Source organism: Mycobacterium malmoense (assembly GCF_019645855.1).
Lineage (GTDB): Bacteria > Actinomycetota > Actinomycetes > Mycobacteriales > Mycobacteriaceae > Mycobacterium > Mycobacterium malmoense.
On record NZ_CP080999.1, the window covers coordinates 2,794,231 to 2,906,682 of the forward strand.

The window sequence follows — 112,452 nt, forward strand, 5'->3', positions numbered from 1 at the left end:
ACGCACGTCGCCGCCGTAGATCGCGATCGCGGAGTTCATGTGCGCGTCGGGGTGTTCGACCTCGACAACTTCGACCAGGGTGGGGCCGCTAAGGGTAAGTCGCGCACCAGGTTTGGGCACGTCGATAGCCGGTGCCGACTCGACGATCCCGCCCAATAACCCAAGCGCCCGCCGCGGCGAGATGCCGGTCATCAAGAATTCGGGCAACCCGTGACGGGTCAGGCCGATGGTGTATGCGTACGGCACTCGATCGTCCTCGACATACTGCACCGTCCAGCCTCGCTCGCGAATCTTTCGGCGTATCTCGGCGAGGTAATCGGCCACGGTGCTGCCCGGGTGGTCACACATCCAGCACATCGCATCCCCCTTATCTTTCGTCGTGCTTTGCCGCCACGATGCGCGCAGGGTCTGACACGTTTGTCCGGCCAGCCGTCTTGGCCGCTCGCGGCGGCCAATTGGGCACACCTAGACCCAAGGTGGACCCGAAAAGCCGGCCGGGTTACCGTCCGTTGAGCGACGGCGTTCAGGAAAGAGCGCCGCGGGCGGGAGGTCTCGGCGTGCTGTTCATGCACGAGGTGCACAACGTGCGCGGCCGGCGCGAAGACCACTTCGAGGCCGCGTTTCGGGAGGGCTGGATGCCCATGCTCGCCGACGGCGATGACGCCCGGCTGTTGTGGTACGCCCATCACGCGCAGGGCAGCGGTCCCGCCTACACCGTCGTCACCATCACCGCCGTTCAGGACGGGGCGGCATGGGAACGCCTTGCCCTGCGGGTACAACAGGGCGATCTGCAGAAGTGGATGCGCGGCCTGGACGAACTGCGCCACGAGGTCGAGGCGAAGCTGCTCATACCGCTCCCGTGGTCGCCGTTGCAGGGCGTGTCGTTCGACGAGGTGCCGGTCGACGGGCGGGAACACGAGCTGAGCCTCTACATGGAAGACACCATGTGGCCCTACCAAGACAAGTTCGAGGAATACATCGTCCGCTGCGGCGACGTCTATGCCCGAAGCCTTGAGCGGCCGTCGTCCATGCTGACCATCCAGGCGGCTTTCCAGCCCGCCCTGGGCAGCCACCTACGCCGCGAGGTCACCTTGATGCAGCGCATCCAGCGGCCGGAGCAACTGCTCGAACTGCTCCGCACGCATATTCCCCCCGAGCACCGCGCCCCGGGCACCTGGATGCACGACGCCCTGGATCTGCGAGACCAGTGGACCAGCCGATTGCTGCGCACCTCCGCCTGGTCACCCCTGTACTAAGCCGGACAAGCCCATTCGAGTGTGTTCTCAGGGCGGCGTCCCTCGGCGTGTCGGCACCGCCAGATCACACTCGGCGCCAAGATCCTCGGTCAAGCCAGCGGCGCCAAGCCCGAGCGAAGCAGATCCAGGCTCGCGGCCACGAGTCCACCGAGGTCGTCGGCACAGCCGTGGCAGCCCCAATGTTCTACCGCCACAACAAGCGTCGCCGCCATCACAGACCCCGCGACCTCGGCGCCGAGATCGATGTTCGCCACGTCCGGGTTGCGGTTCCTGACGAAGTCGGTCAGCACCCGAGCAAACGACGACTGCACCACCCGCAGGTGGCTCGCGATGCGGTCGGCGCTGATCAGCTCCGCGCGAGCCGTCGCGGCCTGGCGCACCACCTCGAGGTCGTGCGGGAAGGTTGCCACGCTCGCGAGCACCGCATCGAAGAGTGACTCGGAGGCGGGACGCTGGGCCAGCGCCTCGGCCAGCCATTCCAGGTGCGTCTCGTAGTCCTGGAACAGCACCGCCTCCTTGGTAGGGAAATGCCGGAAGAAGGTGCGTTCGGTGACGCCGGCCTCGCGCGCCAGCTCGGTTACGGTCACGTTGGCAAATCCCTTGCGGGCGAAGCTCTTTAATGCCGCCTGGCGAAGCGCCTCGTGCGTCGATCGTCGGCGTTGTTGGTGACGGTTTGTCGGGGCGGCCATGTCGCGCCGATCGTATCCCAGCCCTCCCGGGCTGGTCAGTACTGACATCTTCCAATTATGTCAGTACTGACATATTCTTGTCACGCGCTACTCGAGGGAGGGCCAGAATTATGAGCGGGACCGATTTTGACGCGATCGTGGTGGGCGCCGGGCACAACGGGCTGACGGCAGCGGCGGTTCTGCAACGCGCGGGTCTTCGCACACTGTGCCTGGAAGCCAACACCTATGCGGGGGGCATGGCGGCGACCGTCGAATTGATCGACGGCTTCCGGTACGAGATCGCGGGTTCGGTGCAGTTTCCGACGGCGAGCCAAATCACCAAGGAGCTCGGCCTCGACACGCTGCCGACGGTGGAGCCGGAGGTGATGTCGACCAACATCGGCGAATCCGGCGAGGAGCCGATGATCTTCTACCGCGACCCGATCCAGCTGATGACGCACCTCGGCGAGAAGCACGGCTTCGAGGCGGTCACCGGCATGGCCGAACTGATCGGCTGGAGTCAGGGGCCTGCAAAAGCCTTGGGCCGCTTCGATGTCCGCAAACCTCCCAAGACTCTCGACGAGATGTATGCTTGCGCGGCCAACGATGCCGAACGCCGGGCGATTCACGAAATGCTGTTCGGGTCGGCGATGGACGTGATCGACCGCTTCCTGCCGGACAAGGACAAACACGCGGTGATGCGGGGGATGCTCGCGTTTCTGGCCGTCAACTCCACCTACCGAGGGCCCTATACACCAGGCAGCGCCACCTGTTTGGCGTTCGCCCTGGCGGTCCCCCAGGACAGCACAGACAGCACCGCGATGATGACCAAGCTCGAGGGCGGCATCGGCGCACTCACCGAGCATCTGTGCGGGCTCTTCGTTTCCGACGGCGGCGAAATCCGATTCCGCACCAGGGTTGAGCAGATTCTCGTCGACCACGATGCGGTGACCGGCGTACGACTACGGGACGGTTCGACGATCACCGCGCCGATCGTGGTGTCCAACCTGGCGCCCGACGTGACCCTCACCGAGCTCATCGCGTCCGAACACGTTCCGGCAGAACTGGTCTCGCGCGTGTCCGGCCGGGATCACCGGGCTTCTTTCGTGCAAATCCACTTCGCCCTCGACGGGCTGCCCGAGTTCGCCCCGCCCTACGAACTGCTGAACGAGGCCGGCATGCAGCAGTCGATCGGCATCTTCGGAACGCCGGAAGAGCAACAGCTGCAATGGGAAACCTGCCGCCGCGGCATCGTCCCGGACAACCCGTCGATGGGGTTACAGATTCCGTCGGTGCACGATCCGAGCATGGCGCCGCCCGGAAAGCACGCGGCGAGCGCATTCGCCTACGCCTTTCCGGTCGAGGCCGGCCGCGACCAGCACGGGCATCTGAAAAATGAGATGGCACAGCGCGTTGTCGACAAGGTCACCAGATTTGCCCCCAACTTCAAGGACATCGTGATCCGCCATATCACGTTCGCGCCCTACCACATGAACACCATGTTCGGTGCACCGGCCGGCGACTTCTGCCACGGACTGCTGCATCCCGACCTGATGGGTCCAAATCGTCCCGGGCCCAAGGGCTTCCTCGACTTTCCGATTCCCATCGACGGCCTGTATCTCGGCGGCGCGGGATGTCATGGCGGCCCCGGCATTACATTCACTCCCGGCTATAACGCCGCCTATCAGGCGCTCGACGACATCGCCTGAGCGTCAGCCGCCGAATGTTCCGGTGAGCTGCGCCTGTCCCGCCGCGGCCTGTGTTATCGCCTGTGCCGCTTGCACACCGACGAGTCCCGCGGGGAGCTGAAAGTTGGCGGGAAGCTGGTGGAGGGTGAACCGGTAGTGGTGCACCCCGGTGCCCGCGGGCGGGCAGGGCCCGCTGTATCCGGCCTGGCCGGCCGAGTTCGGCAGGCTGCTTCCCCCGGCGGGTGTCTGACCGTCCGCGGTGGTCCCGGGACCGGGAGGGATTCCCACCACGATCCAGTGGATGTAGGGGCCGCGGACGGCGTCCGCGTCGTCGACGACGAGCGCCCCGCCCAACGGCGCCGACCATGTCAGCGGTGGCGCGGTGTTGGCCCCCTTGCAGGTGTACTGCACGGGGATCGGCCCGCCATCGGGGAACGCGGGACTGCTGATCGTCAACGGCCCGTTGGCAGGCGCTTCCGCGAGGGTCCGGCCGAGGGTGGTCACCTTCGGCGTCAGCGGGGCCGTCATACGGCCGCCCCCATGACCGCCGCAGCCGACCAGCGGAACCAGGAGTGCCAGCCCGCCGATGACCGATGCGATCCGGTGAAATGTGCTCGCCTGTGTCGATTCCATAAAGGACAGTGTCGCTGCCGAACCGTGTCTCCGGAAGCACCCGTTTTTCGCCGCCGTGGCCGGTCACCATTTTGGATCATGACGGCTACTTGTGACGCTTCTTGACTTCCAGCACGCGCTTGCGCAGGCCCTCGGTGGCCGTGTCCATCAGACCGCTGGCCCCTCTCCTGATCAGAAATCCGGGGAGCGGCACGGATAGGTCCACGGTGAGTTCGAAACGGACCCGGGTGGCATCGCCCTCGGGGGTCAGCGTGTAGCGGCCCTCCTGCGCGCGTTGTTGTTTGGCGCTCACCAGTGTCCAGCTCACGCCGTCGTCGTGAACGGAATAGTCCAGAACTTGCTCGTCGCTGACGCCCGCGATCTTGACCGTTTGCCGAGATCTGCTCGGATGGCCCCGCTCGTCCCGCTCCAGGATTTCGACCTTTCGGTGGAACGAGGACCACTGGGTCAACGAGTCGAGGTCGAACAGGACCTCCATGATCTCGTCGGGCGTCGCCTCGATGACGACTTCACGAGAATCGGTGGTGGCCATGGCTCCCGCTTATTCCTGTGCGGCGGTCTCGGCGAGGCGGTGCCGCCACGAATTGGTCCACCTGGATCGTCGCGAGCGTTTTACCGGCCAAGTTTGTCTCGGTCACTGCAGCTCCTCTGCCGCCGCGGCGAGCTCGGCAAGTCGCGCACGCCAGAACTTCTCGAACGGATGCAGCCACTCACCCAGCTCCGCCAGCGGTTCCGCGGTCAGGCGGTAGATGCGCCGGCGGCCCTGCGGCTCGTCGGCCACCAGTCCCGCGTCACGCAGGACTTTGAGGTGCTCGGCGACGGCCGGGCGACTGAGCTCGAAGCGGCCGCTGAGTTCCCCGGCGGACAGGGGCCGGCCAGCGAGGATCTCGAGCAGCTCCCGCCGCACGGGATTCGCCAGCGCGAGAAAGACGCGATCGGCGGTGGCCATGCCGGCAATATACGTCGGAGATTTCCGACATGTCAACCATTTCCGACGTTCGGCGACTACCTTCCTGTCTGTGCATTTCGCCTGGGAGCGGCTGACCGCCCACGTGCATCGCTGCCGGCTGCCCTTCTGTGATGTCACGGTCGGGCTGGTGCGGGGCCGGACCGGGGCGCTGCTCGTCGACACCGGTACGACGCTCGCCGAGGCGGTCGCGATCGACGCCGACGTCCGCCGGATCGCGGGGTGTCCAGTTACACGTGTTGTGTTGACGCACAAGCACTTCGATCACGTCCTGGGCTCCTCGGTGTTCGCCGACGCCGAGGTGTACTGCGCACCCGACGTTGTCGAATACCTATCGTCGGCGACCGACCAGCTGCGCGGCGACGCGCTGACCCACGGCGCGGACGCCGCGGAGATCGACCGCGCGATCGCGGCCTTGCGCCCGCCGAACCACGGCGTCTATGACGCCGTGGTCGACCTTGGCGACCGCTCCGTGACGATCGCCCACCTGGGTCGTGGCCACACCACGTCGGACTTGGTCGTCGTGGCCGACGATGACGACCGGGTCGTGGTGTTCACCGGTGATCTCGTCGAGGAGTCCGCCGACCCGGTCATCGACGCCGATTCCGATGTGGCGGCCTGGCCGACGACGCTTGATCGGCTGCTCGCGGTCGGTGGGCCTGGAGCCATCTACGTTCCGGGCCATGGGAGGGTCGTCGACGCGGATTTCGTCCGTCGGCAGCGGGATTGGTTGCGGCGCAACGCATCGAAGTCATAGCCCGATCGCGGCGCCGGTCCGCGACGCCGACGACACCAGCACCGCCGGTCCCGGCGATCCAGAACCCCGGTGCACTCGGGTCTTTTGCCCCTGATTGAACTATCGCCTCCGGGGATAAACTCACGTTCAGCGGAATCGTGTTGAAGAGGAGCGTAAGCCCATGGCCATCATCGAAACGGACACCGAGGTCCGCATGCCGTTCGACCGGGACGTGGAGGCCACGCAGCGATACTTCGATAACTCCCGGTTCGCGGGCATCACCCGCCTCTACACGGCCCGCCAAGTCGCAGAGCAGCGCGGCACGATCCCGACCGACTACATCGTGGCGAGAGAAGCGGCGGCGGCTTTCTATGATCGGCTGCGCGAGCTGTTCGCCGCGAAGAAGAGCATCACCACGTTCGGTCCGTATTCGCCCGGGCAGGCGGTGAGCCTCAAGCGGATGGGGATCGAAGCCATCTACCTCGGCGGCTGGGCAACCTCAGCCAAGGGTTCCACCACCGAAGATCCCGGGCCCGACCTCGCCAGCTACCCGTTGAGCCAGGTGCCCGACGATGCCGCGGTGCTGGTGCGCGCCCTGCTGACGGCCGACCGCAATCAGCAGTACATGCGCCTGCACATGAGTGAACGGCAGCGCGCCACGACCCCGGCCTATGACTATCGCCCGTTCATCATCGCCGACGCCGATACCGGCCACGGCGGTGACCCGCACGTGCGCAACCTGATCCGCCGTTTCGTCGAGGTCGGCGTGCCCGGATACCACATCGAGGACCAGCGCCCGGGCACCAAGAAATGTGGCCATCAGGGCGGCAAGGTTCTGGTGCCGTCGGACGAACAGATCAAGCGCCTCAACGCCGCCCGGTTCCAGCTCGACGTCATGCGGGTGCCCGGCATCATCGTCGCCCGCACCGATGCCGAGGCCGCCAACCTGATCGACAGCCGCGCCGACGAGCGCGATCAGCCGTTCCTTCTCGGCGCCACCAACCTGGACATCCCTTCCTACAAGGCCTGCTTCCTGGCGCTGGTGCGACGTTTCTACGAACTGGGCGTCAAGGAACTCAACGGCCATCTCCTCTATGCTCTGGCCGAGGGCCAGTACGCGGCAGCCACCGCCTGGCTTGAGCGCCAAGGCATTCAGGGCCTGATCTCCGATGCCGTCAACGCCTGGCGCGAGGACGGGCAACAATCGATCGACGACCTCTTCGACCAGGTCGAGTCGCGGTTCGTGGCCGCCTGGGAAGACGACGCCGGGCTGATGACCTACGGCGAGGCCGTGGCGGAGGTGCTCGAATTCGGTGAGAGCGAGGGCGAGCCGGTCGACATGAGCCCGGAGGAGTGGCGCGGGTTCGCCCAGCGTGCGTCGCTCTACACCGCGCGCGAAAAGGCCAAGGAGCTGGGCGTCGACCCGCCATGGGACTGCGAGCTGGCGAAGACCCCCGAGGGCTACTACCAGATCCGGGGCGGAATTCCCTATGCGATCGCCAAGTCGCTCGCGGCGGCGCCGTTCGCCGACATCCTCTGGATGGAGACCAAGACCGCCGATCTCGCCGACGCCCGGCAGTTCGCCGAGGCAATCCATGCCGAGTTCCCCGACCAGATGCTGGCCTACAACCTGTCCCCGTCGTTCAACTGGGACACCACCGGCATGACCGACGAGGAGATGCGGCGCTTCCCCGAAGAACTCGGCAAGATGGGCTTCGTCTTCAACTTCATCACCTACGGCGGACACCAGATCGACGGCGTCGCCGCCGAGGAATTCGCCACCGCGCTCCGGCAGGACGGCATGCTGGCGCTGGCCCGCTTGCAGCGCAAGATGCGCCTCGTCGAATCTCCCTACCGCACACCGCAAACCCTGGTGGGCGGGCCACGCAGCGACGCCGCGCTGGCCGCCTCGTCGGGACGCACGGCGACCACCAAGGCGATGGGCAAGGGCTCGACCCAACACCAGCACCTGGTGCAGACCGAGGTGCCGCGGAAGTTGCTGGAGGAGTGGCTGGCCATGTGGAGCGGCCACTACCAGATCAAAGACAAGCTGCGCGTGCAGCTTAGGCCGCAGCGTGCCGGCTCGGAGGTGCTCGAGCTCGGCATCTACGGAGACGGCGACAAGAAGCTCGCGAACGTGATCTTCCAGCCGATCCAAGACCGGCGGGGCCGCACCATCCTTTTGGTGCGCGATCAGAACACGTTCAGCGAGGAGCTGCGGCAGAAGCGGCTGATGACCTTGATCCACCTGTGGCTGGTTCACCGGTTCAAGGCCGAGGCCGTGCACTACGTCACCCCCACCGACGACAACCTGTATCAGACCTCAAAGATGAAGTCCCACGGGATCTTCAGCGAGGTCAATCAGGAGGTGGGCGAGATCATCGTCGCCGAGGTGAACCACCCGCGCATCGAGGAGCTGCTGACGCCCGATCGCGTGGCACTGCGCAAGTTGATCACCAAGGAAGGCTAGAAAAGGCCGGGAAGCACTCTCCCGGCGTCGGCTCGGGAATGTCCCGTTTCCACACCCGGCGATTCGGTGCCGAGTTATTTGCCGACGGTGGCGTCGCCGTTGTCGCGCCGACCCGCGGCCGCCCGTCGTGCTGCTTGGCAAACAATCCGTCGTCGCGCGGCACCTGCAGCGGGCACCCCTGATCGCCCGGTGGTGTGCCGGACCCGTCGAAGTTTGCTTGTAGCGATAGTTGCATAGGTGTATGGTTAGCTATTAACACGCGAAAATGCATGCAACAAACACCCGCCGAGAGGAGAGGCTGATGAAGGCACAAACCAAGACGGCGATCGCGATGCTCGGCGGTGTAGCCGCACTTGCAGTGATCGGGTTCGGCGGCGGTGGCGTAAGCCCGGCCGGCGGCGCGTCGACAACGCCGACGCACCCGTCGTCTGCCGTGTCGCCCGTCATTCCCAACGCGGCCGCTCCCGGGGGTCATGCCGGCGTTCACATGGCGACCCTCACCGGCTGCATTCCCGGCGCCAACTGCTAAGCGGTCTCGCCCCATAAGTTCGCCGGGGCCCATTCGCCGAGGCGCCGAGCCCGCGGTGACAGCGACCTCTCAGTACCGCGAACCCGTTTGCGCGTCCACATGCCGGGGTACGGACCAATGGACTGCATAAAGGGTGGTTCGAGCGGGAAGTGGGGATTCTGATGAGACCTCAAGCCAGGGCTACGGTCGCGGTTTTCGGCGGCGCGGCCATGCTTGTGTTGGCGGTCGGATGTGGTGGCGGCAATAAGGGGCCAAGCAGCAGCACGACGCCAACGACCACCACGACGCCTTCGTCCAGCGTGGCGCCGGCGCCGTCCACGGCACCGGGCGGCCCCACGGGCGGCGGCGGACCCGGTGGTGGCGGTGGCAGCATCCCCGGCGGCCCGACGGGTGGCGGCGGACCCGGTGGCGGCGGCGGCACCATCCCCGGCGTTGGCGGGGGCGGCGGCGGACCGGGCGGCGGGGGCGGTTGCGTCGGCAACGTCTGCGGCGGCTACCCGTGATCACCCACTTGAGCCAGCCGTAACCGTCAAAGCGCTGGGCAATACCTGGACCGGCCATGAGCGACTTGAGTTATGGTTCTCCGCAACTCGACTTGCAAGGGGATCCCCATGGCCAAGCTCAGGTTTGGATATTTCATCGCCCCATTCCACCGCGCCGGCACCAACCCGACGCTTGCGTTACAGCGTGACCTCGAGTTCATCGAACATCTCGACGCGCTCGGCTTTGACGAAGTGTGGTTGGGCGAGCATCACTCGGCCGGCAGCGAAATCATCAGCTCCCCGGAGGTTTTCATCGCCGCCGCAGCCGAACGCGCCAAACGGATTCGGTTTGGTACCGGGGTCATTTCGCTCGCCTACCATAACCCGCTCTGGGTCGCCGACCGGTTGATGCTGCTGGACCACCTCACCCACGGCCGCGTGATCGGAGGGATGGGCCCGGGCTCGCTGCCCACCGACTCCGCGATGATCGGGCTCAACCCCACCGATACGCGCGAGCTTCTGGAAACCAACCTTGACATCGTCGTCCGGTTGCTGGCGGGGGAGACGGTGAGCGCCAAAACCGCCACGCACCAACTGTTCGACGCCAAGTTGCAGCTGGCTCCCTACTCCGACGGCGGGATACCGCTGGCGGTGGCCGCAGTCGCCTCACCCACCGGCGCCCGGCTGGCCGGCAAGCACGGCATCGGCCTGCTGTCCATCGGGGCGACGCTGATCATCGAGGGCTTCGACGCGCTCGCCTATCACTGGGGCATCGTCGAAGAGCGCGCGGCGGCCTTCGGCACGCAGGTCGACCGCAGCAACTGGAGCCTGGTGGGACCGTTCCACCTCGCCGAGACCGACGAACAGGCCCGCGCCGACGTGAAATTCGGCATCGAGCCGTGGTTCCGGTACTTCCAGAAGGTGGCCGCCTTCCCCCAGATGACCATGCCGGGCGAGCGCCTCGACGAGATGATCGACATCATCAACGACAACGGAGCCGGCGTCATCGGCACGCCCGAGCGGGCACGGGCCCAGGTGCAGCGGCTGTGGGACCAGTCCGGCGGCTTCGGCTGCATGCTGCAGATGGGCCACGAGTGGGCCAATCCGGCCGCAACCAAGCGATCCGCCGAATTGTTCGCCGCCGAAGTGATGCCGCATTTCCAGGGGCAGGCGCAGCCGACGCTGGATGCGGCCGCGCGGGCCGGGCAGGTGCGGGACGATCTCGCGCAGACGCAGCTGCAGGCCATCGAGCACATGACCAAGAAATATGAAAGCGAGAAGCGGCCGACCAATACTGTCTGACCTGGTGTTTTACCGAGCGCCCTGGCGTAGTGCCTGGTAGCAGCAAACACGATAGCTACACCGCCACGCTGTCTACCAACTGAGGCAAGTCATCGCGGCCATCGACAAACTGCAAACGCTAAGGGGTGAACACAAGTGAGCGAACTGCACTACACCTACCGCGTCGAGTGGTCGCCCGAAGACAACGAATGGGTTGGCTTCGCCGATGAAACCCCTTCGGCCCCAAGGACTATCGCGCACCGTTCGATTCGCGTTCGGCCGCCTTCACCAGCCGGCCCGCGAAAAACCGGACCGCCCCGCCCAGCGCGGCCCGCATCACCGGACCCGTCCCGCGAACTCCCTCGATGAACGAGCCGGTCCAGCGGATGTCGGTGCCGCCCGCCGCATTTGGTGTCAACAGCACCTCGCCGGAGTAATCCTTGGCCGGGCTCGGGGGTCCGACCAGCTTGTAGGCGTGGCGGCGATCCTGCTCGTAGGCGACGGTCTCCTCCCGCACCAGCATGGGCCACATGCCCACCTTGCGGACGGCCCCGACGCCGCCCGGCGCCGGATCGCCCTGCCGAGCCCAGCCCGACTGAAGGACGACGGGCTTGGCCCACTTCGACCAGTTGGCCCCGTCGGACACGAGCCGGAACAAGGTCGCGGCGGGCGCGCTGCTAGTCCGGTTGATCTCGAACGAAAACTTACGACCCGACATGCCCACTCCCTGGTCAATATCGCCTGCCGGGTAACCCTACCGCGCACCCGAACGCAGACGGGACGGGCCGGCGATGCAACGGCAACGGAGTGACGTAGTCGCGGGCACCTAGACTGCGCTTATGGATTGCGGTTCCCGGCAACACGCCGCGGATGTCCCTGGCCTGCTACAGATTGAGGACTGCCTGGCCCCCGACGGCAACGTCGCGTTGCCGCCAGGGGCCACGCTGATATCGCTGATCGAACGCAACATCGCCAACGTCGGCGACGCCGTCGCGTACCGCTACCTGGACTACAGCCACGCGACCGACGGGCAGGCAGTCGAAGTGACCTGGACCCAATTCGGTGTCCGCTTGCAAGCCATCGGCGCGCACGTGCAACAAGCCGCGAGTCGCGGCGAGCGGGTCGCCGTCCTCGCGCCGCAGGGCATCGACTATGTCGCGGGTTTCTACGCGGCGGTCAAGGCCGGAACCATAGCGGTGCCGCTGTTCGCGCCCGAATTGCCGGGCCACGCCGAACGTCTCGACACGGCGCTTCGCGACTCGGAGCCCGCCGTCGTGCTGACGACGACGGCCGCGAAGGACGCGGTTGAAAATTTTCTCGCCAACCTCCCACAGCTGAGAAGGCCACGGGTCGTCGTGGTCGATCAGATACCCGACTCGGCGGCGGAACTGTTCGTCCCCACCGAGCTCGGCATGGACGACGTCTCACACCTGCAGTACACCTCGGGCTCCACGCGGCCCCCGGTCGGCGTGGAGATCACTCACCGGGCGGTCGGCACCAACCTGGTGCAGATGATCCTGTCGATCGACCTGCTGGACCGGAACACCCACGGCGTCAGCTGGCTGCCGCTCTACCACGACATGGGCTTGTCGATGATCGGCTTTCCCGCGGTGTACGGCGGACACTCCACGCTGATGTCGCCGACGGCGTTCGTCCGCAGGCCGCTGCGGTGGATTCAGGCGTTGTCCGCCGAGTCGCGGCAAGGCCGGGTGGTCACCGCCGCGCCAAATTTCGCGTACGAGTGGACCGCGCAGCGTGGCCTGCCCGGGCCGGGTGACGACGTCGACCTCGGCAATGTGGTGCTGATCATCGGTTCCGAACCGGTCAGCATCGACGCGGTCAACACCTTCAATAAGGCGTTCGCGCCCTACGGATTACCGCGCACGGCGTTCAAACCCTCGTACGGCATCGCGGAGGCGACGCTCTTCGTCGCGACTATCGATCCCTCCGCGGAGGCATCGGTCGTGTATCTCGACCGCGAACAATTGGGGGCCGGTCACGCGGTACGAGTCGCGGCCGATGCCCCCAATGCCGTGCCGCAGGTGTCCTGCGGCCGGGTCGCTCGTAGCGAGTGGGCGGTGATCGTCGACCCCGATACCGAGACCGAATTGCCCGACGGTGAGGTCGGCGAAATCTGGTTGCGGGGGAACAACATTGGCCGGGGCTACTGGGGACTGCCCGACGAAACCCGGCGGGCGTTCGGCGCCGGGCTGCGATCGCGACTCGCGGAGGGGAGCCACGCGGAGGGCGCCGCCCTCGGGGGCGCCTGGCTGCGCACCGGGGACCTGGGGGTGTATCTCGGCGGCGAGCTCTACGTGACGGGCCGGATCGTCGATCTGGTGACCATCGACGGCCGCAACCACTATCCGCAAGACATCGAGGCCACCGTGGCGGAAGCCTCACCGATGGTGCGTCGTGGATACGTAACCGCATTTTCCGTACCGGCCAACGAAGCGCCGGGCGCGGAAGCCTCCAACAACAGCCGCCAGCGCCTGATCGTCGTCGCCGAACGCGCCGCGGGCACCAGCCGCGATGATCCTCAGCCGGCGATCGAGGCGATCCGGGACGCGGTGTCGCACCGACATGGTGTGACCGTTTCCGACGTGCGTTTCCTCCCGGCCGGCGCTATCCCGCGCACCACCAGCGGCAAACTGGCCCGCCTGGCCTGCCGCGCCCAATACGTAAGCGGGACATTGGGTGTGCATCAGTAAGGCACGGCACCGCATCGGGCCCGCGTTGAGGAAGACGGATGACTTTGTCCTCTTATTTCGCGGATGCGGCTCACGGGATCATGACGACATCGCCAACACAGGCGATTAACCATGACGCCGTAGAGGAGCACGCCATGATCGAACACGACCTGGATAGCGACCACTCGATCCTGCTCGTGCGGCCGCAATCCGCGCTCGACAAGAACGACTTCGTCGAACTCGCAAAGGCCGTTGACCCGCAGATTGAGGCGCATGGAGACCTTGCCGGGCTCATTATCAGCGCACCGTCGTTCCCGGGCTGGGACAGTTTCGGAGCGATGGTCACCCACTTCCGCTTCGTTCGGGATCATCAAAAGCACATCAAAAAGGTCGCGGTGGTCACCGACTCGCACCTCGGGGACGTGGCCGAACGTCTGGGGTCACACTTCGTGTCGGCCGAGATCCAACATTTCCCCGCCGGTCAGGTCGAGCAAGCCCGACAGTGGATTATCGGCGCCTCGTAACCCCTTGAGCCGCAAGGCCAGCCGGCCTGATGAGCAGGCCCTCTTGCCGCGTAGGTCAAACAAGTCGGACACGCTCATTCGATATCCCCATCCAGACGAGTGGCCTGCGTTCTAGTGTGTCGGTCATGGGCAAATTCAGCAGAACCGAGATCGAGCAAGCAGTCGGGAACTACACGACCGTCGTCGAGGGGTGCAGCGCTTCGGGCGACTGGCGGCCTTTCGCGGATTTATTCACCGAGGACGTGGTCTACACCGAGCATCATTACGGCGTCTTTCGCGGACGGGAAGCGGTGCGGGACTGGATCGTCGCCGTCATGGCGCCGTTCCCACACATGCGGTTTCCCAACGACTGGATCGCCTACGACGACGACAATGACGCCGTCGTCGTCATGATCAAGAACCTGCTCGACCATCCGACCGACCCGACCGGGGAGCCGTTCTGGTTTCCCAACTGGACCCGGCTCGTCTACGCCGGCGACGGCTTGTTCTCCAGCGAGGAGGACATCTACAACCCCAACCGGGACGCGCCCGGGGTCATCGCCGCCTGGATGCAGGCCGGCGGCCGGCTCGCCTCCGACGAGATCCTGGAGCCCAACCCCTAGGCGGACGAGCGATCGGGTTGCCGCCCCCGCCGGGGCGACCGCACGGCCGTCAGCGCCTGGTCCCAGGCGAGCAGGGTCGTGGCCTTCAGATTGGCCGACGTGACACCGTCTTTGGAAAGCAATGCCGTGGCAGCGGTTTTCGTGGTCGCCGAGGCCTTCGACATGTGGCCGGAGTCGAACGGTGGCTGCGGGTCGTATTCGATCGCGAGCTGAATTGCCTTCGCGCGGCCTTCGCCGGCGATCTGCCCGGCCAGCCACAGCGCCAGGTCGAGCCCGGCGGACACGCCCGCGCTCGTGACCAGGTTGCCCTCGCGCACGACCCGCTCGTCGGCGACGGGGATGGCGCCGAATGCCTTCAGCGCGGGAATGGTCAGCCAGTGCGACGTGGCGCGCCGGCCCTCGAGCAGGCCGGCGGCCGCCAGGATCACCGAGCCCGAACACACCGACGTCGTCCAGGTGGCGGTCCGGTGGGCCTGGCGCAGCCACTCGAGCAGCGCCTCGTCACGCGCGTGCACCAGGGTCGAGAGGCCGCCGGGCACGAGAATCACGTCGGGCGATGGGGTTTCGGCCAGCGAGTGGGTGGCCCCGATGACCAGCACACCCGAGTCGGCGGTGATCGGCCCGGGTTCGTGCCAGACGAACCGCACGTCGGCGCCGGGCAGGTTTCGCAGCACCTCGTACGGGCCGATCATGTCCAGCGCGGTCAACCCGGGGTAGGCCACGAAGGCGATTTGGGTCATCGGCGTTGTCCTTTCTGGTTACGCGAAGGCCTTGCGGTACTGGTCTGGCGAAATGCCAACGCGACGAATGAAATTGCGCCGCATGGTTTCCGCGGTGCCGAAGCCGCACCGGGCGGCGATCACCACGACGGTGTCGTCGGTCTCCTCCAACTGCCGGCGCGCGGCTTCGGTGCGGATCCGCTCAACGTATTGGCCGGGCGCCTCACCGACCTCATCGGTGAACACCCGCGTGAAGTGGCGCGGGCTCATCGCCGCCCGGCGTGCCAACTCGTCGACGCTGTGCGCACCGCCCGGCTCGGCCTCGATCGCCTCCTGCGCATCGCGGATGGGAGCGCGTTTGGCCCGCGGCATCCACACCGGCGCGGCGAACTGGGTCTGTCCGCCGGGGCGGCGCAGGTAGAGCACGAGCCACCGGGCGACCGTCTGGGCGACGTCGGTTCCGTGGTCGTCCTCGACCAGGGAGAGCGCGAGATCGATGCCCGCGGTGACGCCCGCGGCCGTCCACACCGTTTCGGAGCTCCGGACGAATATCGGGTCGGGATCCACGGTGACCGCGGGGAACTCGCGGGCCAGCTTCGGGGCGGACGCCCAGTGCGTGGTAGCCCGGCAGCCGTCGAGCAGCCCGGCCTCGGCTACGAGGAACGCGCCCGTGCAGACGCTGACGACGCGGCGGGCGCTGCGCGACACGGCCTTGATCCAGTTGATGAGCTCGGCGTTGGACCTCGCGTCGTCGACGCCGGCTCCGCCGGGCAGGATGACCGTGTCGATGCGGCCGGACGGGTCCGGCAGCGGTTTCGCCGCGAACTCCAGGCCCGACCAGGTGGTGATGGGCTCGCCCCCGACCGACGCGACCATGATGTCGTAGCCGCCGCCGGTCAGCAGCGATGCACTGGTGAACACCTCGTGCGGCCCCACCGCATCGAGTGACTGGATCCCGGGGAAGCCGGCGACGACCACCTTGCGAGGCATGATCCCAGTGTTGGCCGCCCCCGCGGTGTCGTCTACGCCATGGACCCCACCATTTAGGACATGCCGACCTGCCGGGAGGGCGCACCGGGGCGGTTGGCAGACTGTGCCCATGGCACAGATAACCTTGCGTGGAAACCCGATCAACACCGTCGGCGAGCTACCTACCGTCGGATCTGCAGCCCCGGCCTTCAGTTTGACCGGCACGGATTTGGGCGCGGTCAGCTACGACCAGTTCAGCGGTAAGCCCGTGGTGCTGAACATCTTTCCGTCCATCGACACGCCGGTATGCGCGACGAGCGTGCGGAAATTCAACGAGCGCGCGGCGGCGACCGGGGCGTCCGTGCTGTGCGTGTCGAAAGATCTGCCGTTTGCGCAGGCACGATTCTGCGGCGCGGAGGGCATCGAGAACGTCAAAACGGGGTCGGCATTCCGTGGCAGCTTCGATGAGGACTACGGCGTCGGCATCACCGATGGCCCGATGGCCGGGCTGCTCGCCCGGGCCGTCGTGGTGATCGGCGCCGACGGCAACGTCGCGTACACCGAGTTGGTGCCCGAGATCGCGCAGGAGCCCGACTACGACGCGGCGCTGGCGTCGGTGGGCTGATCCCCTCTAGCCGCGAGCGTGCGTGTTTGTACGTTGACACGCCGTCACAGGCGTACAACTGCGCACGCTCACCGCGGGCTAGTTTGCCTGGCAATTGGTTACCTCGCCGGCCCCTGCCGATCCACCGTGGCGGCCAGCACCTCGCGGCACCCGGTCCACATCCGTTTGATGATGTCGGCGGCCGGCGGGAGGTCGTCGATCCGGCCGGCCACCTGGCCGGTGTTGGCGACGCTGGCGTCCATGTCGCCGTCGAAGTAGAGCCGTTGCACGCGTTGCAGCGCCGCCCCGCCTTCACCGAAAGACGTTGACGTCTCGATCTTTTCGGCGGCAGCGGTCCGGATCACCCGCATCATCCGCTTCCCCTCCAGGGGCAGCAGCACGGTCGACGTCTCGTCGGCGCGCACCACCGCCTGCTTGAGGTTGCCGTGCACCGGTGACTCCGCCGAGGCGAGCAGCCGCGTGCCCATCTGCACGCCTTCCGCGCCGAGAACGAACGCGGCGGCCATGGACCGGGCGTCGCAGATCCCTCCCGCGGCCACGATCGGCACCTCGACATGCGCCGCCACCAACGGCAGCAGCACCATGGTGGAGGCGCCGAACCGATTCTTGAACCCGCCGCCCTCGACGCCCTCGACCACGAGCCCGTCCACGCCGGCGTCGACGGCCTTTTTGGCCGCGGCTAGGGTGCCCACCACATGAAACACGGTGATACCCGCGTCGTGGAGCCGATCGGTGAACAGCGACGGGTCACCGGCCGAGGTCGTGACGAACCGAATGCCATTGGCCACCAGGAGATCCACTACGGCCCGGTCGCGGTTGAAAAGCAGCGCGATGTTGGCGCCCACCGAACCGTCGGTCAGCTCACGCACGCGCCGCAGGTCGGCCCGGCCCTGTTCGGAGGTGGTCTCGATGATGCCCAGCGCGCCGGCGTTGGACACCGCCGCGGCAAGTTGGGCGCCGGCGATGTAGGTCATCGGCGCCTGGATGATCGGGATGTCGATCCGCGCGAGGTCGCAGACCCGGTTGGGCGCCGGGCTCCCGCCGCGCGCGCTCATCGGCCCGGGCCGATCAGGTCGCGGAAGCTGGCCGCGGGGTGGACGGATGCGCCCAGCCTGGCGACCCGATCGGTCAGTTCTTTGTCCGACGTCACGACCCGGATTTCGTGCGGCCGGGCGTCGGCTTGCACGAGCCGGACGATCTCGTCGTCGGCCGAGTTCGCGGCCGCCTTGGGCGCGTACGCGACCTCAACGATCGATGGGCTGATGGCGGCCGGCGGCGGCCGCTCAAACACCACGGTCACGTCGTCTCCTTGGGTCGACGCCCAGCGGTCGAGGCTGTCCACCAGCGCGACCATCGCGCGGCCGCGGTCCTTCCACCAGCCGTCGGGGCGACTCCCGATCACATTCATGCCGTCAACGATCCACCGCACAAACACACGGTAAGGCGATGGCAACTGGGCCAAGGAAGCGCCTGCCCGAACGGATCAACCGGTTGATCCGGGGGCCGGTGCCGGTAGTCCCGGCAACGGGGCGGAGTGGCCCTCACGGAGTCCCCGATCTATCTCGTCCCGCAGAGGCGGGCTGTCGGCGGGAGCCGCCTCTTGGCAACTGCAGTCGAGGGTGCCGAAGGGATTCGGGTCGGTACCGTCCGGGGTCGGATCGGCACCGGCCGGTGCCGCTCCGCCAGCGCAAAAGCCGACAGCCATAGTGGCGCCGGCCAGCATTTTCCCGATCACATGGTTCATGTCGTTCTCTTTCCTCGGATGAAACGGTAAGGCTTCATGCTGAGAAAGATGCTTCGGGAGTCCCGCTTTACTCGCGGGCGGCCGACCGTAGAGTTATCGCATGATGATGGGAAAGCGCCGATGACGTCGATCGCCGACACGGATGACCTGGTCGTTTCGCTGGCCCGCGGCATGCGGGACCTCGTTGCAGCCGAAGCCGCCGAATCCGAGCGGGCGCGCACCCTCACCCCGGCGATTGTCGACGAGATGTGGGCCTCCGGGCTGATGACAGCGTTCAACCCGGTCCCGGCCGATGGCCTGGAGCCGTCGTTCGCCGAGATGATCGAAACCTGGATCGAAATGGCTTGGCAGGACGGCTCATTCGGGTGGATAGGCATCGCCAACCTGCCGTCGTCCTTCGCGGCCGCCGCCTATCTGCCGGACGAGGGTTTCGCCGAAGTCTTTACGGCGCACGACAACCGCGTCACCCTGGGCGGCCAGTTCTTTCCCAACGGACAAGGGACCGCGGTCGAGGGCGGCTATGTCCTGACCGGGTCATGGAACTTCGGCTCGGGCATCGGCCACTCGCACTACATCGCGGCCGGGTTCATGCCGATGGACAACGGCGAAATGCGTTGGATCAGTGAGGGTTTCCCCGAAATGCGGGTCGCCGTGGTGCCGAGGGACCAGATCAGCTTCGACGACGGCTGGCATGTGCAGGGGCTCAAGGGAACCGGGTCCTACGACTACAGCGCCCAGGAGGTGTTCGTGCCCGCCAGCCGCACCTTCGAGCTGTTCGTCCGTGAGCCCTACCGCGGCACGTCGCCGGCCACCCGCATGGGGCTGATGCCCGTCACCGCCGCCGGTCACGCGTCGTGGGCGCTGGGTGTCGCCAAGAGCATGCTCGACGACGTGCAGGAGCTGGCGGCGACGAAGTTCCGGATGAGCGACATGGCGTCGCTGGCCAGCCGCCCGACGTTCCAGAAAGGGCTCGCGCATTACCGGGCGGCCTGGCGCGCCGCCCGGCTGCTGGTGCTCGACGCGTTCACCTCCGCCGAGGCCGCCGTCGCCGCCGGCGAAGACCTGACACCGGCCCTACGCGCCGACATGCGCGTGGCCGCCGTCTATGCGACCGACACTGCCCGGGGCTGCGCCGAATGGGCGCATCTGGTGGCGGGGACCAGCTCCATCCGCGAGGGCACCCGCCTGGAGCGGGCCTTCCGCGACATGTACACCGGCACCCAGCACGCCTTCATCAGCGAGAAGGTGGCCATCGACGTGGCGCAGATCTGGCTCGGCATCATCGAGGACCAGCCGGGGCTGTGACGCCCGGATTTCGGTCTACGATCCAATGACGGCGGCCGGATTGATTGACATCGATTCCATTAGCGTGCAGCTCCGTAACTCCATCCCCGAGCTAGCGGGATGGCACGCCGGGTGTTGGCGTGGGCGGCAGCGCGGTTGGGCCCATCATTCCGCCCGGCGACATTTGGCCGGGCCCCATCATGCCGTCCCGACCCATCATGGGGCAGGTGCCCGCTTTCCCACTGGGGCCCACCTGATAGACGGAGCGCCCGTCAGAGCCGCCGTAGCCATCGCGGTATCCACCCAAGAGGACTCCCGAGAAGAAGACCACGGCGACAACGAACACGACACCCGCGATGATGCCTACCGCTGCCACTGCTTGACCCAGCCTGCTTGGCCGTTCGTTGGGGTCGTCGTACCGGGGTTCCGTCATGCTTCGAATCATGTCCCTACGCGTAACCCGCCGGCTAGGGACCATCGGCCCTAAAAGCGCCGCCGGAGGCCCTGTCCCGGCCGCGGCAAGGCGCGGGTTCGCCACCGGTCAAATCCGAGGTGTTGGCGAGAAACGTTGCGGATCCCAGGAAGTCGACGCGGCGGCTGACATTTCGGGCGGTACTACTCGGACTGGCTAACGCGACGAACCCTTGCCGGGTGTGAACCACGCGACCTTGGCGTGCCACGACCGGGCGGATCCGTACGCGAAACCGATCGCGCCCAGGCATGCGCACAACCAGACGGGCAGGGTGATGTCGACGCCGGCCTCGGCAGTGCTCACCTGTATCACGGTCGCCGCCACGCCGAAGGCGGCCGAGATCAGGTAGAGGTTGGCAGTCGCCGTGGAGCGGGGATCCTTGCGCAGGATCAGCAGGACTCTGGCCGCATAGGTGAACAGATGGACGAGCAGGGCGCCCAGCACCAGCCAGTAGGCGCCGAACCAGACGGTGCTGACGTGGGCGGGAAACAGGTCTGGGTGATAGCCCTCGTCGGCGATGATGAACACCGCCACCAGTAGCGGAACGCCCAGCGCTAACGGGTTCGCGATGTGGCGGCGAAAGAGTCCACGGAGCCGCCGTTCGTCGTCGAGCCGGGCCAGGCCGTGGTGGATTATGGCTGTCACCGCGACGATGAGGCAGATGTGGCCGAGCAGGTCTTCGACATTCCACCGCCTGAACACGTGATGCAGCGGTGGTCCCAGGGTGGCCGACGCCCAGGGCGACATGAGCAGCACCGCGCAGCCTTGCAGGGCGATGTTGAGGCTCGCGCCGGCTTCCCAGCGGGAGCGCCAGGTGTGGCGGCGGACCCACAGGCTGTAGCCGACGGCAACCAAGGTGACGGTGATCAGTACGGACATCATTGTCGGAACAGAACTTTCGCGTCCCGTCGTCAGATGGGCGGTTTGTTGGGATCCGGGTGCAGGTCCCGCAGTCTCGGTGGGGCGGGTGCTGACTCCACGTATTCGGTGACCGCCTCGGGCGCGATCAACCCAAAACGCACTTGCAGGTCGACGGGGTTCAACCCGAAGTACTTGGCCACCTTGATCAGGTTGTCGGCGGTGATCAGCCTGCCCTCGCGAGCCGCCTTGTAGTAGGCCGATTTGCGGTAGCCAAATGCCTCGTAGACCTCGGTAGCGGCAAGCGATCTGCCCACAAGGTAGGGCAGAACCACCCCCGGGTCTTTGTCGCGGTCGTCCATACCTGTCAACGATAACGCCGTTAGGTGCACAGAGCGGCGCCATTTGCGAACCCTAATCCGTAAAAGAGTACTAAAGTCTATTTTTATGCACTATCGTCGCCTTTGGCACGCTATCCGAGAGGGGGAGTGACCGTTGTTAGCACGCTATGACGCTAAAGCCCGGGTCGTAGGCACCACCGCCGCGCTGCTCCTGGCCGGCATCGTTGCCCCGGTCGGCGCACCCGCGAACACCGCCGTGAGTCACCATGCCACCACGGGAATCGTGTCCACTGCGGGCCCGGTTACCGGCGATGACGGCGGCGCCGCCGCCAAGGGGCCCAGCGGGGACCACGTTTTCCGAGCTCCCGCCCATCGCGGGGTCCTTGCGGGTTGCATTACCAGGCTCAACTGCTGATCGACCCGGGTTCGCTGTCTGCGGAGAGCGAGCGCGACGCGGCGCCGATCGGCGGTCGCCTACCATCAGCGCATGCGCGGCTCGAAGATCCTGATCACCGGTCCGACCGGACAAATCGCCACTCCCATCGCCCGGGCCCTCGCGGCCGACAACGAGGTGTGGGGGATCGCGCGGTTCACCAATACCGCCGCGCGAGAAGGCCTCGAGAAGGCGGGGGTTCACTGCCAGACCGTCAATCTGGCCGGCGGTGACTTCACTGGTGTTCCAACCGATTTCGACTACGTCCTCAACCTGGCGGTGGCCAAGAGCGGCAACTGGGACAAGGACCTCGGCGCCAACGCGGAGTCGGTCGGCCTGCTGATGGCCCACTGCCGCGGCGCGAAGGCGTTCCTGCACTGTTCCTCGGCGGCGGTTTACGACCCGCCGGACGACGAACCCCGGGCCGAACGGGCCGCGCTGGGCGACAACCACAAGTGGTTGTTCCCCACCTATTCCATTTCCAAGATCGCGGGGGAGGTCGTCGCCCGGTCGATGGCGCGCGCCCTCGGCGTGCCCACCACCATCGCCCGGCTCAACGTCCCCTACGGCGACAACGGCGGGTGGCCGTACTACCACATGGAGATGATGCTGGCCGGCATCCCGATCCCGGTCCCGCCGGGCGGACCGGCCCGCTACAACCCGATTCACGAGGACGACGTCATCGCGACCATCCCGAAGCTGCTCGAGGTGGCGTCGGTCCCGGCGACCACGGTCAACTGGTGCGGCGAGCAGACCGTCAGCCTGCAGGAGTGGTGCGCCTACCTCGGTTCGCTCGTCGGCAGGGAACCGGTCTTCGAGGAGAGCGAGCAGGCGCTGCGCGGCAATCCCACCGACGTGGCCCGGATGCGCGAGCTGATCGGCGGCATGATGGTCGACTGGCGTGACGGGCTTCGCCGGATGGCGACCAAGTTCCACCCGGAGCTGGTCGGATCGTAAAATGTTGGCGAACAACGAAATGTGTTGCCGTGATTAAGGGTGCCCAGCGGTTTTGACGATGCGCGTCGCCGCCTCGACAGCGGCGGCGCGGCGGCCGGCGACAACGTCCGCGTCTGTGGTCGCCGCGGCCGGGTCGGGCCAATGCGCCCAGCCAAGGCCGATCGCGAACAGCAGAACCAGCAAGTGTTGCGGTTCCCAGGCGGGGTCGACATGGCCGTTGGCTTGCGCCAGCTGTAGTGCGGAGATGGCCTTGTCGGGTGCATGCTCGCCGTCGAACTCCGGTCTGTCGAGCGGAAAACCTTCCAACTGAGCCCAGGTGATCATTCGTAGGTGCTCGGGCCGGCTCTGCGTCAGGTCGAAGATTTCGCCAACGAACTCCGGAACCGCTTCGGGACGCAACTCCACGGCGCGGAAGAACTCCGCGCCGTCGGCGGTGACCACGTCCCGAAAGAGGGTCTCCTTGTCCCCGAAGTGCGCGTACAAGCGTTCCTTGCTCGCGTTGGCGGCCCGGGCGATGCGGTCAATGCGCGCTCCGGCGAGGCCGTATTGCGCGAACTCCGCGCGGGCCGCGGCGAGTATTTCGTCGCGAAGCTCTGTCGTCGATCTCACGGGATAATCATAAACAGACGAACTTGTTCGTTTGTTATTGTGGGGGCTGGGTCGGCAGCGCCGACGGACGAGAACGAGGGGGCCGTGAGGGCAATGACCGGTGTGCACCAGCGGGCTATCGCGACGATGCCGAGGGGTGGCCCCGACGCATCGTGGCTGGATCGTCGATTCGAGACGGATGCGCTGGAATACCTCGACCGCGATGACGTGCCGGACGAGGTCAAGCAGAAGGTCATCGGGATGCTCGACCGGTTGGGCACACTGACCAATCAGCATGAGAAGTACGCACGCACGGCGCTGAAAGTCGTTGCCGACATCCCCAATCCGCGCATCCTGGAACTGGGTGCCGGCCACGGCAAGCTCTCGGCGCAGATCCTCAAGCTCCATCCGACGGCTACCGTGACCGTCAGCGACCTGGACCCGACCTCGGTGGCCAACATCGCCGCAGGGGAACTGGGAAACCACCCGCGGGCGCGCACCCAGATGATCGACGCCACCGCAATCGATGCCGCCGATCACAGCTACGACCTAGTGGTCTTCGCGATGGCGTTTCACCACCTCCCGCCGGCGGTCGCCTGTCGCGCCATCGCCGAGGCCACCCGCGTGGGCAAGCGGTTCCTCATCATCGACCTCAAACGACAGAGCCCGTTGGCCATGATGCTGTTTCCGGTGTTAGCTCTGCCGATGAACCTGTTCCTTTTGCCCTGGTCGTGGCTTGGGCCGGGCCTGCACGACGGCGTCATCAGCACGCTGCGCGCCTACAGCCCGTCGGCGCTAACGGCACTTGGCCGCGCCGCCGATCCGGAGATGCGCATCGAGTTCCTGCCCCCGCCGACGCGGCTCGGTCCGCCCCCAATAACCGTCGTGTTCTCCCGGCCGAGGGAAGACGACCGTGGCTAAGAACGCAGGCCTCGCCACCATCATGGAGCCAAATGGACGGGTCCAGACATTGCGCCGCGTTCTCGATACGGCGACCGACCGGCTGCGGCCCGCCTTGGACCAAACTCATGCGGTACGTTCAGCGAACCCGAATGCAAGACGGGGGCCGACCGCGACATAACCCCGCGATTCGAACCCGGCCCAAGCGCCGACGACCAACAAAGACCGTCACGACGCGGGTGCCGTTGTCTTGGTGTTTGCGTCGATTGGGCGGTTCATCTCGGCCTTGAACCGGCGATACCGCTCGGCGCGGCCGGGCCGGCGCCGCACGACCAGCCAACCGGCCGCAAGGACCACGAACCATAGCGGGAACCATGCCAAAGCGATCGCGGTTTCCCTTTCCGTGCACAGCGTCCACACGACGAACGCGAAGAAGGCGAGGATGACCCAGCACATCGCCGGGCCACCGGGCATCTTGTAGGCCGAGTCGGCATGACGCTGCGCGTGCCGGCGGCGATAGACGAGATAGCTGACGACAATCGTCGCCCACACGAACATGAACAGCAGCGCTGAAACGGTCGTCAGCAGCGTGAAAGCGCCCATCACCGAACCGTCAACGTAGAGCAGCGGAATGGAGGCCAGCAGCAGCGCGGCGGAGAGAAATAAAGCGGGCGCCGGCACGCCGCCGTGGTTCAGTCGGCGGAAGCCCGCCGGAGCGCTCCCCTCGTCGGCCAGGCCGAAAAGCATGCGGCCGGTGGAGAACACCCCGGAGTTGGCGGACGAGGCGGCCGCGGTGATCACGACGAAGTTGACGATCGACGCCGCGGCGGCAAGTCCCGCCAGGGAGAACATCGTCACGAATGGGGACTCGCCGCCGGCGAACTGCCGCCACGGGACGACGGTGAGGATCGCCAGCAACGCACCGATGTAGAAGATCGCCACCCGCAAGGGGACGGCATTGATCGCGCGGGGCAGGGCGCGGCGCGGGTCGGCGGTCTCGGCCGCCGCGGTGCCGACGAGCTCGACACCGACGAAGGCAAACAACGCGATCTGGAACCCGCCGACCACGCCCATGAACCCCGTCGCGAAGAATCCGCCGTCGTTCCAGAGGTTCTCGATCGTCGCCCGATCGCCCTGTGGGGAAACGAAGTTGGTCGCCAGAAGAATCGCGCCGACGACGATAATGCACACGATCGCGACGAGCTTGATCAAGGCGAACCAGAACTCGGTCTCGCCGAAGTTGCGGACGCTGAACAAGTTGAACGCGAGGATCAGACCGCTCGTGACGAGCGCCGGCAGCCATGCCGGCAGGTCGGGCCACCAGAACTTCGCGTAGCCGGCGATCGCGACGACTTCCGCGACACCGGTGACGATCCAGGCAAACCAGTACGACCACCCCACGAAAAAGCCCGCCGCGGGACCCAAGAGATCGGCCGCGAAGTCGACGAACGACTTGTAATTCAGGTTCGACAACAGCAGTTCGCCCATCGCACGCAGCACGAAGAACATGAAGAACCCGATGATCCCGTACACCACCAACACCGCCGGGCCGGCCTGCGAGATCGTTCGCCCGGACCCCATGAACAGGCCGGTGCCGATCGCGCCCCCGATCGCGATCAACTGGATATGGCGGTTAGACAGGCCCCTATGCAGTTGCGGCACAACGGAATCGGGAGTGGCGACATCGTCGCGCATGTATCACGTCCTCGTCAGTTAGAAGCCGTTGCCGCGCGGCGCCAGGCATTGCCGCAGCCAAACATAATTCCCTATTTTCACGCTCCGCGCGTCACCATGGCGATTGTTGATGGCGTCGAGGCCGGAAGTGGGCAGCTGCTATTTGTCATGACAGTGGTGCACATTGCTGGACATGAGCACCGCGCGATTCTACGAAGAGGACGAACCTCTAGAAATAATTGAGCGCATTATCTCCCGGCATCCAGACGCGGTGACGGGCGGTCACGAAACGCTATCCCACTGCTCGTCGGCCACATCGGGGATGCAGTGGTAGGCGATCACCTGAGTTCCGGGGTTTGCCACGCCGCCGTTAACGTTGAGACACGGACCAAGGGCGCTCGTGACCTGGCCGTTGGGCTGGGTATTCCAACGCTGGTTGTTCGAATTGGCCTGACAGGTCGAGAGGGTCACCGGGGTGGTATCCGCGGCGTTGCTGATGCTCACGCACGCCCCGGGGAAGGCCACGCTTTCGATCTGACCGGCGGAGTTGAGGTTCCAGAGCTGCGATTTCGACCCATTGCAGGGGTTGACCATCGTCGCGGTGTTGTCGCCGTTCGGGCCGTCGAGGCACCAATTGCCCAACCGGCTCTTCAACTGGACCGGGTCGATGGCATTCGCCACACCGACGCTCAGCAGCGCGACACCGAACACTGCGCCGCCTATGACAAGGGCCCGGCGCATACCGCCCATCAACTGCGATTCATGCATTTCGGCACCATCCTCTCTACCGGTCCCCGCGTGCACTTCAGCGCCGCAGGGGATTAATGCCCCATCTGGACGAATACCCAGTCACCGAACGCGGCCACCAAGCCGCGTTTACCAGACGCGTATCCAGTCGACGAGCATGCTCGCGGGATAGGTCCCCCGCCCGGGATCGCCGCCACCGGAACCGGCAACCGCAAGATTGAAGACCGGAAAAACGGTGTAGCCGGGACCGTTGAAGGGCCAGTCCGGTAGGGAACTCGCCGGAACGTCGAAGTACGGCTGCGCGCCGTCAACGTAGTCCTTCCAGAATCGGATGCCGGCCTCGTCCCACTGGCATCGCCAGGTGTGCCAGGCGCTGTCGACGGCGACGTTGTGGGTCTTCCATTCGCCGCCGTTTGCTTTCGCGTGGACGGTGGTGGCCGACGGCCAGTTGCCGTTGCCATACCACTCGACCACGTCGATCTCGCCCTGATCCTCGTTGCCCAGCCAGTAGGCGGGCCAGCTACCGGGGGTCAGGCAGTCGAGCTTGATCCGGGCTTCCCAGATGTGGCCGACACCGCCGCGCCAGTTGCTCTGCACCTTGCCGCTGTAGTACGTGGGGCCGTCTTTGGCGGCGCGCAGGACGAGGTTGGACTTGCCGTCGAGGAAGACGTTTTGGCGATCGTCGCGGTACTGCCCGATGTTCTCGGGCCGCTCCCAATACGTCGGATCCTTGATTTGCTCGCGGGCTCGGGCCACCGTCCACTTCGACGGATCGGGCGCCGAGCCGGCCGGCCCGTCGAACTCGTCCTGGAAGATGTAGCTTCCGGCTTGGCCGCTGGGCGCCGCGGGCGGTGGCGTCCGGCCCGACGGCGCATCGGGTCGGGTTGGGTAAGCGCTGGCCTCAGGGATGGGGAGCGTGGCCGCGAGCACGCCGATCCCTGCCGTTAACATCATGCGGCGACGATCCATCTCCGGCATAAGCAAGCGACGATAGCAGCCGGGTTGCACCGGGTCGAAACAGCAAATGTCGGTGCCTGCCGCTACCGTGTGAATCCCAGTCGGCCCGAAACGGGATTACGGCAAATTCATGGCCAATTCTCACCTTGGCGAAGGGTTTGGTCTCAGGATTGGCCGGGCATTCTGGATGACGAAGCGGTCGTAGTTTTTCCGCACGTTGCTGGGAGGGGTGAAATCGTGGCGAGTGCATCGGTAGCGACGGTTATTTTCCTTCAATCACATCCGACTTGGATTGCGGCTCAGCGACGTGCACAGGAACGCAGCGAAACGATGCGCCGCCATCCTTCATTTCCGGCCCGGCGGCGCGCCGCCGCGTCCGGTGACGACGCCGTGACCCGCGACTTCAAGGTGTACTTCAGCACCGACACGCCGGCCTGAACGTTTCCAGAAGCTGTGGGACCGGCGAATGAGACTGTGCCACAGCGCGATAATCAACCCTCTGTCGATAACCCGCCATATCCGGCCCCGCTATTTGCCGACACGCGTTAATCCCATGTGTCACATCGATAACTCGCTGATCGGCATACAACGATGTGCCCGCCTATCAGCGACAGCCAACCGCGCGTGTCGCTGATAGGCGGGCACAAAAGTAGGTGTCTCCCGCGCCGAGATGCAAAGTGACACATGTGACCCACCACGGCCTGGCCCCCGCCACGAATCGCGAGCCGAGCCGTTTACATCCGCCAAACGATCTACTACCGTTGGTAGTAGTCAATGGTTGGGAGAAGCGATGTCCAGCGACTCGAATCTACTGACGGCGCACCGTTCCATGACCGTGGCCATGATCGTGTTCGCCGCGGCGTTCGGCCTCCACGGGATCGACCACCTACGCCGGGGGATGGCGGCATCCCCACCATCGATCATGATTGGCGGAATGATCCAGGGGTCGGTCGTCGTGATCGCATTTGTGCTGGTCGTGCGCCAACATCGATGGGCGTCCCAGGCGGCGATCGTCGTGGGCTTCGGCAGCGCGGCCGTCTTCGTCTATGCGCACCTGCTGCCCACGTTTCTGCCGGGCTTTCAGGACAGCTTCACGTCCGGCCCGCGCGTCAACGTCACGTGGTTCTCCTGGCTGACGGCCGTCGCCGAGATCGGGGCCGGGCTGGTACTCGGCTACGTGGGTTTGCAGGCTCGGCGGAGTCGGCCGGCCGTTCAGCTGATGGTTGCCGGCGGCCGCCAGGCCCGCTAACCGAATTGGAGCCACACCGCAACGAATCAGGTTGCGGGACAATGTAATCGCCAGCGCTGCGCAACGCGGGAATACGGCGGCATAATTGTCTGTGTGTCGCAACTACGCCAGGCGAAGGCGCTCGCCAATCCCGCTCAACCGCACAGCGCGCTTATCCACGAGTTGGAGCGTTACATCGAGGCCCACAATCCCGACGTGACCGACGTCGACGTGGTGAGCGTGACGGATACGGGTCAGGCTGACAAGAGCCACAAACCGGTCCGTCACTGGTATCACGTCACGTACGAAGCGGGTTGATGCGCTTCCGGCAGAGCATGCCGCGCGGACTATAGCTTGCCGGCGACAAAGTCGGCGGCCTGGTTTGCCATGCCGGCCTGGATGTACGCACTAGCGAGATGTTGGGGCCAGTTGTCGTGCCAGGTGTTCGGGTCGGCGGGGTTGCACACGGGATCGTCGCCGTGGCACAACTCGATGGTCCTGTCGTTGTAGATCGGGTTGAAGTTCGTGATCGGACCCACCCACTGGCTTCCGTTGCCGAACAAGGCGACGGCGGCGATGTGCTGATCGGTGCCCTCAGGGAGGGGACTGTCGAAACCTAAAGCGTTGAAGGGCACCGCGAGTACGACGTCGGTGACGGCCGCACCCAGCGAGTAGCCGCCCAGCACCAGCCGGGTGTTGGGGCAGTTGTCGACCATGTACTGGATGTGCCGGCTCATGTCGTTGGCCCCGACGTCGACCTCCGTGTCGGCCGGGTACTTCACGGCATAGGTGCCGAAACTCTTCCCGCTGACCTTGGATTCGAGCGCGTTGATGAAGGCATTGCCGAGCACGCCGGTCCCCGGTGATTCCTTTCGGCCGCGGGCGAACACCACCTCGACCTGGGGACAGTTCGCGGCGGCCGCCGACCGCGCGGCCCCCGGCGTCCCGGGCGGCAGCATCACGGCAGTCAAGGTCAGGGCCGCCGCGATCACGAACGCCGCCAGGCCAACGTCAACCGATCTACGGGAAAGTAAAGCGCGCACAGCACGATGCTAAAGCGATCGCTGCGCCGACGCCCGGCGGCCCGAACATCGACCATGGCGTCGGTGCCGCCAAGCCGGACGATAGGTTCAACTGATGAGCCACGCCCACGCCAGCGCACCCGAGCGCCTGTTCGCGCTGGCCGAGCAGGCGCGCGGTTTCATGCCGGCCGACGAGGGGCGCGCCCTCTACGACGCCGCGCTGCGCTACCTCGACGGCGGTGTCGGCGTCGAGGTAGGCACCTACTGCGGCAAATCCACCCTGCTGCTTGGTGCGGCGGCCCAACAAACGGCCAGCGTGCTCTACACGATCGATCACCATCACGGCTCCGAGGAACACCAGCCCGGCTGGGAATACCACGACGCCTCTTTGGTCGACGAGATCACCGGACTGTTCGACACGCTGCCCACGTTTCGTCGCACGCTCGACGCGGCCGGGCTGGACGACCACGTCGTCGCCGTCGTGGGCAAGTCGCCGGTGGTGGCTCGGGGGTGGCGGTCGCCGCTGCAGTTCTTGTTCATCGACGGCGGCCATTCCGAGGAAGCCGCCACGCAGGACTTCGACGGATGGGCGAAGTGGGTGAGCCCCGGCGGGGCGCTGGCCATCCACGACGTGTTCCCGGACCCTCGCGACGGCGGGCGGCCGCCCTACCACATCTATTGCCGCGCAATCGATTCCGCAAAGTTCCGGGAGGTTTCGGTTACCGGCTCGCTACGGGTGCTCGAACGCATCGGTGGGCAGCCGGGCGAGCCCATCGTCAGCGGCCGGGGCCGGTAACCACGCATTCGCAATCGAAGTCGGACTGCAACCCCATCGGCAGCCCGTCGCCGCGGAAGATCCCACTGCCCGCGGTGGTATCCGACAACGCGTCGGCCGCCAGAATCATCGCCGCCCCGGTCCAGGTGGTGCGCTCCTCGGGCCACCGCTTTCCATCGGCGAACACCAGGCCCGTCCAATACGAGCCGTCCTCTTCTCGCAGGTGCTGCATCGCCGCGAATTGCCGATGCGCGGCCGACCGGTGGCCGATGGCATCGAGCGCCATCACCAGTTCGCACGTCTCGGCTCCCGTCACCCAGGGTCGGTCGTCGACACAGCGGATGCCGAGGCCGCTGACCACGAAGTCGTCCCAGCGCCGCTTGATTCGCGCCGCGGCCGCCGGGCCCCGCAGCGCGCCACCGAGGATGGGGTAGTACCAGTCCATCGAGTAGCGGTCTTTTTCGGTGAAGGCGTCCGGATGCGCGGCGATCGCGTGGCCGAGCCGGCCCAACGCCAGTTCCCATTCCGGCTGGGGTTCCCCGGCGAGGGCGGCCAGCGCGAGCGCGCAACGGACACTGTGGAACACGCTGGCGCATCCCGTCATCAGCGCCTCTGGGACGGGCCCGGCTTCGCTTCGGGCCCAACAGATCTCGCCATAGCCGGTCTGCAGGTCGATGACGAAATCGATCGCCCTGTGCACCACCGGCCACATCCGGGCGGCGAAGGACTTGTCCCCGGTGATCAGCAGGTGGTGCCAGACACCGGTGGCGATGTACGCGCAGAAGTTGCTGTCGCTGTTGGCGTCTTCGACAACCCCCTCGCGGACCTGGAGGGGCCAGGAGCCGTCGGGCCGCTGCGTGCGGCGGCTCCAGTCGAACGCGGCCCGGGCCGGCTCCAGCAGTCTGGCCGCGGTGAGCGCCATCGCGCATTCCACGTGATCCCACGGATCGGTATGGCCGCCCTCGAACCAGGGGATGGCGCCCGACGATTCCTGTGCGGCGGCGATGGACAGCGCGGTCTGTCGGCATTGCTCGGGACTAAGCACACCCGGAACCGCCGGTGGGTTAGACCGATGCAACTGAATGCCCCAGGGTTGCTTGGCTTTTCGTGGCCCGCCGCTTGGTGAAATACATCGCCACGCTCTTGCCCACCAGCGGATTGAGCAGCGACTCCGCCAGCTGGGTTATCTTCGGCCGCCGCATCAGGTCCCACACCAGGAGTTTGTGGTATGCGGTCACCGCGGGGTGATCGGTATTGGACACGCCCACGGCGCATTTCAGCCACCAGAACGGCGAATGCAGCGCATGCGCGTGGTGGGCGTGCGTCAATTCCATTCCGCCGCTGGTGATCTTGTCCCGCAATTCGCTAGCCCGGTAGATGCGCACGTGGCCGCCTTCGTTGCTGTGGTATTCCTCGGAAAGGAGCCAGCACAGCCGCTCGGGCAGCCATCGCGGCACGCTGACCGCCAGCGTGCCACCGACTTTGAGAACCCTGATCAGTTCGGTGATGGCGGCGTCGTCCTGTGGGACGTGTTCCAAAATTTCCGAGGCGATGACGCAGTCGAACGTCTCGTCGGCGTACGGCAAGCTCAACGCGTCGCCGAGAACCACCTTCGCCGACGCCGCCGCGGGCGCCTCGCCGGTCTCGGCCATCGCACGCAGAATGGTGTCGACGGAACGCAGTTCGGACGCATCGCGGTCGAAGGCGACGACGTCGGCGCCGCGCCGATAGGCTTCGAACGCGTGCCGGCCGGCCCCGCAACCCACGTCGATCACCCTGACGGACGGCCCGATGCCGAGCCGGCCGAAATCGACTGTCAGCATCGCGCGATCGCCCGCTCGTAAACGCCCACCGTCTGCGCGGCCACGGCTTCCCAACTGAATACGTTGAGCGCGCGATCCCGGCCCGCCTTGCCCATGCTGCGGCGCTTGTCCGGCAAGTCGAGGAGCTCACCGAGCGCACGGGTCAGCGCGTCGACGTCGGCGGCCGGCACCAGCTCGGCGCATGCGCCATCGGTCCCCAGGACTTCGGGCAGCGCGCCGACCCGGCTGGCGACGATCGGGGTGCCGCTCGCCATGGCCTCCACCGCGGGCAACGAAAACCCTTCGTAGAGCGACGGAATGCAGGCGACCTCGGCCGACGCGAACAGCGCGGCCAGCTCGGCATCGGAAAGCCCGCTGGTGATGTGGACGATGTCGGAAATCCCGAGTTCGGCGATGAGTTTGTGGGTGGGACCGTTGGGTTCCACCTTGGCGACGAGCCGCAACTCGAGGTCCCGGCTCGTGCGCAGCCTGGCGATCGCCTGCAGCAGGGTCCGGACGCCCTTTAGCGGGGTGTCGGCGCTGGCGATCGCGATGACGCGGCCGGGGTGCCGCGGACGCGATCCCGGCTTGAACAACTCGGTGTTGACACCCAACGGCACCACGTGGAGCTGATCCGGCGAGACACCGAAGTCGGCGACGATGTCGGCGGCAGACGACGACGACACCGTCAACAGGTCCGGGATCCGGCGCGCCACCTGTTCCTGCATCTTGGAGAAGCCATACCAACGGTGCACCAACGGTTTTCGCCACCACCGTGCGGCCGCGACGTCGAGCACCCGGTCGCGGGTGATGGGGTGATGCACGGTGGCCACCACCGGTAGCCCCGTGCCGGCGATGGCGAGCAGTCCGGTTCCCAGGCTCTGGTTGTCGTGGACGAGGTCGAAATCGTTCACCCGGTCGGCCAGCAACCGGGCGACGCGAAGCGTGAACGTTCGCGGCTCGGGAAAGCCCGCCGTCCACACCGTCAGCAGTTCCAACAGGTCGATCGAGTCGCGAATCTCGCTCGGATGCGGCACCCGGAACGGGTCAGGCTCGCGGTAGAGATCCAGGCTGGGCACTTTGGTCAATCGCACCCGCGGATCGAGCAGTTCCGGATAGGGCTGGCCGGAGAAGACTTCGACGTCATGGCCGAGTTCGACCAGGCCACGGCTGAGATGGCGCACATAGACGCCCTGTCCGCCGCAATGATCCTTACTGCGATAGGACAGCAGGGCGATACGCATACTCAACTCTTATCCGCCGGTGAAAGAACGCGGGCGACCGCCCCCCGATCCATCGCGATCAACGGACTCCCGAATTCCGTGACAGCAAACTGGACATGTGTCCAGACTATAGTTCGATCAGCTAATTGACGCAATGAGCCCCGTCTGAGGCTACGGGTGCTGTTTGGGGCTGCGAGCTCCGCCTAGGTCAGCACGGCCGCATCGACCGTGCTCTGACGGCTTCCGGTGTGCATCCAGGGCGGAATTGCTGGGATTTCTCCGCCCAGGACGCACGCTAAAAGCCCAGGATGCACACTCCAACGCCGACCGGGCTAGACAGGGCTAGACACGCGAGCTGGACATACGCCCCTCGCCGTACCGATGGACGATGTGTCCACCTCAGCGCGACAACCAGAGCGGCCGCCCGAGTTGTCGCGCGTAGGCGGGCACATCGGATGCCCCCTCCTCCGCCAGAGACGCGTGTGGCGCATGTGACCATGCAAGCCAACGATGAACCGTTCGGCTCGGCCGCACGTGCACTCAGGTATAGAAAGCTATACCCAGCTGCATTTAGGAGCCAGGTGCTGTGTTGGAGCCGCGTTACGACGTCGTCGTGTGTGGGGCCGGGTCGTCGGGATCGGTGATCGCCGGCCGATTGGCGGAAAACCCTGACGTGAAGGTCTTGCTTTTGGAGGCCGGCGGCACCGATGACGTCCCCAGCGTGACCGAGGCAAGCCGGTGGCCGTCGAATCTCGGGAGCGAACGCGACTGGGGTTTCGTCTCCGAGCCGGACCCTCGGCTCCGTGGGCGCTCGATCCCGTTCTCGATGGGCAAAGTGCTCGGCGGCGGATCAAGCATCAATTTGATGGTGTGGGCGCGCGGGCACCGCAGCGACTGGGACCACTTCGCATCCGAATCCGGTGAACCGGCCTGGGGCTACGGGCCGGTGCTGGATCTGTACCGGCGCATCGAGGATTGGCAGGGCATCGGTGAGCCGAATCATCGGGGCAGGGGCGGACCGGTGTTCGTGCAGCCGGCGCCCAACGCGCATCCGGTGGCCACGGCGGCGTTGGAGGCGGCCAGGGCAATAGGGATTCCCACCTACCAGAGTCCCAACGGCCGCCTGATGGAGGACACCCGCGGTGCCGCCATCGCCGACCTGCGCTGGCGCGACGGGAAACGCCTGTCGGTGTTTCGCACCTACACCGCGCCGCATCTGCCCAAGCCGAACCTGACGGTTTTGCCGCACGCACTGGTCACCCGGGTGCTTTTCCAGGGCAACCGCGCCGTCGGCGTCGAGGTCGTCCACGGCGGCGCGGTGCATCGAGTGGCTGCCGACGCCGAGGTCGTGCTGTCGCTCGGCGCAATCCACACGCCCAAGGTGCTGATGCAGTCCGGGGTCGGAGACGAAGACGAATTGCGGCGCGCCGGAGTCACGGTCCGCCAGCACCTGCCCGGGGTCGGCCGCAACTTCCAGGACCACTTCGGGTTCGATTGCGTGTGGGAATTCCCCGAGGATCTGCGCGGCAGCACACAGGTGCCGGCGACGCTGTTCTGGGACTCCGGAGCGGCGGACATCAGGGGACCGGATTTGTTCGCGTGTTTGGGGCCGTTTCCCAAGGCCACTTCGGAGAACGTCGCGAAATATGGCTTGCCACAGAACAGTTGGATCCTGTTTGGCTCACCGACACACCCCAGTAGCCGCGGCCGGTTGCGGTTGTCGGGCCCCGATCCCGCCGACCCGATTCGGATCGAAGCCAACGCGCTGTCGGACGCCGACGATCTCAAGGCCGCGATCGCCTGCGTCGAGACCCTGCGCGAGATCGGCAACTCGGCGAAGCTTCGCCCGTTCGTCACGCGCGAGGTCATGCCGGGCAACCTGTCGGGCGCTGAGCTGGACGCGTATCTGCGCGATGCCGTCACCACCTACTGGCATGAATCCGGGACGGCGAAGATGGGCCGCGACGCCCTGTCGGTGGTCGACGGGCATCTGAAGGTCTACGGCAGCGAAAACCTGCGCGTGGCGGACGCATCGATCATGCCGCGCATCACGAGCGCGAACACCATGGCCCCCTGCGTCGTGATCGGCGAGCGCGCCGCGCAATTCATCAAAGCCGAACACCGGTTCTAAGGCCGGCCGCTTTTGTTACCATCGCGCGGTGCACGATTCGGCTGCGCCGGGCGGCCGCGGACAGCGCTCCGTTTCACGGCGCGAAGTCCTCAAATACGCTCTGGCGCCGACTCTCCTGAGCCTGGGGTCGCTGGCCGCGAATCTCGACGCACATCGAGCGGCGGCCGCCGACATGAGGCTGATCGATTTCGCCGAGCGCAGGATTCCGCCGGACGAGATCAAATCGGCGGGCTACGGCGGGGTGGTGAATTACGTGTCCGAGTCGCGGCCGGGCGCGAACTTCGAGGCCAAGCCCATCACCCGCGAGTACGCGGACGCGCTGCGGGCGGCGGGTCTTCACATCGTGAGCAATTTTCAGTACGGAAAGCCCGGTTGGCCCGATCCGTCGGACTACACCCGCGGGTTCGACGGCGGTGTCGCCGACGCGCGGACGGCGCTGGGGCTGCACGCCGCGGCCGGGGGACCGGACTCGGCTCCGATCTTCTTCAGTGTCGACGACGACATCGACCTCAACGCGTGGAATGGCGTTGCCGTCAATTGGTTTCGGGGAATCAACTCGGTGCTGGGCGTGACCCGCACCGGCATCTACGGGCATGCCCAGGCGTGCGGATGGGCGATCGGAGACGGCGTCATAGGGAACTCGACCACCGCGGGTCACCGGTGGGCGTGGCAGACGAAGTCGTGGTCGCATGGCGAGCGCGAACCCATGGCGGTGCTGTATCAGGCCGTGGTCAACAGCCCGTCGAGCCCGGGCCCGCTGTTGGGCGGCATCAACGTGGACGTGGACGACGTCCTCGCAACCGACTACGGGCAGTGGGATTTCGCTCGATGATCGACACCCCGCGAGCCGGTGGCTCGCGGGGTGTCGATCCGGTCCCAGGCCTTACTTCAGGTCGAACCGGTCACTGTTCATGACCTTGACCCAGGCGGCGACGAAGTCCTCGACGAACTTCCCCTGGTTGTCGTCCTGGGCATAGACCTCCGCCAGCGCACGCAATACCGAATTCGACCCGAACACAAGGTCATTCGCGGTCGCGGTCCACTTCAGAGCGCCCGAAGCCCGGTCGCGGCCCTCGTAGACGTTCTCCGCGGTCTCCGACGCCTTCCACTCCGTGCCCATGTCGAGCAGGTTGACGAAGAAGTCGTTGGTCAACGCGCCGGGCCTGTCGGTGAACACCCCATGCTTGGTGCCGCCGTGATTGGCGCCGAGGGCACGCAGGCCACCGATGAGCACCGCCGTTTCCGGTCCGGTCACGCCCAGCAGGTAGGCCCGCTCCAGCAGCAGCTGCTCTAGCGGAGCCTTCTCGCCGGGACGGATGTAGTTGCGGAACCCGTCGGCCCGCGGTTCGAGCACCGCGAACGACTCCACGTCGGTATTCTCCTGCGAGGCGTCGGTACGGCCCGGCGCGAAATGCACCGAGATCTCGTAGCCGGCATCCTTGGCCGCCTTCTCGACCGCCGCGGACCCGGCCAACACGATCAGGTCGGCCAGCGAGATCTTCTTGCCGCCGGACGCCGACGCATTGAACTCCTGTCGGATCCGCTCCAGCACGGGCAACACCTTGTCCAGCTCGGAGGGCTCGTTGACCTCCCAGCTCCGCTGCGGTTCGAGGCGCAGCCGGCCCCCGTTGGCGCCGCCCCGCTTGTCGGTGCGGCGGAAGCTCGACGCGGCCGACCAGGCCGTCTTCACCAGCTGCGGAACGGACAGGCCCGACTCGAGCACCTTGCCCTTCAACGCCGCGACGTCCTTCTCGTCGACCAGCTCGTGGTCGACGTCCGGAACGGGGTCCTGCCACAGCTGCGGCTCGGCAATCCACGGCCCGAGGTAGCGGCTGATCGGCCCCATGTCACGGTGCAGCAGCTTGTACCACGCCTTGGCGAACGCCTCGGACAGCTCCTCGGGGTGGTCCAGCCAACGCCGCGTGATCTCGCGGTAGATCGGGTCCTCACGCAACGCGACGTCGGTGACCAGCATCGTCGGGGCGCGACCTGGCCCGCCGAACGGATCGGGGATTGTGCCCGCGCCCGCGCCGTCCTTCGCCGTGAACTGCCAGGCTCCGGCGGGACTCTTGGTGAGCTCCCATTCGTAGCCGTAGAGGTTCTGCAGGAACCCGTTGCTCCACTTGGTCGGGGTGGGCGTCCACACCACCTCCAGGCCGCTGGTGATGGCGTCCTTGCCCTTCCCGCTGCCGTAGGAGCTCTTCCAGCCCAGCCCCTGTTGCTCGATCGGGGCGGCCTCCGGCTCGGGACCGACCAGGTCGGCGTCACCGGCGCCGTGGGTCTTGCCGAAGCTGTGGCCACCGACGATGAGTGCGGCGGTCTCCTCGTCGTTCATCGCCATGCGGCCGAACGTCTCACGGATGTCGATCGCCGCGGCGACCGGATCCGGCTTGCCTTCGGGCCCTTCGGGATTGACGTAGATCAGGCCCATGGTGGTGGCGCCATACGGCTGCGCGAGGTCACGCTCGCCGGAGTAGCGCCTGTCGGTGCCCAGCCAGGTGTCCTCTTCCCCCCAGAGGACCTCTTCGGGTTCCCAGACGTCTTCGCGGCCGAAGCCGAAGCCGAAGGTCTTGAACCCCATCGACTCCAGGGCGCAGTTGCCGGCGAAGATGATCAGGTCCGCCCAGGAGATCTTGTTGCCGTACTTCTTCTTGACCGGCCACAGCAGCCTGCGCGCCTTGTCCAGGCTGACGTTGTCCGGCCAGCTGTTGAGCGGGGCGAAGCGCTGCATGCCCTGACCGCCGCCGCCGCGGCCGTCTTGAATGCGGTAGGTGCCCGCGGCATGCCAGCTCATCCGGATGAACAGGCCGCCGTAGTGGCCATAGTCGGCGGGCCACCAGTCCTGCGAGGTGGTCATCACCGAGAACACGTCCGCCTTGAGGGCGTCGGGATCGAGCTTGGCGAACTCCGCGGCGTAGTCGAAGTCCTCGCCCAGTGGGTTGGCCGCCGGCGAGTGCGGGTGCAGCGTCGACACGTCGATCTGGTCGGGCCACCAGTCCCGGTTCGTCAGGGGCGCGTGCTCCTTCGGTTTCGGGGACGGGATGACCGGGTTTTCGCTTTCGCTGGTGCTGGCCGTCGTGGTGTCCGGTTGCGGTGGGCGGCTTTGGGATATATCGGATGACACGGTATTCCTTTCCGGTGGTGAGTGATTCGGGCTGCGATCACGGGAGTGATCCGGAATCTGTGGTCGAGCAGTCGGGGCACAGGCCCCAGTAGATGACTTCGGCCTCGTCCAGGACGAAGCCAACCAGAACGTTGTTGTCGTCCGATGGCGTCAGGCATGGCGCCTCGCCGACCGCACAGTCGACGTCGGCAATGACGCCGCAGGACCGGCACACGACGTGGTGGTGGTTGTCGCCGACCCGGGCCTCGTAGCGGGCAACCAAACCCAACGGCTGGATCCGTCGAATCAGACCCACGGCGGTCAGCGCGTTCAGCACGTCGTACACGGCCTGGCGGGAGACATCGGGCAGCCCTCTTCGCACCGCCGTGAAGATCGTCTCGGTGTCGGCGTGCGGCTGGGCGTGCACGGCTTCCAGGACCGCCACCCTGGGCCGCGTCACACGAAGATCGGCCATCCGCAGTTGGTCCGCGTAGTCGGCCGTCGAGGGCACATTGCCAATATGACGCACTTATCTGGAATCAGTCAAGACTTTCCTGGAAGAGGGTGCGCAAACACGCGGTGAACGCGGCCCTTCGATTCGCGCACCGACACCCGGTTATCCGCATTCGACCGAAAGACGTTGCGCAACTGGGTAATTCGAGCCACGACCCTATTTGGCCTGGGCCGACTTCCGGTAGACGAGCCAGCGCAACTCGATCGGGGAGTCCGCACGCTCGACGTCGAACACGTCGAGGCCACTGGCCCATCCGTCGAACCAGCCGGTGGGTGGCCAGGCGCCTTCGGGCAAGTGGGTTTTCTCGTACTCGTAGGCCGAGTCGTCGGCGATGAACTCGAGGGGGAGCCGCTCCGCCGCGCTCGTCACCTCGTCCCGGGTGAAGATCATGGTGTTGCACTGTTGCCCGAATTCCCGCGCGGCGTCATCGGGGGTGTAACCCGGGCGCGCCAGGAACGCGTTGAACACCAAGCGTCCGCCGGGGGCCAGGCAATCCGCGGCGAGTTCGAACACGCCGCGCAACTCCTGAGTCGTCCGGAAGTCGGGCACCACCTCGGAGAGCACCATCAGCTGGTACTCCTCGCGGACACCCTCCATGGCGGTGAAGACGTCGCTCTGGATGACGCGCACGCCGAGCGATTCGCTTTCGGCCTCCGAGCGCATGACGTCGGCGAACTTCGGCGCCATCTCGACGGCGTCCACGGGGTGGCCGCGTCGGGCCAGGGCCAGGGCGTTGCGCCCGGTTCCCGCGCCGATGTCCAGCACCCGATACGTCGCGGGGTCGGCCGCCTCACGCGCCAGTGCCAGCACGCGCGCGTCCGGTTCGGTGCCGAACAGCGGCGGCGGCCGGGTGGCAACCCAGTGGTCGTAGTCGGCCTCGATCGACCGCCATTCGGCTTTGACGCGGTAGTTCAGGCCCGTTCCGAAGGGAACCTGGAACGAGATGACGATGTCCGAACGCTGCGAGGCCTTGAAGGCCTTCGCCACCTCGGCTTCCAGCACCGTCGCGAGCTGAGCGGATTGTTCGGCCGTGTACGCAACGCCCAGGCTGGCGCAGATGTTGCCACACAACCGAACGTACTCGTCGATCAGGCCGGGGACGGCCGGCACCGTGATTTGGCCCTCGGCCAGCGATCGGCGATACAACCGCCTGACCATCGCTTCGCGCAGCATCGACGGATCAAAAGGCCTGGCGGGCGGATCCTCCACCAGAACTCTTCTACACGACCCGACCCGTGGTCGCACGATGGGAGCGTCCGACGCCGAGGCTTGGCCAGTCGGTTCGGCGCGGTATCGGTCACCTGTGGCCGCCGGACATGTACTACTAGAGGCGGTGCGATCGTTTGCTGGCTTGGTTCTGCTTGCCCGCCCAGTAGGCCGTCACCAAAGCCGTCAATGCCCTGGCGGCCCGTCAACCGATCGGAGGAAAGATATGGACTTCGCAGCACTGCCGCCGGAGGTTAACTCCGCGCGAATGTACGCCGGGCCGGGGTCGGGACCGATGCTGGCCGCCGCCGCGGCCTGGGACGGATTGGCGGCCGCGCTGCACTCGGCGGCGAGCTCGTATCAGTCGGAGATCGCGACGCTCACCGCCGGGCCCTGGCTGGGCCCGGCATCGACATCGATGGTCGCCGCCACGACCCCCCATGTGGCATGGACCAGAATCACCGCCGTGCAGGCCGAACAGGCCGCCAACCAGGCCAAGGCCGCGGCCGCCGCCTACGAGACGGCGTTCGCGGAAACGGTCGCGCCGCCGGTGGTCGCGGCCAACCGCGGCCTGCTGATGTCCCTGGTCGCGACGAACATCTTCGGCCAGAACACCCCGGCGATTGCGACCACCGAGGCGCAGTACTCCGAGATGTGGGCCCAAGACGCCTCCGCCATGTATGGCTACGCGGGTGCGTCGGCGTCGGCGACGACGCTGACGCCGTTCAACCCGCCACCGCAGGGCACCAGTCCAGGCGGGCCGGCAAGGCAAGCCGCCGCCGTCGGCCAAACCACCGGCACCTCCATCGGAAACGTGCAGGGCACCATCTCGTCGACCCAGCAGGCCTTGTCCGCCGCGCCCAGTGTGCTGACCGGCCTTGCGACCCCGGCCGTGGCCGACCCCCTGACGCCGGCCGACCTGGTCAACCTCTTGGGGAGCCTGAGTGGAATTTTTGTCGACCCGGAAGTGGGAGCAGCGGGACTCGGCATCGACACAACGGCTCTTCCCTACGACGTCGTGGGTGCGCTGACCGGTTTCCACACGGATGACATCGTCAGCGGCTGGGCAGGAATCGAGGCCTGGCCGGGCACAGAGGCGGCGCCACCATCGCCATTTCCGGTGATCACGAACCTGAGCGCCACAACGGTGTCGGCGGGCCTGGGCGAGGCAAACACGATCGGGGCGTTGTCGGTGCCGCCGGCCTGGGCCACGGCGACGCCGGTGATACGCCCTCTCGCGATGGCGTTGCCGGCCACCAGCGCCGGCGCCGCCGCAGAAGCCTACGCGGGGAGCGCCGGAAGCGTGTTCAGCCAGATGGCCCTGGCGAGCATGGCCGGGCGTGCGATGGCCGGCACCGGTGTCCCGAGCCGCCGCGAGCGGGTCAGGACGGCCATGTGGGAGCCGACGGCATCGCCGCAGGGCTCAGCGGGCGGCCCGATCACGAGCATCGCCGCCGAGTTGCGTGAACTGGCCTCCCTGCATGACTCGGGAATCCTTACCGACGAGGAATTCAGCGACCAGAAAAAGAGACTGCTAAGCAATTAAACCCGTAGCAAATTATCGATCAGGGTAACAGTTGCCAATTGATTCTTAATGGAAACTGCGCGCTCCACCGGTAACCCGGCGTATCCGATCGCTTCGCATTACCGCCATCCGGTGAACGGCTTCCGGTAACTGCCGATGGCGGCACACTGCCGCCATCGCGGGTTTTGATGAAGGCCCCGATCTACGTGGTTGATACTCCGTCATCCCGCGCGGGGAAGGTGCTACGGTTTGCACGCTATTCGATTCTCTGACAGGTCTTCGTGAGCCATTATGTTCAACCCACGCATCGCAACCGTGGCGGCGGGCGTGTACCTCGGCTACATCGGCATTGCCGGCGTTTCCCTCGTATCGGGGTGTGGCCCGGCGACGCTGTCAACGCCGACGACGAACCCGTCGCCAACCACCGGCGGTATGTACGTCAACGTGACAGCGACACCGGCGGCCAGCGGCATGTACGGCAACCCGGCTGCGGCCGCCAAGTATTGGCAGCCGCAGTCGCTCGAGGACAACTGTGGGCTGATGTCGGTGGCCGACGTCGTCGGCGAAATCACCGGACATGCGCCCACGGAGCAGCAGATGGTCACTTTGGCGGAGAACACGCCCTCGGGGACCAACCCCGGTCCGATCTACGCCCCTCGCGACGACCCGAGCCACTCGGGCGACGATAGCGGCACCGAAATGGCCGACGAGGTGGTGCTCCTCGACTACTACGGCATCAAATCGGCCATGACGTACGCGGCGACGCCCGAGCAGACCGGGATCTCCGCGCTGGAGCGATACCTCAGCAACGACCGCAAGGTGATCGCCTGGGTCAATTCCGCAATCATCTGGAACACCAGCGACCAGCGCACCAAGGCGGATCACTTCCTCGTCGTCACCGGGATCGACACCAACAAGGAGATCGTTCACCTCAACGACCCCGGCGCCGACCATGCCGACGAGCAGGTCACGATGACCACGTTCACGAACGCCTGGCGCACCGGCGAGGAGTCGATCGTCGTTACCGCGGCAATCAGCTGAGGGTGTCAGGTTTTTCATTTTTATATTTACCCTCCCCGGACGACTCATATACTGTCGGCACCCTCGACGCCAACAAAAAAAGAAGGGCATGAAATGTTTTCATCTCGCTGGCTGGCCAAACTGACTATTCCCGTGATGGTTGGCGCTGCCCTGACCACTGGCACCGCGATTGCGATGGCCGACAGCACCGATGACGCATACATCGCAAAGCTGCAGAGCCTCGGCTTCAATTGGTCCTCGGGGGGCGAGTCCGACATGATCTCAATCGGACACCAGATCTGCGCCGACCGCATGGCTGGCAAAACGCCGGATGCGATTGCCTCGGACATCCACTCCACGTTGAGTTCGAAAGGCTACTCGTTCGCAGACGTCACGGGGATGGTCAGCGCCGCGGAATCGACGTACTGCCCGGATTAGTCGATTCCTGGGCCGCCGGTCTCAGCCGGTGTGCCTCAACGCCATTTAATGCCGCAGCCGATCGACGGTCGCTGGTTGGGGTCGACCGGCCGCCCGGCGAGCACGGCATCGACGGCAGCCCGAACGTCAGCCGCCGTCACCGGTAGGTCGTTCCCGGGGCGGGAATCGTCGAGCTGGCCACGGTAGACGAGTCGACGCTCGCCGTCGAAGACGAACGTGTCGGGCGTGCAGGCGGCGGAGAAGGCACGCGCCACGTCTTGCGTCTCGTCATAGAGGTACGGAAACGTCCAGCCGTGGCGGCTGGCCTCGGCGACCATTTGATCGGGCCCGTCCTGCGGGTAGGTGACGACGTCATTGCTGGAGATGCCGACCATCGCGACGCCCTGATCGGCGAGGTCGCGACCCAGCGCGGCGAGCCCGGCGGCGACGTGCTTGACGTACGGGCAGTGGTTACAGATGAAGGTGACGACCAGCGCTCGACCCGTCAGGTCGTCGAGGCTGACGGTCGCACCGGTGGCCGGCTCGGGCAGCGAAAATGGGGGAGCGGGGGTGCCAAGGGCGAGCATCGCGGACTCGATAGCCATGCCAGCCAGATTAGTCGTGGCTTCCGCGCCTGGTTCGTCCGAATACGTCACACGCGTCCCTGGCGGGCGAGACGTCAGGAGCGCGCTGCGCAGCGGATCAATGGGCGATTTATGAATCCGCTATCGCATGCGCTATCGACTTCTTGGATCGTCTGATGGTCGGCAGCCGGTACTCATGTGAGCCATGTGATTATTGATGCCGCAGCCTGGCCCGACCTATCGCACACGACCCGGGCCTGTAGCCGCTGGCCGCTATGTGTTTGGAGACGCCGGGCCGAGCCTGTTGGCCGCGAAGGTCGCGGCCTGGTTGGTCATGCCGGACTGAATGTATGAAACGTGCGCCATGATGTTGCCGCCCGCGGAGCAAATCGGATCGTCGGGAGCGCACAAGCTGATGGTCTTGGCGGCGTACAGGGGGCTGATCGCCGGCAGCGGCTGGCCGCCCCACAACATGCTGGAGAACCCGCTGGACGGCTCACCGAAAAGGGCGACGGCGGCGACGTGATCGGCTACCGGCGCCGGCATCGCCGTCGTGGCCAAATCGATCACGGTCGAGCCTTGCGAATATCCACCGAGCACGATTTTGGTGTTCGGGCAGCTGGCGACGGTGTCCTGGACGTGGGCGCTCGCGTCGTTGGAGCCGGCGGTCGCGCTGTTGTGGTAGTCGTCGTTCGCCGGGTAATTCACGGCGTAGGCCCCGACGGACCGCCCGCCAACCTGCGAGGTAAGCGAGTCGACGAACGCCTGGCCGACGTCGCCGAGGCCGGGCTCCTGATGGGTGCCACGCGCGAAAACCACGGCGACGTCGGAGCATGGGTCAGCGGAGGCGGCCGGTGTGACGATGGGCGCGCTCAGCACCGCCCACGCCGTCACGAGCGAAATGCCAACGATGCGAGCAAGGCGACGTGCATTCATTTCCAAATGCTGACATACCGCCGGCGACGGCGTTGCACGCGGTGCCGTGCGCGGATTTGCAACGACGCGCTTAATGCCCGTCGCCGCGGGCGATCCGATCGGCGCGCCAACACGACGCCCGCATGGGGACGTCAATCACGTCAGCCCCCGGGAACCGCGCCTCCAGGGCGGCGCGGGCTTGGGCCAGCCGCCGCGCGCGGTCGTCCGCAGACGCGACGATGACCCGGCTGTAGGTGCCCAGCATCGCGACGACGTCCTCGACCGGCATCGTGCGCACGAATCGGAACGTCTCGCGCGCAATGTTGTGAAAGATCGACGGCTGCGGGAGAACGACGTCGAGGCGCCGCCGGATCCGGTCGGCCGATTCGGCCTCCGACGTGTCTTGGCCGGGCAGCCGGTCGAGGTTGCGCACCCAGTCCACCTCGCGGTCCCGGCTCGTCCAGATCAGGCCGAACCGACCGCCGTCCCGCAGGACTCGGCCGATCTCGGGCACGGCCCGTTCGTCGTCCATCCAGTGCCACGCCGACGAGACGAACACCGCGTCCGCGGACGCGTCGAGAAGCGGGATCGACTCACCACGGCCCTCGACGACGCGGACCCCCGGGGATCGTGCCGTCAACACCTTGCGCATCCGCGCGTCGGGCTCGACGGCGATGACCTGCGCGGCTTTGTCCACCAGGGCTCGGGTGAACAGCCCGGTGCCCGCGCCCACGTCGACGGCCACCTCGCAACCGGGCGGCACGAGCCAGTCCACCGCCTGTTGCGGAGGCTGCGGCCGCAGCCCGTCGTAGTCCTCCGCGACTGTTCCAAAGGACATCGCACGCTCTTGACGATCGGTCACAGCGCCACCGTAGTCCCGCTCGCCCGGATGACCCGGCCCACGCGCCTGGACATCGTTGGCATGAAACGGTTAGGTGAATTCCGAGATTTTTGGGCCGAATTTTCCTAGAGTCTGGCCTACGGCCCTGTGACACACCCGACCGTCTGACCTGTGGCGTGAGGTGCCCGTCCCCGGGGAAAAGCGTGGTCTTGGCGTAGAGGGGAAGGACAGTTCGGGGATGAGCTTTTTGGTGGCGGCACCGGAGGTCATTTCGTCGTTGCTGTATTCGGGACCGGGTTCGGCTCCGATGCTGGCCGCTGCGGCGTCGTGGGATGGGCTGGCGACCGAGCTAGGCACGGCGGCGCAGTCGTTCTCGTCGGTCACCTCGGGGTTGGCTGGTCAGGCCTGGCAGGGGGCCGCGTCGGCGGCGATGGCGCAGACCGCCGCCCGGTATGCGGGGTACCTGACCGAGGCGGCGACGCAAGCGCAAACGGCGGCCGCCCAGGCCCAAGTGGTAGCCAGTGCGTTTGAATCCACGGTGGCCGCCACCGTGCATCCGGCGTTGGTGGCCGCCAATCGCAATGAGTTGGTGCAGCTGGTGGTCTCGAATCTGTTCGGGCAGAACGCGCCCGCGATCGCCGCCGCGGAATCCGACTACGAACAGATGTGGGCCCAAGACGTAGCCGCGATGATCGGCTACCACGGCGGCGTCTCGTCGGCGGCCGCACAATTGCCGTCCTGGCAGGCGGCGCTGCAGGGCCTGTCGGCCCAGGCATCCGCCGCGATCACGACCAACCCGGTGAGCTCGGCCGCCAGCAGCGATCCCCTTACCGGGCTGCTCGGGACCATCGAGCAGGATGTGAGCGGCATCTTCGGCCAGGTCCAACAACAAGTCATCAACGTCATCAACGCACCCACCGAGTTCCTGTTGGGGCGTCCGCTGATCGGCACCGGGTCGTCGGTGTCCCTCGGCGGCACGATAAATAACGGGACGGCAACCGCGCCGCTGACCCTGGTCGACGGCACTGAGCCCGTGGTGAACGCCTCCGTTGGCAGCGGAACCCCTGTGCCGTTGCTGGTGGATACCGGATCCGCGGGCCTTGTGATCCCCTTCCAAGACGTCGGGGGACTCTTTGGAGTGCTCCAGCTCGGCTTACCCCAGGGCCTCGGCATTAGCGGCTACAGCGGGGGATTGGACTATCTGTACGCCACGTATAACGCCCCGGTGAATTTCGGCGGCGGACTCGTCACCTCGTCAACCCCCGTCGACATCGAGCTCTTCGCGTGGCCGACGTCCCTGCAGGCATTGCAGACCAACGGCTTCTCATTCCAGTCCTATTTCGCCCAGGACGGTGTGGCCGGCGTCCTGGGTGTCGGACCGAATGCGGCGGGCCCGGGTCCGAGCATTGCGACCCAGGCGCTGCCGGCACCCTACAACCAGGGTCTGCTCATCAACGAAGCCGCGGCCTCGCCTTACCTGCAGTTCGGTGCCGCGCCGACAAACCTCGGCACCGCCATCGCCACCCTCAACGGGGCGCCGATTACCGACCTGGACGTGACGGTCGGTACCGGTGCCAATGCCGTCACCTACAACGACGTTCCCTCGATGGTCGACTCCGGTGGTGTGGAAGGGACCATCCCGTCATCGATTATTGGGAACGTCGCACCGGGGACCCAAATTGAGATCTCTACCACTGACGGCACGCCACTGTACGACTACACGTACGCCGGGGGTCCCAACGCTTACTACCCGACGGTCATCTCAAGCGGATTGATGAATACCGGGTATGCGCCCTACTCGCTGTTCCCCGCGTACATCGACTACGGCGCCGATACGATGACCCTTTACCCGACACCGACCTGAGGCGATGTGAGCGCTGGCCGCTAGCCCTTGGCGAGGGTGAACTGCGCGACGTCGGTGTAACCCTCGCGAAATAGGTCGGCGCAACCGGTCAGGTACTTCATGTACCGGTCGTAGACCTCGTGGGATTGAATCGCGATGCCCTCGTCCCGGCGAGACTCGAGCGCGGTCGCCCAGGTGTCGAGCGTGCGGGCGTAGTGCAGGCGCAGCGGTTGGACCAGCTTGACGGTGAAGCCGGCCCGCTCCGCGTGCTCCTCGACGACCTTGGCGTTCGGCAGGTCTCCGCCGGGGAAGATCTCGTCCATGATGAACTTCATGAACCGCAGCTTGGTCATGGTGATGGGCAGTCCACGCTCGGTGAACTCCTGGTCGCTGGGCTTGATGATGGTGTGCAGCAGCATCACGCCGCCGGCGGGAAGCGCCTCGTAGGCCATCGTGAAGAAGTCGGTGTAGCGGTCGCGTCCGAAGTGCTCGAAGGCGCCGATCGACACGATGCGGTCCACTTTTTCGTCAAACTGCTCCCAGCCCTGCAGTAGCACGCGCTTGCTTCGCGCGCTGGGATGCTTGTCGAGCGATCGCTGTGCGTACGCCTGTTGATTGCGGCTCAGCGTCAGGCCGACGACGTTGACGTCGTAGCGCTCCAGCGCTCGGGTGATTGTGGCCCCCCAGCCGCACCCGATGTCGAGCAGCGTCATGCCGGGTTGTAGGCCGAGCTTGCGCAGCGAGAGGTCGATTTTGGCGATCTGCGCCTCTTCGAGTGTCATGTCGTCGCGTTCGAAGTAGGCGCAGCTGTAGGTCTGCGTCGGATCCAGGAAGAGCCTGAAAAAGTCGTCGGACAGGTCGTAGTGGGCCTGTACATCCTCGAAATGCGGCTTCAAGCCAACGTTTTCACTTTGTTTTTCGGGCACGGCACACAAACCTCTAACTCGACTTGTATCGAGCTTAGCGGTGTTCGATCGCAGCGCCCCTGTCTCGGCGGCTATTCGTCAGCGGAGAAGTCGGCACTGAACCAGCGGTCGGGGCGGATGGTGAACAACACGCTGTCGTAATCGCCGAGACTGCGCACGAATTCGAGTCCGCCCTCCTCGCCGAGATAGCGGATGGCGATGGCCTCACGCGCCTCCAACGGGCTGGGTCTGGTGATCTCGACGACGGTGCCCTCGACGACCACATATTGGTAGGGCAGCTCTTCGCGCTGGACGACGAGCGTCACCACGCCGGCGCGCTCGATGAGCTTGGCTTTGCGTCGCGACGCGCCGGTGTTGATGCGGATGTTTCCGCCGGGGGTGTAGTCATACCAGATCGGCACGCTGGCCGGCGGTCGGCCGTCTTCTGCAGCGACGGACAGCACCCCGACATGTTTTTCTTCCAGAAACCGCTCACGTTCGGACTCGGTGAATGCTTTAGGCATATGCGTCGAAACCTTCCGATTCGCGCCGCTATTCCCGATTACGTCGGCATTGACGCGACAACCGTCCACCGCACCGAGGCCAGGAAGTCGAAAACCATTGGCGCAAATCCCTTCCCACTCTCACCCTATAGGGCACCGGGGGGCTTGCGGCAAGACCCGGGTCGTGCCGCAGAATGGCCGACCGGTGCAGCACGTGCAGAGAAGAGAGTCGCTTGTCGTCGAAAAATGATTCGCACCGGAAGGTCGAACGACCGGCCGATCACGCGGTGGTGGTTGTCGGAGCAGGTCCGACGGGGCTGATGTTGGCCGGTGAGTTGGCGTTGGCGGGGGTCGACGTCGCCGTCGTCGAGCGGCGCGCCAACCAGGACGTCATTGGCTCGCGCGCGGGCGGTCTGCATGCGCGCACCATCGAGGTACTCGATCAGCGCGGCATCGCCGATCGGTTCCTGTCGCAGGGACAGGTGGCGCAGGTCGCCGGGTTCGCCCAAATTCCGCTGGACATCAGCGACTTTCCGACCCGGCACCCCTACGGGCTCGCGCTGTGGCAGAACCACATCGAGCGCCTACTGGCCGGCTGGGTCGGCGAGCTGGCGGTGAGGATCCATCGCGGACGTGAGGTGACGGGCATCGCCCAAGACGGCACCGGCGTCGACGTCGAGCTGGCAGGCGGCCAGTTCCTGCGGGCGGAGTATCTCATCGGGTGCGACGGCGGACGCAGCGTGATCCGCAGATCAGCCGGCATCGACTTCCCGGGGTGGAATCCGACAACGAGCCACCTGATCGCCGAAGTCGAAATGGCCCCCTTGGCGGGCGAATCGCCGGCATGGGGAATCCGCCACGACGCCCTCGGTGTCCATTCGCTGAGCATGCTGGAGGATGGCGGGCCGGCGCGGGTCATGGTGACCGAGCGGCGCCTGCAACCCGCCGGCGAACCCGCCTTGCCTGATCTGAGCGAGGCGCTCATCGCCGTATACGGGACGGATTACGGGATCCACAGTCCGACTTGGATTTCCAGGTTCACCGACGCGGCGCGACAAGCCGCGGCCTATCGTGACGGACGGGTCCTGCTGGCCGGCGACGCCGCACATGTGCATCACCCGGTGGGCGGACAGGGTCTCAACACCGGCGTGCAGGATGCGGTGAATCTGGGGTGGAAACTGGCGCAGGTCGTCAATCGGACGTCGCCCGACAGCCTCCTCGATACCTACCACGCCGAACGGCACCCGGTCGCCGCCCGCGTGCTGCGCAATACGATGGCGCAGATGGCGCTTCTCCGCCGCCCAGACGATCGCACCAAGGCCTTGCGCGACATCATGTCCGAGCTTCTGAGTATGGACGAGCCTCGCAAACGATTCGCGGCGATGATGTCCGGCCTGGACATCCATTACGACCTCGGTGAGGGACATCCGCTGCTCGGGCGCCGCATGCCCGATCTCGACCTCGCCACCGCCGATGGCCCGCTGCGGGTGTTCACCCTCCTGCACGATGCCCAACCGGTGCTGCTCAACCTCGGTGAGCCCGGCTCCATCGACATCGCCCCGTGGGCGGATCGGGTCCGGTTGATCGACGCCAAATACGTTGGCGCCTGGGATCTTCCGGTGCTTGGCACGGTCACCGCTCCCGGCGCCGTGTTGGTCCGCCCCGATGGATATGTCGCCTGGGCGGGAGACGCGACCGACCCGGGGCTCCGCGAAGCGCTCACCGCCTGGTTCGGGCGACCTGCGGCGGCAAAAGTATCGGCGTTGTCGACGGCCTAGCCGGTGAACTCCTGCTCGCTGCGCCGAGAGCTCAATTCGGCACTCAGGTAGCTAATGGCGTGCCGGAATTCCGCAAGGATCTCGTTGTCAGGAACGACAAAGCCGTAGTCGGCGTATAGCTGTTCGGTGGGGTAGTGGGTGACGTTCCAGCCGGTGGAGGTCAGGTGCTCCCCGGCTGGATGGCGTGCCCCAAGCCACACCAGTTCGGCGACGTCGATGTCCAGACCGTGCTTACGCCAAGTGGTGCGCATAGCTCGGGCGCGCTCGTCGGTGAACACGCTCATATCGGTGATGTTCTCGGTGGCCAGCCGGCTGCCCGCCGCACTGAGCGCGGTGATGTTGTCGATGAGCCGGTCCTGAGCCTCCGGTGGCAGGTAGGGCAGCAGGCCTTCAGCGATCCAGGCGGTAGGTGCGGTCGGATCAAACGCGTTGTCGCGCAAGGCCGTCGGCCAATCCTCACGCAGGTCGATGCCCACGGTGCGGCGTTCGGCGGCCGGTTCGGCTCCGATCTGGGCCAGTGTGTTGCTCTTGAAGGCAATGACCTCGGGCTGATCGACCTCGAAAATGACCGTGCCCGCCGGCCAGGGCAACCGGTAGGCCCGCGCGTCAAGCCCGGCGGCCAAGATGACGGCTTGGCGTATCCCGGCGGCGGTCGCGGCGAGGAAGAAATCGTCGAAAAACCTCGTCCGAACCGCGATCTGTTCGCGCCGCTGCTGCAGGGTCAAGGGCACGTCGTCGTCGTCATCGAGCGGGATTTGGTTGTCCAGCATGCGGGTGAAGAACGAATGCCCGACGGCACGCACCAACGGCTCGGCGAACCGGTCGTCGAGCAAGGCGTCAGGCTCGCGAGAAGCCAGCGCCCGGGACGCCGCCACCATCGTCGCTGTTGCCCCCACGCTGGAAGCCAGATCCCAGCTGTCGCCCTCGCTCCGCGCCGAACCAATTGATGACACTCGTTGCTCCTTCCGGGATTCAACCGTCACGTCGACAAGCCTATGCTGCCGTCAGCACGCACCCGCCACACGCGACGGAGACCGGTCTACGAGAACATGACGTGTCGCCCAGCGTGAACTCGAAGACAGGGAGCGAACAAGTCCATGGCAGCAGCACTGCGCCCGCGCCGATCTGCCCTCTACCTGCCCGGCAACAACGCCCGAGCGCTGGAGAAGGGGAGGGCGCTGCCCGCAGACGTGCTCATCTTCGACCTCGAGGATGCCGTGGGACCCGACGCCAAAGCCGACTCAAGGACGAGGGTGTGCAACGCGATCTCGTCGGGGAGCTACCGGCCCCGTGAGATCGTGGTGCGCGTCAACGGCCTGGGCACCGACTGGCACGAGGACGATGTGGCGGCCGTGGCCGGTTCGGCCGCCCACGGGGTGCTCGTGCCGAAGGTCGAAAACGGCGAGCAGGTCCAAGCGCTGGCCGCCACGCTCGACGCCCTCGGCGCGCCGGACTCCTTGCGACTGTGGGTGATGATCGAAACGCCACGATCTTTCCTGAGAGCCGAGGAGATCGCCTCGGCCAGCGATCGATTGGCCGCACTGGTGGTTGGCACCAACGACTTGGTGAACGATCTACACGCGCTGCACGTCGCGGGACGCGCACCGGTTGTACCCGCCTTGTCCTTGGCCGTGCTGGGAGCAAGGGCGGCCGGAAAGACCATCTTGGATGGCGTGTTCAACGACATCACCGACGAAGCCGGCTTCCGAGCCGAGGCTCAACAAGGCCGCGAAATGGGTTTCGACGGCAAAACCTTGATCCATCCTTCCCAAATCGCCCCGGCCAATGACCTATTCGGTCCGTCGCAAAAGGAGCTAGCTGACGCACGCAAGGTCGTATCGGCCTACGAGCGGGCCCAAGCCGCAGGCAACAGTGTGATAACGGTCGACGGTCGCATGATCGAGAGCTTGCACGTGCGCAACGCCCAGCGAATCCTCGCCCTTGCGGACCTCATCTCCGAAATGGAGTCCGCCTCCTAGACCGGGGAAGAGGGCGGCGCCGTCGACTTGCACCCGGATCGATAGACCAGGCCTGACCGCGCGGTAGGTTGAACGCGGTTCGGACGACCCGAGAGGAGACACCGTGGGCCAAACCGCGGGCATGGCCGAGGCCGACCGGGCGTGGATGGTCGACGCGCTGCTTGCACTGCTGCAGACCCCGAGCCCGTCGGGCCGCACGGACGCGGTGATGCAGCTGATCGGCGACATCTTCGACGACTTCGGGGTGCCGTTCTCACTGACCCGCCGCGGGGCGCTGACAGCTGAACTCCCGGGTGAGTCGGCGACCACCGACCGGGCACTGATAGTTCACGCGGACACCATCGGCTGCATGGTGCGAAAGCTCAAGGACAACGGCCGTCTCGAAATAATTCCGGTTGGGACCTTCTCGGCTCGGTTCGCCGCGGGCGCCCGCGTGCGGATCTTCTCCGACGACCCCGAAGAATTCATCACCGGAACGGTCTTGCCGCTCAAGGCAAGTGGGCACGCGTTCGGTGACGAGATCGACGTTCAGCCCACAGACTGGGAGCACGTCGAGGTCCGCGTGGACCGCAAGGTGTCCTCGCGAGAGGATCTGGTCCGTCTGGGCCTGAACATCGGTGACTTCGTCGCGTTCATCGCCAGCCCCGAACTCACCGCCGACGGCTTCATCGTTTCTCGTCACCTCGACGGGAAGGCGGGCGTCGCGATCGCACTCGCACTGGCCAAGACTTTCGCCGAGAACAAGGTGGTGTTGCCGCACCGCACCATGATCATGGTCACCATCACCGAGGAGGTCGGCCACGGAGCCAGCCACGGCCTGCCCCCGGACGTCGCCGAGCTCGTCTCGGTGGACAACGCGGTGTGCGCCCCCGGCCAGCACTCCATCGAGGACGGCGTGACGATCCCGATGGCCGATCTGCACGGCCCGTTCGACTACCACCTGACCCGCAAGCTGTGCCGGCTCGCCGAGGAGCGAGGCATCGCATGCGCACGGGACGTGTTCCGCTACTACCGTTCCGACGCCGCCGCGGCAATCGAGGCGGGCGCGGGCACCCGCGCCGCGCTGGTCGGCTTCGGACTCGACGGCAGCCACGGCTGGGAACGCACCCGCCTGGATTCGCTGGCGGCGGCGTACTGCCTGCTGCACGCCTGGCTACAGACGCCGCTGACGTTCGCCAAATGGGACGCCAAGCCGTCGGGCAGTCTGCGTGACTTCCCGTCGTCGAAGCAGCCCGCACCGAGCGAGCGGTGGGTTCCGCTGTCCCGCGGCGACTACGAAGAACCCGGCGATGCCTCGCCGGGATCGCACTGGCCGCCGTCGGAGGGCCCTCAGGCCTGAGGCGTCTGATCTGAGGTCAGTCGGCGGGCAGGCCGCGGGAGCGCTTCTCGGCGTACATGTGCTCGTCCGCGAGGCGCAAGAGGTCCTGCTCGCCGACGGCGATCCCGGCGCTGAAGCCAACCGGCCCGTCGACCTCGGCCCAGCGGTGTCGGAGCCGATCGAGGACCTGCTCGGCCTGGGCGCGATCGGCGCCGACGAGCATGAGGAGGAACTCGTCGCCGCCGATGCGAAAGACGGCGTCGTCCTTGCGGACTGACCAGCGGAGCGCATCGGCGAAGGCGACCAGGAGTTCGTCGCCGGCCTTGTGGCCGTGGCGGTCGTTGTAGCGCTTGAAGTTGTCGAGGTCGATGAGCACGACGGCCGAGCCGCTGGCGTGCGTCGACAGCCGCGGTCCGAGCGTGCTGCGGTCGAGCAGTTGGGTGAGGGCGTCGGTCTGCGCGATCTTGCGGAGCAGCGCGCTTTGCTCTTCCAGCCGGGCGATGAGCCAGGCCGGGATCTCCGCGATGAGAACCCACATGATCGCCGTCAACACCACGTTCGGCAGCGCGCCGGGGAGGGGTTTGGCGCCGCCCACGACGAACGCCACGACGCCGAGCGGGACGATGGCGAGCGCGTGGCGGGGCGGGCGGGTGAGGCCGAGATAGGCGAACGCGATCGTGATGGTGCCGGGAAATTCCCGGGTGACGTCCGAGTCAACAGCCCCGCCGAGGGCCGTGACGACAAGCGATGCCACCGGCCACCCGAGGAGCAGGGCGCGCCGCTCTTGCCAGCCGAGAAGCCAGCCGATCAACGCGGCAACCCCCGCCAGGAGTGCCGCCCCGCCGAGGAGCCAGTACAGCCGACGGTCGGCCGCGACACCGCCGACGTGCGCTCCGGCCGCGGCGTAGATGGCGAGCATCAAGAGGAACGCCGTCAGGCCGATCGCATGCCAACGCCCCACCGACGGTTGCGGGTCGACGCGCACGGACACGTGCCCAGAATAAGGTCGCGAACGACCCCGACGGCCGAAAGCGCTTCGAAGGCTAAGACCCATCCCGTCGACTCCTGGTCACACGCGGTAATCCCGATGCTCGGTTAACTCTGGCATTGCCATGTTGCGAGCGAGCGCTTGGGATCGTCACGGTACTTGGGGACGATGCTGGGCGGAAGCACGGCGGGCTTGCCACCAGGCTGTGGTCGGCCACAAGGTCGTCGAAAAACACTGTTTCTCTCTTCTACTTAAATCCTTTGCGACACAAGGCAATATATTTATTACGCAGACTTTCACCGCCAAAAACAAGCACGGCGTAATTCGGGGTGGTCGGGGAGTAGCGGTGGGGTAGCCTTACCCGGCATGAGCGACTCCGTCGTCGTCAAGGTCAAGCCCGGCAGCCGCAAGGGACCCCTTGTCGAGGTCGGCCCTAACGGTGAACTCACGATCTACGTCCGGGAGCGAGCGGTTGACGGCAAGGCCAACGAGGCGGTCATCCGGCTATTGGCAGCCTACCTTCAATTGCCAAGAGGCAAAGTCGAATTGGTATCCGGAATGACGTCCCGGCTCAAACGTTTCCGCGTGAGCCGTTGAGCAGCGTCCCGGCGGGCTTGATCACCGCCACTCTCGGAGCTAGCACGGATTCTTCGCCCAGTGCTGTTGAAGCATCGGAACGAATTCGTCGGCGCGTTCATCGGGAAACAGCAGCCGCCCGCCGGGAATGGTCACCAGGTTGGTGGTACCCGGGATCAGATCGGCGAGCCGGTGTGCCCATTTGATGTTGAAGAGGATGTCGCCGGTGCCCCAAACGATGAGCGTGGGCACCTTCAACTGACTCAGCCGCGGTCTCACCGCGGCGAGGTCGTCCGACGATATGGCTGTTATGAGTCGGGCCAAAGCCCTTGCGGCTGTTGGTGTTCCCAAGGTGGGCCCGGCGTACGCGTCGATCACCTCAGCGGGGATTTGGCGCACGTCCTGGTAGGCGATCCGCAGCACGGACCGTATCCGGCCGCGTCGGGCCGCGATGCGAGGACCGAGCCGTGCGACCAGCCCCAGGCGCGCGGCGAGCACGACCGGTTTAAACAGCGCGGGAGGGGCGTTGCCTTGGGTGTCGCAGTTCGTCAACGTGAAGGTGCACAACCTGTCGGCCAGCTCAGCGGCGGCGATTTGGGCGACCGCACCACCAGTGTCGTTGGCCACCAGATCAAAGCGATCCAATCCCAAGTGATCGCACAACTCGACAACGCGGCGCGCCAGGCCCGCAAGTGACACGTCGGCATGCTCGGGGGCGGACGGTGTGTGCCCATGACCGGGCAGATCCGGCGCGATGCACCGCCGCTGCCGCGATGCGACCGTGGAGATGACGTGGCGCCACAGCAGGCCGTTGGTGAGGAGTCCGTGGATGAAAACCGCGGGCTGGCCTTGCCCTACGTCGAGGTAACTGACCGGGCCCGACGCGGTCGTGGCGTTCTGTCGATGACTTTCTAATTCGGCGATGTCCATGAAGCGGCAGCCTTCCAACGTGGCGATACCGAAAAGATGTGACATACCCGAGGTATGTAATTCCGCTTCGGCCCACTATTCTCGTGGGTGTGGAGCATGTCAAGAGCCGCCGCGCCGAATACGCGGAGCTGACGCGGGCGGCGTTGCTCGATGCCGCCGCGCGTGCGTTCGCTGAGCGCGGCTTCGCCGCTGCTTCGGTTACCGAGATCGCCGCATCCGCGCGGGTCACGAAAGGCGCTGTTTACCATCACTTTCCGGATAAACAAAGCTTGTTCGAGGCGGTAGTGCGCGAGTATGACGAGGCCGCCCAGCAGAAGGTTTATGACGCGGTCGCCAAGCATCCCGATAGCCCATGGGATGCCGCGATGGCGGCCCTGGAGGCCACCCTTGACGTGTGCTCGGACCCGGTCGCCGGCAGGCTGATATATGTCGAAGGACCGGTCGGTCTGGGCTGGCGGCGCTGGCGCGAATGCGAAGACCACTACACCTACCGCAATGCCCGCCTCATGCTGCAGAGCCTCATCGACGCGGGCATCTACCGCGACGACATCCCGATCGACGCGATGTCGCAACTGGTGACCGGCATCGTCACCCACGCTGGCATCACGCTCGCCGAGGCATCGCCCCGCAACCGCACACGCATCCGCAGAGAACTCCAGAGGGCAATCCACCATCTTATGGACGGTCTCAGACACGCCCGTGACGGCGAGAAGACAGCATCCCCACCGAACCGTGTGCGAAGCGGGCCGGCATCACACTCGGGCGCTGATGCCTGATCCGAAGTCCCGGCGCGGCGCCCGAGCGCGATACGACCGGACCGGGCGGAGCTATTCACGCACTCGCCGGCCCGACCCGCGCATCGCTGCCGTCATCAATGAGGCGCTGCTTGGCATGGCGACGGTCGCGAACATCGGCGCCGGAACGGGATCCTACGAACCGGCAGGCACCGTCATCGCCATCGAACCCAGCCGCATCATGATCGCCCAACGCCCGCCCGATTCCGCGCCAACCGTCCAGGCCGTCGCCGAGCACCTGCCCATTCGGTCGGACGCCGTGGATGCGGCATTGGCCGTGCTGACCGTCCACCACTGGAGCGACCCCAGCCGGGGCGTCGCCGAGATGCTGCGCGTCGCCCGCCGCCGCGTGGTCGTCCTTACCTGGGACCACAACGTCTTTCGAGAGTTCTGGTTAGTGCGCGAGTACTTGCCCGCAGCCGCGCAGACCGATGCGGCCTTGGCTGTGCCAATGACGAGGCTGATATCGCGACTGGGCGAACCGAAGGTCGTGCCGATCCCAGTCCCGCACGACTGCCTCGACGGATTCGGCGGCGCCTATTGGCGAAGACCATACGCTTACCTCGACCCAACGGTCCAATCCGGAATGTCGCTATTCGCGCTGACGCCCAAACCCGCGCTGCGGGAAGGACTGTCACGACTACGCGCCGACCTTGCCAGCGGCGAGTGGGACCGCAAACACCAGCACCTCATCAACAATCAGGAACTGGATCTCGGGTACCGGGTCCTCATCGCCGAGCTTCCCTAATTCCGCGACAGGGGAACGTGAAAGCATGCCTTAAGGAGGCTAGAGACTCCAATGGGCTGGTACGAAGCAACCGCACCAGCCCACTGTCATGTATATGAGTTTCTTAGACGGCGGTGACTCCTACTGCCTGGGGTCCTTTGGCTCCTTGCTCAACCTCGAACTGAACACGCTGGTTTTCCTCGAGCGAGCGATAGCCGCTTCCCTGGATCTCGGAGTAGTGGACGAAGAGGTCCTTCGCGCCGTCGTCAGGGGTGATGAAGCCGAAGCCCTTGTCACCGTTGAACCATTTCACAGTTCCCTGTGCCATTTACTTACTTCTCTCAATCAAATGCGGATGTACCAAGAACATCCGCGGGGACAGGATAGCACGAGCGGCATCACTTATTGGAAGCGCCGTGACCCTATGCCAATCAGCGCCAATCAGCGCTGCACGCGGCCAGACCGGCGGCGCCGTCTGCGGCCGGCGGAACCCGAGCGGCGAGGCTGCGATGGACGCGACGGAGCCGTCTTCTGCGGTGCGGGAGCCCGGTAGGGCGCCATGTCGCCGGCCACCGCATGCACGGCGGCCGAGTCGACAGTGACCTCCTGTGGAGTGACACGGATGCCTGCCCGGCGCATCAGCGAATGTGTGTCCTTGCGCTGCTCGGGCAAGACGACAGTCACGACGTCACCCCGGCTTCCGGCCCGCGCCGTTCGTCCGGACCGGTGCAAGTAGGCCTTGTGCTCGGCGGGCGGATCAATGTGCACCACCAATTCGATTCCGTCGACATGTACACCGCGCGCGGCGATGTCGGTGGCTACCAACACCCGTGCCTCACCCGTGCTGAAGGCGGCGAGATTTCGGTCGCGTGCGGGTTGAGAAAGGTTGCCGTGCAAATCGACTGCCGGGACACCGGATTCGGTGAGCTGCATGGCGAGCTTGCGTGCCTGACGTTTGGTGCGCATGAACAAGATTCGGCGTCCGGTGCCGGAGGCGAGCCGATGTACCAGCTCCTTTTTGGCTTGCACGCCGGAGACATGGAACACGTGGTGGGTCATCTCGGGCACGGACGAGTTGGAGCCGTCGACAGAGTGCAGCACGGCGTCGCGCAGGAATCGGTTGACGAGCTTGTCGACGCCGTTATCGAGGGTTGCGGAAAACAGCAGTCGCTGGCCACCGCTCGGTGTGGCCGCCAGGATGCGGGTGACGCCGGGAAGGAAGCCGAGATCGGCCATGTGATCGGCTTCGTCGATCACCGTGATCTCGATCGAGTCGAGACTGATCAAGCGTTGCTTCATCAAGTCTTCAAGCCGGCCGGGGCAGGCCACGACAATATCGACGCCAGACTTTAGCGCCGCCGCCTGCTTGCCTTGCGGTACGCCCCCAAAGATTGTCGTCACACGGAGGTCGTTGACGGCAGCCAACGGTTCCAGCACCGCGGTTATCTGGCTGGCCAGCTCCCGGGTGGGGGCGAGAACCAGACCCGACGGTCGGGAGGGGCGACGCGGACGTTTGGCCAGCCCGCTGACCATAGGAATCGAAAAGGCAAGCGTCTTACCGCTGCCTGTCTTGCCGCGGCCAAGGACGTCCCGGCCGGCGAGTGTGTCGGGAAGGGTTTCGATTTGGATGGGAAACGGATGGGTGATCCCGCGGGCGGCGAGCACTCCGATGAGTGGTTCACCCACGCCGAGATCGGCAAATGTCTTGCCAGTAGTCACTTTGATGTCTTTCAGCATCGGTTGCGCCGGGTGGCGGCGAAATACGCGCGGTCGGTCGGCACAAGGTGGCGAGATTGCCGGTGGGCAAAATCGATCGCCGCGATACGAACTGCGCCGGATTCAGTGCGTCAGCCACTAGGACCAGGGCGGGCGCCGGAAGGATGAAGAAGCGTTTCACGACGTGCTGGCCATCGACTAGAACAGCCAACATTGCCCACAGCATAGCAGCCCCACGATCTAGTACGCCCTGGACCGCAGCTGGGTCGGTGCGAGCGCCCGTGTTCACTGCCTGTACAGTCGGGGTGAACCGTGTTTTAGCGGTCATCGCGAATCGTGGACGCATCACGAAAGAGATCGCGTGCGATTCGACCGTCGTCCGTCCGTTCTAAGTGCGTACGGCCGACCTCTTCATTCGTAAGGACACCGCATGGACAACTCGAACCTGTTTTCCCATCCCGTCGCACCGGAACATGTCGCGTCGCGGGAAACCCCCGGAAAACCAGTCGAACACCCGACGTTTTCGGATCGGCCTGACGCCGAGGCTGCCGTCTCTGCAACGCAACGATCGTGAACGGCCCTGCGGGCGGCTCGACGTCGCGCCCGAGCGAAATACATGGGGAGCACGTCGAAACACGTTGCGACACTGCGACGCAACAAGATCAATAAGGGATCCGTGGGGGTTGTCCGGTCCCCGTTTATTTGGCGGCCATGCGATCCTTGGGCCGAGCGCGACGGCTTGTGACTCCCGTATTCGATCCCGCCGCATCGCGCTTCTTCTGCGCCGGCGCTTGCCGTCTTGGCCAGTGATGGCAGACCAATAGCGCGCCATCGACAATGGCGTCGATGAAGGCGTCGTCGACCGATTCACCCGTTACCACCACCCGATAGTGAATCGGACCGACGAGCCATTCTGCCAGCGAGGCCACATCGGTTTCGGGCGATAACTCACCGCGGGCGATCGCACGAACGAACGGTTTCTGGTCCCGAGCCTGCTGATCATGGAGGTAGCGGGCCCGAAATGTGTGGGCGAGCCCCGAATCGTGCTGCGCCTGCCCCACGAGCGCGCGGTACACCGCGCCGGCATCGTCGACTGTGAGAAATCGGACCGTGTCGCGCAGATGCGCGCGCAGATCGGACTCGAGGCTGCCGGTATCGGGTGGCTCCAGATCCGCGGCCGCGTCTTCGAGGAACGCGTCCATCAGGACGTCCGTCTTGGAGCTCCACCAGCGGTAGACGGTCTGTTTTGCGACCCCCGCCGCCCTGGCGATCCCTTCGACGGTGACCCCCGCGAAACCCTTTTCGACGAGCAGGTCATCGGCGGCACGCAGAACGGCCTCCCGCGCGGCCTCACTGCGCCCATGCCGGTTGCCGCGATGCGGTTGCATATCTGCCACGGGTCGATCCAACACCACCTCACCCTAGACTAGACGGAACGTTCCGTCTACTCTAGCGGTTATGACCGCAACCTTGAATCAACCGGCATACGCCTCGATCATCGACCGCCTATTCGCCAATGCGCAGCTGGATGCTGAACGGCGACAGGGAGCTTCGCCGCGCGACTACTCCTTCGAAGAACGCGCGGACGCATGCCAAGACTTCTATCTCTCCGTGGCTCCCGACTCGGGCCGCCTGCTGTACAGCCTCGTCCGTGCGGTCAAACCGACGACCGTCGTGGAATACGGCATGTCGTATGGCATCTCGACACTGCACCTAGCTGCGGCGGTCCGCGACAACGGCACAGGGCACGTCATCACCACCGAGATGAGCTCCCGCAAGCTGGCGGCAGCCCGCGCAACGTTCGACGAAGCGGGAGTCAGTGACCTGATCACCATCCTCGAAGGAGACGCCCGCGCCACCCTCAAGACAGTCAGCGGCCCAGTGCAATTCGTGCTTCTCGACGGCTGGCCCGACCTCGACCTGGAGGTGGTGAAGATTCTCGAACCCGTGCTGGCACCCGGCGCACTCATCGTCGGCGACAACGTCAACCTCGACCCGGAGCATGCCTACCTCAACTATGTCCACGCCCCGGAGAACGGCTACGTCAGCACCGCGCTGCCTCTCGACAAGGGCTTGGAGCTGACCGTCCGCGTATAACTCCAGCGGGCTGCAGGAGCCCGGGGGAGTAGCGGCCCTGAGCAGTCCGGCTTCCGCTAAGCCGTCGTAGTCAGCTCGAGGCGCTGAGGACCTTGATCGCGAAGATGAGCGTGTCGCCCGGCCGGATTCCAGCGCTCGGCTGACCGTCGGGATAGCCATCCGCGGAGGTCATTGCGACGGCGACCGTCGAGCCGACCGTTTGTCCCGTGATGGCTTTCTGGAAGCCCGGCACGACTCCGCCAAGCGGGAAGTCGACCGGGGCACCCCGTTCGTAGCTGCTGTCGAACACGGACCCGTCACGTCCATTGACACCCATGTAGCACACGGATACCCGCGCCGTGCCCGGCACCACCGGTCCATCTCCGGCGTGCAGCGTATGCACCTGGGTCTGGGTCACGCTGAACGGTGTCGTCACGTTCACACGCGGAGCCGTCGTATCCGTGGACCCGGTGACCGCGATGCTGCCCGTGGTCCCGGCCAGCGTCCAGTCGGGCGTTCCACCGTTCTGCGGTGCTGCGGTTGGGCACGAACCGGCCGCGGTCGCCTTGCCCGATCCAGCGAGCGTCAGAACGATTACCGCGATACAGGCTGCGAGCGCCACGGAAAAATAGACTCGGGAGGACTTCACGGCCGTCACGCTACAGGCACTTATTGCGCCCCTCATTGGTAGCCCTGCGCTGGGCGAAGCGATGCCTTGCGGGGAGAGAGACCGCGGCCACCACCACACCTCTCCGCGTGCCGGAAGTGCGCTCACGAGTCTCCAGCCGCCGCCGCCACGACGCTGGGTCACCCCACCCATCGGGCTCATCGACTTGGGCTTGCTTGGGATTCGGGAGCGATCAGTTGTCGCGTTGCTTCTTTGCGGATGCCTCGGTTAAGGCTCGGTTGCGGGCGTCGATTTGTTCTTGGGTGGCCGGCACCAGTCGGTCGCCTCCCGGCGCCGCTATCGCCTGGATTTTGGTCGCGAGCGGCCTCTGATCGCGGTCGTATTGCTCCCATGCTTGGGTGACGTCGCCGGGGTGGTCGCGCAGTGCTTGGGCCAGAAACCATGCGCCGGTCAGGGCGAGGCTGGTGCCTCGGCCGGTCAGGTTGGAGGTGCAGTGCGCGGCATCGCCAACGAGGACGACGCGACCGCGGTGCCAGACGGGCATCTGGATCTGGCTGACCGAGTCGAAGTACAACTCCGGATCCTGGATTGCCGCGTCGATCAGTTCGGGGACTCGCCACTCGCTATGGCCGGCGAAAGCGTCGGCGAGGATCAGCTTTTGGGTGGCGAGGTCGTGGTAGTCGTAGTCAATCCAGGGCGATCGGAACATGAAGACCGCCAACGCTTTGTCGTTGTAGGCGGCGATGCCGGCCATGTGACCGGGAAAGTTGTACATCGGGTTGTTGCGTCCGGTCGGCGTGTACTCGGGCAGCGCGGCCAGTGCGATATAGAAGCCGAGATGGCGCAGGAATTGCTGTTCGGGACCGAACGTCAGCCGGCGGACGGCCGAGTGCATCCCGTCGGCCCCGACGACGAGGTCGTAGCGGTCGCGGGCGCCCGAGGCGAAGCGGATGTTGACTCCGGCTCCGTCGTCGTCCAATTCGGCGATGGATTCGCCGAACCGCAGCTCTACCGGCGAACCGAGGTGGTTGTAGAGGATGTTAGTGAGCTCTTCGCGCGGGATTTCGGTGTCGTCGGGGGAATCGTTGATCTCGTCGAAAGGTGGCTCGGCCACCACGGCGCCGTTGCTGTCGACGAACTGCACGCGTTCGCTCATGTCGATTCGACGGTCGCGGATCTGTCCGAGCACACCCATCTTGTCGGCGACGTCGAGTGCGTCGCCGCGAATGTCGATGGGGGAGCCGTTAACCCGCAGATGGTCGGCGCGCTCGACGATGGTCACGTCGTGGCCGTCGGCCCCGAGGTCGATCGCGGCGCTCAGGCCCGCGACACCCGCACCGGAGATGAGAATGCGCATTGGATTTCGCTCCTTCTGACAAGAAGACACATTTTGTAGTCAAACCGGTGATCGACCGCCACGGCACGTTCGTGGGGCCGCAGCTTGGCCGGTTTATTTGGCCGTCTGCTTGTTGAATGTTTCGTCGAGCCAGTCGAACTCGATTTGGTTTCTCCGGTTGAGGTTGTTGGCCTGGCAGTGGAGGTCGGCACCGTCGAGCGAGGTGAGGTGCACGGACGTCTTCGGGCAAGTCAAACCGTCGAAGAACTTATCTGTTGGCCCCTGCATGGTGCCGCCTTCGCCCGCGGCGGTGACGTTCAACAACGGCGTTGTCAGCTGGTCCTCAAGACCCCACAAGATCATGCCGTCCAAGAGCTTTTTGAGCTCTGTGAGCGGTTGATCTCCCACGCCGCAACGCCAACTGAAGTCGTTCAGAACATAATTACCGGTGGGGGTTGAGCCGTCGACCTGCGAGGCATCGGGGTTCTCCGGGTCGGCTCCGCAAGACATCAGGATGGTCGCCCGGCACTCAGGGACCAGTGAATTGGCGATGATCGCCTTGATGCGCTTCTCGCGGCTCACCGCCCGCGGGCCCATGGCGCCACCCCAGCTGTAGCCGGTGAACGCGAGACGCTGCGGATCGACCTCCGGGCGGGTCAGGGCGTAGTCGACCGCCGCGCCGACCGGCACCCACGTATCGGTGCGGTACACCAGCTCGGGATCGTTTAAGACCGTCCCGAACTGACCCGGCATCTCGAAGGCCAACAGGTTGTAGCCACGCTCGATTGCAGCCTTCCCGACCTGGGTGGCCACCTCTTCGTAGGTGCCATCAGCCCCACTAATCCCCAACAACGTTGGCCGCGCCGTGGTGCTGTCGTCGACCTTGAAGAAGTAGCCGGGCAGCGTCTTACCCTTCTCGTAGGGGATCGCCACCACCTCGACCGGCGTATCCCATAACTTCACCGCATTCCGGAACGCGTCTTGGCCCTTTTTCCACGTCGGCCTCTTGCGAGGGTCATTGTGGTGCAAGAAGAAATAGGCATTCCGGTAATAGCTCGCCCCCCGAAAGAACGCCTCGCGAGCGCTGACCTTATGGCCGCGCGTCAAGACATCTGCGCCGAGTGCGTCCACCCGCCCTGCGGTCGCCGCCCACTCGGTGTACCAGCTCTCGAAGAGATTGTTCTCGTCAACCCGGCGCGCAGTGGTGTAACACTCACCCACAGCGGCAGCACCGACAGCTGCCAAGCCCATGGCACGGATCAGCTGGGCATCGACGAAGGGGTGACTGAACACGTTCGGCGACCCGGGTACGGGGCGAAACACCACCACGTGGCCCGACTCGTTTATCTCAAGTTCCGGCGCCGAGGCCGTGCCTGACTGTTCGGACATGGGAGAACTCCTTTGACTGATGATTCGTCGTTGGGTGCCGGAAGCCCGGCGGCGATATCGGTGAGCGCTGCACGCAGCAGCATCGGGTAGGCAACCGGCGGATCCGCGGTCGCGTAGATGTCCATGGTGGCCTCGACCACTGCGCGAATGACGGCTGCCACCACGCGCGGATACATGTCGCGCCGCAGATCGGTTCCAGTGCGCTCGGCGATCGCTGAGGCGAACTCACCAACCAGATCCCGGGTCAGAGCACTACGAACCTCGCTGTTGGCCAGCAGCTTTCGAATCTCGGCTAGTCCGGTAGGAGTCGGCAGCGTGTTCTTGTTACCCGTCGCCTCGGCGAAGTCCTCTTCGATTGGCCCGAGCAACGCCTCGGTGATCGAGGTCCACAGCGCCTCCCCGGCGGGACGCTCACGCAACAGGGCAACACTGCGGTGCACACGCTCGGTCTGCCGATAGACCAGTGCGTCGTACTTGGTGGCGAAGTAGTTGCTGAATGTGCGCGCCGACACCCCGGCCAGCGCCGCGATGTCTTCTCGGGTGACGTTGTCCATACCGCGCTCGGAGGCCAGCCGCATCGCGGCATCAGACAACGCGCGACGGGTATCGGTTTTCTTGCGTTCTCGCAGCCCGGTCATGTCAGCCATCCAGCGTCGCGGTGAGATAACCCGGGCCGGTCGCCGCGGCCAGTTCGCCGACCGGTGGGGCAAATCCGTTGGCGGCGTAGGCATCTGCGGTGGAAGTTATTGAGACTCGCCAGCGCTGTGCGGCTAGGTGGTCGCGCACACTATTGCGCTGCCCGGAGTAGAACAACCCGGCGGCATCGATGTCGCTGCCGGCCCGGCGCGATCCTTCGGTGAGCCGCTTGGCCCAGTCACCGCTCATAGCCACGGCATCGATATCGTCGGTCGCCAGTCGACTGCCCAGCGCCGACAGAGTGGTGACGGTGTCCAGCAATCGGTCCTGGGCCTCCGGCGGCAGATACATCAGCAGGCCCTCGGCGATCCAGGCTGTCGGCCGGGTCGCGTCGAATCCGCTGGCGCGCAAGGCTTCGGGCCAGTCGCCGCGCAGGTCGACGCTCACGGAGCGTCGCTTGGCGGTCGGTGCGGCTCCGAGGTCGGCGAGGACGCCGGTTTTGAACTCGATGACTTGCGGCTGATCGATTTCGAAGACCACCATGTCTGCGGGCCAATCCAGCCGGTAGGCCCGGGTGTCCAGCCCGGAGGCCAAGATGACCGCCTGGCGGATACCGGCCCTGCCAGCCTCGATACAGAAATCATCGAAAAACCTGGTGCGCACTGCGATCCGCTCGCACACCTGACGCTTGTCCAGCAGTGGATCGGCGTTAAAATCCAGCGTTCCGTCGGCCATCCGGTTGCAGTAGTCCAGGCCGACAGCCTTCACCAGGGCTTCGGCGTACGGGTCGTTGATCAGCGGATCGGGCTGCTTGGAGGCCAACGCCCGCCCAGCGGCCACCCACGTCGCCGTGCTACCCACGCTAGACGCCAGATCCCAGTCATCGTTGTCCGTTCGCGCCATCTTCTCTCCTGCAGTCTGGTCCGCACGCTTTGGGCATGGATTCAGATTCGTAGTTTGCGGCGACCGGTATCGGCCTCCTCGCACCGCCAGGGCATATCTCACACCTTAAGAGAAATCTGCCGATTAGGCAATAATTCCTAATCGGCAAATCACGCTGGCCGGTCGAAGGTGTCGTGGCGTGATCCTGGGGGTTGAGACGCCGCGGGCACGGGCACATCAGATGGCGGCAACCACGAAAGTCATTGGGACTACCGGTAACCCGCCATATTCGATTCCGCCGTATTCCTGCTCATGCGGTCACCGTGGAACCGTGAGCGGCGCTGAGGGGGAGTGCGGTCGATGTCGCGATACCGGCCGGCCGCGGCGTGGGCGTGGTGCGCGAGACCGCTCGTTTGCTGGCGGCTGAACGACTCCGCCCCCGATGAGGCTCTCGTTCTGGTTATCTGGGGTTAGAAATCGCCATTCCCTGTTGCTCCCGCTCACTCGTGTTTCCGAGCGGGAACGGTTGATGGGTTGTGCGTTTCCGCTTCACCGGGTGAGCGATTCGATTTGACGTGGATGTGGCGGTTTGCTGAGACGCGAAGTCGTGGTCGTCCTGCGATCGCAATGGTGTGCCTGTTTCAAATTGGCTGGCGCCGAGGCGATTACGATGCCCAGGTCAGAGCCAACCGGGTGTAGCGTTTGTCGATGACGATGCCCGGGTCGGCGATCGCGACAGGGTCGGTGTCGCGTGGGTAGGCAGACACGTGCAGCCCGGAGGTGCAGGGGCGTCCGCGAGTGTCCCAATCGTGGATGTGTTCAACGAGGCGCTGCGCGAGGCGGTGACCGTCTGGGCCGAGAGCTAGTGCGCCGAGTTCGAAGGGTTGCTCGTCGTCGAGACGGACGAGCGCGGCGAGCGAGTCGGTGCCGACCAGCGCGGCGGTGCCCAGAGCGACCGGTTTCCAGACCGCGTAAGACACACGGAGGACCAGTGCGCGATCTGCCGCCGCGCCGATCGATGACACCCAGGCCATCGCGGGTTCGTGCAGCGCCAGCCACAAGCTCAGCCCATCCGATACCTCGTCGAGCGTGGCGCGAACGCCGCTGGGCATGTCGGCACCCGGCTGGGCCAGCGCCGCAGACAGCGCGTCTGGGTCCACGGCATGGTGTTCGGCCGCCCCGAGGAACCGCGGGGGTTCGAGACTGATCTGTCGGATCGGCTCGGGGCCGGCGAACGCGCCGCGCAAACGCATGAACCCGCACCTGACCACCGAGACGCTTTCCAGATGATCACCGACTCGCTGAAAGGCGATCGAGCGCTGCGGGCCGCGCAGGTCCAGCGGCATCACCAACCGACCGTCGGAGGCGAGCTGGGTGACCCACGCGGGGGGAATGTCCCATGCTCCAATGGTGGCAATGATGCGGTCGTAGGGGGCGTGCTCGGTCCACCCCAGGCCGCCGTCACCGCAGCCGACCGTCACCTGGGAAACCCCGCACTCGGCCAGGCGGGCACGGGCATCCTCGACGAGGTCAACGTCGATGTCGACCGACACCACAGCGCCGGTCTCGCCGACCAGCTGGGCCAGCAGCGCCGCGTTATAGCCGCTGCCCGTTCCGATTTCCAGCACGCGATGGCCCGGTTGCACATCAAGCTGCTCAAGCATTCTGGCCATGATCGCCGGTTGTGAGGAAGAACTGATCGGAACCCCACGCGGGTCAGATTTGATAATCAGTGGCTCATCCCGATAAGCGCGCTCCAATTCAACGCCAGGCACGAACACGTGCCTGGGAACCGTGCGAAACGCCGCGGCCACTCGCTCGCTGGACACATGCCCCGACTCTCGGAGTTCACTAACCAGCTGATTCCGCAACTGCTGCAGATCCGCGTGCACGCCGATCACAGTAGCCAGTCTCTCCGCCTCAGCCAGCCGACACTGCGGGTGGTCTGTGTCGGGCCTTTGTCATCGACCGCGCCGCTCAATCGGGAACATATTCACCCAAACGACTTCGCTGCTCTCCAGACAGATTCGACCATCAGCTGGGAGCCCAACTCCTGATAAGCGGTTCTTTCCCCGTCCGCAAGCTCGCGTTTGGCCGGGCCGATACATCGTTCAGGGTGGATCGAGGCTAAAATTTCGTGACGGTTTCAGTTGAGCAAAGGTACTGCAGCTTACCCGCGATGCGCGGGCCGATATCGCTTGTTTGGCTTTAGTGTTGGCTGCTATGGCCGAACTGAACAATTACGTGAAGCGCTGGCGCACAGCGCTTCACGTAACCGTGTCGGCATTGATGGTTGCCATCCTCGGACTCGCCAACACCCCCATAGCTCATGCGGCTGCGGCCACGGCGACGTTGTCAGTGTCACATGCTTGGCAGACCGGTTTCATCGCCCACTTCACCATCACCAACTCGAGCATGGCGCCGCTAGCCGATTGGAAGCTTGAATTCGACTTGCCGGCGGGAGAATCCGTCTCGCACACGTGGAATAGCACCATTACCCAGTCTGGCACGCACTATGTTCTCACCCCCGCGAATTGGAATCGCGTCATTGCACCCGGTGGCTCAGCCACAGGCGGTTTCAGGGGTGTGCTGACCGGTTCCTACTCGCCACCGTCGAATTGTCTGCTCAACGCGCAATACCCTTGCACCTAGAGGCGACTGCGCACTGAAGCTCGACCGCTCCGAGACCCACCAACCCCCAAGCCACATAGCGACTGGACCATAAAACGGGTCCCCCTCACGAATCCTCCGCCGGGGGAGCGGCCCTTGCCCAACCGCTCCGAACCACCCTCTTGGGTATCGACTAGTTCGATTAACACGATGAAACATCAAACTCGGAACTGAGCAGGCCCGACGGCATCGAAATCCGCTGATGTGAACTGTATTAGAAATCGCGCTGCACACTTCGCCATAGATGGCATCACGAAAGCTATTGTTGCACAGTCAGTCCTGGAACCCAAAGCCTATGGGCGGGCGTTCATTTGCTGAACACAAGGGACGATCCGTAATGGGGCCTTTCGTCTACACTGGGTGCATCGCAGCAGAAACCACAACCAGACCAGATGCAAGCGCTTCGCTTTGTCCTCGATCTGTGATGCTCGGCTGCCCACCCGTACATCCTCAACGGGCAGCGGGCCATTCAACATGAGCCGGGCGTGAATGTTGAGCTTAACCACGCCATAGGGAAGCACGTGAGACCAGAAACGCGTGCGCTGAGAGGACAAACCTGATCATTGGAAATACTTGGAGCTCAATGCAATACAACGTAGTTTACTGGTAACCCTGCATATTCGATTCCTGCATATTCCCCTCAAACCGGCCATGATCCCCAAGGATGGAAGCGCCGTTCCTCGCGCTCAGTGAGGTACCGTGCGTACTCCTTCGACCCACCGTTCGAGACTGCGGACCGGATAGCCATGAGTGGAGACGACGAGATCGGGTTTCAGCTCAGTCAGGCGCCTCCGGGATGCGACGGCCGCGTCCGGATCGCAGTGCCACTTCCTGGGCACGTACGCCCACTTCGGCTTGTATGGGTCGGTGGAGAGGTTGATCGGCCCATCTCCAATGATCAGCGTCCGGTCCCCTTCACGCCAGAAGGCCAAGAGGCCGGGGCTGTGGCCGGGTTGCGCGAGCACCGTGAATCCCTCAACGACGTCCCCTTCTTTCAGACGCCGGTCGACCTTGCACCGTTTTCGCCCCAGGGGCGCAACTAAGTACTTGGCACCCGCGCCGGCGTGCCAGGCGATGTTGCCGCCGCTTTCGAAGGCGTCGGCCTCGATTTCACTCATGGCGAGCGGGGCGCCGGTGTGATTGCAGATCCATGCCGTACACCCGATATGGTCACCATGAGCGTGAGTGACAACGTGCTCGACGATGTCTCGTCCCTGAAATAAGCGAGCCAGTCGCCGGCCCGCCCACGGTGGGCCCGCGTCGATCACGACATCGCCGTCCGAGCCCTCCAAGATGACGGTGTTAAAAAAGTTGCGCGGAAACAACGCACCGACGTGTACGCCGTCGGCCACTTTCGTCAGTTTGGCCACGCACCTGAGTATGTCACCGACCACCCCACGCAACGAGTACGAAAATTCGTATCGTATAAGCGGCCAAGGTTGACCTCAGTCTGCCGCATCGCAGGCGTCGGCAGGCGCAGAAAGGCTTGGGCAGCAGGGGAATACGAGCGGATGAGCGCCCAGCACGAGCACCCGTGGTGATTCATCTGTTGCAATATGCAGGGGTTACTGGTAACCCGAACGCAGCATATTCGATTTGTGCATATTCCCCTGCGGAGGTTCACAGGCCTCTCGCATCCCACTCCAACGTGAGTATATACTGAGTCGATATTCGGTATATACAGGTGGAGGCTTGATGGATGACAAAGCGCCTGATCGATCTGGACGACGACCTGCTGGCTGCCGCGCAAAAAGAGCTTAAGACGTCCGGCGTATCGGACACGGTGCGCATCGCATTGCAGCAAGCGGCAGCATCATCTGCTCGCGCACGCCAGGTTGCATGGTTGCAGGCCGGCGGCCTAGGGGAGATGGCCAATCCCGATCAACGTGGTGACGTGTGGCATTGATCGCCCGGCACCTCATCGATACCAGTGCAGCAGCACGGATGACACACCCCGAGGTTGCCGCCAGACTTGCCCCACTCATTGAGGCCGGACTGGTCGCGACGACAGCTCAACTCGACGCCGAGGCCCTCTATAGCGCCCGCAATCCTTCCGAGTATGAACAACTCTGGTCAGACCGCCGTTTGGCGTACGAATACCTGCCGACCAATGATGAACATTGGCAGACGGCACTCGGCGCGCAACGACAGTTGGCAAGCGCTGGCCGCCACCGTGCTGTCGGCATGGCCGACCTCCTCATTGCCACGCTCGCCGACGCGCATGACGTGACGCTGATCCACTATGACGCTGACTTTGAGATTGCCGCAGAGGTACTACCGTTCCGACACCAATGGGTTCTCGAACAGGGCACCATCTGAGCAATACTATTCAAATACGCTGCGTCACAACGCAATATGCGGTGGATGACTGGTAACTCTGCATATTCAAGGCCTGCATATTGCGCCGTGCCAGACTCGACGGGATCTCATGGAGAGATCGGACCTATCGCACATCGCCATTCCGATAACTCGACCGATGGAGGTTCCACTGGCCGCAATCGGGGGCCAGGACATCGTTGACGTCGACTTCGAGTCCGCCGACCCGCGGGCCGGGATTGGACGCGGTGCTCACGACGCGCTGGTAGAGAACAGCGGCGGGGTGGACCTTATTGCCGGACCACGCGCGAGTTTGCCAGGCCCACCGGCGGCCAGCTGTGCTCGAAGACCCGATAACGCCATCGGTCGCGGCCCACTGGCACACATCGATGCCCCCGTAGACTCCGGTGCGTTGAACGCCGAGAACCGAGTTGATTCCCCGAAACCACTGCAGCGCGACGCGATTCCAGGTGTCGCGGTTGATGTCTTCGTCGATCGTGAAGAAAATCGGCGCACCCTCGCCGCCGCCCGCCGCGGTGTGCAGCTGCCAAGCGGTGCGCGCGTCCGCGATGCCGCCGGCGTAGCCCCGCGTGAAGTCGGACGGTGCCGACCCACCTGGCTTGCCGTATTGGTAGTTACTGACGATCACCAAGCCCGCGGCTTTCAATGAGTCGGCGTAGGACCGAGTGATCGGCTTGGCGCCAAAAGACGAGCCAGGGCGTGACAGCGAGACGTAATTGACCACCCCGCTATAGCCGGCAGCGCGGATCTGCTGCGCCGGAATCTGGCGCGCGGCAAAGTCGATCAGTTGAGGAGGAGAAGCGGCGGCCGCCGTATGCGTGCCGCAGGCTACTGATACGGCACCCAGACCGGCCAACGCAGTGGCGAAACGCAGCGCGTCGCGCCGCGAAACCGTGCGCAATCGCACATCGCTTGCCGTTGGGGGCAAATCGTGCATCGCGCGATGTTAACGGGGTGACTGCGGTTGCCGATAGACCTGCGCCAGCCGAAACGCGGGTGCGTTTCCAAATGGATATCGAGCGGTGACCGTTTCGACCGTTTATGGCCTCGAAAGCCGCGCGCGAACCGACTAGATCGCCGGTAGCCCTGCGTATTCGATCCGTGCGTATTCCTCGACCAATCTACAAAAAATATGAGAGGCAGGAGGTTGCGGCCTGAACTGCGATTGGAACTCAAAGTGGAGAGAGCGACCTCTTCACCGATGTCTTCGTGCCACCCGCGGCCAACGATTCCGGTTCGGCAATTAGGACGGCGATTGATGCTCAGCAGGGATTTTACCCGGGGGTGATTCATTGGATGAACATGGCGGAGTACTGGTAACCCTGCATATTCGATTGCTGCATATTCGCCCGTACGAGCAAGCGCAGGTTGCGCCTTCCGCGCCACCGTCTCACCGGTGATACACTGGCGTGTATGGATACAGTGACGGTGCGCGAACTCCGGAACAGCGGAGGAGAAGTTCTGCGCCGTGTGGAGCACGGTGAGCGCATCGTCATTACCCGGGACGGCACGCCGGTAGCAGAGCTTCGCCCTCTGCCTCGTTCCAGCGCCGGCCCAGCGGAACTGATTCGTCGCCGTAAGAATCTTCCACAGGTAAACCCGGACACCCTCCGGCGCGACATCGACAACCTGATCGACCCGTCGCTGTGACGGAAGCCGAGGACCGGGGGATGCTGGATACCTCCACAGTGATCCTGCTAGGCCAGGCATCCGACCCGACCGAGCTTCCCGACGAATCGGTGATTAGCGCGATAACGCTGGCCGAGCTTTCCGTAGGTCCGCACGTCGCGCGCGACGATGCCGAGCGCAGTGCCCGCCAACAACACCTCCAGCAGGCCGAGGCGGACTTTGACGTACTTCCGTTCGATGGAGACTGCGCCCGAGCATTTGGCAGCGTAGCGGCGGCACTGCGCGCGTCGGGGCGCAAGCCGGCTGCACGAGCATACGACGCACTCATCGCAGCCAGCGCAATCGCACATGCGGTGCCGCTATACACATGCAATCCCGCCGACTTCGCAGGAATCCCGCGACTGGAACTCCGATCGGTCACCCACCCGTACCACCAGCAGGGAACTGACAACTAGCGATGAAAAGCGTTGGGCAACAACATGATATACAGTGGGTTACTGGTAACTCTGCGTATTCGATTGCTGCATATTCCCGCCGTTACAGCGCCAAATAGAGCCTGAGCGCATCATTGAGATTGGTCAGTTCGGCGGGGGTACTTGGCCTAATCGGCGCAGCAGGCGTCGCGTCGCGACGGATCCGGCTTGCTCATCCTGCGCCTGGAGAGTTGCAGCTGCTCTACGAAACGTCACTTTTGCCCATCCAGCGACTGTCTTACAAAACGTCGTACACTATTGCTATGGCTGACACGATTACCTTCCGGCCGGACGAAGACACATCGAAGGCGCTGGAGGTCTTGACCAAAGATGGCACGGCTGTGTCCGCAGCCGTTCGATCTGCTCTCATCGATGCAGCACGACGGAAAGCCAGTGCGGCGATTCGCGCCGAGGCGGAAAGGCTTGCTGAAGACGAGTCCGATCGCGCTGAGGCCATGCAGGTGCTGCGCGATATGGAGACGCTGCGTGCGTGGTGAGGTCTTTCAGTTGCATGCCCCGCGGGGGAGCCGCGGTCACGAGCAATCGGGTTCCCGCTACGCCGTCGTAGTCCAGTCAGACCAACTGCCGCTGTCGACCTGGCTGGTTGCGCCAACGTCAACGTCGGCTCGTGCCGCCAGCTTTCGTCCCGAGGTTGAAATCGGCGGCGTGAACACCCGGGTGCTTGCCGAGCAGGCTGCGGCGGTCGACCCGGGCCGGCTCGGTAAGAGCGTCGGGTTCCTCAGCTTCGACGAGATGCGCCGCGTAGATGCGGCACTGCGTATCGTCCTCGATCTCTGAGCGCTCTACCGTCGCCGCATCGGATGAAAATAATTGGAGCGCAATGCAATATGCAGTGGTTACTGGTAACCCGTCATATTCGATTCCGCCGTATTCCTGCGTTGCGGTGTGGGTCGGGGGCCATGTGGGAACGGTTGGCGACCACATAGTTGACCGCCGGTACGGCGGCACTCAATAGGCCCCCGCGAGGTTGAGGTCCAGGGGAGTTGCTTGTTTGCTAGCGGAGCGACGGCCTTGCATCTCGATCAACGGGGAGTTGATGTGCTCCGTCACACATTGGACTTCCGAACATGTTCCGAATATCATATCGATATGACCACGACAGCCCTCCGCGCCACCACGCGCCGCTCCTCGGACCTGAGCAAGCACTCCGCAGAGGTGTTCGCCGAGGCTGAGGACCACCCGGTCACAGTGACTCGGCGCGACGGCGAGGCGCTCGTGCTCATGTCGCAGCGCGAGGCGGAAAGCCGCAACCGCATGCTCCAATTCGCCGCGCAGCTCATCGGCGTGGCGGTGGATGACAACGGTCCGCTCGCCGAGCGGATGTCCAGGGCCTTTCCGTGGATGCTCGCACTGTCACCCGACGACCGGGCCACCTGCGCCCAGGACCTCGTCGACGCCGCACGGGCGTCGTTCTCCACTGACCAGCCTCATCTGGTGCTCGCGGAACTGACCTCGTGGAAGGAGACCGCGACCGCCATCGCCGCGGGCCTCAACCGGGGCGAGCCGGAGTGGTTGGACGATGACGACGCCGTCGTAGAGCGGCCCTAGCCGGCCTAGCCGTGGCCGCCAAGCGCGGCGAACTGGTCCCTCGTCCCCCGAAGAAGATCGAGTACGAGATTCGCTACGCTACCGCCGACGCAGCCAGGGGCTGGCAGGACCTCGCCGCAACAATCCGCAATCCCCTCGCGGAGGCCTGGGACTTTCTGACGCGAACCCCTCTGGCCAAGACACCAACCAACTACCCGCTGCGCGGCGAACTCGGCACGATCGCCCGCGGGGACAAGATCCACGAGCGCTGGCAGCACAAGCCAACGCTCAAGGGCACCGCCCGCATCTGGTTCTTCGTCGAGGACCGCACGGTGTACCTGGAGCAGGTGCATACCAGTCACCCGAACGAAACAAAATCTGAAACCACAACTTGAACCTAGAACGGACAGCGAGAACCGTTGGGCCGCAGTGTAATACGGAGTGCTTTACTGGTAAATCTGCATATTCGATTCCGCCGTATTCCGCCCGGGTTGCAAGTGGTGCGTCAAGATCGGAGCAGCTCCACAGGGCTCGTGTTGATGAGCATCTTCAGGTAGTTCAGGGCGAACCGTCGAGCGGAGCCGTAGCTTGGATGTTTGTTTGCTGTCCCGGCCGATCTGACTATCCGGCTGCCTAGATTCGGCGTTACATGTAACATGTTGGCATGGCGGTAAGGGAAAGAGTCGGCGAGTACCGACGGCGGATGCGGGAGCGGGGCCTGCGGCCGCTGCAGGTCTGGGTGCCTGACGTGCGCACTGAGAGTTTTGCCGCAGAGGCGCATCGTCAGGCTTCGTTGGTCGCACTAGCGGACGAAAGCGCCGATGACCAGGACTTCATTGAGGCCATCTCGACGCCATGGGACGAGGAGTGAACAGAGGGGAGATCTGGACCGTAGCAGGGGGCGTCTACGCGGCCAAACCGCGTCCGGCGGTGATTGTTCAGGATGACCTCTTTGATGCCACGAGTTCAGTAACCGTTGCTCCCATGTCCAGCACGCTGTTGGATGCGCCGTTGATGCGCATCCGGATAGCCGGCGGAGACGGCCGGTTATCCGGACTTGATCACGACAGTGACGTGATGATCGACAAGCTCACAACCGTCAAAAGGTCGAACGTCCACGCCCGAGTCGGTCGGCTAACAGCGGAGCAAGTCGTCGAGGTCGAACGAGCGATGATGGCATTCCTCGGCCTCGCGCGATAAGCGAGAACTATTGGACCGCAGTGTAATACAGCGTACTTTACTGGTAACCCTCAGTATTCGATTCCGCCGTATTCCTGGCGGTTCTGACACGCACTGGAAGCGCGGGAGTAGGCAGTCAGTATTTGTCTCGTCGTGCGGTGCCGGTAACGGGTCGTACCTCGTCGTTGCCGACCAACGCGCCCGGAATTAGTTTGCTGGCTAATCGCCAACGTGATGTCGGGTAGCTGAGGCTGCCGTCTGGTCTATGGAATTGGGTGTTCCAGCAGATCGAGCAGTCCGCCGCCCGAATCAGATGTAGGGGGTCTGAGGTATTCGACCCGGGCCTCCGCCATCGCTGACAGTTCGATTGGCGGGACGCCGAATTGTAGCTGGGCGTGCACGATTCGATCGATTCCGGCTCCGATCAGAGGTGTGAGCGTCTCCGAGATCGAGTGCAAATTCGCTCCGCGAATCTGTCCACCATGAACAACCATGTTTCGTTTGCGGTAGAGGCGGGTGAACTCCCGGGTGAGAATTTCGGCGATGTTGGTGACCTCTTGACGCGGATTCTGCAGAGCCGGCCGGACCCGTTGCAGAGCAAGGTTGTCGGTGGCGTTGGTCAAGGTGAGGTCGGGACGGCTAAAGGCAAGCTTCTGAAAGAGCTTGGCCCGCTCGATGTTCGTCCCGCATTCGTCCAAGGCTTGTGCGTCCGCATTATCGTTCTCTGCAACGTATGTTTTTGCTAGCCAGGTGAATTCGGCTCTCATGAGACTCGCGGCGATGATGAGAGAGAAACGCTTGGCGGCGACAATATCGTCGCGGTCGGCTGGGCCCACTAGGAGCGATTCGATAGCAGACCAGCCACTCATCACGGCGATGTGGGGAGCGGCGGTCTGGAGCGGCTCAACCAGCGCCAGTGTGTTAACGAGGTAGTCCGCTGTAGTCAGGTCCTGAAGCCGGCCCAGGCGATCAAAGGACGCCAAGTTGATCATGCGGTTAGTTGCGACGGTCGGGAAGTCGCTGCGCTTCTGCATTGACCACATCTTTGGGTGGATGCCGATTGAATTGGGGCTGCCAAGTTGAAACTTCGTTCTCAGATGCGCAATCACCTCCCGCGCCGCATCCGCGGCTGCGTTGACATCTCGCGCAGTTATTTCGAGGACAAACGAACCCTGGTGCCGGGCGGGCTTGGCTTCAGGCGCATAGCGCCGCTTCCACTCCGCCGTCTCGGTTGAGGTCATCCAGCCCGGCGCGGTCTTGGTGCTCACCGCAAACGGCGGCCTTTTGTCGACCGGGACGCAGAATGTGAACAGCTTCTCGGGCGCCTTGAGGCGTCGGTCCGCTTCACGGAGAAAGTCGCCCGGCGTCACCGCTCCGGACTTGGACTGAATGTCACGCAGCCATCGGTGGAGGCTGTTCCTGTGCATGCCCGAACCCAGGATGTGAGCGGTAATTCGACGCGCCGCTCCCTCGGCATCGATAGCCCGGTTGGGTGGAGGTGTGTCGAATGCATCGGCCCAGTTCGTTAGATAGGCGTCATTCATCTCGGTGAGGTGGTGGCGCAGGGCGATCCACGAGTGACTGGTTTCGTCGGTATCTGTGCTGATGTCCTTCGCCAGGGTGTCGATGCGTCTGCCGAAGTCGGCGATTCCGTGATCGGTACGAAGAGCTTCCATGAGATGCTTACGCCGGTCGACGATCGCGATTTCACGCGCACCAGGGCGGACGCTATCGGTGAGGAACTCTTGTGCTAGCTCCATTGTGCCGCCGCGCCATAAGCGGCGTTGCCAAGGAGCCTGCGTGGACGTGAGCTCCAGAAAGCGGTCGGTGAGGCCACCCAGTCGCGGCGGTTCAATGATGGGCATCCGTGGTAAACTACAGGCATAAATGGGCTCCATCGCCTCCCTAGCGTGGCCATATGCCCATTCTTTAGGGACAGAACGGGCGCTTCGCTTGCGAGGCGCCCGTTCTGCTGTTTGAACGGTAGCTGTTCGGCCGCCCACGCAGTTCGTCGATGCTCACTGGCTACTCAGCGCAGCGGTCAAGTGAGCGCTAGCACGCGCGCGGCTCTTTCGCGCCTCAAGCGGTCTCGGTCGTAACAGCCGGGGCTTCGGCAAGATTTAAACAGGACTCGAGACGACCTGAACTGCCCTTTTAGGGCGGGGGAGCGGGTTTCCCAATCAGCTCTGTATTGGTGACAGTACGTAACCAATGTGATCGTGCGCGATCGCCTCGGCGAAACAGGCACGTATTTTCGACCTGCGGACAGGGGTGCCGCCGCCGCAACCCTCGACGAGAACCTCTCGAGCTTGTATCAGCGGCCCATTGTCTTCGCTGCCGTCGGTGCTCTTGCGAGCAATCGTCTCGAACCACCGCGGGTCAGAGTCGTCGTGCGCGATGAGTCCCGCGGTGATGAGCTGGGCACGGACCGATTCCATTGTCGAAGCATCGTCATCACCGGCCGCGGCCACCACCACTGCTGCTTCCTGTTCGACGTACGCCGCGAGCCTGTTCGTGGCGCGGACCGCTATCGCATCGGAATCTGCGGCAGCGAGACTGGTCAGAAACGCTCGGGTAGCCCCCGGGTTCTGGTCCGCGAGCAAGGCTTCGATTTCGCGCCACACGGCATCGCTGATACCGGCGGATCGTTCCATGAATGGAACTAGGGCATCGGCGAGTTCGGTGATGTGGCTGCCAATCGGTCCGGTCAGGAGCCGGAGTGCCGTGACGACCAAACCCTGCTCGAATCTTGGTGTGTTGGCGGCAAATCCATCCCGAAGGGCATCGATGGCGAGCGCGGCGCCAGGCATAACGAGCCGATTAACGGCGTTGCTGTGGTCCGCGGTGAGTAACCGGCTGACAACCGCGTCCCGTAGGTAGAGCCTCTCCGAGAAAATATAGCCGGCCCCGAGTAGCCACGTGTGGCGCCAATGAGCCGAAGGAACGAGCAGTTCAAGTTTGTCGGCCGCGTCCTCGCCGGCCATTAGGTATCGGGCGGCAAAGAATTCGGCGAGGCTGCGCACTTCAAACGCAAGGCCGTCCATCCTCGGAACCAACAGCACCAATCGTTGTTGAGCCAGACGCATCATCTGCTCGATGAGCGCATCGCGGTCCGACTTTGGGTGTCCTTCGGATTCAAGGATGTCGCGGGCGATAAGCTCGAATTCTCCTGAAGGAAGCACGGACTCTGCCGTGCCCGCGAGTTCGGCGCCTGCGTGGATCGCAAGACCGCATCGCGCGTGAAGCTGATCAAACTGGGGGCGATGTGCCTCAAGGACGTCCCCGATGCCTGGTGGCTTATTGCACTCTCGTGCGTAGATGGTGTCGTAATAGCTCCGAAAAAGTGCATATCGACTCGCTGGGGCCTGGCGTCGCTGTTCGAGTATCAGGCTCAGGATCGTCACTTGTAGGGGGGACGTCATCAGACGGGCGGTATCTATGGCTTGGGATGCTGTGTGCAGTCGGTCGAGAGTCTGTTCCTGGCGGTCAGCATTGTTGGCGAACCGGCACGCGAGTAGGCGTGCTGCGTAACGCATTGCGTCGCCCGGCTCCAGCGGTGTCAGATGTAGTTCCTCAAAGTCCAGCTCGGGGTCTCGTTCAAAGCCCATCGGCCGCGATGTGCAGACGGTCAAGACATCGGCGCCGACCGCAGCCATCTCGGTGAAGAAGTCTGTGATCCGCGTTGACACATCGTCGCGGTTATCGGCGGCCGCGACTTCGTCCATGCCGTCGAGCACTACGAGCAGAGGCCACGCTGTGACGAGGCGCTTCGTCTCTGGAACGGTGATTGGATCCGAACTGCGGTGGTTGATCAGCTCGACGATATGTTGTAGCAACGTCACTGACTTGGACCGGCTAACCGCGTCAGCGAACGTACTCAGCACAACGCGAACAGGAAGACGGTGCAGTGTCGGGCGGGGCATGCCGGCGGCATCGAGTGCCGCGCGAATCTGGGCAGCCTGCTCGGCTATTTGCTGCGTAACCATTCCGCTTGCAGCTTCAGTGATGAGGGCGACTCGATACAGCTGGCACAGCAGTCGGGAAAGGGTGGACTTGCCCGAGCCGGGACCGCCCAACAGCACGATTCTGTCCCGCTCAGCGGGGTACAGCGCGGGCGTCAAGACCTGGTCACCGCGCTCGATGAGCAGCTTCAACGCTGGCGATGCAGGAGCGTGGCGATGCTCAAACGATGACGGGAGGTCGACGGCAACCTCCGCTAACGCCAGTGGCGAATTGGCGTCGTCGCCCGACTCGCCGAGCTCCACGGTGATGTCGTTCTTGATCGAACGTACAACGTGGCCGACCCAGGCCTGTGCCAAACGCTTGTCAGTCTCAGCGACCTGCTCATAGAGGCGCGCGATCACGTCTCCCGGCAAAACGAGATCGGCGTAACGCCTAGATATCTCGCCGTTGTTGTCCAGCAAGCGGTCCAGATAGTCGGCGTGCCAGACCGCATAGTCTATAAATTCGGGCATCCCGATCTTGCGCTCAGATCCATCGCTGCGCTTCTCGACCCGGTCGCGATAGTTGGCAAATAGCCGCTTGAGTCGGTCCAGACCCCCCGACTCAGCGACGGATGTGAGTGGCACGTTGGTTGCCAGGATTAGGTAGTTCGGCTTGTTCTGGTGACGCTTCTTCTTCGGGTCGATCCACGCGTCAAGCTCAGCGGTGATCTGCTCGAAGAACCAGGCCTGGTCCGCGGTGGTGGTCGTCAAGCGTTCCTTGTACTTTGCCTGAATGACCCCGTAGCCGTTCCACCGGCCCTTCCCCTCCATGTTGATCTCGCCGCGAAAGGTTGCCTCACGGCCGCCATCGGGACCGGCCCCGAAGATCTCGACGCCGTGGCCGAGGTGTGCAAGCGTGAGTGCCTGTACAAGGTGCTCGAATCGCGTGCTTCCCAGACGGGTGAGGTCGTATGTCATAGACATGAAGGTAATTCGATCAAGTAGGGGATTGAACACGGCACGCTCTAGCCGCGGCGAAAGTTGACGTCGACAACGTTGGCGGTTTCGGATCGTGGCAACTTCCGGTCAGCGCGTCGATCATTCGGTGAGGTCGTCGTGTGGCGGTCGGATGGAGGGGTTGCCGAAGGCAGCCACCAGGTTTGTCGGGTCGCCGTTCCAGGGCAGTGCCAGCAGTTGCCGGGTCACGACACCTAGCCGGGGCCGAGCGCGCGCAGCGCTTCAACTCGGAAACGTCCAGGCTGAGATGGCCACGCGGTGTCTGGGTCGCCCAGCTGCAGGCACTCGGTTGTCTGGTTGAGACGCTGAGCGCCGCGACTGACGTTCTCGCACTCTACGATGCGGGGCCGTCGACTGAGCTGTGAATCTGCGATTAGCAGTATCCGGCATCCATCAGATGTCGAGGGAGGTCATGCCCACTAGGCCGCAACCACCGAAAACCCCTTGTGTCCAGGTCTTTTCGAACATCGGCACCGGCTCGGCGGGTGAGTGTCACACAAATGCTGCGTGATTCATCAGATGAAAACGCAGTACTTTACCTGACATAATGTCGCTTATCGGCAGTTAACCACTGCGAGTTACGTTGGGCTAAATAATGATTCGTTGTGCTTCACGGATTTCAGCCTTCATCGTCAAGCCGCTGATAGCAGCTCATAGGTCACACCTAGTACGCGATATGTCGCTTCGGCCCGTCGGTCGCACGTTATGAGCGGCAGCTTGTGCTTGCGGGCAGCCGCGGCCACGAGGCCGTCGTAAAGCGCACCGCCGGCCAAGCCCGCGTCGGCACATTCCCGTAATAAATGCTGGGTATCCGTTGCGGACAGGTAGCGAGACTCCGGAAAATTCGTCTCCTCCAGGCGGAGTGCCACAACCGGGCTGAGGCGCTGCGGCGGCGGCAGCCGCGTGAGTACCGAAAGCAGCTCCACCGCGGCATGGCCCGACATTCCACGGCGGCATGCCAGGAGCCTTGCCCTGGCGGCTCGGTGGAATGGGTTCTCGCGCTGGACCAGTGCAAGTGCCGCGCTGGTGTCAACGAGGACATGGTCAGCGCTGGTCGGCAAGCCGCAACTCCCTGACCGCGTCGGCGTCAAGCTCTGGCCCGCCACTGGGCAGTAGAAGCAGCCCGTCCTCTTCGACTAAGTCGTCGGCTGCCACGCTTTCGATGCGGATAGCAGCCCCGTCGAGGGATATCTCCACCTCACCCGGAACAATTCCCGACTGCTCGCGGAGCGATTTGGGGATCACCAAGCGTCCTGCCGTATCAATGGTAGTGCGCATACCATAAAGCTACCACAGACTATGGTGCTCCTACGTGTTCAGCCAGGCCTCTCAAGTTCTGCAGGGCAACTCGCACCTGTCGAGCACGCACCATTACCAGTTAAGGGTTGCATCAAGTGCAAGGACTCGTACCTTGGTGCGATTGCGACGTTGGCGCAGATGGCAGGCATCGTCACCTCCTGCGCCATCTGCCAGCAGCCGTGTCGACTCTTGACCGTCCTTCGCTGAGCGGCTACGAGCGCACGTGAACCGATGCCGGCCTCGGCTGTTGTGGACAGTCGGCGCTGCGCGCAACTTCCAGCGACCGAGATGAGGACGTACGTACAAGTCCCCGTCGCGGTGATGTGCGCACGGTCACATTGGCACGCTACCCTCGAGCGACCGAACATTTTCAATAAATGTATCGTCGCTATGGGGAATCGGGGAACTGCGATGTATCCGCCAGGCCCCGTGTTACGCAATTGGCCACTCGTTCTAGGAGGGCAACAAATGTCTGTTGTGGCAGGGTTGTAGCGGTGGCGCGGGACGTCGATGGCCAAAGATTCGGCGCACGACGGCATACACGTTCGGCGATAGCGGCCCGAACAGCCCTGGGGGTACTGCAGCTTACTGCAATCGAGCAGCACGAATCCTCACATCGTCGCCTGCTCAGTGACGATCTCGCGGCGCCACTCCTTCCGACGGTTCTGCGATTATCCATCGCACTCACCGCATTCACCCCACTTCGGCGACTGCTGAATCGATCCGCTGAGCGCCGCGGACCCGGATGGGCGATGATCCTGTGCCGTAAGCGCTACATCGATGACCAACTCGCCGCCGTCGCTGACCAGTACGCCCAGATCGTGAACCTCGGTGCAGGCATGGATACCCGCGGCCTGCGGTGGGCATCCCCGAAGCGGTCAGTTTTCGAAGTCGACCAGCCCGTAAACGTTGAGGCGAAGCAGCGCGCCATCGAAAATGCCTTTGGCACGGTGCCGCCGCAGTTGCATTTAATTCCAACAGATTTCGAGAGAGACGCACTACACACCGGACTCATCCGACACGGCTACAACCCCGCGCACAAAACGTTCTTCATTTGGGAAGGCGTAACCCAGTACCTCACCGAAACCGGATTCCACTCCACGTTGGCGTTTCTGGAGGACGCGGCTACGGGCAGTCGGATTGTCCTCACGTACGTACACCGCGACTTCATCGATGGGATCAACACCTTTGGGGCTCGCCAACTTTACGAGCAATATCGTGTCAGACAACAGGTTTGGCTCCTTGGACTGTGCCCCGACGAAATCGAAGCTATCCTCGCCGACCAGGGCTGGCGGGTGATCGAGCATGTTGGCGCCAATGAATATCAACACCGATATGTCGATCCCACTGGGCGGATGCTAGTCGCATCCGGCATTGAACGTGCCGTCTGCGCTGAGAAGACGGCCTAACCGCAGCCACGACTCCTCGAGGATGGACGCCCTGTGGGCAGGTACGGGCCCCCATCAAACTGCATCCAACTAGGCCCGATCAGAGCCTTTAGGTGTCGGCACAAGTGTGGTGTACGGAGCGGCTTTGTGCGCGTTGATCGCGGGGCTAACCCAGTGCCGCAGATAGTCTCGCAGATCCGCGCCCTGCCGAGGGGGCCGTCCTGGATCGATGATGAACGACTGGCCGATTCGCAGCATGTGTTCGGCAATCGAGGTGAGTTTGTCACCACCAAAGCCCACCGATTCCCAGTCCACCGCAGAGCGCTCCAGGATGGAACGGCCAAACGTCAAAGACACATCGGAGGTCACCCCGGCCGAAAACATGCTCGCCCGACCGGGCGTCAAGAGCATGCCCAAGTACTTTTCCTTGGGCAGACTCTCAAGCGTGTATGCGACCCCCTCAACAACAGCCTCAGCCGGATCGCTGATATCGCGCAGGTGCGCGGCGAGGGCTTCCAAGTACGGTCCGATTTCTGAGACCGCGACGGCAATGAGCAATGCCTCGACACTCGGAAAATACCGATAAACCGTGGACCGGGTTACGCCCAACTCGCGCGCGACGTCGGCAACCCGCATCGCCACACCACGCTGGTCAACCGCGATTTTGGCGGCCGCCAAGATACGGTCAACCGCCTCGGCGTCGCTAGCCGGCGTAGCTCCAGACCACCCATGCGTGCGCATCAGCGAGCCAATGCCAACCCAACCATGAAATCAACTTACAGCGACGCCGAACCAAGTCGACGAATGAATGCAGCGTGACGTTAGCGTCGTCGCAACTGCGGCACTGACGACGCCGACATGCTCTATGCCGAGCCCGAAAGCCACAACGTCTCCCCTACACCAGAACTCGCACCTGTCGAGCACGCACCGTTACCAGTTAACTGTTGCGAGTTCCAATGTAAACCCCGGGCATGCTCCAGAGCGTGACGAACGGATGAAGGTTCTAGCGGTGAAATGCCCCATGCGCCTTTATGGATACCTGACATCGCCTCCGGTCATTAAGGGCGCCCAGAGACCTCACTTGATTGCGCAGACGAAGGTCCGGCGAAAACAAGCTCAGGAGGCTCGGACTTTCGACACATCGCAACCGTCCAAGAAAGGCGGGCCCCCGCGGTCGGGCCGTCTATTCGTCACAGTGACGTTTCGGGTTAGAAGCAGGGGCCCCAACACCATACAGTGTAAGTTCTGTACGATAGAATATTGAGGATGGCCACTCAAGACGCCGCGCGAGCCCGCAAGGGGGAACCCTTCAGCGTGCGCTTCACTCTGTCGACAGACCGGACAGTTGAGGAAGAAGCCCGCCGTACACGGCGCTCCAAGAGCGCCGTGGTCGAAGCGTTCACGGAGGAAGCAGTCCGTACCAGACGATTTCCCGGCATTGCATTTCGCGGCGACGACGCTCGGCGGCGGCCATGGGTGATCGGCTCCGGACTCGACATCTGGGAAATCATTCAAATGCTTGAGGACTTCGGATCAATTCAGCGGTTGGTCAAGGAGACCCAGCTCAACGAACGCCAAGTGCGCCTCGCAGTCGCTTACCGCGATGCCTATCCCCAGGAAATCGCCGACGCAATCGACCTAAATCGACGGCCAATTGAAGAGTGGCTGGACCTCTACCCCTTCGTGCAACTCACTTCGCGCTCCTAGACGCCCGTGCGGCTTCTGCTCGACGCCAACCTCTCCCCCCGCGGGATTGCTACCCCGTTGCGCGCCGCCGGGCACGATGTAGTCACGCTCGCCGAAGATCCCACCCTCGAAGGGCTAGACGATCCCGCCGTACTCGAACTTGCCGCGAGCGAGAACCGCGTGCTCATCACCCGCAACAGTCGTGACTTTGCGCCGTTGGCCCGAGAATGGGCAGAGGCACAGCATCCACATGCTGGCATGATCCTCATCTGGACCCTTGATCACAGCCAGTTCAGGAAGATCGTTGAGGGTATCAAACGCTGCATTGACCAATTGCCTAGACAGAACGACTGGGGCAACGTCGTCATTGCATTCTGAACGAGCCGCATGTGCGCTGGACCACCATACGACCAAACCGGCCAACAATCTTCGCCGGAACCTAAGTGGCGTTGACACCGCCGTCCACGCGAACACGTCAACTCGCATCCCAAACCGGCCCAGCAGAGCATTTCGTCACTATGACGCTTTCGCGGCGGGGTGTTGCCGGCGCCATATTACGTCTGCAGCGGGTCGATCCATCGCACACCCGAGAACCGACTGAAATCCACATCGGTGGAACACAGTTCGGCGCCGTGTTCGATCGACAAAGCGGCGAGATGAGCATCGCTCGTCAGATTTCCCGCCGTGCCAAGCGGAGTCAGTATCCCGCGAAGGACGATGGCATGACGATCCGTCGGATGCACGACCGTCACACACGGCTGCTCCAACCATCCGTCAACGACGTCGAACGACTCGTCGACAGTCAGGGGTCGTTCAAACACCGCGGCGCGTGTCGACAGCCTCACAAACCCGATGAGGACGTGCCATGAAAAAGCGACGGTGTCCGAACCCGACAGAGTGTCATCAAGCCAGTCCTTCGCGACCACGTGGCGAGACGACGACTCGTCGATCGCATAGATGAGGATGTTGAGATCGAGCAGCCTCATTTACGTAGCGCAAGCTTACGCAATATCTCTGCATCTTCGTCCGCGGCGACGAGCGTCAACGCCTTGTCGATGTCAAATCCCGTACGCAGTCCCATATCTCTACTCGGTGTGTGATACCTGCGCTGAGTGGGCCCGCCACTCAATCCGCGCCGCACCGCGTCGTTCAACACTGCTTTGAACGACGCCCCCCGCTCGCGCGCTGCGCGCTGCAGCGCGGCGACAACATCGGGATCCAGAGTCACCGTCGTCCGCATGATGTAATCATAGCATCAATATAAGTGCTGTCATGATGCTTAACCAAGGAGCGGACCCAGCAATCGCTGCGGGAGGTCGGTTCGACCTTCCGTGGCAGTCAGCTTCTTAGGCTGCCCCTGCTGGGTACTGTCTGCGGACGTCGCTGCGGTTTACCCCGCAGCAGGCAGAGCGATATCGCGGGGCCCTACACGACATGGTCGCCAAGACACTTGGCGTCGATCCGGCCAGCTTCAAACTGTAGACGTGCCAACGCACGGTCTCCACGAATCACGAAATGCTCTCGTGCATGGTGTTTTACGTGTTCCTGTGGCCTCGCCCCGAGCTGGCGCAGGCTGCCGTCAGCCAATTGTCGCGAGAAAACGTTCGATGTCACCAGCGCAATTGTCGGGCGTTTCGGCGAAGGGAACATGGCCAACGTCGAAGTACACTTGCAGCCCGCATCGCGGAATGGCGCGGTGTGTCGCCAGGTGATTGCGTAAAGGTACGTGTCGGTCCCGGTCGCCGCAGATCAGGATTGACGGCAACTTGACGGCCGCGAGCTGTGGTTGGCATGTGAATGTGCGCATGGATCGAGCCGCACCCTCAATGTGTTCCGGCGACGCACGCTCAATTACCGCCATGAGGTCTTGGAAATCGTTCTCGGACAATGGATGGCGAAATGCTGCACGAGCCAATGCCCGCTGCTGTTCGCCTGTCGGATGGGCAAGTGCCTCGAAGCTGGCCACATCGGGCAAGAAGTCAAGGCCAGTTGTTGATGCGGGCGACAGGAGTACAGCGCCAGCGAATCGGCCTGGCGTGCTGAGTGCGGCACTGAGGATAGCCCCGGCCCCCAAGCTATGGCCGACAACGACCGGTTGCTCGATGTCGAGGACCTCGCAAAGAGCAGTGAGATCAGCACCGTATTCATCGATCGTGCAACGCTTCCAGGTGTCGGCCCCGCCGCTCGCGCCGCAGCCCACTAGGTCAAACGACGTAAAGCGGTACCGGCGCTCGTCGAGCCGCTCGATCAGTGGACGCCATGCCGTGTGATCGTTTTGAAAGCCATGAATGAACACCAGGTCGCGATCACCATGTCCGGTCTGCCAGATAGCGAGATCTGCGCTCCGAATCACGTGGTGTTGCATTGTCGGAACTCTAGTGCTCTCTTGGCGGGTGCGGGTCGGCTACCAGGACGGGGCGGGCAAGCCGGGAGGAGAACAAACTGACCGTTGACAGCCTGAGCATGCGTGGTGACCCGTCAGTGAGGTAGGCGGAAATGCCCCAGATTTACTGAGAAACCCCTCCTGGTCCACACTTGTGCAATGGAGATATGTGAGTTCATCGCCGTCGCGGGGACCGCAGCGTCCCTGCCCCTGCATCGGGCCCAGGCGTCGACGTCACCGCGGCAGGCGTGATCGTGCACGCTGGCGGACCGGAGCCCGAGCCACGCCGCATGCTGAACGGCATCTCGGACGTACGCGCGTTCTTCCACACCAACGCGGTGCCGCTGTACTTCATCTCGCCGACCCCATTCAACCTGCTGGGGATCGACCGCTGGATACGAAACTTCTTCTACCTGACCTACTTTGACTCGTTCGAGGGCACACATTCGCGCGTGTTCGTGCCCCGCCGGCGCGACCGGATTGATTTTGGGTCCATGGGTGATGTGTGCAACCACCTCCTGCGTGATCCCGAGACACTCGAGTTCATCGCGGGCCGAGGGCCCGGTGGCAAGGCCTGCTTCGTGATGATGGACGAGGAGACCCAGGCCCTCGCGCGCCAGGCGGGGCTCGAGGTCATGCACCCTCCCGTCGAGTTGCGCCATCGGCTGGGCTCCAAGATCGTGATGACGCGCCTGGCCGACGAGGCGGGCGTGCCGAGCGTGCCGCACGCGATCGGGCGTGTCGGCTCCTACGACGAGCTGTCGGCGCTCGCGCAGAGCGCCGGGCTGGGCGATGATCTCGTAGTCGTGGCCGCCTATGGAGACGCCGGCAGCGCGGTGTTTTTTGTGCGTGGCCAACGCGACTGGGACGATCATGCCGGTGACCTGGCGGGGCAGGAAGTCAAAGTGATGAAGCGCATTCACAATGTCGAAGTGTGCATCGAGGGCGCCGTGACCCGCCACGGCACCGTGATCGGCCCCGCGATGACGAGTCTCGTCGGTTACCCGGAGCTGACTCCCGGCAAGGGCAGCTGGTGCGGCAATGACATCTGGCGCGGGGTGCTGCGCCCGGACCAGACGCATGCCGCGCGAGAAATGGTGCGGAAGCTGGGCGACATCCTGAGCCGTGAGGGGTATCGAGGTTACTTCGAGGTGGACCTTTTGCACGATCTGGACTCCGACGAGCTCTACCTCGGCGAGGTGAACCCGCGCCTGAGCGGGGCCAGCCCGATGACGAACTTGACCACCGAGGCCTACGCCGACATGCCGCTGTTTCTCTTCCACCTGCTCGAGTACATGGACGTGGAATACGAGCTCGATATCGACGAAATCAACTCGCGCTGGGAGCGCGGCTACGGCGAGGACGAGGTCTGGGGTCAGGTGATCATCACGGAGACATCGCAGGATGTCGAGCTCTTCACCGCGACGCCACGCACCGGTGTGTGGCGCATCGATGACGACGGTCGTGTGTCTTTTGCGCGCCCGGCCAACGACTGGGCCACGCTGCTCGACGGGTCCGAGGCCTTCTACATGCGTGTCGCGGCGCCTGGCGACTTACGCTGCGAGGGCGCCCAACTCGGCGTGCTTGTCACCCGCGGGCACCTGCAGACCGACGACTACCAGCTCACCGAGCGCTGCCGGCGCTGGGTCAAGGGCATCAAGGCGAAGTTCGCCTCAACTCCCCTGGCGCCGGCCACGCCAATCGTCTCGCGCCTCGTCGCACGAGCGTGAGCGGCGGCCGGACGAACTGCTCGACAAACCATCGAGCGCGAGCATGATCGGCGGTGAACCTGGTCGCGTCCCGGCCGGCATCTCACTGGACAACTGGCTGTCGGCGCCCTATTCGCAGTGGTCATTTCAGCACGTCGAAGACTTCGTGCCGACCGCGGTAATCTCGCGCGGGACCGGGCCGGTCGCGGCGTTGCCCGCAGCCAGTGCTCCGGTGGCCGAGATCCCGGTGACCAGCATCGACAGGGTGGCCACCACCGTTGGCGCGGTGATGGCCACCACCGCTACCGACGGGTGGGCCGTCGCCTACCGCGGTTCGATGGTGGCCGAGGAATACCTCGACGGCTTCGGGGCCCAGACCCGGCACCTGCTGTTTTCGGTAAGCAAGTCGCTGGTGGCAGCCGTCGTCGGCGCGCTGCACGGAGCCGGTGCGATCGAGCTTGACGCGCCGGTCACGAAATACGTTCCTGCCCTGACGAATTGCGGCTACGCCGGTGCGACGGTGCGCCAGCTGCTGGACATGAGGTCGGGTATCGACTTCTCAGACGATTACCTTCATCCGACCGCGGAGATTCACGTGCTCGACCAGGCCATCGGGTGGGCACCCAGGAGCAGTCCGGACGTCCCCGCCACGCTGCGTGAGTTCCTGCTGACCTTGCGCCAGAAATCGGCTCACGGCGGCCCCTTCGAATATCGCTCCTGTGAGACCGACGTGCTCGGCTGGATCTGCGAGGTCGCGGGCGGCCAACGGATGCCCGAGCTGATGTCGGACCTGCTGTGGAGCCGCATCGGCGCGCAATGCGACGCCACCATCGGCGTGGACACCGACGGCACCGGACTTTTCGACGGCGGCATCAGCGCCTGTCTTAGCGACATGATCCGGTTCGGGTCGCTGTTCTTACGCGACGGTGTCTCGTTGACCGGCCGGCAAGTGGTGCCGGCGGCGTGGATCGTCGACACCCTCGACGGCGGTCCCGACTCGCGTCAGGCGTTCGCCGCCAGTCCCGGTAACAACCAAATGCCCGGCGGCATGTACCGCAACCAAGTGTGGTTTCCCTATCCGGGCAGCAATGTCGTTCTGTGCCAGGGCATGTGTGGTCAGATGATCTACGTCAACCGCGCCGCGGAGCTGGTCGCCGCCAAGTTGTCCAGCCAGCCGGACTCCGCGGACCCGCAGATGCTGTTAGACACGCTGCACGCATTCGATGCGGTGGCACACGAACTGGCTGGAATGACAGGTTAACCGCGTTAACCCGAGGTTCCGCTGACCGCCGTCCACTAGCCGATTGACCGTTGCGAATACAAGGCGGCTCTCACGTCTTTCTCCGGCACAACCCGGGGCCCTATGAATGGTCGACGGAGGCCTAGGAGTTCGAATCCTGCTCCTGTGCAATCGATTTCCGCCCGATACGTTGTCGACATTAGCTCGACCCAGCGTCGCTAGGCCGATAGCTACCGCTTTGTTACCGTGACGCTTCTCCCCTGGGTTGCAACAAAATCATTTGCTCACAGTGGGTTTCGCCTGCTTGATGGATAAGATTGATCATCCACGAAAGATCGCGGTCCCTGCTGCGGTATCCCAAGGAATTGTCCGCTTCACCAGAGCGTGCTGCGAGGGTTTGAGCCGAACGAGCAACGTCTTTCGCGATTGTGATTGAGTGCCGCCACCCAGGCGACCCGATTACCGTGATATGGCGCTGACATTCGCGATCGCCCTCGGCGAGGTGCTGAAGTCGCAGGCATCGGAATTTGCCCAGGCCGTAGCATAGTAGTGGCATGAATCGCATACGCTTGAGCACTAATGTCGACGCCGAGCTGTTGAGCAGTGCACGCGGCGTGCGGGCGGGGATGAATGACGCAGCCCTGATCGATGAGGCTCTCGGGGCATTGCTTGCTCGTCATCGATCGGCCGAGGTGGATGCGAGCTACGCGGCTTACGACAAGCACCCGGTTGAGGAGCCCGACGAGTGGGGCGACCTAGCGTCGTGGCGGCGGGCGGTTGGAGACTCGTGAGCGCACTTCCGGCACGCGGAGAGGTGTGGTGGCGTCCGGTCGTTGTGCTCTCGCGTGATGCGCCGATCCCTCGGCTTCGCCGCGCACTGGTAGCACCCTGCACCACGACCATCCGGGGCTGGCCAGCGAGGTTGTTCTGGAACCGGGTTCCGACCCGATCCCGCGCCGTTCCGCGGTGAATTTGGACTCAGTCGAAAGCGTCTCGGTCGCGGTATTGATCGATCGGCTTGGCCGCCTAGCCGACACGCGGATGCGCGCGGTCTGCGCGGCCCTCGAGGTCGCGGTCGATTGCTCTGGGTGACACGTCAGCAAAGCCGGATCATGTGTCTCGCTTTACTGGCTACGGCCTGATCTGAGCTTAAGGGCTGCCGCGACAATGGGCTTGGCCCAGTCCGGTGTGCCTGCCAAATCGGGTGGCCCGACGATGCGGCCCCGCTGCATGTGCAGCACCAACACCGGCAGCGGCGCCTGCCCGGCCGCGGGGTCGGCGGTCGCGGAGTTGTCATACACCCGTAGCTCGGTGAGCGCAGATAGTAATTGCACCAGATTCAGCAGGCTGTGGCGGCAGCGGCGGCGGATGTCGGCTTCGGGAATGTCATGCCCACCCGCGCGGACCCGTTGTCGCACCCGCTCGATATGGGCATCGGCACTGGCCAGCCCCATGTAGAAGACCCGGACCTCGATGCCGCATGAGGCGGCCTCGGCCAGCAGTCGCGGCATCGTCGTGCCACCGAGTGTGGTCTCGAGACTGAAATCGAGGCGTTGATGAATCGCCCGTTCCAGCAGCTTTCGGCCCTGCTGCCATGCCGCCGCGTTAGCCTCGGGCTGGCCCAGGCCCGGGTTGGCCGCCATGAGAGCGCGTGCGGCCTCGTCGGGGTTGTAGTACTCACCACCGGCCGCGCGGATCGCCGCGCCGCCGATGCTGCTCTTGCCGGCACCGTTGACGCCCGCCAACACGTACAGCCGCGCCGGTACCGGCGTTTTACGAGCCATTTACCGCGCTGGCTCACCGCCGCCGCGCGGCGCGCGCCGCCTTCACCGCAGCGGCGCCGAGTTCCTCCGGTGTGGCGTCGAATGCCGCAGCGACGCCGGCTTTGGCTTTCGGTGTCTGCATGGTGGCCAACAGCTCGTCGAAACGCTCACTGAGGTCATCGAGTGCCGGTGTGGCTGATTCGACCAGGGCCACGAATTCGGCATACGACAGCAGCACCGCCCTAGGGGTGTCGTGCTTGGTGATCACCACCGCCCCGCCGAGTGCGGCCTGCTCGAAGACCGTGCCGAACTCATTCCTGAGACGGCTAGCGGTCACCGTCGGCGCATCGACTAGCTTGCCGTCGCGGTTGCGGAACGTCACGGTGGACATGAAGCTCCCCTCGTTCGTAACGCTAAACATTCTAGCTATTTTGTCTATTTTGTGTGAACCAGACATTTTATGCCCGGGCAGGCGCGGTTGGCCGCAGGTGATGGACCATCCGGCCAACGGCGTCGCCGCTCCCCCGCGAGGACGGGTCAGGCCGGTTTGTCGGGGTCGGGTCGAAGGTCTCGCCACCAGCAGTAGATGTAGATCAACATCGAGATCCCCAGCACGACGATCACCCAAAGAACCACCGTGACGTCCACCCACCATCCGATGGGCGGGGAGTCGGGAAGCGCATTGCGCAGCGGTACCACGGCGAAAAGCATTGTCCCATACCACGTTGTCATCGGCGGCTGGAATTTTCGTCGACCACGCAACGTCTGGACCGCAACAAACAGGGCCAGGCCGGCGAGCAGGATCAAAACACCGACGACGGCGGCGGCAAACGCCGCGGTGGATGGCGATCGCTGCAACTCCACTCGGTACGGTCCGGAATCGTTGGCGTTGCTGCCGCCAGGAACGTCGACCCTCCAGCCCCGGAGACGGTCGACGAATGTCACCGGTGCCCGCTGCGGTGCCGGCGGAGTGCCGCGGAAGAGTTCGACGGTGATGGGCCCCGAGTGGTAGTCGTCGAACGGCCAATGCGTGACGTCGCCGGTGAGGTTCAGTGGAACCGGAAAAACGCCGGGCAGCATGCCCTTCGACCACGTGTGCTTGGTCGGTGTCACCGCGGACGTCACCACGACACTGAGGTCTTGGGTGAGATCATGGGAGACCGGATCCAGCAGCCCAGGCCCCGGCGCAACCGTGACGTCGGCAATCAACTGGCCGTCGATCGAGTGAACATCCTTGAGATCGATGGTCACCGTGGTCCCGTCGGGCGCCGGGTGACCTTCAGTTACTTGACGAGGCTGGCCCAGCCCGGCGCTGGCATACAGCGAAACCGTGACCAGATACGCCGCAATAAGGACCACGACAGCACCGATACCGGTCGCCCGCACCCATGGCCTTGCACGCAGAAATCCATCCGTCGACAACGATGCCTCCCGCACAAATCGGTTCTTGTCCCAGGGATTGTAAGGACCCGAATGTGGCCGGCGCGTCGAGCACGGCGGTAGCGAATCGGTTCTCGATCGCGGCGTCGCCGAGAGATCAGCACCACCGACGACGGCGCCGCGGTCATCCACGTCAAAGGCACAGGCGGCAAGCAACGCAGCGTCCGGGTCTCGAGTCCAGGTCACCGCAGTGCGGAGGCAATTGACCGGCACAGCCGTAGATACGGTAATAATCAACTAGTGCATCTGTTTCTGCGGTTTATAGTCGCGTAGAATCGTGCCCGCGGGTGCCTACGCGACGGGTGGGTGGGCTTTCGGTCGAAAGTCGAAGGGAGCTTGCGGTGATGCGGCACACCCATGACAATGCTCGGGCGCTCCGATGGCCACGTACGACGGCAGTCGTACCCCAGGCAGTAATGCCGGTTACGGCATTACGATGTCCGAGACCGCTGGCCCGGCCATGACCGCCCCGATCTGGATGGCTTTGCCGCCGGAGGTGCATTCGGCGTTGCTGTCCAGCGGTCTGGGACCCGGCCCGTTGATCGCCGCGGCGGCCGCATGGAACTCGCTGAGCGCCGAATACGCCGCGGTGGCAGACGAACTCACCGCACTACTCGGCGCGGTGCAGGCCCAGGCGTGGGAAGGCCCGAGCGCCGCGCAATACGCGGCCGCGCATGCACCGTACATCGCGTGGCTACTGCAAGCCGGCACCAATAGTGTCGCGATGGCCACCCAGCACGAAACCGCAGCCGCGGCCTACGCGACGGCGCTGGCCGCGATGCCGACGCTTGCGGAGCTGGCCGCCAACCACGCCACCCATGCCGTATTGATGGCGACCAATTTCTTTGGGATCAACACCATCCCGATCGCGCTGAACGAAGCCGACTATGTGCGAATGTGGATTCAGGCCGCCACCACCATGAGCGCCTATCAGGGCACTTCGAACGCGGCGGTGGCCGCCGCTCCGAATACCACACCAGCGCCCCAGATTACGAAGATGGACACGGGGAACATGGCCTCCGGCTCGGGCATGGGCTCCGGCTCAGGGATGGGCGGCATGGGAGGCATGAGCAACATGCCCGGCATGGGCACCACGTTGCCAACGACCCTCGAGCAGTGGCTACAAGCCATCTTTCCCATCAATCCGTTTGGGCCGCCCACGACGCTGAACCCGAGTCTGTCGATGTTCCTCTCGCGCGCCGAAACCATGATTCCCATGTATGCGAACAATCCCGAGCAACTGATCGAGGCCATAGCGCTGCTCGGCACTCAATTCGTCGTTCACCGAACGCTGGTGCTGATCAACATTTTTTACAACTATCCGACGTTGTTGACGGCCCTCCCCACCTTTGTCGCCAACAATCCGGTGTATTCCGTGGGGCTGCTCGTTCCGATGGCGACGACGCCCGTAGCGGCGACAGGCGGATTCAGCGGTCTCGCGGGGCTCGCCGGCCTGGCTACACCGGCGCCTGTTGCGGTCGCAACAACGTCGATTCCCGTCGCGGGGATCCCCAGTGCGCCGGCCATCGGCGCCGCTCCTGCCGTCAGCTCCGCGGTGTCGCCCGCCTCGGGTCCGGTGTCTGCGCCGGCGCCCGGTGCTCCCCCGCCCAGCGGCGCCCCGCCACTGCCGCCGGTCGTGGGCACGGAAGGTGCCATGGGCGCCCAGAATTTCGTCTACCCATACCTGGTGGGTGTGTCGGAGGCCAGTTCGCCGTCGAGCGTCCGCGGCAAAGCTCAAAGGGCGGCATCAGACACAGCCGCCGCTCCGGCAGCTGCGGCGGCGTCGGTCGCGGAGCATCAACGGGCACGGCGACGTCGGAGTGCGGCGCCGAAAGACACTGACAGGGGTTACCGCTACGAATATCTGGATACGGAGTCAGAAACCGGAGCTTCGTCGAACGGTAATGGGCAGGCGACCTCGACGATGGCCTATCAGGGCGTGGGACCGCTGGGCTTTGCCGGCACAGCGGTTAAGCCCGAGAAGCAGCGGGTGGCGGGATTGACCACGCTGACCGGAGATGGGTTCGGCGGCGGACCGAGTGTCCCGATAATGCCCAGCAGCTGGCAGGTCGACCCCGACGAACCCGGCGGCCCGTAACACGGGCCGCCCCCATACTCCGGCACGGCCGACACGCCCATATGAGAATGGACATTCTCATATGGATGTCACGCTCGTCGCGGATCCGCAAGGGCCGGAACGCAATTGCCTGCTCATCCCGATGGCACTGCGGGCGGACAACGCCGAGAAACCGCCCCGTCAGTGGGGTAATATTCGCCGATGTGAGTCAAGGGAGCGGCTCATTCGAACGGCCAGCCGTACAGCAGACACCCGAACTGCCTCCCGGGACTCGCAATAGACGATGCCGTCACGTCCGATTGTCGAGCCCATGGAAGAGGCGTGGTATGGCCAGGACGCGAATGGTCCGGCGTTGGCGCCACCACATGGAAGTGCGAGACGACGCCGACTACGTGGCCACGCTCACCACATTGTCCGAGGCGTCGGTGCGGCGAAACTTTAACCCCTACACCGACATCGACTGGAACTCGCCGGAGTTCGCCGTCACTGACAACGATCCCCGCTGGATCCTCCCCGCGACTGACCCCCTGGGTCGACATCCCTGGTACCAAGCCCAGCCCAAGGAACGCAAGATCAAGATCGGCATGTGGCGCCAGGCCAACGTCGCCAAAGTCGGGACACACTTCGAGTCCGTCCTGGTCCGCGGCCTGATGAATTACACGTTCTGGGTGCCCAACGGGTCACCGGAGTATCGGTACTGCCTGCACGAATCGGTCGAAGAGTGCAACCACACCATGATGTTCCAGGAGATGGTCAACCGCGTCGGCACCGACGTCCCGGGCATGCCGCGGATGCTGCGCTGGATTTCGCCGCTGGTTCCGCTGGTGGCCGGACCGTTGCCGGTCGCTTTCTTCATCGGGGTTCTCGCCGGTGAGGAACCGCTGGACCATGCTCAGAAAAACATTCTGCGCGAAGGCAAGTCGCTACACCCGATCATGGAGCGGGTGATGGCCATCCATGTGGCCGAGGAAGCCCGGCACATCTCGTTTGCCCACGAGTATCTGCGAAAGCGGTTGCCGCACTTGACCCGGATGCGACGGTTCTGGATTTCGCTGTACTACCCGGTGATCATGCGGATCTTGTGCCAGGCGATCGTGGTGCCGCCCAAGGCATTTTGGGAGGAGTTCGACGTCCCGCGGCAGGTCAGAAACGAGCTCTTCTTCGGGTCGCCGGATTCGCGAAAGTGGTTGCGCGACATGTTCGCTGACATGCGGATGCTGGCCCACGACACCGGCCTGATGAATCCGGTGTCCGGGCTGGTGTGGCGGATCTGCAAGATCAACGGCAAGCCGCCGCGCCATCGCGGCGAACCGCAACGCGTGCGCGCCTAGCGCCTCGACCGCCGCGGGACGGCGACCTGTCCGGGTCTTCTGAACTATCACCGCAGGGGAGGCCGCACGCCACTCCCCTCTACCCGTCAAACTGTGCCCCGTCGAAGCGCTCGCGCGTGACGAACTCGGAAGCCGGCCGTCGTCGCAACTTCGTGACCTGCCGCGCCGGTTTGCCCAGCGGCACCACCGCGGCGACGGCATATTGGTCGGGCACGCCGAGCAGCTCTTTGACGCGCGGCTCCTCGGCCACCACCATCGTCGTCAACACCCCGCCGTAGCCTTCATTACGCGCGGCCAGCAATACGTTCCACACAAACGGGTACACCGACGCTCCAGGAACCACACCGACGCGATCGAGATCCTGATCGGTGGCGGCCACGACGGCGAGGTCCAGGCAGATCACCAGCACCACCGGCGCCTCGCGAAGCGGAGCCGACATCCGCGCGGGCGTCTCCGTCGCGTCGATCATCGAGGTGTCAATACCGGGCGGCCGCAACGGGTTCCACGGGGACTCGCCGTTGGCGAGCTGGGCGACGTAACGGCGTGCGGCGGGAAGCGTGAGGTCCGCCAGGGCCGAGCGGGTGTCCTGATCGCGAAGGACGATGACGCGCACGCCCTGCCGGTTGCCGCCGGACGGTGCGAACCGGGCGTTGTCGAGGATCCGGGCGAGCACGTCGTCGGGAAGTGGGTCGTCGGTGAATTCGCGCACCGCGGGTGTGGATCGCATGACGTCGTAGAGCTCCATGACCATCATGGTGCCGCACGCGGATACGGCGGCACTCAGGCGGCGTCGTGAAAGATCAGGCCGAGGGCGTAGCGCCGGCCGGTGCGCACGACGGACACGCCGTGGCGCACCGGGGCGACCGACCATCCCCTGGTCGAGCGGACCGGCCGTTCCCTGGTGGTGAAGAGGTAGCCGTGTCCTTGCGGCAGCGTGGTCGCCGTGCCGCGCGACTGCGCTCGGGGCCGTTGCTCGATGAGGAGGAATTCGCCGCCGGTGTGCGTCACGCCCGGTTCGCTGAGGTTGATGACCACCTGCAGCGGAAAGACCAGGTTCCCGTAGAGGTCTCGGTGCAGGGCGTTCCAGTCGCCGGGCCCGTATTTCAGCATGAGGGCGGTGGGTTTGGTTTGGCCGGCGCGATGGCACATCTCCAGCCATTCGTCGAGGGTGTCGGGCCAGGGAGCGTCGCGGCCCAGCTTGGTCCACCAGTCCCGGGCGATCGGCAATAACCGGGGGTAGAGCGCTTGTTTCAGCTCTTCGATCGGCCGCGGATAGGGCCGTTGGAAGTAGCGGTACTCGCCTTGCCCGTAGCGGTGCCGGGTCATGTCGACGGTGGCGCGAAACAAGCTGTCGTCGGGGTAGAGATCGAGCATCGCCGCACACTCGGTAGCGGTGGCCAGCCGCGGAAGCAGCGCGCCGCCAACGTCATTCATGTCGGCGGTGACCGCGTCCCAGTCGGCGGCATCCACGCGCCCGCGCCATGTCGACGGCATCAGAACAATCTGCCGACGGCCGCGGGCACCGGTGCTTCGAGGTCCAGCAGGAATCGTTTACGCCTCAGACCGCCCGCGTAACCCGTTAGGGCACCGTCCTTTCCGACGACGCGGTGGCAGGGGACGACAATGCTGAGCGGATTGCGCCCGACGGCTTGACCGACTTCGTATGCGGTGGTGCCGTCGGCCAGTTTGGCCGCCAGCTCGCCATAGGTGGTGGTCTCGCCGTAGGCGATGTGGGCCAGCAGATCCCAGACTCGCCGCCAGCGTGGTTCACCGATGAGGGCAATGGGTAGATCGAACTGTGTGCGCTTTCCAGTCAGGTACTCGTCCAGTTGGACGGCGGCGCGCCGGAGCAGGGCATCGCCGGCCGCCTCAACGCATCGACCCAGACCGTCAGCCGTGGGCCCATGCCAGTGATGCCGGAAATACACACCCGTCAGGGTGTCACCGTTGGCGACGAGCGTCAGCTTGCCGAGTGGGCTCTCAATCACCGCGTGTCGTGTCTGCATCGTTCAACCTCCTTTTACGGTAAACGATGAGCGTGCCGGAAACGTGAGGTCGAGCCAATTACGTTGTGCGCAAGCATTCTGCCAGCTATACCTGAGCAGGTTTCTCACATTCGACGACGCGCCGACGTCTTCACAGTGAGGGTCGCTGATTTTTACGGAGGAGTTCGAATGCTTGTGACGTCAGGGTGACCGCCGACAAGTGCGTCAAGCCGCCGTTCGAGGCCATCGTGGTACGGCACGGCGCCGCGGTGCTGCGGGTTGTTCGTGCGGTGGTCGGCCACGCCGACGCCGATGACGCCTGGTCGGACACGTTCCTGGCCGCCCTGAAGGCCTACCCGCAGCTGCCGGTGGACGCCAATGTTGAGGCGTGGCTGGTGACCATCGCCCATCGCAAAGCCATCGACATCACCCGCACGGCGTCACGGCGGGCCGTCCCGGTCGCCGATCCCCCCGATTCCCCCGCGCGTGAGCGGGCCGATAGCCACGATCTCGACCTGGACGCCTCGGTGGGCGCGCTACCACCCAAACAGCGTCAGGCCGTGGCCTATCACTATTTGGCCGGCCTGCCCTACTCCGAGATCGCGGTGATTCTCGGCGGCAGCGCCGCCGCCGCGCGGCGCGCCGCTGCCGACGGGATCGCCACCCTCCGACGCACCTATCCCCTATCGCAAGGAATCACCGATGACCGCACCTGACCTCACGAAGCACTTCCCCGTCGACCGGGATCATCTCCGGCGACTGCACGCCCGCCTGGAGCGAACAGCACAGGCCGATGATCTCCTCGACATCGCCTACCGCACAGTGGATTCCGTCGTCGGCCCACTGTTGTTGGCGGCCACCCCACGTGGACTGCTGCGGGTCGCATTCGCCGGCGAAGACCACGAGAGCGTGCTGCTGAGCCTCTCGGAGCGCATCAGCCCGCGGATGCTCGAAGCGCCCGCACGGCTGGATTCGATCGCGCGACAACTCGACGAATACTTCGCCGGCCGTCGTCACGGGTTCGACGCCGCGCTGGACTGGTCGCTGTCGCACGGCTTTCGACGCACGGTGCTGGAACACCTCAACACCGACATCGGCTACGGCGCGACCGCCAGCTATGCCGCACTTGCTCGACTGTCCGGCTCCCCCAAGGCCGTACGCGCCGTCGGCACCGCATGCGCGACCAACCCGATCCCCATCGTCGTTCCGTGTCACCGGGTGATCCGATCCGACGGGACCGTGGGCTCCTACCGCGGCGGGCCCGTCGCCAAGCGCGTCCTGCTCGATCTCGAGCGACCCCGATGACCGCTAGTCCGCGAAAGCGCAACTAGCAACCTGTTTCTCGGGTGCTGGCGTCGGTAGGTGTACCTTCGCGGGGGATGAGGATTGGCCCGCGCGGTCGCGAGGGCAAGGCTAACGTCGACGGGTCGATGACCCATCTGCCGCGAGTCGCGCTATAGGGTGTGCCCTAGGTGTAACGATGAATGCCATGACGAACCACATAGGTCTCCGCGAGCGCCGCCGGCGTCAGACCAGCGCGGATATCCGCGATGCCGCGGTGCGCCTGACGCTGGAACGCGGCTTCGACAAGGTGACCATCGAGGAGATCTGTGCCGAGGCGGGAATTTCGACGCGGACGTTCTTCAATTACTTCCCCACCAAGGAGTCCGCGATCGCCTACGGCCCGTCGGACATACCCGCTGACCTGGCCGCCGACTTCGTCGCGGCGGGACCCGCCCCCTATCCGGTGGTCCTCGCGGAACTCATCACCCTAGCGGCGCACCACCTTCGTGACATGCCCCCGCAACGCGAACTGGCGGCCGGCATGCTGGAACTCGCCAAAACCACTCCCGCCGTTTTGGCGGCATTCCTTGCCGATTTGGAGCGGTTTCAGAACCAGTTGACCGACATCGTCGCCCGCCGCCAGGCGATGCGGCCCGACGACGAGATACCTGCGTTGATCGCGGCGTTGGCGTTGACGGCCGTTCGTTCGGGCATCGAACGCTGGGCCAGTGGCGAGTCGAAAGATTCCGAGGACACGCCGATGCCCTACGTCGAGCGCGCTGCCGCGCTGGTCAACAGCATTTTCACGAAGTGACGACCTGCAGTTAGCTACATCACTTCTTTGCATTGTCTGCAAAGTATGCAGGCCGTGTATTATCGTTGGGTGGCGGTATCCAACAACGGTTCGGCGACGCGTAGCAGCGCCTGACGATCAAACGCGTGGTGATCTATGAAGTCCGTTGCAGCACAATGTAATTGCGATAAACACCTGCACAGGTAGACGGCGACCACACCATCGCTGAGTGATGAGGGGAGGCTCCACGTCGGTGATATCGAAGGTCGTGCGCAACGCGTGGTTGCCGCTGCTGATCGTGGCGGTCGTGGTGGTCGGCGGCTCCGCCGTGGCGCGGGTCAAGACGTTCTTTGGCGCCGAGAACGCCGGGACCATGACGAGCACACGGATGGACGATTCCAAACCGTTCAAGCCCAAGGTCGTCAAATACGAGATCTTCGGCTCGGCAAGCCAGGCCAACGTGAACTACTTGGATCTCAGCGCCCAGCCGCAGCGGGTTGACGGCGCGCCACTGCCTTGGACGTTGGTCCTCAGCACGACCGCGCCCTCGGTCTTTCCGAACATCGTGGCGCAAAGCGATGGTGATCATCTCGGTTGCCGCATCACCGTCGACGACGAAGTCAAGGATGAGAACGTGTCCAACGGCGTGCACGCCCTGACCTTTTGCTTGGTGAAATCGGCATGAGCTCAATCATCGACGCGGGCACCGACACCGTCCCGATCGTGAAACACGCAGCGCGGCCGGCGATCCCGCGATTCATCCGCACGTTCGCCGTGCCCATCATCATCGCCTGGATCGCGATCATCGCGGTGCTCAACGTCGCTGTCCCGCAGCTGGACGTCGTCGGGCAGATGCGCTCGGTCTCGATGAGCCCGGACGACGCGCAATCGGTCATCGCGACCAAGCACGTGGGCGAGGTATTCGGCGAGTACAAGTCCAACAGCTCGGTGATGATCGTGCTGGAGGGCCAAAATCCGCTCGGCAACGATGCCCACGCCTATTACGACCGGATCGTCAAAAAGCTGGACGCCGACACCAAACACGTCGAACACGTCCAGGACCTGTGGAGCGATCCGCTGACCGGGGCGGGCGCGCAAAGCAACGACGGCAAGGCCGCCTACGTCCAGGTGTATCTCGCCGGTAACCAGGGCGAGGCACTGGCCAACGAGTCGGTCGAGGCCGTGCAAAACATCGTCAAGAGCGTGCCCGCGCCACATGGCGTCAAGGCCTACGTCACCGGGCCGGCCGCCCTGGCGGCGGATCAACACATCGCCGGTGACCGCAGCCTGCAAGTGATTACCACCGTCACGTTCGTCGTGATCATCGCGATGCTGCTATTGGTCTACCGGTCGATCATCACGGTGCTGCTCACGTTGGTGATGGTCGTGCTCGAACTGTCGGCCGCGCGCGGAACGGTCGCATTCCTGGGCTACTACAACATCATTGGGCTCTCCACGTTCGCCACGAACCTGTTGGTGACGCTGGCAATCGCGGCAGCGACCGACTACGCGATCTTCCTGATCGGCCGATATCAGGAAGCCCGGGCGGTCGGCGAATCGCGAGAAGACGCCTACTACACGATGTTTGGCGGCACAGCGCACGTGGTGCTCGGGTCGGGCATGACCATCGCCGGCGCGACATTCTGCCTGCACTTCACCAACCTGCCCTACTTCCAGACGCTGGGCATCCCGTTGGCCATCGGCATGGTGGTCGTGGTGGCGGCCGCGTTGACGCTTGGCCCCGCGGTGATCTCGGTGGCATCGCGCTTCCGCCAGATACTCGAACCCAAACGAGCGCAGCGGATTCGCGGCTGGCGCAAGGTCGGTGCCGTCGTCGTCCGGTGGCCCGGCCCCATCCTGATCATGACGATCGCGGTGGCGCTCGTCGGCCTGCTGACCCTGCCCGGATACCGGACCAACTACAACGACCGCAACTACCTGCCCGCCGATCTGCCGGCGAACGCCGGATACGCGGCCGCCGATCGACACTTCTCGAAGGCGCGGATGAACCCCGAGCTGCTGATGGTCGAAAGTGACCACGATCTACGCAATTCCGCCGACTTCCTGGTCATCGACAAGATCGCCAAGGCGATCTTCCGGGTGCCCGGAATCTCTCGCGTGCAGGCCATCACCCGGCCGCAGGGCACGCCGATCGAGCACACCTCGATCCCGTTTCAGATCAGCATGCAGGGCGTCACCCAGCAGATGAACCAGAAGTACCAAGAAGATCAGATGGCCGACATGCTCAAGCAGGCCGACGAGATGCAAACGACCATCGACAGCATGGTCAAGATGCAGAGCCTGACCCAGCAGATGGCCGACACCATGCACGTCATGGTCAAAAAGATGCACGACATGACCATCGACGTCGCCGAACTACGGGACCACATCTCCGATTTCGACGACTTCTTCCGGCCCATCCGCAGCTACTTCTACTGGGAAAAGCACTGCTTCGACATCCCGGTGTGCTGGTCGCTTCGGTCCGTCTTCGACACCCTCGACGGCATCGACACGATGACCGACGACATCCAGAGCCTGCTACCCGTCATGGATCACCTCGACACGCTGATGCCTCAGCTGACGGCGCTGATGCCCGACATGATCCAAAACATGAAGACCATGAAAACGACGATGCTGACGATGTATGCGACCCAAAAGGGCCTGCTGGATCAGCAGACTGCGGCCCAGCAGAACTCGACCGCCATGGGCAAGGCATTCGACGCATCCAAGAACGACGACTCGTTCTACCTGCCCCCCGAAACCTTCAACAACGCCGAGTTCAAACGGGGCATGAAGAATTTCCTGCCTCCCGACGGCCACGCGGTGCGCTTCATCATCAGCCACGACGGCGATCCGATGACACCGGAAGGCATTTCGCACATCAACGCGATCAAGAAGGCCACCTACGAGGCACTCAAGGGCACGCCACTGGAGGGCTCCAAGATCTACCTCGGCGGCACCGCGGCCACGTTCAAGGACATGCAGGACGGTAGCAACTACGACCTGCTGATCGCCGGAATCGCTTCGCTGTGCTTGATTTTCATCATCATGCTGATCATCACGCGAAGTGTCGTGGCCTCGGCGGTCATCGTGGGTACCGTCTTGATTTCGCTGGGGGCGTCGTTTGGCCTCTCGGTGCTCATCTGGCAACACCTGATCGGCATCGAACTGCACTGGATGGTGTTGGCGATGTCGGTGATCATCCTGCTGGCCGTCGGCGCCGACTACAACCTGCTGCTGGTGTCGCGGTTCAAGGAGGAGATCCACGCCGGCCTGAACACCGGCATCATCCGCGCGATGGGCGGCACCGGATCGGTGGTCACCTCGGCGGGGCTGGTGTTCGCCTTCACCATGATGACGATGGCGGTCAGTGAGCTGACCGTCATCGGCCAGGTCGGCACCACCATCGGCCTCGGCCTGCTCTTCGACACGCTGGTCGTCCGGTCGCTGATGACGCCGTCCATCGCCGCGCTGCTGGGCAAGTGGTTCTGGTGGCCGCAGCGAGTCCGGCAGCGGCCAGTCCCCTCGCCCTGGCCGACGCCTGCCACGGAGCCCGAATCTGTCACCGCCGCTAGGTGACCCACTCCGGCTGCTGATCGGCGTCGACCGCGGAGAAGTCCTTGTGCCCCAGGCCCGCGGTGGTCCCGCCGTCCACGACGAACTCCGACCCCGTCGAATAGCTGGACTCGTCGCTGGCCAGGTAGACCACGAGGTTGGACACCTCCCTGGGGTCGGCGGCCCGGCCCAACGCGGTCTGGAAGATGTCCTCGGGAACCCACTGCGTCATCGGCGTCTTGATGAGCCCGGGATGGATCGAGTTCACCCGGATTCCGCTGGGCCCCAGCTCCAGGGCCGCCGACTTCGTCAACCCGCGGACAGCGAATTTGCTTGCGGTGTAACCGTGGCAGGCGATGGTGCCGGCCATCCCCTCGATGGACGAGATGTTGATGATCGATCCCCGCCCCGCCTCCTTCATGGGTTTGACCACCGCGCGGATCCCGAGAAACACGCCCGTCAGGTTGACGTCGAGGATCCGCTGCCACTCGGAGAGCTCGTAGTCCTCCAAGGTGCCGATGTTGAGGATGCCGGCGTTGTTCACCAGCACGTCGATGCCGCCGAACTCGCCAATGGCGGTGGCCACCGCGGATTCCCATTGCTGGGGCTTGGTGACGTCCAGATGCACATAGCGAACGGCGTCTCCGAGCTCGGCCGCCACCGCCTTGCCCTCGTCGTCGAGGATGTCGCCGAACACCACCCTGGCCCCCTCGCCCACCAGCGTCCGTACGTGCGACGCGCCCATCCCCCGCGCACCGCCGCTGATGAGCGCTACCTTTCCCGCCAACCGTTCTGCCACTGCGTTTCTCCCGTCGTGTCGGTGAGTCTTCTGCACCATACATATGCACACAGCTGTATGGCCAGGGTCGCAGTGTGGAATGCACCGAACAGGGGAAGGCCGTCGCGATTTTTGACGGCTTGGCGTCGCCGTGTGGATCGAGCGGGAACTACTTGGCCGGCAAAGACGCCGTCACTTGCGGCCAGCTGGGCGGCTGGCGACATGGTGTCGCGGACAGTAATCCGCGGTGGCCGCGCCGATGAACAACTCGGCCTGGCCCTGGTTGAGTCGTCGCGCTCCCGTCAGCTGGTCCACCTCGTTCTTCTGGGTGTAGCCGGCGTCGAGGTCCTGGCACATCACACGCGCCATATTCACGGTCTGGGCCGACGTACCAAGGTTGACACCGTGCGACTGCAAGAAGCTGGTGAAGTCTTGGTCCGTTTGGTCGGCGCGCGCGACGGCCGCTGGCAGCAGCACGACAGCCAATAGCGCGCCGAACGCGCACGCAGACATCTTCTTTGTCATTTCGCGCGGAGTTGCCATCTCCCCCACCCACTTTCAAGGAGTACATCGAGCTCGGATCGACACAAGGGTCCGGAGTCACACTCCCCGGAAGATTTCCAATGTCGATGATTTCTGTTGTCGATAGTATACGATGTCAACTGTTTGCTTGCCAAGGCAAGCGGACAGTTGGTCAAGAACCCATCGGCGCTACGAATATGTTGATCGCGCAGCCGCGATTACCGGGTTTGACGTCGCCGTCGCCGATTTAGTGGTGTAAGCCCACGATGTCGAAGATCGCCGCGGCCGAAGTGATGGCCTTGTCCGCGTTCCCCTCGTCGTGCAGAAGCATCCGCACGCCGACGCGCCCCGGTCCGCCGGGATACGCGGTGCCCTCGACGCGGAAGGGACCGACCTTGCCGCGCGACATGAACATGACGTGCCAGCTGATCGCCTGGAGCTTCCTGGTTCCCGCGACATCGGCGGCAAGGTCGCTCGCCGCGGTTTCGAGGACGACGTGTTGGGGTCCGATGTGCAGGGCCGCGTCCGGTGACGCGAGTTCGGCGCTGAGCGCGGGCAGCGCCCAGTGACCGTCGCCGCGCTTGCTGGCGCCGAAGGCTTCCCACAGCGGCGGCAGGTCGGGAGAGTCCTCGATCACCAGTTCGGTGGCCGAAACATCCATCCTGCCAAGGCCTTCCGGTGGGATTCCGATGACCGCGCCCTGCCCCTCGTTGAAGGCGATCACGCGGCTCGGGTTATCGGCGTCAACGATCTTGCACCGCCCGTAGCCCATGGTTCGGCCCTGGTGCACGATGCCGGACTCGACGATCTCGATCCTCTTGACGTCGTAGCCGGGGTCGATGATCTGGACCGACGCGATGACCGGGTTGGGCACCGCGACCATGTCGGTCTGACACCCTTCTGGCGACGAGATGGCCAGTGGCGCAACCATGATTCCCCCGGCTTCGTTGCGCATGTCGCGGCGGATGACGACGGTGTCGTCGGTCTCGCCGAGGTTCATCGACGAGTGCTTGCGGCCGATGTAGCGGTAGCTGAGCAGGCCGGTCCACCGGCGGAACAACTCCTCGCGGTAGGCGTCGGAGTCGTTGACGAGCTCACGGATGTCGCGCAGTTGGTCGCTCATTTCTCGGCCGCCCTTCCCCGACGTCGAGCTACAGCACTGCTGAGCGAATGTACAGCATCGGCGGTCGGCCTCAGCGCGTTCGCTTGAAAACGACTTACACCAAGAGCGGATTGGCCCCCTTCCTTGGGAAGGGGGCAACCTGCATTTCGGGCTGTACCGGTCAAATTCGCCGTGTAAACATCGGATCTCGCAAACTATATGAGACATAGGAACCTATGTTCGTGAAGATTTTGAATCTCCTGGAGTTACCCTCCCCCCCGAATTTTAGTTCAAGGCGAAACTAGTCGAGAGCGCTACTTAGCATATGTTTGCCATACGCTTGCAGGACAGCCAGCAGGGCCCACCAGACCCCCTTGTCCGCCGACCTTCGACCTATCCTGGAGGGGCGGTCAGAGCGGTTTGTCCCACCTCACCTGGTTGAACTGCACGCCACGGTTGACGTATTCGTAGAAAGTTCAAGCTCCGTTCATCGATCACGTTGCGCGGCATCGCCATTGGCCTCTCGTCGCGACCGTTTGCGAGACCGGCTGCCTTAGGACGTGTTGAGCTTCACCGCGGCGCGAATGAGCGCCTTCAAGGCCTTCTCATCGATCGTGTCGCCCTCGTGGAAGTCGATGGCACGTCTGGTGTTGCCGCCGAGGCTGGAGTTGAACAGGCCCGACGGGTCCTCCAGCGAGGCACCCTTGGCGAAGGTCATCTTCACGACGTTCTTGTGCGTCTCGCCGGTGCAGATCATCCCGTCGTGATACCACACCGGGACGCCGCGCCACTTCCACTCCTCGACCACGTCGGGGTCGGCCTGCTTGATGAGTTTCCTGATGCGAGCGAGCATCTCACCGCGCCAGTCACCCAGCTCCTTGATTCGTGCGTCGATCAACCGCGAGGGAGAGTCGCGCACGTTTTCGTCCTTCGCCTTGGTCATGGTTGCCGTTGCCTCCGTTCAGGAGATGGTAAGTGCGATCTTGCCGACGTGTTCCCCGGCGCGCATCACCGCCAGCGCCTCCGCGAGGTTTTCCCAGTCGAAGACATGGCTGATGTGGGGTTTGATGCCCGCACTCGACATGAGCTCGCATAGCTCGGTGTGGGCATGCACGCTGCCGACGGTGATCCCGACGACGCGCAGGTTGTTGAGCATCACCTCGGCGACCGCGATGGGCGCCGTGTCGAATCCGCTGAGCACGCCGATCACCGCCACCGTGCCGCCCATCCGCGCCGAATGCAGCGAGTGCGCCAACGTGGCGGGCCCACCGAGGTCGATGACCAGGTCGGCGCCTCGCCCGGCGGTCAGTCGCCTCACCTCCGTCTCCCACTCAGGGGTCGTGTGGTAGTTGACGAGATGCGTTGCGCCCAAATCTGATCCGACCCTGAGCTTGTCGTCGGACGACGACGTGAGGATCACGATGGCACCCAATGCGTGGGCTAATTGCACGGCGAACAGCGATACCCCGCCGGTTCCCTGGGTCACCACGACGTCGCCTTCGCCGATGCCGGCTTCCCTGAGGGCGCTCCACGCCGTCACGCCGGCGCAGGGAATCGTCGCGGCTTGGACATCGCTGAGGTAATCCGGTGTCCGCACCACGCCGGTGGCGTCGGCAACGCGATACTGTTGCAGCCACCCGTCGCAGCTATCGCCGGGCAGAGTTCGTTTGGCTTCCGGTGTCGGCGGCCCGTCGAGCCAGCCGGGGTGAAACGCCCCCATCACGCGCTGTCCGACGCGCAGCCCGTCGACGCCCGGACCGACCGCCACCACCTCGCCGGCGCCGTCGCTCATCGGCACGCGTGGCCAGGGCCCGGGGAGCAGGCCCATCAGATTGATGTTGTCGTGAAAGTTGAGGCTCGACGCGTTGACCTTGACCAGCACCTGTCCGGCGCCGGGTTCGTCGACCGGCCGTTGTGCGGGCTCCACGGGCGCGCCCGGGCCGGTCATCAACATGACCTGGTGACGGTCCGGAATGGTCATGCGATGCTTGCCTCCTCGTCCGGGGACGTCCGCCGACGAGCCGTCTGAATTTGTGGCCGCCACGGTCCGGTCTTACGTCACGAGATGCGGTTCGTCACGTCTGCCGCACCGGTTTCCTCGCAGCACCATTATTCGTGGTGCCCAGCTCCGAGCGACAATCGCGGCCTCCGCGTGAGTTGTCGGTTGGAGGCGGGCAAACCGTGTACCCCCTCCGCGCCGATACGCGTGGGACCGATGTGACCATAACGCCTGCAAAGGCCGGCAGGGCTTACACTTCCCGAGTGAAATGTCACGCTTGGCGCGTCTCGCGGAAAGCCGGCCGAGCGGTAACACGCCGATGACCGTCACCACCATCCTGGTCACCGGGGCGTTCGGACAGGTCGGGAAGCGATGCACGCAGATCCTGCTCGACCGGGGCCGAACCGTCATCGCGACAGACCTTCGCAACGACAAAACCGTTGCCGCCCAAGAGGAATTGTCGGCCGGTCCCGGGAAGCTCGTTGCGGCCTACGTCGATCTACTCGATGCCGCGCAGGTGCGCGATCTGGTCGCGACTTATCGGCCCGACGCGATCGTCCATCTCGCGGCGATCGTTTCGCCGCCGTCGTACCGCAATCCCGCGCTGGCCAGGCGAGTCAACGTCGGTGGTACCGAGAATCTGCTGACGGCGGCCGCCGCGCTGTCGCATCCACCGCTATTCCTGATGGCATCCAGCGCGGCGGTGTACGGATCACGCAACCCCTACCGCTATCCGGAGCGGATCACCCCGGACACCCCGGTACGCCCCATCGATCAGTACGGCCAGGACAAGGTGTTGGCCGAGGCGGCCATCCGCGCCAGCGGCCTGCCCTACGCGCTGTTCCGACTCGGCGGGGTCATCTCGCCGGACACCCAGGCGAGCCTCAACGGCGACTACTTGCTCCTGATGCGTTCGATGCCGGGCGACAACCGCATCCACGCGGTGGACGCGCGTGACGTGGCGCTGGCATTCGCCAACGGCGTCGATCGCGCGGCCACGATCGCGGGCAAAGTGCTGCTCATCGGCGGAAACGAATCGTATGTGCTGCTGCAGCGCGACCTCGAGGATGACGTGATGGCCGCCGTCGGCTTGGGCCGCCTCGGCCCTTCTGCGAGCCTGCCCGGCGACCCCGACGACGACCGCGGTTGGAGTTTCACCGGCTGGTTCGACACCACCGAATCGCAGGCGTTACTGGACTTCCAACAGCACGACTGGCCCCAGACGCTGGCCTGGGTCACCGAGTCGCAGGGCCGCCTACGCCCGGTGTTGAAAGCGCTGGGCCCGATGTTTCGGCCCGTGCTGCGCGCGGCCCTCAAACTGCAGCGCCGGGCCGAGGGACGAGGCCCGTACGCCTGCCCGTGGACGCTGATCGAGAAGAAATATGGCTCGGCGGCGCTGGCCGTTGGTGACATCCGCCGCCCTCATGTCTAACGGTCGATCCATCCCATTTGCGCTTCGGCGTGGTGTCCCCCGACGGGCGGGGTGAGCCGGTCGAGCCTGGTCAGGTGCTCGGGGGTGAGTTCGAGCGCGTCGGCGGCGACGTTTTCCTCAAGGCGCGCAACGCGTTTGGTTCCCGGAATGGGCACGATGTCGGGGCCTTTCGCCAGCAACCAGGCCAACGCGACCTGGGCCGGAGAGGCGCCGACGTCGGCGGCGATGTCGCGCAGCTCGTCCGCGCTCTCCAGGTTGTGCCGGAAGTTCTCGTCGAAGAATCGCGGGTTGGTCTTGCGGTAGTCGCCGTCGGGCAGCTCCTCGGTGGAGCGGATCGCACCGGTGAGAAAGCCACGGCCCAGAGGCGAGTAGGCGACGAATCCGATTCCCAGTTCCCGCAATACGTCGAGCACCCCATCTTCGGGGTCGCGGGTCCACAGCGAGTATTCGGATTGCACGGCGGTGACGGGATGCACGGCGTGCGCGCGGCGGATGGTGTTCACTCCGACTTCGGAAAGGCCGATGTGTCGGATCTTGCCCGCGGCGACCAACTCGGCCAACGCTCCGATCGTGTCTTCGATCGGAGTCCCGCGATCGAGGCGATGTTGGTAGTAGAGGTCAACGCGGTCGGTCGCCAGCCTGCGCAGTGAACCGTCCACGGCGATACGGATATTGGCGGGGCTGCTGTCGAGGCCACTGCGGCCCGTGTGGGAGATCAGGCCGAACTTGGTCGCCAGCACCACCTGGTCTCGCCGGCCCTGCAGCGCCCGGGCGACGAGTTCTTC

General features: G+C 64.6%; 117 protein-coding genes and 3 pseudogenes (2 of these 120 cut by a window edge). 56 read left to right on the forward strand and 64 right to left on the reverse strand.

Features of this window, described 5'->3' with window-relative positions:
• Positions 1–357, reverse strand: partial view of a DUF4262 domain-containing protein gene (locus K3U93_RS12950; protein WP_083011127.1) — the 5' portion only. It extends 108 nt beyond the left edge of the window; the window shows 357 of its 465 coding nt (coding positions 1–357); the start codon lies at positions 355–357; its stop codon lies off the left edge, out of view.
• Positions 358–509: 152 nt separating this feature from the next.
• Between K3U93_RS12950 and K3U93_RS12955 the strand changes: the two genes are divergently transcribed.
• Positions 510–1,256 carry a hypothetical protein gene (locus K3U93_RS12955; protein ID WP_230981209.1) on the forward strand — a complete coding sequence of 249 codons (747 nt, stop codon included), beginning with the start codon at positions 510–512 and terminating at the stop codon, positions 1,254–1,256.
• A gap of 89 nt (positions 1,257–1,345) precedes the next feature.
• Here K3U93_RS12955 and K3U93_RS12960 read toward each other — a convergent pair whose 3' ends face one another.
• On the reverse strand, positions 1,346–1,945 hold the full coding sequence (locus K3U93_RS12960; protein ID WP_083011126.1) for a TetR/AcrR family transcriptional regulator: 600 nt from the start codon (positions 1,943–1,945) through the stop codon (positions 1,346–1,348).
• A gap of 110 nt (positions 1,946–2,055) precedes the next feature.
• Here K3U93_RS12960 and K3U93_RS12965 point away from each other — a divergent pair, with 110 nt between their 5' ends.
• Positions 2,056–3,633, forward strand: a complete 1,578-nt coding sequence (locus K3U93_RS12965) for a phytoene desaturase family protein (RefSeq protein ID WP_083011125.1) — start codon at positions 2,056–2,058, stop codon at positions 3,631–3,633.
• A 3-nt stretch (positions 3,634–3,636) separates the two neighbouring features.
• On the opposite strand, the gene K3U93_RS12970 is transcribed toward K3U93_RS12965, so the two are convergent.
• From K3U93_RS12970 to K3U93_RS12980, 3 genes are all read right to left on the reverse strand, one after another.
• Positions 3,637–4,245, reverse strand: coding sequence for a YbhB/YbcL family Raf kinase inhibitor-like protein (locus K3U93_RS12970; protein WP_071509178.1), 609 nt, complete (start codon positions 4,243–4,245; stop codon positions 3,637–3,639).
• 85 nt (positions 4,246–4,330) lie between these two features.
• Entirely contained in the window at positions 4,331–4,777 is a 447-nt protein-coding gene (locus K3U93_RS12975) for an SRPBCC family protein (protein ID WP_071509179.1), read from the reverse strand.
• A 102-nt stretch (positions 4,778–4,879) separates the two neighbouring features.
• Positions 4,880–5,194 (reverse strand): ArsR/SmtB family transcription factor, encoded by a 315-nt coding sequence (locus tag K3U93_RS12980; protein WP_071509180.1) that lies wholly within the window; start codon positions 5,192–5,194, stop codon positions 4,880–4,882.
• 70 nt (positions 5,195–5,264) lie between these two features.
• On the opposite strand from K3U93_RS12980, the gene K3U93_RS12985 reads away from it, so the two are divergent.
• The 5 genes from K3U93_RS12985 to K3U93_RS13005 all read left to right on the forward strand — a co-directional run bounded on the left by K3U93_RS12985 (position 5,265) and on the right by K3U93_RS13005 (position 10,731).
• Entirely contained in the window at positions 5,265–5,969 is a 705-nt protein-coding gene (locus K3U93_RS12985; RefSeq protein ID WP_083011124.1) for an MBL fold metallo-hydrolase, read from the forward strand.
• Positions 5,970–6,129: 160 nt separating this feature from the next.
• Positions 6,130–8,418, forward strand: coding sequence for an isocitrate lyase ICL2 (aceA, locus tag K3U93_RS12990; RefSeq protein WP_071509182.1), 2,289 nt, complete (start codon positions 6,130–6,132; stop codon positions 8,416–8,418).
• A 301-nt stretch (positions 8,419–8,719) separates the two neighbouring features.
• Positions 8,720–8,947 (forward strand): hypothetical protein, encoded by a 228-nt coding sequence (locus K3U93_RS12995; RefSeq protein WP_083011123.1) that lies wholly within the window; start codon positions 8,720–8,722, stop codon positions 8,945–8,947.
• A gap of 161 nt (positions 8,948–9,108) precedes the next feature.
• Positions 9,109–9,450 carry a hypothetical protein gene (locus K3U93_RS13000; protein WP_083011122.1) on the forward strand — a complete coding sequence of 114 codons (342 nt, stop codon included), beginning with the start codon at positions 9,109–9,111 and terminating at the stop codon, positions 9,448–9,450.
• Between the two features lie 108 nt (positions 9,451–9,558).
• Entirely contained in the window at positions 9,559–10,731 is a 1,173-nt protein-coding gene (locus K3U93_RS13005; protein WP_083011121.1) for an LLM class flavin-dependent oxidoreductase, read from the forward strand.
• Between the two features lie 229 nt (positions 10,732–10,960).
• Here the strand turns inward: K3U93_RS13005 and K3U93_RS13010 are convergent, their stop codons facing one another.
• Positions 10,961–11,428, reverse strand: a complete 468-nt coding sequence (locus K3U93_RS13010) for an SRPBCC family protein (RefSeq protein WP_071510701.1) — start codon at positions 11,426–11,428, stop codon at positions 10,961–10,963.
• A 121-nt stretch (positions 11,429–11,549) separates the two neighbouring features.
• Between K3U93_RS13010 and K3U93_RS13015 the strand changes: the two genes are divergently transcribed.
• The 3 genes from K3U93_RS13015 to K3U93_RS13025 all read left to right on the forward strand — a co-directional run bounded on the left by K3U93_RS13015 (position 11,550) and on the right by K3U93_RS13025 (position 14,526).
• Positions 11,550–13,421 (forward strand): fatty acyl-AMP ligase, encoded by a 1,872-nt coding sequence (locus K3U93_RS13015; protein ID WP_083011120.1) that lies wholly within the window; start codon positions 11,550–11,552, stop codon positions 13,419–13,421.
• 134 nt (positions 13,422–13,555) lie between these two features.
• Positions 13,556–13,924 (forward strand): SpoIIAA family protein, encoded by a 369-nt coding sequence (locus K3U93_RS13020; RefSeq protein ID WP_071510703.1) that lies wholly within the window; start codon positions 13,556–13,558, stop codon positions 13,922–13,924.
• Positions 13,925–14,049: 125 nt separating this feature from the next.
• Positions 14,050–14,526: a nuclear transport factor 2 family protein gene (locus K3U93_RS13025; RefSeq protein ID WP_083011142.1), complete on the forward strand. Its 477-nt coding sequence runs from the start codon at positions 14,050–14,052 to the stop codon at positions 14,524–14,526.
• Here the strand turns inward: K3U93_RS13025 and K3U93_RS13030 are convergent.
• Positions 14,523–15,266 (reverse strand): DJ-1/PfpI family protein, encoded by a 744-nt coding sequence (locus K3U93_RS13030; protein ID WP_083011119.1) that lies wholly within the window; start codon positions 15,264–15,266, stop codon positions 14,523–14,525. The genes K3U93_RS13025 and K3U93_RS13030 overlap by 4 nt on opposite strands.
• Before the next feature lie 18 nt (positions 15,267–15,284).
• A complete protein-coding gene (locus K3U93_RS13035) occupies positions 15,285–16,235 on the reverse strand; it encodes a GlxA family transcriptional regulator (RefSeq protein WP_071510706.1) in 951 nt (316 codons plus the stop codon).
• A 109-nt stretch (positions 16,236–16,344) separates the two neighbouring features.
• Between K3U93_RS13035 and tpx the strand changes: the two genes are divergently transcribed.
• Positions 16,345–16,839, forward strand: coding sequence for a thiol peroxidase (gene tpx / locus K3U93_RS13040; RefSeq protein ID WP_071510707.1), 495 nt, complete (start codon positions 16,345–16,347; stop codon positions 16,837–16,839).
• A 98-nt stretch (positions 16,840–16,937) separates the two neighbouring features.
• Here tpx and K3U93_RS13045 read toward each other — a convergent pair whose 3' ends face one another.
• Both K3U93_RS13045 and K3U93_RS13050 read right to left on the reverse strand, forming a co-directional pair.
• Positions 16,938–17,894: an NAD(P)H-dependent flavin oxidoreductase gene (locus K3U93_RS13045; RefSeq protein WP_083011118.1), complete on the reverse strand. Its 957-nt coding sequence runs from the start codon at positions 17,892–17,894 to the stop codon at positions 16,938–16,940.
• Positions 17,891–18,268 carry an NYN domain-containing protein gene (locus tag K3U93_RS13050; protein WP_071510764.1) on the reverse strand — a complete coding sequence of 126 codons (378 nt, stop codon included), beginning with the start codon at positions 18,266–18,268 and terminating at the stop codon, positions 17,891–17,893. The genes K3U93_RS13045 and K3U93_RS13050 overlap by 4 nt, the downstream gene beginning before the upstream one ends.
• Positions 18,269–18,703: 435 nt before the next feature.
• Between K3U93_RS13050 and K3U93_RS13055 the strand changes: the two genes are divergently transcribed.
• On the forward strand, positions 18,704–19,888 hold the full coding sequence (locus tag K3U93_RS13055) for an acyl-CoA dehydrogenase family protein (RefSeq protein ID WP_083011116.1): 1,185 nt from the start codon (positions 18,704–18,706) through the stop codon (positions 19,886–19,888).
• Positions 19,889–19,979: 91 nt separating this feature from the next.
• On the opposite strand, the gene K3U93_RS13060 is transcribed toward K3U93_RS13055, so the two are convergent.
• The 4 genes from K3U93_RS13060 to K3U93_RS13075 all read right to left on the reverse strand — a co-directional run bounded on the left by K3U93_RS13060 (position 19,980) and on the right by K3U93_RS13075 (position 21,911).
• Positions 19,980–20,300, reverse strand: a complete 321-nt coding sequence (locus K3U93_RS13060; RefSeq protein WP_176219995.1) for a hypothetical protein — start codon at positions 20,298–20,300, stop codon at positions 19,980–19,982.
• A 195-nt stretch (positions 20,301–20,495) separates the two neighbouring features.
• Entirely contained in the window at positions 20,496–21,221 is a 726-nt protein-coding gene (locus K3U93_RS13065; RefSeq protein WP_083011114.1) for a hypothetical protein, read from the reverse strand.
• 29 nt (positions 21,222–21,250) lie between these two features.
• Positions 21,251–21,559: a helix-turn-helix transcriptional regulator gene (locus tag K3U93_RS13070; protein ID WP_071510711.1), complete on the reverse strand. Its 309-nt coding sequence runs from the start codon at positions 21,557–21,559 to the stop codon at positions 21,251–21,253.
• Between the two features lie 136 nt (positions 21,560–21,695).
• Positions 21,696–21,911 (reverse strand): hypothetical protein, encoded by a 216-nt coding sequence (locus tag K3U93_RS13075; protein ID WP_139797038.1) that lies wholly within the window; start codon positions 21,909–21,911, stop codon positions 21,696–21,698.
• A 114-nt stretch (positions 21,912–22,025) separates the two neighbouring features.
• Between K3U93_RS13075 and K3U93_RS13080 the strand changes: the two genes are divergently transcribed.
• A complete protein-coding gene (locus tag K3U93_RS13080) occupies positions 22,026–22,928 on the forward strand; it encodes an NAD-dependent epimerase/dehydratase family protein (protein WP_083011113.1) in 903 nt (300 codons plus the stop codon).
• Positions 22,929–22,961: 33 nt separating this feature from the next.
• Here K3U93_RS13080 and K3U93_RS13085 read toward each other — a convergent pair whose 3' ends face one another.
• A complete protein-coding gene (locus K3U93_RS13085) occupies positions 22,962–23,537 on the reverse strand; it encodes a TetR/AcrR family transcriptional regulator (RefSeq protein WP_083011112.1) in 576 nt (191 codons plus the stop codon).
• Positions 23,538–23,630: 93 nt separating this feature from the next.
• Here K3U93_RS13085 and K3U93_RS13090 point away from each other — a divergent pair, with 93 nt between their 5' ends.
• Positions 23,631–24,437, forward strand: coding sequence for a class I SAM-dependent methyltransferase (locus K3U93_RS13090; protein WP_083011111.1), 807 nt, complete (start codon positions 23,631–23,633; stop codon positions 24,435–24,437).
• Between the two features lie 207 nt (positions 24,438–24,644).
• Here K3U93_RS13090 and K3U93_RS13095 read toward each other — a convergent pair whose 3' ends face one another.
• The 3 genes from K3U93_RS13095 to K3U93_RS13105 all read right to left on the reverse strand — a co-directional run bounded on the left by K3U93_RS13095 (position 24,645) and on the right by K3U93_RS13105 (position 27,815).
• A complete protein-coding gene (locus K3U93_RS13095) occupies positions 24,645–26,111 on the reverse strand; it encodes an amino acid permease (RefSeq protein ID WP_083011110.1) in 1,467 nt (488 codons plus the stop codon).
• A gap of 261 nt (positions 26,112–26,372) precedes the next feature.
• A complete protein-coding gene (locus tag K3U93_RS13100) occupies positions 26,373–26,858 on the reverse strand; it encodes an Rv1419 family lectin (protein WP_083011109.1) in 486 nt (161 codons plus the stop codon).
• A 108-nt stretch (positions 26,859–26,966) separates the two neighbouring features.
• Positions 26,967–27,815 carry a glycoside hydrolase family 16 protein gene (locus tag K3U93_RS13105; RefSeq protein WP_071510716.1) on the reverse strand — a complete coding sequence of 283 codons (849 nt, stop codon included), beginning with the start codon at positions 27,813–27,815 and terminating at the stop codon, positions 26,967–26,969.
• Positions 27,816–28,623: 808 nt separating this feature from the next.
• On the opposite strand from K3U93_RS13105, the gene K3U93_RS24905 reads away from it, so the two are divergent.
• Both K3U93_RS24905 and K3U93_RS13115 read left to right on the forward strand, forming a co-directional pair.
• The gene (locus K3U93_RS24905) at positions 28,624–29,043 is read left to right on the forward strand and encodes a hypothetical protein (protein ID WP_230981210.1); all 420 of its coding nucleotides are present in this window, start codon (positions 28,624–28,626) and stop codon (positions 29,041–29,043) included.
• Positions 29,044–29,136: 93 nt separating this feature from the next.
• Complete coding sequence (locus tag K3U93_RS13115) at positions 29,137–29,340, forward strand: hypothetical protein (protein WP_071510717.1); 204 nt, start codon at positions 29,137–29,139, stop codon at positions 29,338–29,340.
• 29 nt (positions 29,341–29,369) lie between these two features.
• Here the strand turns inward: K3U93_RS13115 and K3U93_RS13120 are convergent, their stop codons facing one another.
• Entirely contained in the window at positions 29,370–30,065 is a 696-nt protein-coding gene (locus K3U93_RS13120; RefSeq protein WP_071510718.1) for a cutinase family protein, read from the reverse strand.
• 94 nt (positions 30,066–30,159) lie between these two features.
• Here K3U93_RS13120 and K3U93_RS13125 point away from each other — a divergent pair, with 94 nt between their 5' ends.
• Positions 30,160–30,840, forward strand: coding sequence for a class I SAM-dependent methyltransferase (locus tag K3U93_RS13125; RefSeq protein ID WP_083011107.1), 681 nt, complete (start codon positions 30,160–30,162; stop codon positions 30,838–30,840).
• Here the strand turns inward: K3U93_RS13125 and mmpH are convergent.
• Genes mmpH through manT form a run of 3 tightly spaced genes read right to left on the reverse strand, consistent with a single transcriptional unit; the run spans position 30,821 to position 33,865 of the window.
• On the reverse strand, positions 30,821–31,897 hold the full coding sequence (gene mmpH / locus K3U93_RS13130) for an MMP endo-(1,4)-3-O-methyl-alpha-D-mannosidase (RefSeq protein ID WP_083011106.1): 1,077 nt from the start codon (positions 31,895–31,897) through the stop codon (positions 30,821–30,823). The genes K3U93_RS13125 and mmpH overlap by 20 nt on opposite strands.
• Positions 31,884–32,642 (reverse strand): class I SAM-dependent methyltransferase, encoded by a 759-nt coding sequence (locus K3U93_RS13135; RefSeq protein WP_083011105.1) that lies wholly within the window; start codon positions 32,640–32,642, stop codon positions 31,884–31,886. The genes mmpH and K3U93_RS13135 overlap by 14 nt, the downstream gene beginning before the upstream one ends.
• Positions 32,636–33,865, reverse strand: coding sequence for an MMP alpha-(1->4)-mannosyltransferase (manT, locus tag K3U93_RS13140; protein WP_083011104.1), 1,230 nt, complete (start codon positions 33,863–33,865; stop codon positions 32,636–32,638). Before manT ends, K3U93_RS13135 begins: the two co-directional genes overlap by 7 nt.
• A 565-nt stretch (positions 33,866–34,430) precedes the next feature.
• Here manT and K3U93_RS13145 point away from each other — a divergent pair.
• A complete protein-coding gene (locus tag K3U93_RS13145; protein ID WP_083011103.1) occupies positions 34,431–35,975 on the forward strand; it encodes a GMC family oxidoreductase in 1,545 nt (514 codons plus the stop codon).
• A 28-nt stretch (positions 35,976–36,003) separates the two neighbouring features.
• On the forward strand, positions 36,004–36,807 hold the full coding sequence (locus K3U93_RS13150; RefSeq protein WP_083011102.1) for a DUF1906 domain-containing protein: 804 nt from the start codon (positions 36,004–36,006) through the stop codon (positions 36,805–36,807).
• A gap of 51 nt (positions 36,808–36,858) precedes the next feature.
• Here K3U93_RS13150 and katG read toward each other — a convergent pair whose 3' ends face one another.
• The 3 genes from katG to K3U93_RS13165 form a co-directional block, all read right to left on the reverse strand.
• Positions 36,859–39,099 carry a catalase/peroxidase HPI gene (gene katG / locus K3U93_RS13155; RefSeq protein WP_083011101.1) on the reverse strand — a complete coding sequence of 747 codons (2,241 nt, stop codon included), beginning with the start codon at positions 39,097–39,099 and terminating at the stop codon, positions 36,859–36,861.
• 37 nt (positions 39,100–39,136) lie between these two features.
• Entirely contained in the window at positions 39,137–39,589 is a 453-nt protein-coding gene (locus K3U93_RS13160) for a Fur family transcriptional regulator (RefSeq protein WP_071510726.1), read from the reverse strand.
• A 159-nt stretch (positions 39,590–39,748) separates the two neighbouring features.
• Positions 39,749–40,765, reverse strand: a complete 1,017-nt coding sequence (locus tag K3U93_RS13165; protein ID WP_139797040.1) for a class I SAM-dependent methyltransferase — start codon at positions 40,763–40,765, stop codon at positions 39,749–39,751.
• Positions 40,766–41,024: 259 nt separating this feature from the next.
• On the opposite strand from K3U93_RS13165, the gene K3U93_RS13170 reads away from it, so the two are divergent.
• The 3 genes from K3U93_RS13170 to K3U93_RS13180 all read left to right on the forward strand — a co-directional run bounded on the left by K3U93_RS13170 (position 41,025) and on the right by K3U93_RS13180 (position 43,781).
• A complete protein-coding gene (locus K3U93_RS13170) occupies positions 41,025–42,344 on the forward strand; it encodes a PPE family protein, SVP subgroup (protein WP_083011099.1) in 1,320 nt (439 codons plus the stop codon).
• Between the two features lie 294 nt (positions 42,345–42,638).
• Positions 42,639–43,364, forward strand: a complete 726-nt coding sequence (locus K3U93_RS13175; protein WP_230981211.1) for a C39 family peptidase — start codon at positions 42,639–42,641, stop codon at positions 43,362–43,364.
• 93 nt (positions 43,365–43,457) lie between these two features.
• On the forward strand, positions 43,458–43,781 hold the full coding sequence (locus K3U93_RS13180; RefSeq protein WP_083011097.1) for a DUF732 domain-containing protein: 324 nt from the start codon (positions 43,458–43,460) through the stop codon (positions 43,779–43,781).
• A 35-nt stretch (positions 43,782–43,816) separates the two neighbouring features.
• Here K3U93_RS13180 and K3U93_RS13185 read toward each other — a convergent pair whose 3' ends face one another.
• The 3 genes from K3U93_RS13185 to K3U93_RS13195 form a co-directional block, all read right to left on the reverse strand.
• A complete protein-coding gene (locus K3U93_RS13185; RefSeq protein WP_083011096.1) occupies positions 43,817–44,365 on the reverse strand; it encodes a thioredoxin family protein in 549 nt (182 codons plus the stop codon).
• A 252-nt stretch (positions 44,366–44,617) separates the two neighbouring features.
• Positions 44,618–45,280, reverse strand: coding sequence for a cutinase family protein (locus K3U93_RS13190; RefSeq protein WP_083011095.1), 663 nt, complete (start codon positions 45,278–45,280; stop codon positions 44,618–44,620).
• 70 nt (positions 45,281–45,350) lie between these two features.
• Positions 45,351–46,121 (reverse strand): class I SAM-dependent methyltransferase, encoded by a 771-nt coding sequence (locus K3U93_RS13195; protein ID WP_083011094.1) that lies wholly within the window; start codon positions 46,119–46,121, stop codon positions 45,351–45,353.
• 217 nt (positions 46,122–46,338) lie between these two features.
• Here K3U93_RS13195 and K3U93_RS13200 point away from each other — a divergent pair, with 217 nt between their 5' ends.
• The gene (locus K3U93_RS13200) at positions 46,339–47,964 is read left to right on the forward strand and encodes a PecA family PE domain-processing aspartic protease (protein WP_083011093.1); all 1,626 of its coding nucleotides are present in this window, start codon (positions 46,339–46,341) and stop codon (positions 47,962–47,964) included.
• 20 nt (positions 47,965–47,984) lie between these two features.
• On the opposite strand, the gene K3U93_RS13205 is transcribed toward K3U93_RS13200, so the two are convergent.
• Both K3U93_RS13205 and K3U93_RS13210 read right to left on the reverse strand, forming a co-directional pair.
• Positions 47,985–48,869 carry a cyclopropane mycolic acid synthase family methyltransferase gene (locus K3U93_RS13205; protein WP_083011092.1) on the reverse strand — a complete coding sequence of 295 codons (885 nt, stop codon included), beginning with the start codon at positions 48,867–48,869 and terminating at the stop codon, positions 47,985–47,987.
• Positions 48,870–48,940: 71 nt separating this feature from the next.
• On the reverse strand, positions 48,941–49,372 hold the full coding sequence (locus K3U93_RS13210) for a pyridoxamine 5'-phosphate oxidase family protein (protein WP_083011091.1): 432 nt from the start codon (positions 49,370–49,372) through the stop codon (positions 48,941–48,943).
• 173 nt (positions 49,373–49,545) lie between these two features.
• Between K3U93_RS13210 and K3U93_RS13215 the strand changes: the two genes are divergently transcribed.
• Positions 49,546–51,129 carry an FAD-dependent monooxygenase gene (locus K3U93_RS13215; protein ID WP_083011090.1) on the forward strand — a complete coding sequence of 528 codons (1,584 nt, stop codon included), beginning with the start codon at positions 49,546–49,548 and terminating at the stop codon, positions 51,127–51,129.
• On the opposite strand, the gene K3U93_RS13220 is transcribed toward K3U93_RS13215, so the two are convergent.
• Entirely contained in the window at positions 51,126–52,082 is a 957-nt protein-coding gene (locus tag K3U93_RS13220) for a class I SAM-dependent methyltransferase (RefSeq protein WP_083011089.1), read from the reverse strand. The genes K3U93_RS13215 and K3U93_RS13220 overlap by 4 nt on opposite strands.
• Before the next feature lie 144 nt (positions 52,083–52,226).
• Between K3U93_RS13220 and K3U93_RS13225 the strand changes: the two genes are divergently transcribed.
• Positions 52,227–53,108 carry an HpcH/HpaI aldolase/citrate lyase family protein gene (locus K3U93_RS13225; RefSeq protein WP_083011088.1) on the forward strand — a complete coding sequence of 294 codons (882 nt, stop codon included), beginning with the start codon at positions 52,227–52,229 and terminating at the stop codon, positions 53,106–53,108.
• A gap of 103 nt (positions 53,109–53,211) precedes the next feature.
• Positions 53,212–54,447: an osmoprotectant NAGGN system M42 family peptidase gene (locus K3U93_RS13230; RefSeq protein ID WP_083011087.1), complete on the forward strand. Its 1,236-nt coding sequence runs from the start codon at positions 53,212–53,214 to the stop codon at positions 54,445–54,447.
• 16 nt (positions 54,448–54,463) lie between these two features.
• Here K3U93_RS13230 and K3U93_RS13235 read toward each other — a convergent pair whose 3' ends face one another.
• Complete coding sequence (locus tag K3U93_RS13235; protein WP_071510739.1) at positions 54,464–55,417, reverse strand: GGDEF domain-containing protein; 954 nt, start codon at positions 55,415–55,417, stop codon at positions 54,464–54,466.
• 363 nt (positions 55,418–55,780) lie between these two features.
• Here K3U93_RS13235 and K3U93_RS13240 point away from each other — a divergent pair, with 363 nt between their 5' ends.
• Positions 55,781–56,011: a DUF167 domain-containing protein gene (locus K3U93_RS13240; protein ID WP_071510740.1), complete on the forward strand. Its 231-nt coding sequence runs from the start codon at positions 55,781–55,783 to the stop codon at positions 56,009–56,011.
• 39 nt (positions 56,012–56,050) lie between these two features.
• Here K3U93_RS13240 and K3U93_RS13245 read toward each other — a convergent pair whose 3' ends face one another.
• Entirely contained in the window at positions 56,051–56,965 is a 915-nt protein-coding gene (locus K3U93_RS13245) for an alpha/beta fold hydrolase (RefSeq protein WP_230981212.1), read from the reverse strand.
• A 44-nt stretch (positions 56,966–57,009) separates the two neighbouring features.
• Between K3U93_RS13245 and K3U93_RS13250 the strand changes: the two genes are divergently transcribed.
• Entirely contained in the window at positions 57,010–57,696 is a 687-nt protein-coding gene (locus K3U93_RS13250; protein ID WP_176219999.1) for a TetR/AcrR family transcriptional regulator, read from the forward strand.
• Positions 57,689–58,462, forward strand: coding sequence for a class I SAM-dependent methyltransferase (locus K3U93_RS13255; RefSeq protein WP_071510743.1), 774 nt, complete (start codon positions 57,689–57,691; stop codon positions 58,460–58,462). The genes K3U93_RS13250 and K3U93_RS13255 overlap by 8 nt, the downstream gene beginning before the upstream one ends.
• Before the next feature lie 103 nt (positions 58,463–58,565).
• On the opposite strand, the gene K3U93_RS13260 is transcribed toward K3U93_RS13255, so the two are convergent.
• The 3 genes and pseudogenes from K3U93_RS13260 to K3U93_RS13270 all read right to left on the reverse strand — a co-directional run.
• A complete protein-coding gene (locus tag K3U93_RS13260; RefSeq protein WP_071510744.1) occupies positions 58,566–58,769 on the reverse strand; it encodes a cold-shock protein in 204 nt (67 codons plus the stop codon).
• Between the two features lie 113 nt (positions 58,770–58,882).
• Positions 58,883–60,160, reverse strand: coding sequence for a DEAD/DEAH box helicase (locus K3U93_RS13265; RefSeq protein ID WP_083011139.1), 1,278 nt, complete (start codon positions 60,158–60,160; stop codon positions 58,883–58,885).
• An 818-nt stretch (positions 60,161–60,978) separates the two neighbouring features.
• A pseudogene (locus K3U93_RS13270) lies at positions 60,979–61,545 on the reverse strand (TetR/AcrR family transcriptional regulator); the annotation flags it as partial.
• 70 nt (positions 61,546–61,615) lie between these two features.
• On the opposite strand from K3U93_RS13270, the gene K3U93_RS13275 reads away from it, so the two are divergent.
• Positions 61,616–62,254: an O-methyltransferase gene (locus tag K3U93_RS13275; RefSeq protein ID WP_083011083.1), complete on the forward strand. Its 639-nt coding sequence runs from the start codon at positions 61,616–61,618 to the stop codon at positions 62,252–62,254.
• Positions 62,255–62,324: 70 nt separating this feature from the next.
• Here the strand turns inward: K3U93_RS13275 and K3U93_RS13280 are convergent, their stop codons facing one another.
• The 6 genes from K3U93_RS13280 to fxlM form a co-directional block, all read right to left on the reverse strand.
• Positions 62,325–62,891, reverse strand: a complete 567-nt coding sequence (locus K3U93_RS13280; protein WP_420915352.1) for an FKBP-type peptidyl-prolyl cis-trans isomerase — start codon at positions 62,889–62,891, stop codon at positions 62,325–62,327.
• A gap of 202 nt (positions 62,892–63,093) precedes the next feature.
• Positions 63,094–64,218, reverse strand: a complete 1,125-nt coding sequence (locus K3U93_RS13285) for an FAD-dependent monooxygenase (protein ID WP_083011081.1) — start codon at positions 64,216–64,218, stop codon at positions 63,094–63,096.
• Positions 64,219–64,311: 93 nt separating this feature from the next.
• Positions 64,312–65,586 (reverse strand): dienelactone hydrolase family protein, encoded by a 1,275-nt coding sequence (locus K3U93_RS13290; RefSeq protein WP_139797037.1) that lies wholly within the window; start codon positions 65,584–65,586, stop codon positions 64,312–64,314.
• On the reverse strand, positions 65,541–66,224 hold the full coding sequence (locus tag K3U93_RS13295) for a TetR/AcrR family transcriptional regulator (protein WP_139797036.1): 684 nt from the start codon (positions 66,222–66,224) through the stop codon (positions 65,541–65,543). Before K3U93_RS13295 ends, K3U93_RS13290 begins: the two co-directional genes overlap by 46 nt.
• A 1-nt stretch (position 66,225) precedes the next feature.
• A complete protein-coding gene (locus K3U93_RS13300) occupies positions 66,226–67,125 on the reverse strand; it encodes a class I SAM-dependent methyltransferase (protein WP_083011078.1) in 900 nt (299 codons plus the stop codon).
• A gap of 644 nt (positions 67,126–67,769) precedes the next feature.
• Positions 67,770–69,005 carry a methyltransferase, FxLD system gene (gene fxlM / locus K3U93_RS13305; RefSeq protein ID WP_176219998.1) on the reverse strand — a complete coding sequence of 412 codons (1,236 nt, stop codon included), beginning with the start codon at positions 69,003–69,005 and terminating at the stop codon, positions 67,770–67,772.
• Positions 69,006–69,327: 322 nt separating this feature from the next.
• Here fxlM and K3U93_RS13310 point away from each other — a divergent pair, with 322 nt between their 5' ends.
• Complete coding sequence (locus tag K3U93_RS13310; RefSeq protein ID WP_071510749.1) at positions 69,328–69,756, forward strand: cellulose-binding domain-containing protein; 429 nt, start codon at positions 69,328–69,330, stop codon at positions 69,754–69,756.
• A gap of 704 nt (positions 69,757–70,460) precedes the next feature.
• Here K3U93_RS13310 and K3U93_RS13315 read toward each other — a convergent pair.
• Positions 70,461–71,144, reverse strand: coding sequence for an MBL fold metallo-hydrolase (locus tag K3U93_RS13315; RefSeq protein ID WP_176219997.1), 684 nt, complete (start codon positions 71,142–71,144; stop codon positions 70,461–70,463).
• A 329-nt stretch (positions 71,145–71,473) separates the two neighbouring features.
• Here K3U93_RS13315 and K3U93_RS13320 point away from each other — a divergent pair, with 329 nt between their 5' ends.
• Together K3U93_RS13320 and K3U93_RS13325 are read left to right on the forward strand one after the other, a co-directional pair.
• A complete protein-coding gene (locus K3U93_RS13320) occupies positions 71,474–71,680 on the forward strand; it encodes a DUF2191 domain-containing protein (protein WP_071510751.1) in 207 nt (68 codons plus the stop codon).
• Complete coding sequence (locus tag K3U93_RS13325) at positions 71,671–72,093, forward strand: PIN domain-containing protein (RefSeq protein WP_083011075.1); 423 nt, start codon at positions 71,671–71,673, stop codon at positions 72,091–72,093. Before K3U93_RS13320 ends, K3U93_RS13325 begins: the two co-directional genes overlap by 10 nt.
• 124 nt (positions 72,094–72,217) lie before the next feature.
• Here K3U93_RS13325 and K3U93_RS13330 read toward each other — a convergent pair whose 3' ends face one another.
• Positions 72,218–73,048 (reverse strand): DUF1906 domain-containing protein, encoded by an 831-nt coding sequence (locus tag K3U93_RS13330; RefSeq protein ID WP_071510753.1) that lies wholly within the window; start codon positions 73,046–73,048, stop codon positions 72,218–72,220.
• Between the two features lie 476 nt (positions 73,049–73,524).
• Here K3U93_RS13330 and K3U93_RS13335 point away from each other — a divergent pair, with 476 nt between their 5' ends.
• The 8 genes from K3U93_RS13335 to K3U93_RS13370 all read left to right on the forward strand — a co-directional run bounded on the left by K3U93_RS13335 (position 73,525) and on the right by K3U93_RS13370 (position 76,961).
• On the forward strand, positions 73,525–73,761 hold the full coding sequence (locus tag K3U93_RS13335; protein ID WP_083011074.1) for a type II toxin-antitoxin system Phd/YefM family antitoxin: 237 nt from the start codon (positions 73,525–73,527) through the stop codon (positions 73,759–73,761).
• Complete coding sequence (locus K3U93_RS13340) at positions 73,758–74,195, forward strand: type II toxin-antitoxin system VapC family toxin (RefSeq protein WP_338156871.1); 438 nt, start codon at positions 73,758–73,760, stop codon at positions 74,193–74,195. Before K3U93_RS13335 ends, K3U93_RS13340 begins: the two co-directional genes overlap by 4 nt.
• Before the next feature lie 281 nt (positions 74,196–74,476).
• On the forward strand, positions 74,477–74,710 hold the full coding sequence (locus K3U93_RS13345; RefSeq protein ID WP_071510754.1) for a hypothetical protein: 234 nt from the start codon (positions 74,477–74,479) through the stop codon (positions 74,708–74,710).
• Positions 74,700–75,011: a type II toxin-antitoxin system PemK/MazF family toxin gene (locus K3U93_RS13350; RefSeq protein ID WP_071510755.1), complete on the forward strand. Its 312-nt coding sequence runs from the start codon at positions 74,700–74,702 to the stop codon at positions 75,009–75,011. Before K3U93_RS13345 ends, K3U93_RS13350 begins: the two co-directional genes overlap by 11 nt.
• 312 nt (positions 75,012–75,323) lie before the next feature.
• Positions 75,324–75,782 (forward strand): prevent-host-death protein, encoded by a 459-nt coding sequence (locus K3U93_RS13355; protein WP_083011073.1) that lies wholly within the window; start codon positions 75,324–75,326, stop codon positions 75,780–75,782.
• 11 nt (positions 75,783–75,793) lie between these two features.
• Entirely contained in the window at positions 75,794–76,156 is a 363-nt protein-coding gene (locus K3U93_RS13360; RefSeq protein ID WP_083011072.1) for a hypothetical protein, read from the forward strand.
• Between the two features lie 269 nt (positions 76,157–76,425).
• The gene (locus K3U93_RS13365) at positions 76,426–76,632 is read left to right on the forward strand and encodes an antitoxin MazE family protein (protein ID WP_071510757.1); all 207 of its coding nucleotides are present in this window, start codon (positions 76,426–76,428) and stop codon (positions 76,630–76,632) included.
• Complete coding sequence (locus K3U93_RS13370) at positions 76,629–76,961, forward strand: type II toxin-antitoxin system PemK/MazF family toxin (RefSeq protein ID WP_071510758.1); 333 nt, start codon at positions 76,629–76,631, stop codon at positions 76,959–76,961. The genes K3U93_RS13365 and K3U93_RS13370 overlap by 4 nt, the downstream gene beginning before the upstream one ends.
• Before the next feature lie 242 nt (positions 76,962–77,203).
• Here the strand turns inward: K3U93_RS13370 and K3U93_RS13375 are convergent, their stop codons facing one another.
• The 4 genes from K3U93_RS13375 to K3U93_RS13390 all read right to left on the reverse strand — a co-directional run bounded on the left by K3U93_RS13375 (position 77,204) and on the right by K3U93_RS13390 (position 83,179).
• Positions 77,204–78,805 (reverse strand): integrase, encoded by a 1,602-nt coding sequence (locus K3U93_RS13375; RefSeq protein WP_071510805.1) that lies wholly within the window; start codon positions 78,803–78,805, stop codon positions 77,204–77,206.
• Between the two features lie 315 nt (positions 78,806–79,120).
• Positions 79,121–81,862 (reverse strand): NACHT domain-containing protein, encoded by a 2,742-nt coding sequence (locus K3U93_RS13380; RefSeq protein ID WP_139797035.1) that lies wholly within the window; start codon positions 81,860–81,862, stop codon positions 79,121–79,123.
• Positions 81,863–82,533: 671 nt separating this feature from the next.
• Positions 82,534–83,007 (reverse strand): type II toxin-antitoxin system VapC family toxin, encoded by a 474-nt coding sequence (locus tag K3U93_RS13385; RefSeq protein ID WP_230981213.1) that lies wholly within the window; start codon positions 83,005–83,007, stop codon positions 82,534–82,536.
• A complete protein-coding gene (locus K3U93_RS13390; protein WP_230981214.1) occupies positions 82,946–83,179 on the reverse strand; it encodes an AbrB/MazE/SpoVT family DNA-binding domain-containing protein in 234 nt (77 codons plus the stop codon). The genes K3U93_RS13385 and K3U93_RS13390 overlap by 62 nt, the downstream gene beginning before the upstream one ends.
• 515 nt (positions 83,180–83,694) lie before the next feature.
• Between K3U93_RS13390 and K3U93_RS13395 the strand changes: the two genes are divergently transcribed.
• Positions 83,695–84,609 (forward strand): SAM-dependent methyltransferase, encoded by a 915-nt coding sequence (locus K3U93_RS13395; RefSeq protein WP_230981217.1) that lies wholly within the window; start codon positions 83,695–83,697, stop codon positions 84,607–84,609.
• Positions 84,610–84,678: 69 nt separating this feature from the next.
• On the opposite strand, the gene K3U93_RS13400 is transcribed toward K3U93_RS13395, so the two are convergent.
• On the reverse strand, positions 84,679–85,329 hold the full coding sequence (locus K3U93_RS13400; RefSeq protein ID WP_071510324.1) for a TetR/AcrR family transcriptional regulator: 651 nt from the start codon (positions 85,327–85,329) through the stop codon (positions 84,679–84,681).
• 525 nt (positions 85,330–85,854) lie between these two features.
• On the opposite strand from K3U93_RS13400, the gene K3U93_RS13405 reads away from it, so the two are divergent.
• Both K3U93_RS13405 and K3U93_RS13410 read left to right on the forward strand, forming a co-directional pair.
• The gene (locus K3U93_RS13405) at positions 85,855–86,295 is read left to right on the forward strand and encodes a hypothetical protein (protein WP_139797034.1); all 441 of its coding nucleotides are present in this window, start codon (positions 85,855–85,857) and stop codon (positions 86,293–86,295) included.
• A 6-nt stretch (positions 86,296–86,301) separates the two neighbouring features.
• A complete protein-coding gene (locus K3U93_RS13410) occupies positions 86,302–86,652 on the forward strand; it encodes a DUF5615 family PIN-like protein (RefSeq protein WP_071512222.1) in 351 nt (116 codons plus the stop codon).
• A gap of 176 nt (positions 86,653–86,828) precedes the next feature.
• On the opposite strand, the gene K3U93_RS13415 is transcribed toward K3U93_RS13410, so the two are convergent.
• The 3 genes from K3U93_RS13415 to K3U93_RS13425 form a co-directional block, all read right to left on the reverse strand.
• On the reverse strand, positions 86,829–87,260 hold the full coding sequence (locus K3U93_RS13415) for a type II toxin-antitoxin system VapC family toxin (RefSeq protein WP_083011068.1): 432 nt from the start codon (positions 87,258–87,260) through the stop codon (positions 86,829–86,831).
• Entirely contained in the window at positions 87,257–87,514 is a 258-nt protein-coding gene (locus K3U93_RS13420) for a ribbon-helix-helix domain-containing protein (RefSeq protein ID WP_083011067.1), read from the reverse strand. The genes K3U93_RS13415 and K3U93_RS13420 overlap by 4 nt, the downstream gene beginning before the upstream one ends.
• Before the next feature lie 339 nt (positions 87,515–87,853).
• On the reverse strand, positions 87,854–88,639 hold the full coding sequence (locus K3U93_RS13425) for an alpha/beta fold hydrolase (RefSeq protein WP_071512225.1): 786 nt from the start codon (positions 88,637–88,639) through the stop codon (positions 87,854–87,856).
• Positions 88,640–88,905: 266 nt separating this feature from the next.
• Here K3U93_RS13425 and K3U93_RS13430 point away from each other — a divergent pair, with 266 nt between their 5' ends.
• The 4 genes and pseudogenes from K3U93_RS13430 to K3U93_RS13445 all read left to right on the forward strand — a co-directional run bounded on the left by K3U93_RS13430 (position 88,906) and on the right by K3U93_RS13445 (position 92,698).
• The gene (locus K3U93_RS13430) at positions 88,906–90,387 is read left to right on the forward strand and encodes a biotin carboxylase (RefSeq protein ID WP_139797033.1); all 1,482 of its coding nucleotides are present in this window, start codon (positions 88,906–88,908) and stop codon (positions 90,385–90,387) included.
• Positions 90,388–90,430: 43 nt separating this feature from the next.
• Entirely contained in the window at positions 90,431–91,627 is a 1,197-nt protein-coding gene (locus tag K3U93_RS13435) for a serine hydrolase domain-containing protein (protein WP_083011066.1), read from the forward strand.
• Between the two features lie 521 nt (positions 91,628–92,148).
• Positions 92,149–92,397, forward strand: a pseudogene (locus K3U93_RS13440) (type II toxin-antitoxin system antitoxin MazE5); the annotation flags it as partial.
• A pseudogene (locus tag K3U93_RS13445) lies at positions 92,394–92,698 on the forward strand (type II toxin-antitoxin system PemK/MazF family toxin). The pseudogenes K3U93_RS13440 and K3U93_RS13445, both read left to right, overlap by 4 nt.
• Positions 92,699–92,730: 32 nt before the next feature.
• On the opposite strand, the gene K3U93_RS13450 reads toward K3U93_RS13445, so the two are convergent.
• The 3 genes from K3U93_RS13450 to K3U93_RS13460 all read right to left on the reverse strand — a co-directional run bounded on the left by K3U93_RS13450 (position 92,731) and on the right by K3U93_RS13460 (position 94,755).
• Positions 92,731–93,390, reverse strand: a complete 660-nt coding sequence (locus K3U93_RS13450) for an ATPase (protein WP_083011064.1) — start codon at positions 93,388–93,390, stop codon at positions 92,731–92,733.
• A gap of 13 nt (positions 93,391–93,403) precedes the next feature.
• Entirely contained in the window at positions 93,404–93,760 is a 357-nt protein-coding gene (locus tag K3U93_RS13455; RefSeq protein ID WP_083011063.1) for a type II toxin-antitoxin system Phd/YefM family antitoxin, read from the reverse strand.
• A gap of 146 nt (positions 93,761–93,906) precedes the next feature.
• Positions 93,907–94,755 carry a DUF4436 domain-containing protein gene (locus K3U93_RS13460; protein ID WP_083011062.1) on the reverse strand — a complete coding sequence of 283 codons (849 nt, stop codon included), beginning with the start codon at positions 94,753–94,755 and terminating at the stop codon, positions 93,907–93,909.
• Between the two features lie 514 nt (positions 94,756–95,269).
• On the opposite strand from K3U93_RS13460, the gene K3U93_RS13465 reads away from it, so the two are divergent.
• Positions 95,270–96,907 (forward strand): PPE family protein, encoded by a 1,638-nt coding sequence (locus K3U93_RS13465; RefSeq protein ID WP_083011137.1) that lies wholly within the window; start codon positions 95,270–95,272, stop codon positions 96,905–96,907.
• 305 nt (positions 96,908–97,212) lie between these two features.
• Entirely contained in the window at positions 97,213–98,217 is a 1,005-nt protein-coding gene (locus K3U93_RS13470) for an AurF N-oxygenase family protein (protein WP_083011061.1), read from the forward strand.
• A 79-nt stretch (positions 98,218–98,296) separates the two neighbouring features.
• Here K3U93_RS13470 and K3U93_RS13475 read toward each other — a convergent pair whose 3' ends face one another.
• The 3 genes from K3U93_RS13475 to K3U93_RS13485 are packed head-to-tail and all read right to left on the reverse strand — an operon-like array spanning position 98,297 to position 100,223.
• Positions 98,297–98,962, reverse strand: coding sequence for a nitroreductase family protein (locus K3U93_RS13475; protein ID WP_071511625.1), 666 nt, complete (start codon positions 98,960–98,962; stop codon positions 98,297–98,299).
• Positions 98,963–98,997: 35 nt separating this feature from the next.
• Positions 98,998–99,711, reverse strand: coding sequence for a 2OG-Fe(II) oxygenase (locus K3U93_RS13480; RefSeq protein ID WP_083011060.1), 714 nt, complete (start codon positions 99,709–99,711; stop codon positions 98,998–99,000).
• Positions 99,711–100,223: a methylated-DNA--[protein]-cysteine S-methyltransferase gene (locus tag K3U93_RS13485; RefSeq protein WP_071511584.1), complete on the reverse strand. Its 513-nt coding sequence runs from the start codon at positions 100,221–100,223 to the stop codon at positions 99,711–99,713. Before K3U93_RS13485 ends, K3U93_RS13480 begins: the two co-directional genes overlap by 1 nt.
• A gap of 185 nt (positions 100,224–100,408) precedes the next feature.
• Here K3U93_RS13485 and K3U93_RS13490 point away from each other — a divergent pair, with 185 nt between their 5' ends.
• The 5 genes from K3U93_RS13490 to K3U93_RS13510 all read left to right on the forward strand — a co-directional run bounded on the left by K3U93_RS13490 (position 100,409) and on the right by K3U93_RS13510 (position 105,858).
• Positions 100,409–100,918, forward strand: coding sequence for an RNA polymerase sigma factor (locus tag K3U93_RS13490; RefSeq protein WP_083011059.1), 510 nt, complete (start codon positions 100,409–100,411; stop codon positions 100,916–100,918).
• Positions 100,905–101,507, forward strand: coding sequence for a methylated-DNA--[protein]-cysteine S-methyltransferase (locus tag K3U93_RS13495; RefSeq protein ID WP_083011058.1), 603 nt, complete (start codon positions 100,905–100,907; stop codon positions 101,505–101,507). Before K3U93_RS13490 ends, K3U93_RS13495 begins: the two co-directional genes overlap by 14 nt.
• Before the next feature lie 184 nt (positions 101,508–101,691).
• Positions 101,692–102,300, forward strand: coding sequence for a TetR family transcriptional regulator (locus K3U93_RS13500; protein ID WP_071511587.1), 609 nt, complete (start codon positions 101,692–101,694; stop codon positions 102,298–102,300).
• A gap of 211 nt (positions 102,301–102,511) precedes the next feature.
• A complete protein-coding gene (locus K3U93_RS13505) occupies positions 102,512–102,964 on the forward strand; it encodes an MmpS family transport accessory protein (RefSeq protein ID WP_176219996.1) in 453 nt (150 codons plus the stop codon).
• Entirely contained in the window at positions 102,961–105,858 is a 2,898-nt protein-coding gene (locus tag K3U93_RS13510) for an MMPL/RND family transporter (protein ID WP_071511588.1), read from the forward strand. Before K3U93_RS13505 ends, K3U93_RS13510 begins: the two co-directional genes overlap by 4 nt.
• On the opposite strand, the gene K3U93_RS13515 is transcribed toward K3U93_RS13510, so the two are convergent.
• From K3U93_RS13515 to K3U93_RS13535, 5 genes are all read right to left on the reverse strand, one after another.
• Positions 105,851–106,633, reverse strand: a complete 783-nt coding sequence (locus K3U93_RS13515) for an SDR family oxidoreductase (protein WP_083011057.1) — start codon at positions 106,631–106,633, stop codon at positions 105,851–105,853. The genes K3U93_RS13510 and K3U93_RS13515 overlap by 8 nt on opposite strands.
• 171 nt (positions 106,634–106,804) lie before the next feature.
• Positions 106,805–107,155: a DUF732 domain-containing protein gene (locus K3U93_RS13520; protein WP_139797032.1), complete on the reverse strand. Its 351-nt coding sequence runs from the start codon at positions 107,153–107,155 to the stop codon at positions 106,805–106,807.
• 226 nt (positions 107,156–107,381) lie between these two features.
• The gene (locus tag K3U93_RS13525; protein ID WP_083011055.1) at positions 107,382–108,257 is read right to left on the reverse strand and encodes a hypothetical protein; all 876 of its coding nucleotides are present in this window, start codon (positions 108,255–108,257) and stop codon (positions 107,382–107,384) included.
• Positions 108,258–108,789: 532 nt separating this feature from the next.
• Positions 108,790–109,179, reverse strand: coding sequence for a DUF1801 domain-containing protein (locus K3U93_RS13530; protein WP_083011054.1), 390 nt, complete (start codon positions 109,177–109,179; stop codon positions 108,790–108,792).
• 18 nt (positions 109,180–109,197) lie between these two features.
• A complete protein-coding gene (locus tag K3U93_RS13535; RefSeq protein WP_083011053.1) occupies positions 109,198–110,217 on the reverse strand; it encodes a zinc-dependent alcohol dehydrogenase family protein in 1,020 nt (339 codons plus the stop codon).
• Positions 110,218–110,554: 337 nt separating this feature from the next.
• On the opposite strand from K3U93_RS13535, the gene K3U93_RS13540 reads away from it, so the two are divergent.
• Complete coding sequence (locus K3U93_RS13540; RefSeq protein WP_083011052.1) at positions 110,555–111,667, forward strand: NAD-dependent epimerase/dehydratase family protein; 1,113 nt, start codon at positions 110,555–110,557, stop codon at positions 111,665–111,667.
• Here the strand turns inward: K3U93_RS13540 and K3U93_RS13545 are convergent.
• Positions 111,664–112,452 carry the 3' portion of an aldo/keto reductase gene (locus K3U93_RS13545; RefSeq protein WP_083011051.1) on the reverse strand. 183 nt of this gene lie beyond the right edge of the window, so only the last 789 of its 972 coding nucleotides appear in the window; its start codon lies off the right edge, out of view — the gene reads right to left on this strand; the stop codon is at positions 111,664–111,666. The genes K3U93_RS13540 and K3U93_RS13545 overlap by 4 nt on opposite strands.

Bases quoted from the DNA above. Each gene is read 5' to 3' on its own strand.
- K3U93_RS13375 (WP_071510805.1), bottom strand. From the start codon at position 78,805: ATGCCCATCATTGAACCGCCGCGACTGGGTGGCCTCACCGACCGCTTT.
- K3U93_RS13530 (WP_083011054.1), bottom strand. From the start codon at position 109,179: ATGACCAAGGCGAAGGACGAAAACGTGCGCGACTCTCCCTCGCGGTTG.
- K3U93_RS13525 (WP_083011055.1), bottom strand. From the start codon at position 108,257: ATGAGCGACCAACTGCGCGACATCCGTGAGCTCGTCAACGACTCCGAC.
- K3U93_RS24905 (WP_230981210.1), top strand. From the start codon at position 28,624: ATGACCGTGGCCATGATCGTGTTCGCCGCGGCGTTCGGCCTCCACGGG.
- K3U93_RS13060 (WP_176219995.1), bottom strand. From the start codon at position 20,300: ATGACGGAACCCCGGTACGACGACCCCAACGAACGGCCAAGCAGGCTG.
- K3U93_RS13420 (WP_083011067.1), bottom strand. From the start codon at position 87,514: ATGCGGACGACGGTGACTCTGGATCCCGATGTTGTCGCCGCGCTGCAG.
- K3U93_RS13415 (WP_083011068.1), bottom strand. From the start codon at position 87,260: ATGAGGCTGCTCGATCTCAACATCCTCATCTATGCGATCGACGAGTCG.
- K3U93_RS13005 (WP_083011121.1), top strand. From the start codon at position 9,559: ATGGCCAAGCTCAGGTTTGGATATTTCATCGCCCCATTCCACCGCGCC.
- aceA (WP_071509182.1), top strand. From the start codon at position 6,130: ATGGCCATCATCGAAACGGACACCGAGGTCCGCATGCCGTTCGACCGG.
- K3U93_RS13290 (WP_139797037.1), bottom strand. From the start codon at position 65,586: ATGTCCGAACAGTCAGGCACGGCCTCGGCGCCGGAACTTGAGATAAAC.
- K3U93_RS13300 (WP_083011078.1), bottom strand. From the start codon at position 67,125: ATGGCGCGAACGGACAACGATGACTGGGATCTGGCGTCTAGCGTGGGT.
- K3U93_RS13080 (WP_083011113.1), top strand. From the start codon at position 22,026: ATGCGCGGCTCGAAGATCCTGATCACCGGTCCGACCGGACAAATCGCC.
- K3U93_RS13345 (WP_071510754.1), top strand. From the start codon at position 74,477: ATGGCTGACACGATTACCTTCCGGCCGGACGAAGACACATCGAAGGCG.
- K3U93_RS13185 (WP_083011096.1), bottom strand. From the start codon at position 44,365: ATGGCTATCGAGTCCGCGATGCTCGCCCTTGGCACCCCCGCTCCCCCA.
- K3U93_RS13245 (WP_230981212.1), bottom strand. From the start codon at position 56,965: ATGTCACATCTTTTCGGTATCGCCACGTTGGAAGGCTGCCGCTTCATG.
- K3U93_RS13200 (WP_083011093.1), top strand. From the start codon at position 46,339: ATGAGCTTTTTGGTGGCGGCACCGGAGGTCATTTCGTCGTTGCTGTAT.
- K3U93_RS13025 (WP_083011142.1), top strand. From the start codon at position 14,050: ATGGGCAAATTCAGCAGAACCGAGATCGAGCAAGCAGTCGGGAACTAC.
- K3U93_RS13065 (WP_083011114.1), bottom strand. From the start codon at position 21,221: ATGATGTCCGTACTGATCACCGTCACCTTGGTTGCCGTCGGCTACAGC.
- K3U93_RS13500 (WP_071511587.1), top strand. From the start codon at position 101,692: ATGACGAACCACATAGGTCTCCGCGAGCGCCGCCGGCGTCAGACCAGC.
- K3U93_RS13355 (WP_083011073.1), top strand. From the start codon at position 75,324: ATGACCACGACAGCCCTCCGCGCCACCACGCGCCGCTCCTCGGACCTG.
- K3U93_RS13095 (WP_083011110.1), bottom strand. From the start codon at position 26,111: ATGCGCGACGATGTCGCCACTCCCGATTCCGTTGTGCCGCAACTGCAT.
- K3U93_RS13330 (WP_071510753.1), bottom strand. From the start codon at position 73,048: ATGCACGATTTGCCCCCAACGGCAAGCGATGTGCGATTGCGCACGGTT.
- K3U93_RS13015 (WP_083011120.1), top strand. From the start codon at position 11,550: ATGGATTGCGGTTCCCGGCAACACGCCGCGGATGTCCCTGGCCTGCTA.
- K3U93_RS13215 (WP_083011090.1), top strand. From the start codon at position 49,546: ATGGCCGACCGGTGCAGCACGTGCAGAGAAGAGAGTCGCTTGTCGTCG.
- K3U93_RS12965 (WP_083011125.1), top strand. From the start codon at position 2,056: ATGAGCGGGACCGATTTTGACGCGATCGTGGTGGGCGCCGGGCACAAC.
- K3U93_RS13075 (WP_139797038.1), bottom strand. From the start codon at position 21,911: ATGGGCGGGAGCTCGGAAAACGTGGTCCCCGCTGGGCCCCTTGGCGGC.
- K3U93_RS13260 (WP_071510744.1), bottom strand. From the start codon at position 58,769: ATGGCACAGGGAACTGTGAAATGGTTCAACGGTGACAAGGGCTTCGGC.
- K3U93_RS13465 (WP_083011137.1), top strand. From the start codon at position 95,270: ATGACCGCCCCGATCTGGATGGCTTTGCCGCCGGAGGTGCATTCGGCG.
- K3U93_RS13390 (WP_230981214.1), bottom strand. From the start codon at position 83,179: ATGCGCACTACCATTGATACGGCAGGACGCTTGGTGATCCCCAAATCG.
- K3U93_RS12970 (WP_071509178.1), bottom strand. From the start codon at position 4,245: ATGGAATCGACACAGGCGAGCACATTTCACCGGATCGCATCGGTCATC.
- K3U93_RS13455 (WP_083011063.1), bottom strand. From the start codon at position 93,760: ATGTCCACCGTGACGTTCCGCAACCGCGACGGCAAGCTAGTCGATGCG.
- K3U93_RS13255 (WP_071510743.1), top strand. From the start codon at position 57,689: ATGCCTGATCCGAAGTCCCGGCGCGGCGCCCGAGCGCGATACGACCGG.
- K3U93_RS13295 (WP_139797036.1), bottom strand. From the start codon at position 66,224: ATGACCGGGCTGCGAGAACGCAAGAAAACCGATACCCGTCGCGCGTTG.
- K3U93_RS13400 (WP_071510324.1), bottom strand. From the start codon at position 85,329: ATGCGCACGCATGGGTGGTCTGGAGCTACGCCGGCTAGCGACGCCGAG.
- K3U93_RS13505 (WP_176219996.1), top strand. From the start codon at position 102,512: ATGAGGGGAGGCTCCACGTCGGTGATATCGAAGGTCGTGCGCAACGCG.
- K3U93_RS13010 (WP_071510701.1), bottom strand. From the start codon at position 11,428: ATGTCGGGTCGTAAGTTTTCGTTCGAGATCAACCGGACTAGCAGCGCG.
- K3U93_RS13135 (WP_083011105.1), bottom strand. From the start codon at position 32,642: ATGCTGACAGTCGATTTCGGCCGGCTCGGCATCGGGCCGTCCGTCAGG.
- K3U93_RS13380 (WP_139797035.1), bottom strand. From the start codon at position 81,862: ATGACATACGACCTCACCCGTCTGGGAAGCACGCGATTCGAGCACCTT.
- K3U93_RS13170 (WP_083011099.1), top strand. From the start codon at position 41,025: ATGGACTTCGCAGCACTGCCGCCGGAGGTTAACTCCGCGCGAATGTAC.
- K3U93_RS13540 (WP_083011052.1), top strand. From the start codon at position 110,555: ATGACCGTCACCACCATCCTGGTCACCGGGGCGTTCGGACAGGTCGGG.
- K3U93_RS12995 (WP_083011123.1), top strand. From the start codon at position 8,720: ATGAAGGCACAAACCAAGACGGCGATCGCGATGCTCGGCGGTGTAGCC.
- K3U93_RS13535 (WP_083011053.1), bottom strand. From the start codon at position 110,217: ATGACCATTCCGGACCGTCACCAGGTCATGTTGATGACCGGCCCGGGC.
- K3U93_RS13190 (WP_083011095.1), bottom strand. From the start codon at position 45,280: ATGAATGCACGTCGCCTTGCTCGCATCGTTGGCATTTCGCTCGTGACG.
- K3U93_RS13405 (WP_139797034.1), top strand. From the start codon at position 85,855: ATGGCCACTCAAGACGCCGCGCGAGCCCGCAAGGGGGAACCCTTCAGC.
- K3U93_RS13470 (WP_083011061.1), top strand. From the start codon at position 97,213: ATGGCCAGGACGCGAATGGTCCGGCGTTGGCGCCACCACATGGAAGTG.
- K3U93_RS13000 (WP_083011122.1), top strand. From the start codon at position 9,109: ATGAGACCTCAAGCCAGGGCTACGGTCGCGGTTTTCGGCGGCGCGGCC.
- K3U93_RS13425 (WP_071512225.1), bottom strand. From the start codon at position 88,639: ATGCAACACCACGTGATTCGGAGCGCAGATCTCGCTATCTGGCAGACC.
- K3U93_RS13225 (WP_083011088.1), top strand. From the start codon at position 52,227: ATGGCAGCAGCACTGCGCCCGCGCCGATCTGCCCTCTACCTGCCCGGC.
- K3U93_RS13520 (WP_139797032.1), bottom strand. From the start codon at position 107,155: ATGGCAACTCCGCGCGAAATGACAAAGAAGATGTCTGCGTGCGCGTTC.
- K3U93_RS13035 (WP_071510706.1), bottom strand. From the start codon at position 16,235: ATGCCTCGCAAGGTGGTCGTCGCCGGCTTCCCCGGGATCCAGTCACTC.
- K3U93_RS13365 (WP_071510757.1), top strand. From the start codon at position 76,426: ATGGCGGTAAGGGAAAGAGTCGGCGAGTACCGACGGCGGATGCGGGAG.
- K3U93_RS13310 (WP_071510749.1), top strand. From the start codon at position 69,328: ATGGCCGAACTGAACAATTACGTGAAGCGCTGGCGCACAGCGCTTCAC.
- K3U93_RS13125 (WP_083011107.1), top strand. From the start codon at position 30,160: ATGAGCCACGCCCACGCCAGCGCACCCGAGCGCCTGTTCGCGCTGGCC.
- K3U93_RS12975 (WP_071509179.1), bottom strand. From the start codon at position 4,777: ATGGCCACCACCGATTCTCGTGAAGTCGTCATCGAGGCGACGCCCGAC.
- K3U93_RS13100 (WP_083011109.1), bottom strand. From the start codon at position 26,858: ATGCATGAATCGCAGTTGATGGGCGGTATGCGCCGGGCCCTTGTCATA.
- K3U93_RS13180 (WP_083011097.1), top strand. From the start codon at position 43,458: ATGTTTTCATCTCGCTGGCTGGCCAAACTGACTATTCCCGTGATGGTT.
- K3U93_RS13020 (WP_071510703.1), top strand. From the start codon at position 13,556: ATGATCGAACACGACCTGGATAGCGACCACTCGATCCTGCTCGTGCGG.
- K3U93_RS13510 (WP_071511588.1), top strand. From the start codon at position 102,961: ATGAGCTCAATCATCGACGCGGGCACCGACACCGTCCCGATCGTGAAA.
- K3U93_RS13335 (WP_083011074.1), top strand. From the start codon at position 73,525: ATGGATACAGTGACGGTGCGCGAACTCCGGAACAGCGGAGGAGAAGTT.
- K3U93_RS13450 (WP_083011064.1), bottom strand. From the start codon at position 93,390: ATGGCTCGTAAAACGCCGGTACCGGCGCGGCTGTACGTGTTGGCGGGC.
- K3U93_RS13475 (WP_071511625.1), bottom strand. From the start codon at position 98,962: ATGGAGCTCTACGACGTCATGCGATCCACACCCGCGGTGCGCGAATTC.
- K3U93_RS12980 (WP_071509180.1), bottom strand. From the start codon at position 5,194: ATGGCCACCGCCGATCGCGTCTTTCTCGCGCTGGCGAATCCCGTGCGG.
- K3U93_RS13105 (WP_071510716.1), bottom strand. From the start codon at position 27,815: ATGCCGGAGATGGATCGTCGCCGCATGATGTTAACGGCAGGGATCGGC.
- K3U93_RS13275 (WP_083011083.1), top strand. From the start codon at position 61,616: ATGACCGCAACCTTGAATCAACCGGCATACGCCTCGATCATCGACCGC.
- K3U93_RS13165 (WP_139797040.1), bottom strand. From the start codon at position 40,765: ATGCTGCGCGAAGCGATGGTCAGGCGGTTGTATCGCCGATCGCTGGCC.
- K3U93_RS13030 (WP_083011119.1), bottom strand. From the start codon at position 15,266: ATGACCCAAATCGCCTTCGTGGCCTACCCCGGGTTGACCGCGCTGGAC.
- manT (WP_083011104.1), bottom strand. From the start codon at position 33,865: ATGCGTATCGCCCTGCTGTCCTATCGCAGTAAGGATCATTGCGGCGGA.
- K3U93_RS13070 (WP_071510711.1), bottom strand. From the start codon at position 21,559: ATGGACGACCGCGACAAAGACCCGGGGGTGGTTCTGCCCTACCTTGTG.
- K3U93_RS13435 (WP_083011066.1), top strand. From the start codon at position 90,431: ATGATCGGCGGTGAACCTGGTCGCGTCCCGGCCGGCATCTCACTGGAC.
- K3U93_RS13045 (WP_083011118.1), bottom strand. From the start codon at position 17,894: ATGAGCGCGCGCGGCGGGAGCCCGGCGCCCAACCGGGTCTGCGACCTC.
- K3U93_RS13240 (WP_071510740.1), top strand. From the start codon at position 55,781: ATGAGCGACTCCGTCGTCGTCAAGGTCAAGCCCGGCAGCCGCAAGGGA.
- K3U93_RS13210 (WP_083011091.1), bottom strand. From the start codon at position 49,372: ATGCCTAAAGCATTCACCGAGTCCGAACGTGAGCGGTTTCTGGAAGAA.
- K3U93_RS13055 (WP_083011116.1), top strand. From the start codon at position 18,704: ATGACGTCGATCGCCGACACGGATGACCTGGTCGTTTCGCTGGCCCGC.
- tpx (WP_071510707.1), top strand. From the start codon at position 16,345: ATGGCACAGATAACCTTGCGTGGAAACCCGATCAACACCGTCGGCGAG.
- K3U93_RS13285 (WP_083011081.1), bottom strand. From the start codon at position 64,218: ATGCGCATTCTCATCTCCGGTGCGGGTGTCGCGGGCCTGAGCGCCGCG.
- K3U93_RS12960 (WP_083011126.1), bottom strand. From the start codon at position 1,945: ATGGCCGCCCCGACAAACCGTCACCAACAACGCCGACGATCGACGCAC.
- K3U93_RS13485 (WP_071511584.1), bottom strand. From the start codon at position 100,223: ATGCAGACACGACACGCGGTGATTGAGAGCCCACTCGGCAAGCTGACG.
- K3U93_RS13320 (WP_071510751.1), top strand. From the start codon at position 71,474: ATGACAAAGCGCCTGATCGATCTGGACGACGACCTGCTGGCTGCCGCG.
- K3U93_RS13090 (WP_083011111.1), top strand. From the start codon at position 23,631: ATGACCGGTGTGCACCAGCGGGCTATCGCGACGATGCCGAGGGGTGGC.
- K3U93_RS13480 (WP_083011060.1), bottom strand. From the start codon at position 99,711: ATGCCGTCGACATGGCGCGGGCGCGTGGATGCCGCCGACTGGGACGCG.
- K3U93_RS13495 (WP_083011058.1), top strand. From the start codon at position 100,905: ATGACCGCACCTGACCTCACGAAGCACTTCCCCGTCGACCGGGATCAT.